General features: G+C 71.0%; 109 protein-coding genes, 1 tRNA gene, 3 pseudogenes and 2 riboswitches (1 of these 115 running past the window's edge). Of the genes and pseudogenes, 50 read left to right on the forward strand and 63 right to left on the reverse strand.

Translation table 11 applies throughout. The features are described 5' to 3' along the window. Both APR04_RS05200 and APR04_RS05205 read left to right on the forward strand, forming a co-directional pair. Positions 1-299, forward strand: a pseudogene (locus APR04_RS05200) (hypothetical protein); the annotation flags it as partial. A gap of 63 nt (positions 300-362) precedes the next feature. Further along, complete coding sequence (locus APR04_RS05205) at positions 363-596, forward strand: hypothetical protein (protein ID WP_253868335.1); 234 nt, start codon at positions 363-365, stop codon at positions 594-596. Between the two features lie 11 nt (positions 597-607). On the opposite strand, the gene APR04_RS05210 is transcribed toward APR04_RS05205, so the two are convergent. Continuing rightward, positions 608-1,105, reverse strand: a complete 498-nt coding sequence (locus APR04_RS05210) for a winged helix-turn-helix transcriptional regulator (protein ID WP_253868336.1) — start codon at positions 1,103-1,105, stop codon at positions 608-610. Positions 1,106-1,197: 92 nt separating this feature from the next. On the opposite strand from APR04_RS05210, the gene APR04_RS05215 reads away from it, so the two are divergent. From APR04_RS05215 to APR04_RS05235, 5 genes are all read left to right on the forward strand, one after another. Next, the gene (locus APR04_RS05215; protein WP_253868337.1) at positions 1,198-2,052 is read left to right on the forward strand and encodes an SDR family oxidoreductase; all 855 of its coding nucleotides are present in this window, start codon (positions 1,198-1,200) and stop codon (positions 2,050-2,052) included. A gap of 156 nt (positions 2,053-2,208) precedes the next feature. Beyond that, a complete protein-coding gene (locus APR04_RS05220) occupies positions 2,209-3,222 on the forward strand; it encodes a zinc-dependent alcohol dehydrogenase family protein (RefSeq protein WP_253868338.1) in 1,014 nt (337 codons plus the stop codon). A 69-nt stretch (positions 3,223-3,291) separates the two neighbouring features. After that, a complete protein-coding gene (locus tag APR04_RS05225; protein WP_253868339.1) occupies positions 3,292-3,993 on the forward strand; it encodes a TetR/AcrR family transcriptional regulator in 702 nt (233 codons plus the stop codon). Between the two features lie 51 nt (positions 3,994-4,044). Continuing rightward, entirely contained in the window at positions 4,045-4,920 is an 876-nt protein-coding gene (locus APR04_RS05230; RefSeq protein WP_253868340.1) for an alpha/beta fold hydrolase, read from the forward strand. Then, on the forward strand, positions 4,917-5,360 hold the full coding sequence (locus APR04_RS05235; protein ID WP_253868341.1) for a GbsR/MarR family transcriptional regulator: 444 nt from the start codon (positions 4,917-4,919) through the stop codon (positions 5,358-5,360). Before APR04_RS05230 ends, APR04_RS05235 begins: the two co-directional genes overlap by 4 nt. A gap of 216 nt (positions 5,361-5,576) precedes the next feature. Here the strand turns inward: APR04_RS05235 and APR04_RS05240 are convergent, their stop codons facing one another. The 3 genes from APR04_RS05240 to APR04_RS05250 form a co-directional block, all read right to left on the reverse strand. Then, a complete protein-coding gene (locus tag APR04_RS05240; RefSeq protein WP_253868342.1) occupies positions 5,577-7,085 on the reverse strand; it encodes a PepSY-associated TM helix domain-containing protein in 1,509 nt (502 codons plus the stop codon). Between the two features lie 105 nt (positions 7,086-7,190). Further along, entirely contained in the window at positions 7,191-7,859 is a 669-nt protein-coding gene (locus tag APR04_RS05245) for a hypothetical protein (RefSeq protein WP_253868343.1), read from the reverse strand. A 77-nt stretch (positions 7,860-7,936) separates the two neighbouring features. After that, positions 7,937-8,623: a FadR/GntR family transcriptional regulator gene (locus APR04_RS05250; protein ID WP_253868344.1), complete on the reverse strand. Its 687-nt coding sequence runs from the start codon at positions 8,621-8,623 to the stop codon at positions 7,937-7,939. A gap of 126 nt (positions 8,624-8,749) precedes the next feature. Between APR04_RS05250 and APR04_RS05255 the strand changes: the two genes are divergently transcribed. The 8 genes from APR04_RS05255 (at position 8,750) to APR04_RS05290 (ending at position 15,836) form a co-directional block, all read left to right on the forward strand. Further along, positions 8,750-9,361, forward strand: a complete 612-nt coding sequence (locus APR04_RS05255; RefSeq protein ID WP_253868505.1) for a gluconokinase — start codon at positions 8,750-8,752, stop codon at positions 9,359-9,361. Next, positions 9,361-10,794, forward strand: a complete 1,434-nt coding sequence (locus APR04_RS05260; RefSeq protein ID WP_253868345.1) for a GntT/GntP/DsdX family permease — start codon at positions 9,361-9,363, stop codon at positions 10,792-10,794. Before APR04_RS05255 ends, APR04_RS05260 begins: the two co-directional genes overlap by 1 nt. 102 nt (positions 10,795-10,896) lie before the next feature. Beyond that, positions 10,897-11,199 carry an urease subunit gamma gene (locus APR04_RS05265; protein ID WP_253868346.1) on the forward strand — a complete coding sequence of 101 codons (303 nt, stop codon included), beginning with the start codon at positions 10,897-10,899 and terminating at the stop codon, positions 11,197-11,199. Beyond that, the gene (locus tag APR04_RS05270) at positions 11,196-11,747 is read left to right on the forward strand and encodes an urease subunit beta (protein ID WP_253868347.1); all 552 of its coding nucleotides are present in this window, start codon (positions 11,196-11,198) and stop codon (positions 11,745-11,747) included. Before APR04_RS05265 ends, APR04_RS05270 begins: the two co-directional genes overlap by 4 nt. After that, positions 11,740-13,449: an urease subunit alpha gene (locus APR04_RS05275; RefSeq protein ID WP_253868348.1), complete on the forward strand. Its 1,710-nt coding sequence runs from the start codon at positions 11,740-11,742 to the stop codon at positions 13,447-13,449. The genes APR04_RS05270 and APR04_RS05275 overlap by 8 nt, the downstream gene beginning before the upstream one ends. Then, positions 13,449-14,192 carry an urease accessory protein UreF gene (locus tag APR04_RS05280; protein WP_253868349.1) on the forward strand — a complete coding sequence of 248 codons (744 nt, stop codon included), beginning with the start codon at positions 13,449-13,451 and terminating at the stop codon, positions 14,190-14,192. The genes APR04_RS05275 and APR04_RS05280 overlap by 1 nt, the downstream gene beginning before the upstream one ends. Then, on the forward strand, positions 14,182-15,030 hold the full coding sequence (ureG, locus tag APR04_RS05285) for an urease accessory protein UreG (protein WP_253868350.1): 849 nt from the start codon (positions 14,182-14,184) through the stop codon (positions 15,028-15,030). Before APR04_RS05280 ends, ureG begins: the two co-directional genes overlap by 11 nt. Beyond that, positions 15,030-15,836 carry an urease accessory protein UreD gene (locus tag APR04_RS05290; protein ID WP_253868351.1) on the forward strand — a complete coding sequence of 269 codons (807 nt, stop codon included), beginning with the start codon at positions 15,030-15,032 and terminating at the stop codon, positions 15,834-15,836. The genes ureG and APR04_RS05290 overlap by 1 nt, the downstream gene beginning before the upstream one ends. Before the next feature lie 69 nt (positions 15,837-15,905). On the opposite strand, the gene APR04_RS05295 is transcribed toward APR04_RS05290, so the two are convergent. The 8 genes from APR04_RS05295 to APR04_RS05330 all read right to left on the reverse strand — a co-directional run bounded on the left by APR04_RS05295 (position 15,906) and on the right by APR04_RS05330 (position 30,404). After that, positions 15,906-19,895 (reverse strand): LamG-like jellyroll fold domain-containing protein, encoded by a 3,990-nt coding sequence (locus APR04_RS05295; protein ID WP_253868352.1) that lies wholly within the window; start codon positions 19,893-19,895, stop codon positions 15,906-15,908. A gap of 312 nt (positions 19,896-20,207) precedes the next feature. Further along, positions 20,208-22,424: a glycoside hydrolase family 31 protein gene (locus APR04_RS05300; RefSeq protein ID WP_253868353.1), complete on the reverse strand. Its 2,217-nt coding sequence runs from the start codon at positions 22,422-22,424 to the stop codon at positions 20,208-20,210. Then, complete coding sequence (locus tag APR04_RS05305; protein ID WP_253868354.1) at positions 22,421-24,493, reverse strand: glycoside hydrolase family 127 protein; 2,073 nt, start codon at positions 24,491-24,493, stop codon at positions 22,421-22,423. Before APR04_RS05305 ends, APR04_RS05300 begins: the two co-directional genes overlap by 4 nt. A 12-nt stretch (positions 24,494-24,505) precedes the next feature. After that, positions 24,506-25,363, reverse strand: coding sequence for a carbohydrate ABC transporter permease (locus APR04_RS05310; RefSeq protein ID WP_253868355.1), 858 nt, complete (start codon positions 25,361-25,363; stop codon positions 24,506-24,508). Then, positions 25,360-26,334 carry a carbohydrate ABC transporter permease gene (locus APR04_RS05315; RefSeq protein WP_253868356.1) on the reverse strand — a complete coding sequence of 325 codons (975 nt, stop codon included), beginning with the start codon at positions 26,332-26,334 and terminating at the stop codon, positions 25,360-25,362. The genes APR04_RS05310 and APR04_RS05315 overlap by 4 nt, the downstream gene beginning before the upstream one ends. Positions 26,335-26,481: 147 nt before the next feature. Next, positions 26,482-27,738: a sugar ABC transporter substrate-binding protein gene (locus APR04_RS05320; RefSeq protein WP_253868357.1), complete on the reverse strand. Its 1,257-nt coding sequence runs from the start codon at positions 27,736-27,738 to the stop codon at positions 26,482-26,484. Between the two features lie 97 nt (positions 27,739-27,835). Beyond that, on the reverse strand, positions 27,836-28,858 hold the full coding sequence (locus APR04_RS05325) for a LacI family DNA-binding transcriptional regulator (protein WP_253868358.1): 1,023 nt from the start codon (positions 28,856-28,858) through the stop codon (positions 27,836-27,838). Positions 28,859-29,294: 436 nt separating this feature from the next. After that, a complete protein-coding gene (locus APR04_RS05330) occupies positions 29,295-30,404 on the reverse strand; it encodes a serine hydrolase domain-containing protein (protein WP_253868359.1) in 1,110 nt (369 codons plus the stop codon). A gap of 141 nt (positions 30,405-30,545) precedes the next feature. On the opposite strand from APR04_RS05330, the gene APR04_RS05335 reads away from it, so the two are divergent. After that, a complete protein-coding gene (locus APR04_RS05335) occupies positions 30,546-31,436 on the forward strand; it encodes a LysR family transcriptional regulator (protein WP_253868360.1) in 891 nt (296 codons plus the stop codon). 52 nt (positions 31,437-31,488) lie between these two features. Here APR04_RS05335 and APR04_RS05340 read toward each other — a convergent pair whose 3' ends face one another. Next, entirely contained in the window at positions 31,489-31,803 is a 315-nt protein-coding gene (locus tag APR04_RS05340; RefSeq protein WP_308292324.1) for a MarR family winged helix-turn-helix transcriptional regulator, read from the reverse strand. A gap of 99 nt (positions 31,804-31,902) precedes the next feature. Here APR04_RS05340 and APR04_RS05345 point away from each other — a divergent pair, with 99 nt between their 5' ends. Both APR04_RS05345 and APR04_RS05350 read left to right on the forward strand, forming a co-directional pair. Next, positions 31,903-32,349 carry a pyrimidine dimer DNA glycosylase/endonuclease V gene (locus APR04_RS05345; RefSeq protein WP_253868362.1) on the forward strand — a complete coding sequence of 149 codons (447 nt, stop codon included), beginning with the start codon at positions 31,903-31,905 and terminating at the stop codon, positions 32,347-32,349. A gap of 472 nt (positions 32,350-32,821) precedes the next feature. Beyond that, positions 32,822-34,390 carry an HNH endonuclease gene (locus APR04_RS05350; RefSeq protein ID WP_253868363.1) on the forward strand — a complete coding sequence of 523 codons (1,569 nt, stop codon included), beginning with the start codon at positions 32,822-32,824 and terminating at the stop codon, positions 34,388-34,390. A 216-nt stretch (positions 34,391-34,606) separates the two neighbouring features. Here the strand turns inward: APR04_RS05350 and APR04_RS05355 are convergent, their stop codons facing one another. Next, positions 34,607-35,284 (reverse strand): TetR/AcrR family transcriptional regulator, encoded by a 678-nt coding sequence (locus APR04_RS05355; RefSeq protein WP_253868364.1) that lies wholly within the window; start codon positions 35,282-35,284, stop codon positions 34,607-34,609. A 365-nt stretch (positions 35,285-35,649) separates the two neighbouring features. On the opposite strand from APR04_RS05355, the gene APR04_RS05360 reads away from it, so the two are divergent. Further along, positions 35,650-36,279: a GNAT family N-acetyltransferase gene (locus APR04_RS05360; RefSeq protein ID WP_253868365.1), complete on the forward strand. Its 630-nt coding sequence runs from the start codon at positions 35,650-35,652 to the stop codon at positions 36,277-36,279. Between the two features lie 115 nt (positions 36,280-36,394). On the opposite strand, the gene APR04_RS05365 is transcribed toward APR04_RS05360, so the two are convergent. Both APR04_RS05365 and APR04_RS05370 read right to left on the reverse strand, forming a co-directional pair. Then, entirely contained in the window at positions 36,395-37,222 is an 828-nt protein-coding gene (locus tag APR04_RS05365; RefSeq protein WP_253868366.1) for a ferredoxin reductase, read from the reverse strand. 88 nt (positions 37,223-37,310) lie between these two features. Further along, complete coding sequence (locus APR04_RS05370; RefSeq protein WP_253868367.1) at positions 37,311-38,003, reverse strand: sulfite oxidase-like oxidoreductase; 693 nt, start codon at positions 38,001-38,003, stop codon at positions 37,311-37,313. A 270-nt stretch (positions 38,004-38,273) separates the two neighbouring features. On the opposite strand from APR04_RS05370, the gene APR04_RS05375 reads away from it, so the two are divergent. Beyond that, entirely contained in the window at positions 38,274-39,689 is a 1,416-nt protein-coding gene (locus tag APR04_RS05375; protein WP_253868368.1) for an NAD(P)/FAD-dependent oxidoreductase, read from the forward strand. Then, on the forward strand, positions 39,679-41,349 hold the full coding sequence (locus APR04_RS05380; RefSeq protein WP_253868369.1) for a cytochrome b: 1,671 nt from the start codon (positions 39,679-39,681) through the stop codon (positions 41,347-41,349). The genes APR04_RS05375 and APR04_RS05380 overlap by 11 nt, the downstream gene beginning before the upstream one ends. Before the next feature lie 103 nt (positions 41,350-41,452). On the opposite strand, the pseudogene APR04_RS31255 reads toward APR04_RS05380, so the two are convergent. Next, a pseudogene (locus tag APR04_RS31255) lies at positions 41,453-41,620 on the reverse strand (hypothetical protein); the annotation flags it as partial. A gap of 198 nt (positions 41,621-41,818) precedes the next feature. Between APR04_RS31255 and APR04_RS05385 the strand changes: the two are divergent. Then, positions 41,819-42,913, forward strand: a complete 1,095-nt coding sequence (locus tag APR04_RS05385) for a type I restriction endonuclease (RefSeq protein ID WP_253868370.1) — start codon at positions 41,819-41,821, stop codon at positions 42,911-42,913. A gap of 117 nt (positions 42,914-43,030) precedes the next feature. On the opposite strand, the gene APR04_RS05390 is transcribed toward APR04_RS05385, so the two are convergent. After that, the gene (locus APR04_RS05390; RefSeq protein WP_253868371.1) at positions 43,031-44,296 is read right to left on the reverse strand and encodes an alpha-D-ribose 1-methylphosphonate 5-triphosphate diphosphatase; all 1,266 of its coding nucleotides are present in this window, start codon (positions 44,294-44,296) and stop codon (positions 43,031-43,033) included. Between the two features lie 180 nt (positions 44,297-44,476). Here APR04_RS05390 and APR04_RS05395 point away from each other — a divergent pair, with 180 nt between their 5' ends. The 4 genes from APR04_RS05395 to APR04_RS05410 are packed head-to-tail and all read left to right on the forward strand — an operon-like array spanning position 44,477 to position 49,108. Next, positions 44,477-45,442: a phosphate/phosphite/phosphonate ABC transporter substrate-binding protein gene (locus APR04_RS05395; protein ID WP_253868372.1), complete on the forward strand. Its 966-nt coding sequence runs from the start codon at positions 44,477-44,479 to the stop codon at positions 45,440-45,442. A gap of 2 nt (positions 45,443-45,444) precedes the next feature. Continuing rightward, positions 45,445-46,284, forward strand: coding sequence for a phosphonate ABC transporter ATP-binding protein (gene phnC / locus APR04_RS05400; protein WP_308292323.1), 840 nt, complete (start codon positions 45,445-45,447; stop codon positions 46,282-46,284). Further along, a complete protein-coding gene (phnE, locus tag APR04_RS05405; RefSeq protein WP_253868373.1) occupies positions 46,281-47,918 on the forward strand; it encodes a phosphonate ABC transporter, permease protein PhnE in 1,638 nt (545 codons plus the stop codon). The genes phnC and phnE overlap by 4 nt, the downstream gene beginning before the upstream one ends. Further along, complete coding sequence (locus APR04_RS05410) at positions 47,894-49,108, forward strand: zinc-binding dehydrogenase (RefSeq protein ID WP_253868374.1); 1,215 nt, start codon at positions 47,894-47,896, stop codon at positions 49,106-49,108. Before phnE ends, APR04_RS05410 begins: the two co-directional genes overlap by 25 nt. On the opposite strand, the gene APR04_RS05415 is transcribed toward APR04_RS05410, so the two are convergent. Then, positions 49,045-49,839, reverse strand: coding sequence for a GntR family transcriptional regulator (locus APR04_RS05415; RefSeq protein WP_253868375.1), 795 nt, complete (start codon positions 49,837-49,839; stop codon positions 49,045-49,047). The genes APR04_RS05410 and APR04_RS05415 overlap by 64 nt on opposite strands. An 89-nt stretch (positions 49,840-49,928) precedes the next feature. On the opposite strand from APR04_RS05415, the gene APR04_RS30380 reads away from it, so the two are divergent. Next, positions 49,929-51,218, forward strand: a complete 1,290-nt coding sequence (locus APR04_RS30380) for an FAD-dependent oxidoreductase (RefSeq protein WP_301312097.1) — start codon at positions 49,929-49,931, stop codon at positions 51,216-51,218. A 173-nt stretch (positions 51,219-51,391) separates the two neighbouring features. Beyond that, positions 51,392-52,102: a phosphonatase-like hydrolase gene (locus APR04_RS05435; protein WP_253868376.1), complete on the forward strand. Its 711-nt coding sequence runs from the start codon at positions 51,392-51,394 to the stop codon at positions 52,100-52,102. On the opposite strand, the gene APR04_RS05440 is transcribed toward APR04_RS05435, so the two are convergent. Further along, positions 52,080-53,822, reverse strand: a complete 1,743-nt coding sequence (locus tag APR04_RS05440; RefSeq protein WP_253868377.1) for a CocE/NonD family hydrolase — start codon at positions 53,820-53,822, stop codon at positions 52,080-52,082. The two genes, APR04_RS05435 and APR04_RS05440, sit on opposite strands and share 23 nt — an antisense overlap. A 251-nt stretch (positions 53,823-54,073) precedes the next feature. Between APR04_RS05440 and APR04_RS05445 the strand changes: the two genes are divergently transcribed. Both APR04_RS05445 and APR04_RS05450 read left to right on the forward strand, forming a co-directional pair. After that, a complete protein-coding gene (locus APR04_RS05445; protein ID WP_253868378.1) occupies positions 54,074-55,273 on the forward strand; it encodes a sensor histidine kinase in 1,200 nt (399 codons plus the stop codon). Further along, the gene (locus APR04_RS05450; RefSeq protein WP_253868379.1) at positions 55,270-55,872 is read left to right on the forward strand and encodes a response regulator transcription factor; all 603 of its coding nucleotides are present in this window, start codon (positions 55,270-55,272) and stop codon (positions 55,870-55,872) included. The genes APR04_RS05445 and APR04_RS05450 overlap by 4 nt, the downstream gene beginning before the upstream one ends. Positions 55,873-55,885: 13 nt before the next feature. Here APR04_RS05450 and APR04_RS05455 read toward each other — a convergent pair whose 3' ends face one another. Then, positions 55,886-56,380 carry a DUF1801 domain-containing protein gene (locus APR04_RS05455; protein ID WP_253868380.1) on the reverse strand — a complete coding sequence of 165 codons (495 nt, stop codon included), beginning with the start codon at positions 56,378-56,380 and terminating at the stop codon, positions 55,886-55,888. A 296-nt stretch (positions 56,381-56,676) separates the two neighbouring features. On the opposite strand from APR04_RS05455, the gene APR04_RS05460 reads away from it, so the two are divergent. Beyond that, positions 56,677-57,489 (forward strand): DUF4184 family protein, encoded by an 813-nt coding sequence (locus APR04_RS05460; protein WP_253868381.1) that lies wholly within the window; start codon positions 56,677-56,679, stop codon positions 57,487-57,489. Between the two features lie 89 nt (positions 57,490-57,578). Here the strand turns inward: APR04_RS05460 and APR04_RS05465 are convergent, their stop codons facing one another. From APR04_RS05465 to APR04_RS05500, 8 genes are all read right to left on the reverse strand, one after another. Continuing rightward, a complete protein-coding gene (locus APR04_RS05465) occupies positions 57,579-58,511 on the reverse strand; it encodes a DNA-3-methyladenine glycosylase family protein (protein ID WP_253868382.1) in 933 nt (310 codons plus the stop codon). Between the two features lie 47 nt (positions 58,512-58,558). Next, positions 58,559-59,281, reverse strand: coding sequence for an esterase/lipase family protein (locus tag APR04_RS05470; protein ID WP_253868383.1), 723 nt, complete (start codon positions 59,279-59,281; stop codon positions 58,559-58,561). Beyond that, the gene (locus APR04_RS05475; protein WP_253868384.1) at positions 59,278-60,039 is read right to left on the reverse strand and encodes an alpha/beta fold hydrolase; all 762 of its coding nucleotides are present in this window, start codon (positions 60,037-60,039) and stop codon (positions 59,278-59,280) included. The genes APR04_RS05470 and APR04_RS05475 overlap by 4 nt, the downstream gene beginning before the upstream one ends. A gap of 99 nt (positions 60,040-60,138) precedes the next feature. Next, on the reverse strand, positions 60,139-60,366 hold the full coding sequence (locus APR04_RS05480) for a CDGSH iron-sulfur domain-containing protein (RefSeq protein ID WP_253868385.1): 228 nt from the start codon (positions 60,364-60,366) through the stop codon (positions 60,139-60,141). Between the two features lie 10 nt (positions 60,367-60,376). Next, positions 60,377-61,492: a YihY/virulence factor BrkB family protein gene (locus APR04_RS05485; protein ID WP_253868386.1), complete on the reverse strand. Its 1,116-nt coding sequence runs from the start codon at positions 61,490-61,492 to the stop codon at positions 60,377-60,379. Positions 61,493-61,574: 82 nt separating this feature from the next. Then, positions 61,575-62,201 (reverse strand): DUF3618 domain-containing protein, encoded by a 627-nt coding sequence (locus APR04_RS05490; protein WP_253868387.1) that lies wholly within the window; start codon positions 62,199-62,201, stop codon positions 61,575-61,577. Beyond that, positions 62,198-62,710 carry a phage holin family protein gene (locus tag APR04_RS05495; protein WP_253868388.1) on the reverse strand — a complete coding sequence of 171 codons (513 nt, stop codon included), beginning with the start codon at positions 62,708-62,710 and terminating at the stop codon, positions 62,198-62,200. The genes APR04_RS05490 and APR04_RS05495 overlap by 4 nt, the downstream gene beginning before the upstream one ends. Continuing rightward, on the reverse strand, positions 62,694-63,572 hold the full coding sequence (locus tag APR04_RS05500; RefSeq protein ID WP_253868389.1) for a hypothetical protein: 879 nt from the start codon (positions 63,570-63,572) through the stop codon (positions 62,694-62,696). The genes APR04_RS05495 and APR04_RS05500 overlap by 17 nt, the downstream gene beginning before the upstream one ends. A 245-nt stretch (positions 63,573-63,817) precedes the next feature. Between APR04_RS05500 and APR04_RS05505 the strand changes: the two genes are divergently transcribed. Continuing rightward, on the forward strand, positions 63,818-65,005 hold the full coding sequence (locus APR04_RS05505) for an iron-containing redox enzyme family protein (protein WP_253868390.1): 1,188 nt from the start codon (positions 63,818-63,820) through the stop codon (positions 65,003-65,005). Between the two features lie 130 nt (positions 65,006-65,135). Continuing rightward, complete coding sequence (locus APR04_RS05510) at positions 65,136-65,912, forward strand: PAS domain-containing protein (RefSeq protein WP_253868391.1); 777 nt, start codon at positions 65,136-65,138, stop codon at positions 65,910-65,912. 107 nt (positions 65,913-66,019) lie between these two features. On the opposite strand, the gene APR04_RS05515 is transcribed toward APR04_RS05510, so the two are convergent. After that, positions 66,020-67,051 (reverse strand): NmrA/HSCARG family protein, encoded by a 1,032-nt coding sequence (locus tag APR04_RS05515; protein ID WP_253868392.1) that lies wholly within the window; start codon positions 67,049-67,051, stop codon positions 66,020-66,022. A gap of 102 nt (positions 67,052-67,153) precedes the next feature. Between APR04_RS05515 and APR04_RS05520 the strand changes: the two genes are divergently transcribed. Beyond that, the gene (locus tag APR04_RS05520; protein ID WP_253868393.1) at positions 67,154-67,984 is read left to right on the forward strand and encodes a helix-turn-helix transcriptional regulator; all 831 of its coding nucleotides are present in this window, start codon (positions 67,154-67,156) and stop codon (positions 67,982-67,984) included. Positions 67,985-68,049: 65 nt separating this feature from the next. Here APR04_RS05520 and APR04_RS05525 read toward each other — a convergent pair whose 3' ends face one another. The 10 genes and pseudogenes from APR04_RS05525 to APR04_RS05565 form a co-directional block, all read right to left on the reverse strand. Then, entirely contained in the window at positions 68,050-69,345 is a 1,296-nt protein-coding gene (locus tag APR04_RS05525; RefSeq protein ID WP_253868394.1) for an ABC transporter permease, read from the reverse strand. Beyond that, positions 69,338-70,045 (reverse strand): ABC transporter ATP-binding protein, encoded by a 708-nt coding sequence (locus tag APR04_RS05530; protein WP_253868508.1) that lies wholly within the window; start codon positions 70,043-70,045, stop codon positions 69,338-69,340. The genes APR04_RS05525 and APR04_RS05530 overlap by 8 nt, the downstream gene beginning before the upstream one ends. Positions 70,046-70,050: 5 nt before the next feature. Then, complete coding sequence (locus tag APR04_RS05535; RefSeq protein ID WP_253868395.1) at positions 70,051-70,980, reverse strand: efflux RND transporter periplasmic adaptor subunit; 930 nt, start codon at positions 70,978-70,980, stop codon at positions 70,051-70,053. Between the two features lie 36 nt (positions 70,981-71,016). Beyond that, positions 71,017-71,358: pseudogene (locus APR04_RS31260) on the reverse strand (peptidoglycan-binding domain-containing protein); the annotation flags it as partial. A 128-nt stretch (positions 71,359-71,486) separates the two neighbouring features. Beyond that, a complete protein-coding gene (locus APR04_RS05540; protein WP_253868396.1) occupies positions 71,487-72,419 on the reverse strand; it encodes a hypothetical protein in 933 nt (310 codons plus the stop codon). 87 nt (positions 72,420-72,506) lie between these two features. After that, positions 72,507-72,701, reverse strand: coding sequence for a hypothetical protein (locus APR04_RS05545; RefSeq protein ID WP_253868397.1), 195 nt, complete (start codon positions 72,699-72,701; stop codon positions 72,507-72,509). A gap of 125 nt (positions 72,702-72,826) precedes the next feature. After that, on the reverse strand, positions 72,827-73,579 hold the full coding sequence (locus APR04_RS05550) for a succinate dehydrogenase/fumarate reductase iron-sulfur subunit (protein ID WP_253868398.1): 753 nt from the start codon (positions 73,577-73,579) through the stop codon (positions 72,827-72,829). After that, on the reverse strand, positions 73,576-75,630 hold the full coding sequence (locus APR04_RS05555) for a fumarate reductase/succinate dehydrogenase flavoprotein subunit (protein ID WP_253868399.1): 2,055 nt from the start codon (positions 75,628-75,630) through the stop codon (positions 73,576-73,578). The genes APR04_RS05550 and APR04_RS05555 overlap by 4 nt, the downstream gene beginning before the upstream one ends. A gap of 25 nt (positions 75,631-75,655) precedes the next feature. Then, positions 75,656-76,480 (reverse strand): succinate dehydrogenase subunit SdhC, encoded by an 825-nt coding sequence (gene sdhC / locus APR04_RS05560; RefSeq protein ID WP_253868400.1) that lies wholly within the window; start codon positions 76,478-76,480, stop codon positions 75,656-75,658. After that, positions 76,477-76,764: an Rv0250c family protein gene (locus APR04_RS05565; RefSeq protein ID WP_253868401.1), complete on the reverse strand. Its 288-nt coding sequence runs from the start codon at positions 76,762-76,764 to the stop codon at positions 76,477-76,479. The genes sdhC and APR04_RS05565 overlap by 4 nt, the downstream gene beginning before the upstream one ends. 192 nt (positions 76,765-76,956) lie before the next feature. On the opposite strand from APR04_RS05565, the gene APR04_RS05570 reads away from it, so the two are divergent. Next, positions 76,957-77,169, forward strand: coding sequence for a hypothetical protein (locus APR04_RS05570; RefSeq protein ID WP_253868402.1), 213 nt, complete (start codon positions 76,957-76,959; stop codon positions 77,167-77,169). On the opposite strand, the gene APR04_RS05575 is transcribed toward APR04_RS05570, so the two are convergent. The 5 genes from APR04_RS05575 to APR04_RS05595 form a co-directional block, all read right to left on the reverse strand. Further along, positions 77,159-78,040: a carbohydrate ABC transporter permease gene (locus APR04_RS05575; RefSeq protein ID WP_253868403.1), complete on the reverse strand. Its 882-nt coding sequence runs from the start codon at positions 78,038-78,040 to the stop codon at positions 77,159-77,161. The two genes, APR04_RS05570 and APR04_RS05575, sit on opposite strands and share 11 nt — an antisense overlap. After that, positions 78,037-79,011 carry a carbohydrate ABC transporter permease gene (locus APR04_RS05580; RefSeq protein WP_253868404.1) on the reverse strand — a complete coding sequence of 325 codons (975 nt, stop codon included), beginning with the start codon at positions 79,009-79,011 and terminating at the stop codon, positions 78,037-78,039. Before APR04_RS05580 ends, APR04_RS05575 begins: the two co-directional genes overlap by 4 nt. Then, positions 79,008-80,432: an extracellular solute-binding protein gene (locus APR04_RS05585; protein ID WP_253868405.1), complete on the reverse strand. Its 1,425-nt coding sequence runs from the start codon at positions 80,430-80,432 to the stop codon at positions 79,008-79,010. The genes APR04_RS05580 and APR04_RS05585 overlap by 4 nt, the downstream gene beginning before the upstream one ends. 153 nt (positions 80,433-80,585) lie before the next feature. Continuing rightward, entirely contained in the window at positions 80,586-80,969 is a 384-nt protein-coding gene (locus APR04_RS05590) for a helix-turn-helix domain-containing protein (protein WP_253868406.1), read from the reverse strand. A 14-nt stretch (positions 80,970-80,983) separates the two neighbouring features. Further along, positions 80,984-81,508, reverse strand: coding sequence for a hypothetical protein (locus APR04_RS05595; protein ID WP_253868407.1), 525 nt, complete (start codon positions 81,506-81,508; stop codon positions 80,984-80,986). Positions 81,509-81,634: 126 nt separating this feature from the next. Here APR04_RS05595 and APR04_RS05600 point away from each other — a divergent pair, with 126 nt between their 5' ends. From APR04_RS05600 to APR04_RS05610, 3 genes are read left to right on the forward strand one after another with little or no spacing between them, the layout of a single operon-like run. Beyond that, positions 81,635-81,823, forward strand: coding sequence for a ferredoxin (locus APR04_RS05600; RefSeq protein WP_253868408.1), 189 nt, complete (start codon positions 81,635-81,637; stop codon positions 81,821-81,823). Between the two features lie 3 nt (positions 81,824-81,826). Further along, on the forward strand, positions 81,827-82,984 hold the full coding sequence (locus APR04_RS05605; protein WP_253868409.1) for an FAD-dependent oxidoreductase: 1,158 nt from the start codon (positions 81,827-81,829) through the stop codon (positions 82,982-82,984). Beyond that, the gene (locus tag APR04_RS05610; protein ID WP_253868410.1) at positions 82,981-84,189 is read left to right on the forward strand and encodes a cytochrome P450; all 1,209 of its coding nucleotides are present in this window, start codon (positions 82,981-82,983) and stop codon (positions 84,187-84,189) included. Before APR04_RS05605 ends, APR04_RS05610 begins: the two co-directional genes overlap by 4 nt. Here the strand turns inward: APR04_RS05610 and APR04_RS05615 are convergent. The 3 genes from APR04_RS05615 to APR04_RS05625 form a co-directional block, all read right to left on the reverse strand. Continuing rightward, entirely contained in the window at positions 84,170-85,417 is a 1,248-nt protein-coding gene (locus APR04_RS05615; protein ID WP_253868411.1) for an MFS transporter, read from the reverse strand. The genes APR04_RS05610 and APR04_RS05615 overlap by 20 nt on opposite strands. A 137-nt stretch (positions 85,418-85,554) precedes the next feature. Continuing rightward, on the reverse strand, positions 85,555-86,433 hold the full coding sequence (locus tag APR04_RS05620; protein ID WP_253868412.1) for a formate/nitrite transporter family protein: 879 nt from the start codon (positions 86,431-86,433) through the stop codon (positions 85,555-85,557). A gap of 108 nt (positions 86,434-86,541) precedes the next feature. Further along, positions 86,542-87,480 carry a Ppx/GppA family phosphatase gene (locus tag APR04_RS05625; protein ID WP_253868413.1) on the reverse strand — a complete coding sequence of 313 codons (939 nt, stop codon included), beginning with the start codon at positions 87,478-87,480 and terminating at the stop codon, positions 86,542-86,544. 124 nt (positions 87,481-87,604) lie between these two features. Between APR04_RS05625 and APR04_RS05630 the strand changes: the two genes are divergently transcribed. Next, complete coding sequence (locus APR04_RS05630; RefSeq protein ID WP_253868414.1) at positions 87,605-88,444, forward strand: S1 family peptidase; 840 nt, start codon at positions 87,605-87,607, stop codon at positions 88,442-88,444. A gap of 45 nt (positions 88,445-88,489) precedes the next feature. Here APR04_RS05630 and APR04_RS05635 read toward each other — a convergent pair whose 3' ends face one another. Next, a complete protein-coding gene (locus tag APR04_RS05635; RefSeq protein ID WP_253868415.1) occupies positions 88,490-90,277 on the reverse strand; it encodes an ABC transporter ATP-binding protein in 1,788 nt (595 codons plus the stop codon). Between the two features lie 124 nt (positions 90,278-90,401). Between APR04_RS05635 and APR04_RS05640 the strand changes: the two genes are divergently transcribed. Then, positions 90,402-90,962, forward strand: coding sequence for a TetR/AcrR family transcriptional regulator (locus APR04_RS05640; protein ID WP_253868416.1), 561 nt, complete (start codon positions 90,402-90,404; stop codon positions 90,960-90,962). 40 nt (positions 90,963-91,002) lie between these two features. Here APR04_RS05640 and APR04_RS05645 read toward each other — a convergent pair whose 3' ends face one another. Continuing rightward, entirely contained in the window at positions 91,003-92,088 is a 1,086-nt protein-coding gene (locus APR04_RS05645; protein ID WP_253868417.1) for a Gfo/Idh/MocA family protein, read from the reverse strand. Further along, positions 92,073-92,780, reverse strand: coding sequence for a ThuA domain-containing protein (locus tag APR04_RS05650; protein WP_253868418.1), 708 nt, complete (start codon positions 92,778-92,780; stop codon positions 92,073-92,075). Before APR04_RS05650 ends, APR04_RS05645 begins: the two co-directional genes overlap by 16 nt. A 135-nt stretch (positions 92,781-92,915) precedes the next feature. On the opposite strand from APR04_RS05650, the gene APR04_RS05655 reads away from it, so the two are divergent. Continuing rightward, a complete protein-coding gene (locus APR04_RS05655; RefSeq protein WP_253868419.1) occupies positions 92,916-93,935 on the forward strand; it encodes a LacI family DNA-binding transcriptional regulator in 1,020 nt (339 codons plus the stop codon). Here the strand turns inward: APR04_RS05655 and APR04_RS05660 are convergent. Further along, positions 93,910-95,628, reverse strand: coding sequence for an acyltransferase (locus APR04_RS05660; protein WP_253868420.1), 1,719 nt, complete (start codon positions 95,626-95,628; stop codon positions 93,910-93,912). The genes APR04_RS05655 and APR04_RS05660 overlap by 26 nt on opposite strands. 131 nt (positions 95,629-95,759) lie before the next feature. Between APR04_RS05660 and APR04_RS05665 the strand changes: the two genes are divergently transcribed. Together APR04_RS05665 and APR04_RS05670 are read left to right on the forward strand one after the other, a co-directional pair. Then, positions 95,760-95,833, forward strand: a tRNA-Pro gene (locus tag APR04_RS05665). A 309-nt stretch (positions 95,834-96,142) separates the two neighbouring features. Then, complete coding sequence (locus APR04_RS05670) at positions 96,143-96,745, forward strand: group I intron-associated PD-(D/E)XK endonuclease (protein WP_253868421.1); 603 nt, start codon at positions 96,143-96,145, stop codon at positions 96,743-96,745. A 446-nt stretch (positions 96,746-97,191) separates the two neighbouring features. Here the strand turns inward: APR04_RS05670 and APR04_RS05675 are convergent, their stop codons facing one another. The 4 genes from APR04_RS05675 to APR04_RS05690 all read right to left on the reverse strand — a co-directional run bounded on the left by APR04_RS05675 (position 97,192) and on the right by APR04_RS05690 (position 101,741). Then, the gene (locus APR04_RS05675; protein WP_253868422.1) at positions 97,192-98,568 is read right to left on the reverse strand and encodes an L-serine ammonia-lyase; all 1,377 of its coding nucleotides are present in this window, start codon (positions 98,566-98,568) and stop codon (positions 97,192-97,194) included. A 472-nt stretch (positions 98,569-99,040) separates the two neighbouring features. Further along, a riboswitch (glycine riboswitch) is annotated at positions 99,041-99,129 on the reverse strand. Between the two features lie 3 nt (positions 99,130-99,132). After that, positions 99,133-99,232, reverse strand: a riboswitch (glycine riboswitch). 79 nt (positions 99,233-99,311) lie between these two features. Next, positions 99,312-99,512 carry a hypothetical protein gene (locus APR04_RS05680; protein WP_372496064.1) on the reverse strand — a complete coding sequence of 67 codons (201 nt, stop codon included), beginning with the start codon at positions 99,510-99,512 and terminating at the stop codon, positions 99,312-99,314. A gap of 469 nt (positions 99,513-99,981) precedes the next feature. After that, on the reverse strand, positions 99,982-100,635 hold the full coding sequence (locus tag APR04_RS05685; RefSeq protein ID WP_253868423.1) for a response regulator transcription factor: 654 nt from the start codon (positions 100,633-100,635) through the stop codon (positions 99,982-99,984). Next, complete coding sequence (locus APR04_RS05690; RefSeq protein WP_253868424.1) at positions 100,632-101,741, reverse strand: sensor histidine kinase; 1,110 nt, start codon at positions 101,739-101,741, stop codon at positions 100,632-100,634. Before APR04_RS05690 ends, APR04_RS05685 begins: the two co-directional genes overlap by 4 nt. A gap of 208 nt (positions 101,742-101,949) precedes the next feature. Between APR04_RS05690 and APR04_RS05695 the strand changes: the two genes are divergently transcribed. Both APR04_RS05695 and APR04_RS05700 read left to right on the forward strand, forming a co-directional pair. Beyond that, a complete protein-coding gene (locus APR04_RS05695; protein WP_253868425.1) occupies positions 101,950-102,675 on the forward strand; it encodes a DUF2306 domain-containing protein in 726 nt (241 codons plus the stop codon). A gap of 63 nt (positions 102,676-102,738) precedes the next feature. Then, a complete protein-coding gene (locus APR04_RS05700; RefSeq protein WP_253868426.1) occupies positions 102,739-103,176 on the forward strand; it encodes an SRPBCC family protein in 438 nt (145 codons plus the stop codon). 677 nt (positions 103,177-103,853) lie between these two features. Here APR04_RS05700 and APR04_RS05705 read toward each other — a convergent pair. Both APR04_RS05705 and APR04_RS05710 read right to left on the reverse strand, forming a co-directional pair. Further along, positions 103,854-104,510, reverse strand: coding sequence for a DsbA family oxidoreductase (locus APR04_RS05705; protein ID WP_253868427.1), 657 nt, complete (start codon positions 104,508-104,510; stop codon positions 103,854-103,856). A 44-nt stretch (positions 104,511-104,554) separates the two neighbouring features. Further along, positions 104,555-105,358, reverse strand: a complete 804-nt coding sequence (locus APR04_RS05710) for an SDR family NAD(P)-dependent oxidoreductase (RefSeq protein ID WP_253868428.1) — start codon at positions 105,356-105,358, stop codon at positions 104,555-104,557. Between the two features lie 71 nt (positions 105,359-105,429). On the opposite strand from APR04_RS05710, the gene APR04_RS05715 reads away from it, so the two are divergent. The 4 genes from APR04_RS05715 (at position 105,430) to APR04_RS05730 (ending at position 108,593) form a co-directional block, all read left to right on the forward strand. Next, a complete protein-coding gene (locus APR04_RS05715) occupies positions 105,430-105,942 on the forward strand; it encodes a TetR/AcrR family transcriptional regulator (RefSeq protein ID WP_253868429.1) in 513 nt (170 codons plus the stop codon). Positions 105,943-105,972: 30 nt separating this feature from the next. Beyond that, the gene (locus APR04_RS05720) at positions 105,973-106,614 is read left to right on the forward strand and encodes a DUF6518 family protein (protein WP_253868430.1); all 642 of its coding nucleotides are present in this window, start codon (positions 105,973-105,975) and stop codon (positions 106,612-106,614) included. Positions 106,615-107,370: 756 nt separating this feature from the next. Next, a complete protein-coding gene (locus APR04_RS05725; RefSeq protein WP_253868431.1) occupies positions 107,371-107,748 on the forward strand; it encodes a VOC family protein in 378 nt (125 codons plus the stop codon). 299 nt (positions 107,749-108,047) lie between these two features. Beyond that, complete coding sequence (locus APR04_RS05730) at positions 108,048-108,593, forward strand: GrpB family protein (protein ID WP_372496068.1); 546 nt, start codon at positions 108,048-108,050, stop codon at positions 108,591-108,593. Between the two features lie 67 nt (positions 108,594-108,660). On the opposite strand, the gene APR04_RS31265 is transcribed toward APR04_RS05730, so the two are convergent. Both APR04_RS31265 and APR04_RS05735 read right to left on the reverse strand, forming a co-directional pair. Next, complete coding sequence (locus APR04_RS31265; protein ID WP_372496065.1) at positions 108,661-109,089, reverse strand: transposase; 429 nt, start codon at positions 109,087-109,089, stop codon at positions 108,661-108,663. A gap of 174 nt (positions 109,090-109,263) precedes the next feature. Further along, complete coding sequence (locus tag APR04_RS05735; protein WP_253868432.1) at positions 109,264-109,476, reverse strand: heavy-metal-associated domain-containing protein; 213 nt, start codon at positions 109,474-109,476, stop codon at positions 109,264-109,266. A 178-nt stretch (positions 109,477-109,654) separates the two neighbouring features. Between APR04_RS05735 and APR04_RS05740 the strand changes: the two genes are divergently transcribed. After that, positions 109,655-110,251 carry a DUF5134 domain-containing protein gene (locus APR04_RS05740; protein WP_253868433.1) on the forward strand — a complete coding sequence of 199 codons (597 nt, stop codon included), beginning with the start codon at positions 109,655-109,657 and terminating at the stop codon, positions 110,249-110,251. A 31-nt stretch (positions 110,252-110,282) separates the two neighbouring features. Here APR04_RS05740 and APR04_RS05745 read toward each other — a convergent pair whose 3' ends face one another. The 3 genes from APR04_RS05745 to APR04_RS05755 all read right to left on the reverse strand — a co-directional run. Next, complete coding sequence (locus APR04_RS05745) at positions 110,283-110,663, reverse strand: BlaI/MecI/CopY family transcriptional regulator (protein ID WP_253868434.1); 381 nt, start codon at positions 110,661-110,663, stop codon at positions 110,283-110,285. Between the two features lie 103 nt (positions 110,664-110,766). After that, positions 110,767-110,988, reverse strand: coding sequence for a hypothetical protein (locus APR04_RS05750; RefSeq protein WP_253868435.1), 222 nt, complete (start codon positions 110,986-110,988; stop codon positions 110,767-110,769). 271 nt (positions 110,989-111,259) lie between these two features. Continuing rightward, positions 111,260-112,207, reverse strand: partial view of a cryptochrome/photolyase family protein gene (locus tag APR04_RS05755; RefSeq protein ID WP_253868436.1) — the 3' portion only. Its footprint extends 453 nt past the window's final position; the window shows 948 of its 1,401 coding nt (coding positions 454-1,401); the start codon falls outside the window, past its right edge; its stop codon occupies positions 111,260-111,262.

Genomic DNA, 112,207 nt, shown 5'->3' on the forward strand with positions numbered 1-112,207 from the left:
TGGTCTGCCGGGTCATGGTCTGCCGGGTCATGGTCGCTCGTGTCATGGTCGCTCGTGTCCTGGTGGGCGCAGGCCTGGTGACCTGCCAGCGCCGCGGGCGGCACCGCTACTACTCCGTCGCTGGGGGCGAGGTCGCCACGGCCCTGGAGTCCCTCGGCGTGCTCACCGACGCCGCGCCCGTCTCCGGCTACCGGCGGAGTCGACGGGCCGAGTACCTGGCCGCCGCGCGGTTCTGCTACGACCACCTCGCCGGGCGGCTCGGCACCGGCCTGACCGACGCCTGGGTCCGGTCCGGCTAGCTCGCCGGCCGGGACGAGCTCGCCCTGACCGGTGCCGGTGCCGTCGGCCTGCGGGAGGTCGGGGTGGACGTCGACGGCGCCGTCACCGCCCGCCGCGCCACGACGCGGGCGTGCCTCGACTGGACCGAGCGGCGTCCCCACCTGGCGGGGGCGCTGGGCACCGCGGTCGGCTCCCGGTTCCTCTCCGCTGGATGGGTCGCCCGTCACCGGTCCGGTCGCGGGCTGGACGTCACCGCGGCAGGGCGGGAGCTGGTCCGGACGGCGTGGGGCCTCGACCTGGCCGGCGGCGGCACCTGACCCGAGCGGGGTCAGCGGTCCGTGATGGCTCCGGCCGCCGCCGCGGCGTCGGACTCCTGCGCCGGTGACCACGCACCCTCGGCCGCCGTCTCCTCCAGGAGATCGGCGAGGGCCCGCAGCTTCTGGGTCACCCGTTCGCCGAGCGGCGTCAGCGAGTACTCCACGCGGGGCGGGATCGTCGTGACGACGTCGCGCGCGACCATGCCGTCCCGTTCCAGGGCCTGCAACGTCTGGGACAGCATCTTCTCGCTGACCCCCTCGACGCGGCGGCGCAGCGCGTTGAACCGGTAGCCGCCCTCCCCGAGCGCGAGCAGGGCGAGCGAGGCCCACTTGGACGTGACGACCTCGAACGCGGCCCGCGAGGTGCAGCCGCGCGCGAAGACGTCGGTCACCAGCTCCTGCGGGGGTCCGACGGCGCGGCCGTCCCCTGGCGGGCCGTCGGGCTCCAGGCCGTCGGGCTCCAGGCCGTCGGGCTCCAGGCCCTCGGGCTCCAGGTCGGCGATGCTCACGGGACCAGGGTACCGCTCCACGCTCGGAATATGGTGTACTTTCGATTCGTTAGTGCTAGCCGATCGCAACTACCCAAGCAATGGAGAGTGTCATGACCGTCTACGCCGTCACCGGAGCCACCGGACGCCTCGGACGCCTCGTCGTCGAGGAGCTCCTGTCCCGCGGTGTCCCCGCCGCCGACCTGGTCGCCGTGGTCCGCACGCCCAGCAAGGCCGCCGACCTCGCCGAGCGTGGCGTCCAGGTGCGCGAGGGCGACTACTCGCGCCCCGAGACCCTGCCGGCGGCCCTGGCGGGCGTGCAGCGGCTGCTGCTGATCTCCGGGAGCGAGCCGGGTGGGCGCGTGGCCCAGCACACCGCGGTGGTCGACGCCGCGAAGGTCGCCGGCGTGGAGCGCATCACCTACACCAGCATCCTGAAGGCGGACGACACCACCAACCCGCTCGCGGGCGAGCACCAGGCCACCGAGCAGGTGCTGCGCGCGTCCGGCATCCCCGTCACCCTGCTGCGCAACGGCTGGTACACCGAGAACTACACCGAGCAGCTGGAGCAGTACCGCCAGCGGGGCGAGATCGTGGGCGCAGCAGCCGGCGGCAAGGTCTCGGCCGCCCCGCGCGCCGACTTCGCGGCAGCGGCTGCGGCGGCGCTCCTGGCCGACTCCGACGGCGACGTCGTCCACGAGCTCGGCGGGCCAGCGTTCGACTTCGCCGAGCTCGCCGCGACGATCAGCGACGTCACGGGCACCAAGGTGGCCTACCGCGACCTCTCCGTGGCGGACTACGAGGCCGAGCTGCAGCAGCACGGGCTCGACGCCGGCACCGCCGGGTTCGTGGCCGGCATCGACGCCTCGATCGCCGCGGGCGACCTGGCGACCGGCAGCGACGATCTGGCCCGCCTCCTGGGCCGCCCGGCCACGCCGCTGGCCGACGTGGTCCGCGCGGCGGTCTGACTGGGTCTGAGCACCAGCTGTGGTCGTCAGTTCGTCAGGTAGTCGGCAGCCCGAGCTGCCGACCACCTGACGGATTGCCGACCACTCGTGCCCGGCCCGGCGCCCGGCGCCCGGCCCCGGCCCCGCGCACGGCTCCGGAGCGTGTTGAATGGGCGCATGCGAGGAGCAATCATTCATGGCCCTGGGGACGTCCGCTTCGAGGAGCGGCCCGACCCCGTCATCGTGGAGCCCACCGACGCCGTCGTCCGTACCGTCGCCTCCTGCGTCTGCGGCTCGGACCTGTGGCGCTACCGAGGTATCTCACGGGTCAAGCGGCCCACTCCGATCGGCCACGAGTACGTCGGCGTCGTCGAGGAGATCGGTACCGCGGTCACCACGGTCAAGCCGGGAGACTTCGTGGTCGGCGGGTTCAAGCACAGCGACAACACCTGCGCGGTGTGCCGCAAGGGCATGCAGGCCAACTGCCTGCACGGGGGCGGGTTCGACGGCTGCCAGGCCGAGAAGATCCGCATCCCGAACGCGGACGGCACCCTGCTCGCCACCCCCGGCGAGCCGGACGCCGAGCTGATCCCGAGCCTGCTGAGCCTCTCCGACGTGATGTGCACCGGCTGGCACGCGGCGGTCTCCGCCGGGGTCGGGCCGGGCTCGAGCGTCGTGGTGGTGGGCGACGGCGCCGTCGGGCTGAGCGGGGTGCTGGCCGCTGCGCAGCTCGGCGCCACCACGATCATCGCGATGAGCCGGCACGAGTCCCGCCAGAAGGTGGCCGAGGAGTTCGGCGCGACCCACATCGTCGCGGAGCGCGGCGAGCAGGGCCTGGCGCAGGTGCTCGAGCTCACCGAGGGCATCGGCGCCGACGCGGTGCTGGAGTGCGTCGGCACCGAGGAGGCCCGGGCGCAGTCGGTGGAGCTGGTGCGCCCCGGCGGCACGATCGGCCTGGTCGGCGTGCCGCACGGGGACCTGCCCACCGACACCCTCTTCTGGGGGAACAAGGGCATCCGCGGCGGGGTCGCCCCGGTGCGGGCCTATCTTCCGCACCTCCTGGACCTGGTGTGGAAGCGCGAGATCGACCCGGGGAAGGTCTTCGACCTCACCCTGCCGCTGTCCGAGGTGGCCGACGCCTACCGCGCGATGGACGAGCGGCGCGCGATCAAGGTGCTGCTGCAGAGCTGACGGCGGGCCGGTGCGATCATGGTCGGGACACTAGTGGAACAACCTGTCCGTTTCGGCGAAGTGAGTGCGATGACGACCCCTTTGACCTCGGCGCCCGTCCCTGGGACGTCTGGCCCCGATGGGTCCGCCCCCCGGCCGCCCGAACCTGCCCGGCCCCCGCGCGACCTGCGTTCCGACGCGCGCGACAACCGCGAGCGCATCCTCCAGGTGGCCCGCACGACGTTCGCGGCGGAGGGCATCGGCGTCTCGATGCGTGAGGTGGCGCGGCGCGCCGGCGTCGGCCCGGCGACGCTGTACCGGCGCTTCCCTACCAAGGAGGCGCTGGTCACCGAGGCGTTCGGCGAGCAGATGGTGCGGTGCACCACGATCGCCGAGGACGGCCTCGCGGATCCCGACGCGTGGCGCGGGCTTCGCACGGTGATCGAGCAGGTGTGCGTCCTGCACGCCCTCGACCGGGGCTTCACCGCCGCGTTCGTCACGGCCTTCCCTCGGGCCGTCGACTTCACCGAGGAGCGCACCCGGGTCCTGCGGTCGCTGGCCGAGCTGGTCCAGCGCGCCAAGGACTCCGGCGACCTGCGCCGCGACTTCGTGCTGGACGACCTGATCATGCTGATCATGGCCAACTCCGGCATCCGGGCCGCTTCGCGTGAGGCCGCCGCGGCGTCGTCGCGCCGGTTCGCGGCGCTGGCTATCCAGTCGATCAGCGCCCGCCCGGCCGTCGGGCCGCTGCCGCCCGCCGTGCGGCTCCCGCTGATGGCCGCCATGCACTGACCCGGGCGCTCTTGGCACCCCGCCCTCGCCAACCTGCACTATATTCAGAGAATGGTGAATCTGACCGAGTCCCTCCCACGGCCCGGCGCCACGATCCGGTTCGCCGACTCCGGTGGCCCAGGGCGCCCCGTGGTGCTCAGCCACGGCGCCGGTGTCGACCACACGATGTTCGAGCCCCAGCTCCCGGTGCTGCGCGACGCCGGCTACCGCGTGATCGTCTGGGACCTGCGCGGGCACGGCGCCTCCGCGCTGGACGCCGGCACCCGGTTCACCGCCGACGACGCGCTCGACGACCTGGCGGCGCTGCTCGACCGGCTCGGGCTGGACGAGCACGCGCCCGGCATCCCGGGGGCCGACGACCTCCGGCGCGACCGGCCGGTGCTCGTCGGCCACTCACTGGGCGGCAACCTCGCGCAGGCGCTCGTGCGGAGAGCGCCGGAGCGGGTCGGCGGCCTCGTGGTGCTCGACTCGGCCTGGAACGCCGGCCCGCTCGGCCGCCTCGAACGGCTGGCGCTCCATTTTGCCGCACCCATGCTCTCGGCGATCCCGGCGTCCCGGCTGCCCGGCCTGATGGCCCGCGCCTCGGCCGTGCACCCTGCGGCGGTCGCGCAGTCGGAGGCGCTGTTCGCGCGGATGCCGAAGGAGACGTTCCTCGACGTCTGGCGGGCCACCGTCAGCCTCGTCGACCCGCAGCCGGGCTACCGCACGCCGGTCCCGCTCGGCCTCATCAGGGGCGCTGAGGACCGCACGGGGAACATCGCCACCGCCATGCCCCGCTGGGCCGCGGCCGAGGGCGTCCCCGAGCACGTCGTCGCGGACGCGGGGCACATCGTCACGCTCGACGCACCCGACGCCGTGAACGACATTCTTCTGGCCCTCCTGGCGACCATGGGCGCAAGGACCGGCGAGAGCCCGGCCACGCCATGACCGATAAGCACGCCGAGGAGCGCGACCAGTTCGTCAACGCGATGGGCGACATCCTCGCGTCCTGGAACCTCTCCCGGTCCACCGGGCGCACCTACGGCTACCTGCTGGTCCGCGCTACCCCGGCGTCGTCCGACGAGCTCCGTGTCGGGCTCGGGCTCAGCGCCGGCGCGGTCAGCACCGCCATGCGGGAGCTGGTCTCCTGGGGTCTGGCCCGGACGATCCCGCAGGCCGGGAGCCGCCGGCTGCTCATCGAGGCAGCCGGCGGCTTCGAGCAGCTGCTCGCGGCCAGCCAGGAACGTTCCCGCGCGTTCATCCGCACCCTCCGGTCGGGCCGGAGCCTCACGGAGGACGCCCGCGCCGCGAGCCGCCTGGACGCGGTGACCGACCTCTTCGAGGCCTACGTCGACGCCGGCGAGCGCATGCTTCGCGACCGCGGCTGACGCCCTGCCGGCCGGAGTGGCCGGCCGGCCGGGCCAACTGGCCTGCCGGAGTGGCTGGGGCACGGTGTGCTGTTGTGGCAGGTGCCGGGTGGGCTGAATCCTGTTCACCTCAGGCTGGTCTCCGCCAGCTCACCTGAACTGTTCGGCTCTGGTGAATCTGGCGGGGCCAGGGTGAACGATCTTCAGCAGACCCGGCACCTACGCCCTGGGCTCACCTCACCCCCGACCGGCCCCCGACCGGCCCGGCCTTCTGAGGAGGCCGACGAGGACGTCCGCGACGACGAACCCGGCGAGCGTCCAGCCGACCAGCGGCAGCCACCAGCCGATGGCGACGGCCGCGCCGAGCACGGCGGCGATCCCCCACCACGGCGCACCACGCAGCACGCCCCGCTGCGGCGGGGTCCCGCCCAGCGTGCGCGGCTCGCGCGTCGGACGCCGCTTCCACCACATGAGGTAGCCCAGCACCACCATCGTGGCGATGCCGCTCGCGAGCAGGAACAGCACCAGCTGGTTGGGCAGGCCGAACAGCGAGCCCATGTGCGCGTCGATCCCCCACCGGGCGAGCTTCGCCGCCAGCGGGAACTCGGCGAAGTCGACGCGGTGGAGGACCTGCATCGTGTCGGGGTCGACCGCCACCGCGTCGACCTCGGTCGGGTAGCTGCGCTGGATCTCCTGCACCACCCAGGCGGTACCTGGCTCGGTCGGCGGCGTGATCTCGACCAGGCCGGTGTTGATGTTCACCGCCTGTGCGGTCGCGAGGACGGCGTCGAGCATGGCGGGATCAGCAGCGCCACCAGCCCCACCGGCCCCGCCGGTCCCGCCGGTCTCGTCGGCGCCCCCGTGGTGGGCGTGCTCCCCTCCGCCGTCGTCCTCCGCCGCGCCCTGCTCCGCGCCACCGCCCGGCAGCCGCGCGTCCACCGCGGGCGTCCCCCAGTCGAACGCCGCCCGCAGGGTGTCCACGTTGCTGCCAGCGTGCTGCGACCAGGTGATACCCGTCGCCGAGAGGAACAACGCCCCGAGCAGCACCCAGATGCCGACGGAGGTGTGCCAGGTGAACAGGCGCCGGTAGCCGGAGCGCCCGCGGCCGGGCCGCACGAAGTCCTTCTTGGTGCGGGACTTCCGGATGCGCCGGATCCAGAGCCCGAGGCCCGCGAGCGCCACGATCCCGAGCCAGGAGGCGGCGAGCTCGCTGTAGAGCCGGCCGACGTCGCCGAGGTGGAGGTTGCGGTGCAGCTGGTCGAGCCAGGTGCGCAGCGGCAGGGCGCCGCTGGTGCCGTAGACGGTGAGGTCGCCGCGGACCTCACCGGTGCCGGGGTCGACGAACACGGCGCGGGACTCGCTCTCGCCGAGCTCGTCGTCGGCGAACATGATCCGGGTGGTGTCCCCGGGCTCGGGGGCAGGGCGCACCGCCGTCGGCGTCGCCGCGGCGTCGCCGATGTGGCTGCGGGCGATCTCGGTCTGCTCGGCCAGGGTCAGCCGCGTGTCCGTGACGGGGGCGTGCAGCTCGTGCTGGTAGACACCCTGCTCGATCGCGGGTGTCAGGGCGTACAGCGCGCCGCTGACCGCGGCGACGAGGATGAACGGGCCCACGAGGAGACCGGCGTAGAAGTGCAGCCGGAGCAGCAGGGCGCCGAACCAGCGGGGGCGCCCCTCGGGCCGGCTGGGTCCGGGCGGTGGCGGGTGCTCCCGGTCGCTCTCGGGTGTGGCGGAGACGGTGGTGGTCATGATGGGTGTCGCTTTCGGGTCCTGAGGGCAGCACCGACGGCTCCCGCCCGGGCGCGTCCAGGCAGGACGGCGGGCGCGGCAGAGCTGGTCGGTGCTCGGAAGAGGTCAGATCGCGAGCACGGCCGGCGGTCCCCGCCGTCGCGACTCCGACACCTCAGGACGAGCGGGTACGGAACCGGTGAACCAGTCGGGCGCCGTCACGCGCACGACGGGGAACAGCGGGACTGCGCCCGCCGGGGCGGCGAGGCGGTGGCGCAGCCAGTCGGCCGTGCGCCCGGCCAGCTCCCGCAGGCGGGACAGCACGCACTCGCTGCTGTACAGGGCGGCCACGGTCACCGCCGCCGCGAGGCCGTGCCAGCACCACATGGTCGCGTCCGCGCCGATCAAGGAGCCGGTCAGGGAGAAGGGCGCGGCCCCGGCCGACGACGGCGCGAGCGCGCCGTGCAGGCCGTGCCCCGTCGGATGCCCCGTCGGATGGCCCGCCGCCACGGCTCCAGCGGCAGCCGACGTTCCCGGAGCACCCGCCACGAACAGCGTGTGGAACAGGACCTGGCTCGCCACGACGGACGTCGTCGTCCGCCACAGCGACACCCGGCGGGCCGCGAGCGCCGTGCACAGCGTCAGCGACAGCACCCACGGCACGAGGATCCCGAGCCAGCCCGGCATCGCGCCGCCCCCCAGGAGGTGGGAGAGCAGCGCGGCCGCCGTCGCCGCCGACGCCACGACGGGGCCCCGCGCGTCGCGGAGCCGTCGGGGCCGGTGGGTCAGGGGCACGGCGACATTCTGGTGCACCGGGGGTAGGCCTGCCCAGGGCTCACAACGATTAAGCGGTCGCGCCGTCGGGCGAAGGTCTAACCGAGTGCCCCGCGCACCTCGCGGACGATCCGCGCCATCGCCTCCTCGGCGGCCGCGCCGTCGCCCCTGGCGACGGCGAGCGCCACCGCCTCGTGCGCGTCCAGGGCCTCCGGCTCGGGGTGGGCGGGCATCAGGCCGAGGTGGGTGCGCCCGGAGATGACGACGGCGACGACGTCGGCGAGCGCGCTGAACAGCTCGTTGCCGCTGGACCGCATGAGGAGCTCGTGCAGCCGGATGTCCAGCGCGAGGAACTCCTCGCCGTCGCCGTGCCCGGCCTCTCCGAGCTCGCGCAGCCGGCGTGCGGTCGCGACCAGCTCGTCGCGGACGGCGGCTGAGGCGCCGCGCGCCGCGCACGCCGCGGCGAGGGGTTCGACCGCCTGGCGCAGCTCGGTGAGCGAGCGCAGCTGCGAGGCGCGACCCGGCCCGGCCAGCCGCCACTCGATGACCCGGGGGTCGAGCACGTTCCAGGCGTCGTGAGGCAGGACGACGATGCCGACGCGCGGGCCGGAACGGACCAGGCCGAGCGCCTCGAGCAGCCGCATCGCCTCGCGCGCCACCGTGCGCGACACCTCGAACTCGGCGCCGATCCCGTCCAGCGTCAGCACCGCCCCTGCAGACAGCTCACCACCGGTGATGCGGCGGCCCAGGGCCTCGAGGACTGGGCTGTGCAGCACTGGGGGCATCGTCCAAGAATAGGGCGGTGCCGGGCCGCCGTCGGCGCGCCGCCTATTGGTGACATGAATCACGCGTTAATGGTGTCACCAATGGGTGAGGATGGGTGCATGGACACAGAAGTCACCGAGACAGCGATGTTCTCGACCCACACAGCTGAGACACCGAGCGGCGGGGCGGACCGCAGACCCAGGGCGATCGTCGTCATGGGCGTGGCCGGTTCGGGCAAGACGACCGTCGCCGCCCTCCTGGCCGGCCGCCTCGGCGCGTCGTTCGCGGAGGGCGACGACTTCCACTCGCCCGCGAACGTCGCCAAGATGGCCGCCGGCCACCCGCTGGACGACGACGACCGCTGGCCGTGGCTGCGCGGGATCCGGGACTGGTTCGCGGCGGAGCTCGGCGAAGGACGCAGCGCGGTGGTGCCGTGCAGCGCGCTCCGGCGGAGCTACCGCGACCTGCTGGAGACCGCCGGCGACGTGCGGTTCGTGCACCTCACCGGTTCGTACGACCTGCTCCGCGAGCGCATCCAGGGCCGCGCCGGGCACTTCATGAAGCCCAAGATGCTCGACAGCCAGCTCGCCACGCTGGAGCCGCTCGCCGACGACGAGCCGGGTACGGCCGTCGACATCGGCCCGCGGCCGGACCAGATCGTCGACGAGGTCCTGCGCCTCCTGGACGAGCCCGCCGGCGCGCGCGAGCCCGTCGCACCGGCCGCTGCCGGGCCCCGCACCGAGCCCGAGGACCGCTGATGCTCCACACCGACCTGCTCGCCCAGGGCGCCGTAGCAGCGGCCGCCCTCCCCCAGGCGGCCGACGCCGCCCCGACGGCCTCAACGCCACAGCTCGTCATCGCCGCGGTGGCCGGTATCGCCGTCATCATCGTGCTCATCGTCTGGCTCAAGATGCACCCGTTCCTGGCCCTGGTGCTCGGGTCGGGCGTGCTCGCGGTGACGGCGGGCATCGGCCTCACCGACACGTTCACCAGCTTCTCCGCGGGCCTCGGGTCGACGGTCGCCGGGGTCGGCGTGCTCATCGCGCTCGGCGCGATCATCGGCAAGCTGCTCATCGACTCGGGCGGCGCCGACCGCATCGTCGACACGATCCTCGACCGGACCCCGGCCAAACGACTGCCCTGGGCCATGGCGCTCATCGCCTTCGTAGTCGGCATCCCCCTGTTCTTCGAGGTGGGCGTCGTGCTGCTCATCCCGGTCGTGATGATCGTGGCGCGCCGCATGCGCACCAACCCCGTCCTGGTCGGCATCCCGGCACTCGCCGGGCTCTCCGCGCTGCACGGCCTGGTGCCGCCGCACCCGGGGCCGCTGCTGGCGATCGAGGCGCTCGGTGCCGACCTGGGCATCACCCTCGGGCTCGGCCTGCTCGTCGCTGTCCCGACCGTGATCGTCGCCGGCCCCCTGCTGGCCGTCCCGCTCACCCGCTGGGTGCGGCTCGCGCCGCCGGTCAGCATCCTTGGCATGTCCGACGACGCCGGCCTGCCGAACGCCACCGCCGGCCTGCGCAAGCCCACCTTCGGCATGTCGGTGCTGGTCGTGCTCCTGCCGGTGCTGCTCATGCTGGCGCGCTCCGTCGTCGAGATCGCCGGTGCCACCGAGACGGGCTACGGGACCGTGCTGGAGTTCCTCGGCGAGCCGCTCGTCGCCCTGCTGCTCACGGCGCTCTTCGCGCTGTTCGCCTTCGGCACCGCCGTCGGGCGCACGCGTCAGCAGCTCGGTGACCTGGTCGGCTCGTCGTTCGCGCCGATCGCCGGGATCCTGCTCATCGTCGGCGCCGGTGGCGGCTTCAAGCAGACGCTCGTGGACTCGGGCGTGGGCGAGGTCATCGCCTCCGGCATCGCCGACGCCGGGATCACCCCACTCCTGGCCGGCTGGCTCGTCGCCGCGCTGATCCGCATCGCCACCGGTTCCGCCACCGTCGCGACCATCACCGCCGCCGGCATCATGGCGCCCCTCGCCACCGGCCTCGAGCCCACCCACGCGGCGCTGCTCGTGCTCGCCATCGGCGCGGGCTCCGTGTTCCTCTCCCACGTGAACGACGCCGGTTTCTGGCTCGTCAAGGAGTACTTCGGCATGACGGTGGGCCAGACGTTCAAGACCTGGACCCTCATGGAGTCGGTGCTGTCGGTCGTCGCACTCCTGGTGGTGCTCCTCCTCGGGGCGGTCGTCTAGGACCCGCTCCACCGGGGCGGCAGAGCCGCTGGCCCTGCCGCCCCGGCCGCCCGGTGCTACGTTGAGCCGGAGATCGAACCGCCGCCGGCGCCGGGAGGTTTCATGTTTCTGAGCGTGCACGAACAAGAACGGCTGATGATCTACGCGGCCGGAAAGCTGGCGCTGGAACGCAAGGACCGAGGGCTGAAGCTCAACTTCCCCGAGGCCACCGCCGTCATCACGGGGTTCCTGCTGGAGGGCGCGCGGGACGGCGACTCCGTGGCCGACCTCATGGAAGCCGGCCGGCACGTCCTGGGCCGCGACGACGTGATGGAAGGCGTCCCGGAGATGCTCGCCCAGGTACAGGTCGAGGCGACGTTCCCCGACGGCACCAAGCTCGTCACCGTGACGGCGCCGATCCAATGACCGACCGCAGCGGCAACCCGTTCGCGAACCCGCAGCTCGACCCGGGCCGGCGCCCCACCCGGCAGCAGCACGCCTCGGACGACCCGGGCCGCGACTACCCCACGGACGACTCCGACAGTGCGGCACCGTCCCGGTCGTCCGGACCGAGCGGCCCCAGCGAGCCGCGCAGGGCAGGAACCGGCGAACGCCAGGCCGCACGCCGACAGTCCGACCGGCTGTTGCGGGACGCCGACCCGCTGATCCCCGGCGAGATCCTCCATGCCAAGGACGACGTGCCGATCAACGTGGGGATGCCTGTCACCACGATCCGGGTGGAGAACACCGCGGACCGGCCGATCCAGGTGGGCTCGCACTTCCATTTCGCCGAGGTCAACGCGGCGCTGCAGCTCGACCGTCAGGCCGCGTGGGGGCAGCGGCTGAACGTCGTGTCCGGGGGCTCGGTACGGTTCGAGCCCGGAGCCGCCGAAGAGGTCCAGCTCGTGCCGATCCGGGGCAGACGGATCGTCCGTGGCCTGCGCGGCCTGTGTGGGGGGAGCCTCGATGCCTGAGATCTCGCGCTCCGAGTATGTCGCCTCGTACGGGCCGACCGTCGGCGACCGGATCCGGCTCGCCGACACCAACCTCCTCATCGAGGTCGAGGAGGACCTGGGGTCCGGCGGGGACGAGGCGGTGTTCGGCGGCGGCAAGTCGATCCGCGAGTCCATGGGCCAGTCGGCAGCGACCCGGGCGGAGGGCACTCCTGACCTGGTGGTCACCGGCGTGGTCATCCTGGACCACTGGGGCGTCATCAAGGCGGACGTCGGCGTGCGGGACGGCCGGTTCACCGCGATCGGCAAGTCCGGGAACCCCGACACGATGGACGGCGTCCACCCGGACCTGGTGATCGGGCCGTCGACCGAGATCATGTCGGGCAACGGCCTGATCATGACCGCCGGCACCATCGACACCCACGTCCACCTGGTCGGCCCCGACATGCTGGAGGTGGCCCTGGCCGCCGGGACCACGACGGTCCTCGGCGGCGGCACCGGCCCGGCCGAGGGCTCGAAGGCGACCCTCACCACGCCGGGCGCATGGTGGATGGAGCGCATGCTGGAGAGCCTCGACGGCTGGCCGGTCAACGTCCTGCTGCTCGGCCGGGGCAACACGATGTCCCACGAGGCGATGTACGAACAGCTGCGCGCCGGCGTCGGCGGCTTCAAGGTCCATGAGGACTGGGGAGCCACCCCCGCCGTCATCGACGCGGCGCTCACCGTCGCCGACGAGTCCGGGGTCCAGGTGGCCATCCATTCCGACACCCTCAACGAGGCCGGTTTCGTCGAGGACATGATGCGTGCCGTCGCTGGTCGGACGTTCCACTCCTTCCACACCGAGGGCGCGGGCGGTGGCCATGCCCCCGACATCATCCGGATCGCCGGTGAGGCGAACGTGCTGCCCGCCTCGACCAACCCGACCCGGCCGTTCACGGTGAACACCGTCGACGAGCACCTCGACATGGTGATGGTGGCCCATCACCTCAACCCGCAGGTCCCCAACGACCTGGCCTTCGCCGAGAGCCGGGTCCGGGCCGGCACCATCGCCGCAGAAGACGTGCTGCAGGACCTCGGCGCGCTGTCGATCATGTCGTCCGACGCCCAGGCCATGGGCCGGATCGGCGAGGTCGTCATCCGGACCTGGCAGACCGCCCACCAGATGAAGAAGCTTCGCGGCTCGTTGCCCGGCGACGGGCACGCCGACAACCACCGCGCCCGGCGGTACGTCGCCAAGTACACGATCTGCCCCGCGGTGGCCCACGGCCTGGAACAGGAGATCGGCTCCATCGCGGTCGGCAAGCTCGCGGACTTCGTGCTCTGGCAGCCGGCTCTGTTCGGGGTGCGTCCGACAGCCGTGTTCAAGGGTGGCTTCGCCGCGGTGGCCGCGCTCGGCGATCCGAACGCCTCCATCCCGACGCCGCAGCCGGTGTCCGAGCGGCTCGGGTTCAGCGTCGGCACCCGGACGGCCGCCGCGACCAGCTTCGCGTTCGTCTCGGAGGTCGCGATCGAGGACAAGCTGGCGGAGCGGCTGGACATCGACCGGCCGCTGGTGGCCATCGCGAACTGCCGCGGACGTACCAAGGCCGACCTGCCGGAGAACACCGCCCTGCCGCGGATCGAGGTCGACGCCAACACGTACGCGGTGACGGTCGACGGCGAGCTGATCGAGCACGAGCCCGCGAGCCATCTGCCGATGGCCCAACGCTACTTCCTGTTCTGATGGGCACTGTTCAGACGGGCACCCCGATGGCCGACCTGACCGGGCTCCCCGCCCTGATGCAGCTGGCCGACGGGCGTTTCCCCACCGGCGGGCACGCACACTCGGGCGGGTTCGAGGCCGCGGCCCAGCGGGAAGGTATCAACGACCTACCGGCGATGGAGGAGTTCCTGATCGGCCGGTTGCGGACGACCGGCCTGGTCGCCGCGGCGTTCACTGCCGCGGCCTGTCAGTACTTCCACCAGGCGATGGCAGCCGACCAGGGGGCGAGCCTGCTGGACCGGCTGGCGCCGCTGGGCCGGGAGCTCGACGCGCGCACGCCGTCGCCGGTTCTGCGCACGGTGTCGCGGCGCCTGGGCCGTCAGCTGATCAGGACCGGCCGGGTGGTCTGGCCGCATCAGGGACTTGACCGGCTCGCCAGCGTTCCCGGCCAGGGCGTGCACCAGCCGGTCGGTCTGGGAGCCGTGGCGGCGGCAGCCGGCCAGCCCCCCGCGCACGCGGCGGTCGCGGCGGCGCAGGAGTCGATCGCCGGGCCGGCCACCGCCGCGGTCCGGCTGCTGGGCCTCGACCCGTTCGCCGTCAACGCGGTCGTCGCGCGGCTGGGCGCCGAGGTCGTCCGGGTCGCGTCCGAAGCAACCGGGCCGGCCGACGGCCCGGCGTCCGCCCTGCCGGCCAGTGCCGGATACCTGCTCGACGTCTCGGCGGAGTTCCATGCGACCTGGGAGGTGCGTCTCTTTGCCAGCTGACCAGCACGACCACGACCACAACCACGAGCACGAGCACGAGCACGAGCACGAGCACGACCGCAGTCAGGATCATCACCACGGGCACGATCACGACGGGCACGATCGTCACGACGAGCACGAGCACGACTCGTCGGTGCTGGTCCGGCCGAGCGGCGAGGACCCGCACACCCTGCGCGCGACCCCGCCCCACGTCCACCGCGACACCCTGGAGCCGCTGGGCCGCGAGACCCGGCGTGCGTTGCGGGTGGGCATCGGCGGACCTGTCGGGTCCGGCAAGACCGCGTTGGTCGCGGCGCTGTGCCGGACCCTCAACCCTGAGCTGGCTATCGCGGTCGTCACCAACGACATCTACACCACCGAGGACGCGGACTTCCTGCTGCGCAACGGCGTCCTGCCGTCCGAACGGATCACCGCGGTGGAGACCGGAGCCTGCCCGCACACCGCCATCCGGGACGACATCTCGACCAACCTGGAGGCGATCGAGGAGCTGGAGCAGAAGCTGCCGCCGTTGGACCTGGTCCTGGTCGAGAGCGGCGGGGACAATCTCACGGCGACGTTCAGCCGGGGCCTGATCCATCGGCAGATCTTTGTCATCGATGTCGCGGGCGGAGACAAGGTGCCGCGCAAGGGCGGGCCAGGCGTATCGACGTCGGACCTGTTGGTGATCAACAAGATCGACCTGGCGCCCATGGTCCACGCCGACCTGGCCGTGATGGACCGCGACGCCAAGGCCAAGCGGGGCGACCTGCCGGTACTGTTCACCTCTCTGACCGAAGACCCGACCGCCGCGACGGTGACCGCCTGGATCCGCGAAAAGCTGGCCGAGCACCAGCGTTGATGCGCGCGCACGCGAAGCTCGGGGTACGGCTGCGTCCGGGCGCCCAGGACACGCCGCGGAGCCACGTGTCCCGGCTGCGCTCGCACGGGCCGCTGGTGCTGCGGCCCACCGGCGAGCGGCTGCCCGGCTGGTTGTCCCGGTGGGGGGCCGACCCGGTCGACGGTGTGACGGTCCGGCTCGCCGCGGGCGCTGCCGGGCCGCTGGGCGGCGACCACTGGCGGCTCGACGTCGAGGTCGGCGACGGCGCGGCCCTGCAGCTGGGTGCGGTCTCCGCGTCCCTGGTGCTGCCGGGGGCGCATGCCGCCCGGTCGCTCAGCGAGACCACGATCTCGGTGGGCGCTGACGCGATGCTCGTCTGGTCGCCCGCCGCCCAGATCGCGGCGGCGGGCTGCCGGCACGCCGGGCTCAGCCGGATCGACCTGGCACCGGGCGCTCGGCTGTGCGCCCGGGAGGAGGTGGTGATCGGTCGGTACGGCGAGGAGCCCGGCGACTTCGCCCAGCGGCTGCGGGTCACCCGCAGCGGCGAGGCGCTGTACGACCAGGAGCTGGCGGTGGGAGCCGCGTCCGCCGGCTGGAACAGCCCGGCGGTGGTCGCCGACCGGAAGGCACTCGGCTCGATCGTCGTCGTCGATCCCGCGACCACGAACCTCGACCTCTTCACGGCCGCGGTCTCCCCGGACGTGCCGGACACCGCCGTCATGCGGCTGGCGCCCGATGCGGTGCTCATCACGAGTCTGGCGCCGGACATGATCAGCCTCCGTCACCGGCTGAGCACGACGTTCGCCGGCTTCGCTGCGACGCGCTGAGTGCGGGGTATCTGCTGGGTCCATGGTCGCTGACCCAGCAGATACCCCGCACTCACCGTCCGGCTCGGGTCAGTCGCAGTCCACCGGCGGGTAGGTGTGCTCCGTCGTGACGCCGGCCGCCGTGACCGTGACGGATCCGGCCGCCAGCGCCGACGAGCGCGCTGGGAAGGTCTGGCGCCAGGTGCGGCCCGGCGCCAGGTGCTCGGTCGAACGGTTCCCGAGCTCGCCCGACACCCGCACGTCGAGCCGCTCGCCCGTGACGTTCTTGGTGCTGACGACCAGGAAGGCACGCGGCCCTCGGCAGACGCCCTCCACGGTGGTCTTGACGGCCTCGGCCCGCTGCGCCGCCGCCAGCGGCGACACGGTGATCCGGTCGACGACCGGTGCCCAGCGCGACCGCAGCGGGAAGTCCGGCCAGACGTCCGACGCGAAGGTGCTGCCGTCGAAGTTCGGCGCCTCCTGCGAGCTCAGCGTGATGGTGTTCTCGCCCTTCTCGAGGTCGAGCACGACGGTCTTCTCCCAGAAGCTGTTCTCGTGGAACGAGTGCGGGAAGAGCACAGGGGCCGACTCGCCCCCGTTCACCGAGATGTCCGCCCGCCGGGCGATCGGGTCCGGGTTGTAGTGCGACGCGGGCGACTGCTCCGGGTTCGAGTACCGCAGGACGACGGCGTGCGGTCCGGTCCGGTCGGTGTCCACCCGGAACGTCAGGGTGTTGCCGTTGCCGGGCTCTCCCCCGACGTCGGTCACTGCCTTGCCGCCCTCGGCGAGGGAGAAGCCGGACACCGCGGCGGAACCCGCGAGCTCGGCGTCCTCGGCCTGGTACTCCGCCGCCGCGAGCGCCCCGGACCCGGGGGACGTCGTCAGCCGGTCGACGACGACGCCGTCGGCGCCGCCGGTCACGACCACCTTGTTCACGCCTCCGGACAGGTGTGCGGCCACCTCGTGGGTCCGCGCCGCCCGGCTCGGTGCGAGGTCGAGGACGTCGCGGCCGTTCACCGCGAGCGTGCCGCTGGCACCGCTGGCACCGCCGAGGGTGTCGACGCTGAGCGTCGCTTCCCCGTCGGTCGCCCCGTAGAGCCAGAACGTGGCGGTCTCGCCCTCGGCCAGCTCGACGCCGCCGGCGCCGGAGACCTCGGCCGGGTCGACACCGTCGGGCGCCTCGTACAGCGCCCGCCCGCCGTCGAGCGTCGCGTGCTCGGCCTCGTACACGGACGTCTCGGCATCCGGGCCGGGCAGGGCCAGGGTGATGCGGTCGACGATCGCGTCGCCCTGCGTGGCGCCGCTGCCGTCGAGGCTGCGTGCGGCGAGCGAGATGGTGTGCGTGCCCGCCGTGAGGTCGACGGTCGTGTCGGCGTGGTCCCAGACCACCCACTTGTAGCCGAGCGGCAGGTGGAGCTCCTGCTCCGCGTCGTCGTCGACCCGCACGAACACGTTGGTCGGGCCCTGCTCCGCCACGGCCTCGAAGGTGTTCTGGCTGTTGGCGAAGACCGACAGGTCGTAGGTGCCGTCCTGCGGCACCGTGACCTCGAAGTCCAGGACGAGGTCGGAGCCGGTGCGCAGGCCGCTGACGTCGTACCCGCCGGAGGTGTAGAACTTGCCCACGTCGGCCGGCGAGCCCTCCGGGCCGTTCAGGCTGTAGCCAGAGCCGGTGTGGGTGGCGTCCTCCGCCTCGTAGCTGCCCTCCCAGGTCGTCGGGGCCGTGCTGGTGGCCTCGCCGACGCCCGCGGGCGTCACGACGATCTCGTAGGCCGACGACTCCCGCAGGAGCGGCAGCGACTCGCCGTCGAACTCGACGACGACCTTCCCGTCGGTCACCGGCATCGTGGTCTCGGCGAGGTGGCGCGGCTGGGCGGAGTCCCCGAGCTGGCCGGTCCAGGGGATCTCGCGCACGGTGACGCGGACGTCGTCGCCGAAGACGTCCTCCGGGACGTTCACGAGCTCGACCGGGGCGGCACCGTCGGACCCGCCGACGATGGTGCGCGCCATAGCCCGCTCGGTGTCCAGGGTGGCGACACCCTGCAGCGTGTAGTTCTCGCCGGGGAACGGCGGCGTCACCTCGACGGTGTGCCCGCTCATCTGGGCGTACGCGTTGAACAGCCACCACTGCCCGTTGCCGCGGTCGGACTGGACCGCGGAGTCGGAGAGGTTGCCGTCGATGTTCCAGTACGCGATGTCGGCGTCGACCTTGGAGTCCTCGATCGCCGAGATCCACTGGATCATCTGCCCCGGCACCGACGTGTGGTAGTTGAACGCGTACTCGTTGATGTTGACCGGCAGCTCGGTGCCCTCGTGCTCGGTACCGGCGAAGACGTCGGCCTCCCAGCCGCGGTAGGTGGCCACCGACTCGCGGATCTTCTCCGGGTGGGACAGCTCGTGCCAGGTCATCACGTCCGGGACCGTCCCTGCCTCGACGGTGTGCTCGAGGTAGCCCTTGACCTGGCCGTAGAGGATGCTGGTGTTCGGCCCGGCGATGCGCGCCCCGGGCATCCGGTCCTTGATGACCGCGTGGACCCGGTCCCAGGCGGCGAGGTAGTCCGTCGGGTCGTCGAGCCACGACGTGCCGTCGTAGCTCCACTGCCCGGTCCCGAACATGTTGCCCTCGGGCTCGTTGAACGGGACGAAGACGACGTTGTCCTGGTACTCGGCAGGCATCTCCAGCACCTGGTCGACCTGCGTGGCGATCTTGTCCACGAAGGTGTCGAGCTTCTCCTGCGGTGTGTCGCCCGGCCACTCGTACGGGAAGCCGCGGTGGATGTCGGTCATGTAGATGTAGACGTCGCCGTCGGTGGCGTCGGCGAGCGGCCGGACGACCTCGAGCGCGTCGGCGCCCGGGTGCTGGGGCCCGTCCTGCGCCTTGGTCGAGACGGTCCGGATCCCCATCCCCTCGATGAGGTTGTCGCTCGGCAGCCCGTCGCCGTAGAGCCCGTACAGCGTGCCGGACGCGCCGCCGTGGAACGCCCCGGTCGCCGAGCCGAGGTCGACCCGCAGCTCACCCCTGTGCACCGTGATGACGGCGGTCACCGGCGTGCCGGCGGCGTGACCCGAGACGGTGAGCTCGCCCGGCTGCGCGTACTGCGCCGGGTCGATCTCGTCCCAGACCACCGGCACCGCGCGGTCGTAGCCGTCGGTGTAGGAGGCACGCACCGCCTCGGGAAGGTCGGGCGCGGCCGCGACCGTCGTGCGCACCTCGAAGGTGTCCTTCGTCAGCTCCACCATGTCTGGCCTCTGTTCCACGAGCTGCGCCACCTGCTCGGCGCTCAGCGCGGCCTGGTACAGGCGGAAGTCGTCGATCGCGCCGTCCAGGAGCGGGTCAGGGTAGAACGACTTGCCGAGGTAGCCGGCCGACTGCGCGGCATCCGTGAGCAGGTCACCGGCTGCCACGGCGGACGGAGCCGAGCCGACGGCCACACCGTCGAGATAGGTGGTGAGCTCGTCGGCCGCCGTGTCGAGCGTGACCGTGAGCGTCACCCAGTCCTCGGCACGCAGCGGGCCGTACCCACCGACCTGCGCCTCGCCGCCACCGCCGTTCGTGGTCAGGGCGGTACGCAGGCGCCCGTCACCGTTCGACGGCGTGGCGAACAGGTAGCGCGTCGAGTCCGTGCCGAGGTCGAAGACCCGCTGCCACGCCCCGCCGGCGCCGTCCCAGCGGACGCGCGCCGACACGGTGAGGTCCGTGGCGCCCTCCAGGGCGGCACGCGGGATCGTCACGTACCCGCCGTCCGCCCCACCGGGCAGGTCGAGCGCGGTGCCGCCGCCCTCGGCGTCGACCGGGCTCGTGGTACCGGAGATCGCACCGTCCAGCCCGTTCCCCGACGCATCGGGCACGACGTCGCCGGCGACGTCGTCCATCGTGTAGTGCAGGTGCGGCGCGGGCAGCTCCTGCTCGGCCGTCCGCGCCGTCGTGCCAGTGGTCGCGGTGACCGGAGCCGCGAGCGCCGCGCCGGCCGTGCTGCCGGCGAGGGCCAGCGTCGCGAGGGCCGCGACCGCGGTGCGCAGGGATCTGCGCCGGGCGGGCCCGCGCGCGGGGGCTCCGCTACTGCTTGAAGGTGTCGTGCTCATCGTTGAGTGCCTTCCTTCTCATCGTGGTGGAACGGGGATCGTGGGTGGAACGGGGATCGGCCAGGTGGCCTGCGTCTTCGAGATCGGCCGGTTGCTGGATCAGCTCCTTGAGATCGGTCGAACCGGTTCGACAGTGCTCAGCCCGACGGAAGGAGAGTCCCGAGGTCGGCAGTCCGCTGCGGGCCGCCCGCGGGTTCGGCAGGTCGCATCGAGATCGGTCCAGCGCTGGACCGATCTCGATGCACGGGCCGACCTCGCGCGGGAAGGCCGGCCTCGCGGAACGAGCCCCTGGCCGGGCCGCACCGGGCGCACCTAGGCCGCCCCCGCAGTGGTTGGCCCAGAAGTGGTTGGCCCAGAAGTGGTTGGCCCAGCAGCACCCGGACCCGCCATCGACGCCCCGACAACAGGCGTGCCAGGAGCGACTCGGCCCGTCGTACGGCCGACCACCTGGGGCAGCGCGCCGTCGCGCAGGAACACGGGCACGACGTCGAGCGGGGCGTCCGCGCGCACCGTCCCCCCGCCGTCGTGCACCACGCCGGTGGCGGCATCGGTCCAGCGCGCGCCCGCGGGCAGGTAGACGTCGCGCTCGCGGGCGCCGGCGGTCAGGACGGGCGCGACGAGGACGTCCGGGCCCAGCAGGAACTGGTCGTCGACGTCCCAGGCCCGCGCGTCGTCGGGGAAGTCGTGGAACAGGCCGCGCATCACGGGCTGGCCGTCGGTGTGCGCGGCGCGCATGGCGTCGCGGACGTAGTCGCGCAAGGTCTCGCGCAGGTGGACGTAGCGTTCCAGCACGCCGTAGACCTCCTCGCCGAAGCTCCACAGCTCGTTGGGGCCGCCGGAGGGCAGGCGCGGCGAGCCGTCCGCCGCGACGACGTCCTCGCGCGGCAGCCGGTCGCCGTGCAGCCGCATGACCGGGCTGAAGGCGCCGAGCTGGAACCAGCGCACGAGCAGCTCGTGGAAGGCCGGGTCGGTGACGTCGCCCCGGTGGAACCCGCCGATGTCCGTGGTGAACCACGGGATCCCCGCGACTCCCATGTGGATGCCCGCGGTGACCTGGCGGGCGAGGTCCTCGAACGTCGAGGAGATGTCGCCCGACCACGCCAGCGCCCCGTAGCGCTGGCTGCCCGCCCACACGCAGCGGACCAGGTTGACGACCTCGTTCTCGTCGTCGGTCCCGCCGTCGGCACGCTGGCCCTCGTAGAAGGCGCGTGCGAACGCCTGCGGGTAGACGTTGCCCACGCGCAGGGCGGGGCCGAGGTGGTACCGGTAGGCGTCGTAGTCGTAGACGCCGTACTCGGGCTCGGCCTCGTCCAGCCAGAAGGTGCGGATGCCGTGCTCGCCGTAGTTGCGCCGGCACGTCTCCCAGAGCCAGCGCCGCGTCTCGGGGTTGGTCACGTCGAGGAACGTGCTGGGCCCCTGGAACGCCATCTGGACGTCGATCCCGCGGTCCGCGCGGACGAGCAGGTTGTTCCGTCGCAGGTACGAGTCGTTCTCCGACTCCAGGGAGACCTGCGGCCAGACCGAGACCATGAGCTCGGCGCCGAGCTCCTTCAGCTCTGCGACCATCGCCGAAGGGTCCGGCCAGAACTCCTCCTCGAACCGGTAGTCGCCCATCTTCGGCCAGTGGAAGAAGTCCGCGACGATGACGTCCAGCGGCAGCCCCCTGCGGCGGTGCTCGCGCGCCACCTCCAGGAGCTGCTCCTGGTTCCAGTACCGCAGCTTGCACTGCCAGAACCCGAGCCCGCGCTCGGGCATCATCGGGGCGTGCCCGGTGGCGTCGGCGTAGGCGCGGGAGATCTGCGCGGGCGTGCGCCCGGCGGTCACCCAGTAGTCGAGCTGCTTCGTGGACTCGGCGTGCCACTCGGCGCGGTTGCGCGCGAACGTCGCGCGCCCGATCGCCGGGTCGTGCCAGAGGAACCCGTACCCGCCGCTCGACATCACGAACGGCACGCTCGCCTGCGAGTTGCGGTGCGCCAGCTCGAACGTGGAGCCCTTGAGGTCCAGCACGTGCTGCTGGTACTGCCCCATCCCGTACAGCTTCTCGTCCGGGTCTGACTCGAACGACGCCGTGAGCGTGTGCCCGTCGTCGCCGAGGCGCGGGCGGAAGTTCCGGGCGCGCAGCTGCAGCGAGCCGCCGCGGTCGATCTCGCGCAGCAGCAGCCGGCCGTCGGCGTCGTAGAAGGCCAGCTCGCAGTGCGACACCTCGTAGCCGACGATCTCGTGGAACCCGGACGAGGCGGTGAGCTCCACCCGGATGGCGCCGTTCACCAGCGTCGCGCCGTCGGCCCTGACCTCGACCCGGGCGTCCTCGTGCGCTGCCGGGCCGGGCGGCAGCAGCGCCCAGTCGGTGTCCTCGACGTCGCCGAGGACCGTCGCGCGCACCCGCACGCTGTCGCGGCCCCACGGCTCGACGACCAGCGTCTCGCCGCCGCCCCGCCAGGTCAGGCGTGTGCCGACCGCGCGGACGGGCAGGTCGGCGAGGACCGGCGTGGGGACCGGCGGGGGGGCCGGCATGGGGAGGTCGGTCATCGGGTCTCCTCGGACGGGGTCGTGGGGATGAACACGCGCATCGTCGACGGGCCGCGCTCCGCCCAGCGGTGATAGGGCACGAGCGGCAGGTCCAGCCCGGCCGGCACGCCGTCGGTCCCGGTACTGCCGAGACCTCTCGGCTCTCCGGTGCTTCCGGGGGCGAACGGCGGCGTACCCGTCCCACCGCCCGGCAGCGAGAGCGCACGCGTGCTGACGACGGCGCCGTCCCCGTGCGCCCGGGGCGCGACGGCGGGGTCGAGCCGTACCTGGTCGAGCGCGACGCCGTCGGGCAGGTCCACCGACTCCAGCGCCAGCACGAGCGGGCCGCGTTCGACGGCGACGGTCCCGCGTACGGCGTCGACCCGGGGATCGGGCCAGGTCAGACGCGGGCCGACGGGCAGGTCGAGCATCACGACGTCACCCGCCGCGAGGGCACCTGTTGTCGCCCACCCCGGTCCGACGGCGACGGCCGGGCCGTCCGGGCCGGTGAGCGTGGCGCCGTCGGCCCAGTGCGGTACGCGCAGCCGCAGCGTGACGGGCCGCTCGGGGACGGCGGTGACCTCGACGCGGATGCGGCCGTCGTGCGGGTACTCGGTGGTCACCCGCAGGGCGAGCTCGCCGCCGTCGCCGAGCACGACCCGGAGGTCGCCCGCCGCGTACTGGGTGAGGGTCACGACGGCTCCGCCGTCCGGTGCACCGTCCGGTGCGCCTGCGGGCGAGCCTGCGGGCGACTCCTCGACGAACGCCGCGTACGCCTGCCACGAGGCGAGGGTGCGCGCCACGTTGGTGGGGCAGCACGACACGTCGAACCACGGCGCCCGCACGCCGCCCTCCGCACGGGGGTTGACCGCGTCGGGCCGCACGTCGGCCCCGGGCTCGCGCTGCTGCAGCGGGTTCGCGTAGAAGAATGCGCGCCCGTCCGCGCGGGGCGAGGTCGCCACGACGTTGTAGAGGGTGCGCTCGATGAGGTCGGCGTAGCGCACGTCGCCGGTGGCCAGCAGGAGGCGCCAGGAGACCATGACGGAGGCGACGCCGGCGCAGGTCTCGCAGTACGCGCGGTCGGGCGGCAGCTCCCAGTCGTCGCCGAAACCCTCGTCCTGGTGCCGCGACCCCATGCCGCCGGTCAGGTAGGTCCGCCGCTCCACGGAGCGTGTCCACTGCCGTTCGACGGCGGCGCGGAGGTCGTCGTCGGCGGTGTCCACCGCGACGTCGACCGCCCCGGCCGCGAGGTAGAGAGCGCGTACCGCGTGCCCGCGCCAGACGTCGGCGTCGCGTACCGGCACGTCGTCCTGGAAGTACGCCGGGCTGAGCAGCGCTGTCGGCGCCAGGGTGCCGTGCCCGCGGCGCTCGACGAAGATCCGCGCCTGCTCGGTGTACCGGGGCTCGTCGAGCGCGCGGCCGAGCTCGGCGAGGCCGACCTCGATCTCGGGGTGACCGCAGATGCCGGCCCGTTCGTCGCTGTCCCGTCCGTCGCTGTCCCGCCCGTCGCTGCCCCGCCCGTCGGCGCCGAACTCGCGGCACACGTGGTCGGCGGCGCGGCGGGCGATCTCCACCAGGGCGTCCCCGCCCGCCGTCCGCCCGGCCGTCCGCACGCGGGCGACCGCCGCCTGCAGCAGGTGGCCGGTGCAGTACAGCTCATGACCGGACGACAGGTCGGTGTACCGCCCGGCCTGCCTCGTGTGCCCGAAGCAGGTGTTCAGGTACCCGTCCTCGTCCTGCGCGGCCGCCACCCGGTCGACGACCTTGCGCAGCAGCTCGTCGAAGCCCGCGTCACCGGTGCGGCCGTACTCCCAGGCCAGCGCCTCCAGCAGCTTGTAGACCTCGGAGTCCGAGAACTGCCAGCCCGGCCGGTCCCCGCCGGTGGCGCCCTCGGCGACGCGGTCGAAGTTGCCGAACCAGCCGAGCTCCTCCATCCAGTCGAGGCAGTGCCGCAGCGTGGCCCGCGCGTTCGTCTCCTGGAGCACGCCCCAGAAGCCGCCGTCGAGCCGCAGCTCGCCGACGCCGAGCCCGCGGCGCGGGCCGCGGGGCGCGACCGGGGACGCCGTCGGCGTCGAGAGGTGATGTGTCACGAGGTTCCTTCGTCAGTCCTTGACGGCGCCGGCGGTGACGCCCGCCGCCACGTAGCGCTGAGCCACGACGAGCAGGATCGCGGCGGGCACCGAGGCGACGACGGCGGTCGCCATGATGGCGTTCCACTGCGTCGTGTTGTTGCCGATGTAGTTGTAGATGCCGAGCGTGATCGGGATGAGCTCGCCGTTGCGGTTCAGGGTCGAGGCGAAGATGAAGTCCGACCACGCCCACAGGAACGCGAACAGCGAGACCGTGAGCGTCGAGTTGCGACTCACCGGCAGCACTATCGAGCGGAAGGTGCGCCAGGCGCTCGCGCCGTCGACCCGGGCGGCCTGCAGCAGCTCGCGCGGGATGCCGGACATGAACGCCGTGTAGAGCAGCACGCCGAACGGCACAGCGACCGTCGAGTCGGCGATGATCAGGCCACCGAGGGTGTTGAGCAGGCCGAGGCTGTTGTAGACCGCGTAGAACCCCATCGCCATGACCACTGCCGGGATCATCTGCGCGACCAGCAGCAGGAAGTTCAGGGTGCGGCCGCCGCGGAGGTTCAGCAGCGCCAGCGCGTACCCGGCGGGCGCGGCGATCACCACGGTGAGCACCACGCAGCCGAGCCCCACGAGCAGGCTCGTCCCGAGGGCCGGGAGCTGCTGCTGGAACACCGCCGTGTACCCCTCGAACGTCGGGTCCCAGGGGAACCAGTGCGGTGGGTCGGCCCGCAGGTCGCTGGTCTGCGTCAGGGAGACGTTCACCATCCAGTAGACGGGGAACAGCATGAACGCGGTGAGGACGAGGCCGAGGGCGGTCTTCCACCAGGGCTTGCCCGGCGTGCTCCTGGTCGGGGTCGTCCCCGTCGTGCCGAGGCTGGTCATGAGTCCTCCTGTCGTCGCTGGAGCTGGAGGTGCAGGAACCCGAAGACCAGGGCGATCAGGATCAGCAGGTTGCCCACCGCCGCGGCCGGCGAGAAGTCCGGCTGGCCCGTCCCGAACGCCTCCCGGTAGGACCAGATGGCGAGCGTCGTCGACGCGTCGCCGGGTCCGCCGGTGGTCATGATCCAGATGACGTCCACGACCTTGAGCGTGTAGATCAACCCGAGCAGGATCGTGATGGCGGACACCGGGCGCAGCAGCGGGAACGTGATGCTCCAGAACTGCTTCCACGGGCCGGCGCCGTCGAGCGACGCCGCCTCGTACACCTCGCCAGGGATGTTCTGCAGCCCCGAGTACAGGATCACGAGGTTGAACGGGATGCCGAGCCAGATGTTCGCGATCGTCACCGAGAGCAGCGCGGTGCCCGGCGAGGTGAGCCAGTTGATCTGCCCCACGCCGAAAGCCGCCAGCACCGAGTTCACGATGCCGTTGTCGCTGTTCAGCATCCACGCCCACGTCGAGGCGGACACGATGAGCGGCAGCAGCCACGGCACGAGGAACATCGCGCGCAGCAGACCGGACAAGCGGAACCCGGACCGGAAGAACACCGCGAGCGCCAGGCCTGTCGCGTACTGGAAGACGATCGAGACGACGGTGAAGACCGCGGTGTTCCACAGCGCCGTCGGGAACGTCGCCGAGCTGAACACCTCTGCGTACTTCTCGAACCCGACGAACTCGGCGTTGCCCTGGACGAACGCGCGGATCGTGTAGTCGTGGACGCTGAGATCGATGTTGCGCACGAGCGGGTAGGCGTAGAAGAGGATCAGGTAGACGAGCAGCGGCGTGGCGAAGCCGGCGGCGGCCCACTGGGAGGCCGCGGGGCCGCGGCGGCGCCGGGGTGCCGGTACCCGGCCTGCTCCGGGGCCGACGCCCGGGGGCGCTCCCGCCGTGGCCGTGGCCTCGGTGGTGGTCATCACGGGGATTCCTTCATGAGTTCGGCGCGTCAGACGCACAGGTCGTTCCGGTGACCCGTGCGTCTGACACGGGCGCTGGGCTGACAGTGGCTCAGCTCGTCCGGGTCAGCTCGTCCGGGTCAGCTCGTCCGGCTCAGCTCGTCCGGGTCAGCTGGTGCCGGTTTCGGCATCCGCCTGGGCGGTCTCCAGCGCCTCCTGCGCCGTCGCCGCGCCGGACAGCGCGTTCTGCACCGCGGTCCACAGCGCCTCGGAGATCACCGGGTAGTCGGCGCCGAGGTCGTCGCTCGTGCGGCCCTTGGCGTTGCGCACTGCCTCGACCCAGGGCTCGAGCTCCGGCTTCTCCTCGACGAGCGCCGCCTGGCCGTCCGCCGTCGGCGGGACGTAGTAGGCGAACGTGTTCGCCGTCTCGACGAAGCCCTCCGGCGTCGTCATGCACTCGACGATCTGGCGGGTGACGTCGTAGCGCTCCGTGTCCTCCTGCACGGGGGCCAGGATGAACTCACCGCCCGTCGGGGCCTGCGCGACGCCGCCGTCGCGCCCGGGAAGCTGGACCACGCCGGTCTCGAAGTCGGCGCCCGCGGCGCTGTCGACCTGCCAGGTGCCGTTCACGGCGAAGCCGAAGTCTCCGGTGAGGAACTCCTCCCACGTCGTGTTCTGGGAGTTGTTGATCACCGAGTTGGGCGCGTAGCCCTCCTCGAGCCAGCCCGTCCACAGCTCGAGCGCCGCGACGGCCTCGGGCGAGTCGAGGTCACGCAGGTCGGCGCCGGCGCCCCAGAACCAGGGCAGGAACTGGAACGAGCCCTCCTCCGTGCCGATGCCGGCAAAGGTGATGCCCTTGTCCCCGTTGCCCGTGACGGCCTTCAGGGCCGCCGTGAGCGAGTCCCAGTCGGTGACCGAGGCCGGGTCGACGCCCGCGTCCGTCAGGATGTCCGCGTTGTAGTAGAGCGACAGCGTGTTGGCGCCGATCGGGATGCCGTACGTCTCCCCGCCGACGACGCCTGCCGCGAGCAGGTTCTCGTCGATGGCAGAGGTGTCCAGGCCGAGCTCGTCGACCGTGGTCAGCATGCCGGTGTCCGAGAGGGTGGAGACCGCCGGGTTGTCGAGCAGGATGACGTCGGGGGACGTGCCCTCCTGCGCGGCGAGCAGCGCCTGGTTGGTCAGCGCCGTGGTGTCGTAGGCCGTGCGCTCGATGGTGACCCCGGCCTCCTCGCCGCAGGCCTGGACACGACCCGCCCAGTCCGACGCGTCGTCGTGCTGGGGGTACGGGTCCCACCAGGTGTAGGTGCTGGCGTCGCCGCCGGACTCACCGGCGGCTGCGCCCGACGAGCAGGCGCCGAGCACGCCGACCAGGGCGAGCGCGGCGACCGCCGCGAGGGTGGTGGGCTTGCGCCTCGGGTGGTGCATGGTTCCTCCTTGAACTGTTCCGGACCGACTGCGTCGTCGGCCGGCTGGGGGTGCTCTGTGCGGCTGGGGTGCTGTGTCCGGCTGCGGGGGGGGTCGGTCAGGCCGCGCGCGGCACGCCGGTGCTGCCGCGGTCGACCAGCTCGGGGGTCACGAACCGCACGACGTGCGGCTCGTCGGCTGCCACCTCGCCCTCGATGCGGCGCACGAGCTGCCGCACGGCCATGCGGCCGAGCCGGTCGGGGGCGCTCTCGATCGAGGAGTACGGCAGGGAGAAGGTGCGGGCGAACTCGTCCGAGTACCGCCCGACGACGGACAGGTCGCTGGGCGCCGTCAGCCCACGGTCGTGCAGGACGGTCGGCAGCGCCGCCGCCGCGGCCTCGTTGTTGATCAGCAGTCCGGTGACACCGGGCCGGGCGTCGAGCAGGGCGTTCAGGTCCCGGCCGACGTCGGGCTGGCGCGACGACCCGGACACGGTGTGCAGCGTGATGCCGCGCGCGGTGGCCGCCTCGAGGGCGGCGTTCTGCAGGCGCCACACGTAGGCGCCGCCGCGTTCGATCACGTGCTCCGGCTGCGACACCAGGGCGACCTCGCGGTGCCCGAGACGGTGGAGGTGGTCCACCATGAGCCGGCCCGCCTCCTCGAAGTCGAGGTCGAAGACGTCCACGCCGCTGCAGTCGGCGGGCAGGCCCACCAGCGCCCCCGGCTGCGCGGCGGACCGCAGGATCGGCAGTCGCTCGTCCCGCTCGGCCACGTTGAGCAGCACTATGCCGTCGACCATGCGCGAGTCCGTGATGCGGCGCAGGGCGCGCGTGCCGTCGGCGTCGGACACCAGCAGGATGTCGTAACCCAGCTCGCGGGCCGTGTTCGAGACGCCCAGCATGTACTGGAGCATCGCGGGGGCGAACTCGTCCTCGAGGAACTGGGCGAGCAGCCCGATCACCATCGTCTGCGACGTGGCGAGCGCTCGCGCCCCGGCGTTCGGCGTGTAGCCGAGCTGCCGGACGGCGTCCTCGACGCGCCGGCGCACGTCCGCCGAGATCGCGCGCTTGCCCGACAGCGCGTACGACGCCGTGCTGCGCGACACCCCTGCTGCCTGGGCGACATCCCCGATGGTGGCCACTTTGTCTCCTTGCGTTGCTGCTCGTGCTTCCGTCTGCTGTCGTGCTTGCGTGCTGCACGCGCTCTGCGTTGTGCGCGTGCCCGGCGTCGCCGCTCGGGCCGGCCCGCTTCCGTTGCGAACCGGTTCGACTCTAACCACACCATTCCGTGGACCGCAAGATCGCACTTTTTGGACAGTTGCCTCGTACGACGTTCGAAACTAGCGTTTTGCCAGGTGAGACGTCGAACCGGTTCGGACGTGCCGCAGCAGAACTCACCCGCCCGCCCGGACGAGGAGGTGCCGTGGGACGTGCCGAGCTCTGACGCGCGTCTACCCAGCGATCCGGCCCGGAAAACACGTGATCTCGGGCCAGATCGCTGGGCAGACGCCCGCCGGGGCGGTGCGGCCGCGCGCCGGGCGGCCGGCTAGTCAAACAATCGGTCAGTCGGTCAGTCGGTCAGGCCGCGTTCCTTGCCTCGAAGACCGTCCGGACGAGCACCTGGGTCGCCTCCTGGAAGGCGACGCTCATCGACAGCGCGGCGTCGTCCACGTAGTTCACTGCCGCGGTCACCGTGCGGCTGCCGTCCGGCGTGCTGTACATCAGGGCCGCGTGGCCCGCGATGCCGCCGTTGTGGGTGATCACGGTGCCGCCGTCGCCTGTCGGCTGGACGAACACACCGAGGCCGTAGCCCGCCTTGGGGTGCGGTGTGCACATCTCGGCGAGCAGGCGATCGGGCAGCAGCTCTCCGCTCACGAGCGCGGAGATGAACGTGTGCAGGTCCTGGGGCGTCGAGATCATGTCGCCGCCGGTGGCGATCCAGGACGGGTTGTGGCGAGTGACGTCCGTCGTCTTCTCCTCGCCGCTGTCGTCGTACCGGTAGTAGGCATGGGAGTGCGGTGCGGGGATCTCCTTCGAGGTACCCGGCACCACAGTTCCGCTCAGGCTGAGCGGTCCAAGGATCAGCCGGTGCATCTCCTCGGCGAGCGAACGGCCGGTGACCCGCTCGATCAGCAGCCGGACCAGTACATAGTTGGTGTTGGAGTAGCTCCAGTCCGTGCCCGGCTCGAACCGTGCAGGGTTGGAGAGCGCGACCCCGACGAGCTCCTCCGGCGCGTAGGACTGGAACCGGTTGTCCACCCATTCCTTGCCGGACGTCGTGGCGGGGATACCCGGCACGAACGTGCCGTCCTCGTAGTACTCGCCGGTGAAGTTGAAGACGCCGCTGGTGTGCTGGAGCAGCATCCGCAGCGTGATGCGCTGGTCCAGCTCCAGCTCGGGCAGGCGGTCGTGCACCGGCGCGTCCAGCTCGAGCAGGCCTTCGCCCACCAGGGCCAGGGCGACGGTCGCGGCGAAGGCCTTGGTGTTGCTACCGATCCGGACGTGCCCGTCGGGCGGGGGCGGGGTGCTGTCGTCCAGGGACCGACGCCCGGCGACGCCCGTCCAGTCACCCTGCTCGTCGTGGACGCGCAGCTGGACCCCGACGAAACCTGAGTCGACGAACTTGTCGATGACTCGCTGCAGCTCGTCGCGATCGGCTGCCTGCGGGGAGGAGGAGGGCACGCTCATGATGACTCCGTTCGATGAGTGGGAGGCGGCCTGGACCGGACGTGGTCCTGGCCGCCGCACTTATCATCGATCCCGACCAAACGCCCATCAACGGCGCAACTCGCATAGCAGCGATCACTTCCGCTGATCGACAGGAGGACCATGGAGCTCCGAGAGATCGAGATCTTTCTGACCCTCGCTGAGGAGCTCCACTTCGGCCGCACCGCGGATCGTCTGCACCTGTCGCAGGCCCGGGTCAGCCAGGCCATCAAGAAGCACGAGCGCAGCATCGGTGCGCAGCTGTTCCACCGCACCAGCCGTGTCGTGCGCCTCACGCCTCTCGGGGAACGTCTGCGGAACGACCTGCGCCCGCTCCTGCGGGGCATCAACGAGAGCACGGAGCGGGCACGCCTGATAGCGAGCGGCAGGGCCGGCGTCCTGCGCGTCGGGACCACCGCCAGCAACACCCTGGAGCTACGCCCCTTCTGGGACGCGTTCCGCGCGGAGCATCCCGACTGGGACCTGCGCGTGCGCTACCAGCCCTTCAGCAACGCCATCGACGTGCTGCGCCGGGGAGACATCCACGTCTTCATCGGCTGGCTGCCCGTGACCGAGCCCGATCTGACAGCGGGGCCCGTCATGTTCACCGAACCGATGGTCGTGGCGCTGTCTCCCGACCACGACCTCGCCGCACGCGATGCGGTCAACCTGGAGGATCTCGCCGCCTTCGCGGTGATCGACACCGCCGACGCCCTCCCGCTCGACTACATCGGCGTGTTCAACCCGTTCCAGACGCCCAGGGGGCGAGACATCGGCCGCGGCCCCGTGGCAGGGGACGTGGAACAGATCTTCGACGCGATCGCGAACGGCGAGATCGCCCAGCCCCTCAGTGGCCACGCCGCCCGCTACCACCTGCGCCCCGATGTCATCTACCGACCGTTCCGCCAGGACTGGACGGTCAGCTGGGGTCCCATCTGGCGGACCGAGAACGAGAACGCTGGCATCCGTGCCCTCGCGGCCGTGCTGTCCGCCCTGGGCCCGCGAGAGCTCTGAGCGTCCGGCCAGGATCACCGTGCCCGGCCAGGACTACCGCGTCAGGCCAGGATCACTGGGGCGCCGTGCCCTGGCCCGGGGAATTCCCCGGGCCAGCGTCCTGGTCCTCGGCCGTGCCCGCCAGGTCGTCGAGGAACCGGGTGACGATCTCGCGCCCCTGCGGGGTCAGGCGCGCTGCGGCGTCGAACCGGCAGGCGTGGGTACGGCCGACGGTCTGCCGCGCCGCGTGGCGCGTGTCCTCGGTGACCTCGATCCCGAGGCCGCGCCGGTCGGAGGGATGCGCAGACCGCAGCACGTGGCCGCCCGCCGCCAGCCGGTCGATCAGCTTCGTGGTCGACGCCGTCGTGATGCCCAGGTGCTCGGCGATCGCGAGTTAATTGCGTCATGTGCTTGAATGTAGCCTGGCTAGCTAATTATGCTGGCGGATATCGGCGCGCCCCGACAACCGGAGATGGAGTCCTGCCGCATGCGGCTCTGGTCCCTCGACCCTGCCCTGCTCGACCGACAGGGTCTCGTCGCGTGCTGGCGCGAGGCGCTCCTGGCGCAGGCGGTGCTCCTCGGCCGCACCCGCGGTTACACCGCGCACCCGCAGCTCGAACGCTTCCGGGAGCACCCGCAGCCCGCGACCGCCATCTCCGCGTACCTCCACGGCGTGCGCGACGAGGCGATCCGGCGCGGGTACCAGTTCGACGCACAGCGGATCGCGCAGCCCCTGGGTCAGCGCGTCCACGACACGCCCAGGATCCTCGTGACCACCGGGCAGCTCGACCTGGAGTGGCAGCACCTCCTGCACAAGCTCGCCGTCCGCTCCCCCGCCCACCACGCCCGTCTCGTCGCCAGCGAGACTCCGGCGCCCCACCCGCTGTTCGTCGTCGTACCCGGCGGCGTGGCGACCTGGGAGCGCGCCTCATGACCCTCGGATCCCGCGTGCCGCACTGACTCCGGGTGACCCTGCCGGCCGTGTTCGTCGGCATCTGGTTCGTCGGCGCGGCGATCGGCGGGCCGTACTCCGGCCGGGTCGACGAGGTCTCCTCCGACGACCGCACCAGAGGGCTCCGCGGACGGGCTCGCTGCCCCACCTACGGTCCGACGGTGGTCCTCGCCCTCGGCTGCGCCGGGATCACTCAGCTCCGGGCGACGGGCGTGCCGAAGCCGGACTCGTCCTCGGCACCTCCGAGGCCTGGCAGGAGCGGCTCGTGGCGCCGCGATCCAGCACAGGGCCGGTCGCGCCCAGATCACCACGCTCGGCGATCAAAAAGTTATCCACAGATCTTCTGCTCGCCCATTGATGCGAACTTTTGTTCGATACGGTTGCAGGGTGCAGACGGGGTGCCTCAAGGCCACTCCGCACGGCGACGGACGGATCGCAAGAGGGGGTGGGGGCCGTGGCGGCAGACCAGTACGACAGCGATGTCCCGCGCCCGGTCGAGAGCATCCTTGCTGAGCTGGAGCACCTGCTGGACGAGCTCGCTCATGCTGCCGGGCCGGACGCTCTGGATGGTGCTCGTGCGGGCCTCGGTGCCGGCCTCGGTGCTGGTTCGGCGTCACGCGGGGCGGTAGAGATCTCGCGTCTGGTCGAGGTCTCGGCGCGGCTGCGGGTCGCGGGTACCCGGATGGATGCCGTGCGCTGGTCGGTACTGCCCCGCATCGAAGCCGCAGGACTGTGGGCCCAGTCGGGTGCCCGCACGTTCGCCCTCTGGCTGGCCCGCGCCGAGGACGTGCAGGCCGGGACTGCCAAGCGTGAGGTCCGTACCGCCCGGGCGTTGCGTGACCACCTTCCCGCGACCCTGACCAAGGCGCTCGCCGGACACATCAGCGAGGACAAGGTGCGAGCTCTGGTCGAGGTCGCGACCACCAGCACCGAGCGCACCCAGGCCCTCGGAGCGCCGGCGGTCGACCTGGCCACCATCGAACCGGCCCCGCACGAGCCTGCCCCGGACAGCACAGACACCGACGGCACCGACGGTGCGCTCGATGGTGCGCTCGATGGTGCGGACGGCGTGGTGCCTGCGGTCGGGTCGCCGACGTGGGAGGAGCAGTTGCTCGACTGGTCGAGGCAGAACGGACCGGACCGGTTCAGGGGCCTGGTGCGCTACTTCGCCCGCCACGCCGACCCGGAGGCGGACGAGCGCGGCTACGTCAAGGCCAAGGACCGTGAGTACGTGGATGTCTCGCCGACGCTGGGTGGGTACCACCTGTCCGGGTTCCTCACCGAGGAACACGGCCAGGCCTTGACCACCGCGATCGGGTCGGTCATGGGCGCCCCCGCCGCCGGCGACGACCGCACACCCGGACAACGCCGAGCCCAGGCTCTGGCCGACATCGCCCGCGTCGTGCTGGACAACGCCCACACCGGCACCGGTGCCTCCGTGCGCCCACACCTGTCGGTCACCGTGTCCTGGAGCGAGCTCCAAGCACTGGCGGCCAAGAACCAGATCAACGACGACCGGCCCAGCACAGCGACCACCATCAGCACCGCGGGCGCGGCCGGTCCAGGTAGCGCAGGCGCGAACGGGCGCCGCAGGCCGGGCGTGCCCACCATCAAGACCCCCGCGGTGTTCACCGAGACCAACCATCCCGTCCCGGCCAGCCTCCTCCGCCGCCTCGCATGCGACAGCCAGATCACCCGCATCGTGTTCGGACCCGACTCCCAGATCCTGGACGTCGGCCGTAGCCAGCGCACCATCACAGGACAACTACGACGAGCCGTCATCGCCCGCGACAAACACTGCGTCCTGGGCCAGTGCGACCAACCACCCTCACGCTGCGAGGTCCACCACGCCCTACGCCACTGGGCCGACGGCGGCGAGACCAGCGCGAGCAACGCCGCCCTGCTCTGCTGGCATCACCACGACCTCGTCGACAGCCAAGGCATCACCATGCACTACGACAACGGCTGGCACTTCACCGACCGCGACGGCCACCCCATCCACACCACCAGCCCCAGCACGTGACCGGGCGCCACCGCGTTCGCCACCGCCCACCACTCCTGCGGAAGCCCTCACTCTGGCCCCGGTCCTTGCCCACCAGCAGTCCGGCCCCGTGCACCAGGACCCGTGCACCAGGACCCGTGCACCAGGACCCGTCGGCACGGCGAGTCGCGCTCACGTCGGCGCCCGGTACAGCGAGTCCCGCCGTGCGGTGCACTGTGTCCGTGCGGCGAGTCCCCCTCACGTAGGCACGCCGGGTCCGTACGGCGAGTCCCGCCCGTGCGACGAGTCCCGCTCGTGCAGAGCATCCTCGCGGTGCGGGTCCCCACCGCCTGTCGCGACGAGCCCGGCGAGCACCCGGCCCAGGCCGTCCCGGAACCAGGTGTCGGCGTCGGCGTCGAAGGCGTCAGGAAGCTTGCCGCCACTCGCCGCCTCGAGCCAAGGGTGACGCCGCCGCACGCCCGTGCGGTCGAGCCGTCGCACCTCCGCCGACCACCAGGCCTGGTAGGTCGTCCCGGAGTGCGCAGCCTCCTCGCGCTCGGCGAGGAGCAGCAGAGCCATGCCCTGCACGTAGCCGCTCAGGGCGAGGTATCTGCCGAGAGCTGACGGCGGATCGAGGCCGAGCGCCATGAACGCCTCCGCGCTCGCCCGCGCAGCGTCCAGAACAGCGGGGACGAGGGGCGGGCGGCTGCTCGCGACGAGCGACAGGAGCCAGGGGTGCGACTGGTACGCCGCCCACTCCTCCTCGGCGAGACGCGTGAGCGTCCGGACCGGTGACCCGGACGACGGCACGGTGCGATGCGGTCGGACGAGAAGGTGCTGAACCACCGCCGCCACGAGACCGTCCCGACTCCCGAACACCCGGCGCACCTCGGGCAGCGCGACTCCGGCGTGATGAGCGACGGAGCGCAGCGTCACCGTCGCGATCCCATCAGCATCAGCAAGAGCGATGGCGACCCGGAGCAGATCGTCGCCAGCGTGGTCGGCCGCCTGGCCCGCCCCAGGTCCGGCCCCGGGCCGCGGCGTCGGAGCAGCGAGCCGACCTCGGTCCCTGCGCCGTCGGTACGCCCGCGACTGGCAGGAGCGGGAGCAGTAGCGACGGGGCCGACCGGTGCCCGCGGTCGGCCCCAGGTCCTGTCCGCACTCCACGCAGGTCATGCTCCGCCCTCCCCGGCGCTGGCTTCGTCGACGGCTTCGTCGACCACTTCGCCGATAGTTACGTCGCGCACGTTCGTGCGACGAAACTACTCCACCAGACGTGCGACGTGCACGAGCGTGGGCGAATGCTGATGTCTCACCTGACCGTCCGCCCGTCCGTGCCTTCGGAGTTCGACACCGTCCTCCCCATGTGCGTCGCGGCCTTCGCCGACGAAGCGGTCTCGGCGTGGGTCGAACCGGAGCCCGAGAGACGACAGGAACGCACCCGTGACCTCTTCGCCTCATCGCTTCGGGCGGCCGTCGGCTCCGGGCAGCTCGTCGTCGCGCTCCTTCCCGACGGGGACCCCGTCGCGGCCTCCGTCTGGGTCGATCTCGACGGTGCCCCGCGGCTCGCCGACCTTCCCGACCTTCCCGACGACGATGGCACGGTCTCCCGCCGTCTCGCCGCAGTCCTGTCGGCCACGGGCGCCCGGCACCCCGCGGTACCTCATGTCTATCTGTCGGCGATGGCGGCCTTGCCTCGGCACCGCGGGCTGGGTGCCGGGACCGCCATCCTTCGCTACGGCCTCGGTCGTGCGCGTGAGCTCGGTCTTCCCGTCTACCTGGAGGCGTCGACCCCCCGGAACCGGAGGCTCTACGCGCGGCACGGCTTCCAGGATCACAGCGAGCCCATCTACTTGCCCGAAGGTGGTCCGGCCCTCCAGCCCATGTGGCACGGAGCCGAGTGGCCGACGGCGGACGGGGCGCCCTCCTGAGGTGCCTCACGCCGCCGTCGGGCCGGGCCGCACGACGCCGGACCGGCCCCGACCCCGCCGACCCGACCGACCCGGGCAGTACCGGTCGCTCAGGATCGCTCGCTACGGAACGGCGTCAGTCTGCCGCCGGGCCGAAGCGTTCGGTCCGGACTCGCGCAGGGTCGTGGCCCTGGGCCACGATCATGCGCGAGACCGCCTCGACGAATCCCGTAGGGCCGCAGACGTACACCCGCGGCTCCAGCTCGGGCGGCCAGCCCCACGTCGCCAGCTCGGAGGCGGTAAGGCGCCGCGGCCCGCGCAATTCGGTGAGGGAGACGGCCCGCGTGAAGATCGTGCGGGCCTCGAACCCGTCAGCGCGGGCCGCGAGCGCCTCCAGCTCGTCCGGGTACAGCTGGTCCTCCGCCGTCCGGACCGAGTAGATCAGGCGGACCGGCGTCCGGTCCCCGGCGTCGCGCCGGGCCCGGGCCATGGACATCACCGGGACCAGGCCAGACCCTCCGGCCAGGAGCAGCACCGGCGTGCCCGCGTCAGCCACGGGGTCCCAGACGAACCATCCGCCGATGGGCCCACGAACCTCGATCGCGGATCCGGGCGGGAAGTCGTCGACCAGGTACGGGGACACCTCGCCGTCGCGCACCCTCTGGACGGTGACCTCGACCCGGCCTGCGCCGGTCGCCGTCGGTCCGCTCGCGAGGGAGTACGACCGTTCGGCGGTGTAACCGTCGGGTGCGGTGAGGCGCAGGTCGAGGTGCTGACCGGCCTGATGACCCGGCCAACCGGGCACGTCGAGCGCGAGCGTCACAGCGGACGAGCTCTCGGTCCGGCGCTCCACCAGGGTGGCGACCTGCCAGCCGGACCGGACGGCATACCGCTCACCGAGCCGGGCGCTCGGCTCCCCGGCAGGCGCCGTCACGGCGGGCCCCGTCACGGCGGGCCCCGTCACGGCAGATCCACGTCCCGCAGGCTCAGTCCCCGCAGGCTCAGTTCCCGCAGGTGCCACCTCGTCGGGCCGAACCCCCGAACGCGGCACGTCAGTCACCCTGATACCTCTGCTCGCGCCAGGGGTCGCCGAGGTCGTGATAGCCGAGCTTCTCCCAGAAGCCCGGCCGGTCCACCGGCATGAGGGTGAGCGAGCGCACCCACTTGGCCGACTTCCAGAAGTACAGGTGCGGCACCAGCAGCCGCGCGGGGCCGCCGTGCTCGGCGTGCAGCGGCGCACCGTCGAAGGTGTGCGCGATCCATGCCTTGCCGCCCAGCAGGTCGGCGACCGGCAGGTTGGTCGTGTAACCGCCGTAGGAGCCCACCATCGCGAAGTCCGCGGTGGACTCCACCTCCGCCAGCAGCACGTCGAGGGAGACGCCGCGCCACCGGGTACCGAACTTGGACCACCGCGTGACGCAGTGGATGTCCACGGTCGGCTCGTCCTGGGGCAGGGCCATCAGCTCGGCCCATGTCCAGGACTTCGTCACGCCGGCCTCGTTCGTGACGGTGAAGCTCCAGGTCGTCGAGCTGACGTTGGGCGTGGGGCCGGCGGAGAGAACAGGAAAGCCGCTCTCGGCGTACTGCCCCGCCGGCAGAGTCACGCCTTCGGGGCGCGCCCGGCCGCGAAAGCCGGGGGTGAGGGTGGCACCGGGGCCGCGGGCCAGCCCGGCGGAGTCGAACCCGGCTGCGTCGAACCCGGCAGAGTCAGGGCCACCCGGTGCGGGTGGAGTCGCACTGGTCATGTCTCAAGGTAGTGCGGCGGTGGTCGTGCCGTCATCCGACGACGGCACGCCCCGGTCGCCCACCACGCGGCGAGCAGGCAGTCATTGCCTGCCGCTGCGCAGAGCTGGCCGACCACCGGGCGCGCGGTGTGCTGTTTCGGGTTCGGGTTCGGGTTCCATGGCTCCGTGCACCCTCGCCCCGCCCTCCGACGACCGGCGTGCTGTGACCACCACCACGTCACGTCTCGCCGCGCCGCGTTGTCGAAAGGGTAAGACCACCAGGAGGTTGCCATGGAGAAGATTCTGATCGTCGGCGGCGGCTACGCCGGCTTCTACGCCGCGTGGGGACTGGAGAAGAAGCTCGGCCGGGGCGAGGCCGACGTCACCCTCGTGGACCCCCACGGCTACATGACCTACCAGCCGTTCCTGCCCGAGGTCGCGGCCGGATCCATCGAGGCGCGGCATGTCATGGTCTCGCTGCGCGGGCACCTGCACCGCACGACCGTCATCGCCGGACAGACGACGTCGATCGACCACGCGCACCGCACCGCCACCGTCCGGACCACCGACGGCGCCCCGCGCGAGATCGCGTACGACACGATCGTCGTCACCGCCGGCGCCGTGACCCGCACGTTCCCCGTCCCCGGCATCGAACAGGAGGCGATCGGTCTCAAGCACGTCGAGGAGGCCGTCGCGATCCGCGACCAGCTGCTGACCGCCTTCGACCGCGCCGCGCTGCTCCCGCCGGGCGTCGGGCGCCGTCGGCTGCTGACGGTCACCGTCGTCGGTGGTGGGTTCACCGGGGTCGAGGTCTTCGGCGAGCTGCTTTCCCTGGCCACGAGCATGCTGCGCGCCTACCCGGAGCTCTCCCGCGACGACCTGGACTTCCACCTCGTCGACTCGAACGACCGCATCCTGCCAGAGGTCACCGACGAGCCCGGCCGCTGGGTGGTGCGCCACCTGGAGAAGCGGGGTGCGCACCTGCACCTCGGCACCCAGGTGGTCTCGGCCGCCGACGGCCGGATCATGCTGTCCACCGGCGAGTCGTACGGCAACGGGCTGCTGATCTGGGCTGCAGGCAACGGCAGCAACCCCGTCGTCGCGCGCAACACCGATCTTCCGGTCGACGAGCGCGGCCTGGTCCGCGTCCGGGCCGACCTCCGGGTGGGGACCTCCGACGCACCGGTGCCGCACGCGTGGGCCGCCGGTGACAACGCCGCGGTCCCCGACCTGGCCGCGGCCGTCCCCGGCGCGCGGGCCGTGCCCAACGCGCAGCACGCGGTGCGCCAGGGCAAGCTTCTCGCGAAGAACCTGGTCGCGGACCTCCGCGGCAAGAACGTGCAGCCCTACCTCCACCACAGCCTCGGCACGGTGGCCACCCTCGGCATCGGGCACGGCATCTTCCAGTACCGCCGGCTGGTCATCACGGGCTTCCCCGCCTGGCTCATGCACCGCGGCTACCACGTCCTCGCCGTGCCGACGTGGGAACGCAAGATCCGCGTGCTGCTCGTCTGGGTGTCGGCGGTGATCTTCGGCCGGGACATCATCCCGCTCTCCACGGTGCAGCGGCCACGTGCGGCTTTCCTCGCCGGCGGCGACCCGTTCGCCGGGTCCGACGGCGAGCATCCGGCCGTCCGGCCCGCGCCCCACGACAGGCCCGAGCCCCACGACAGGCCCGAGCTGAGCGTGGTGCGCGATGCGGGCTGACCGTCGCCACCTCCGGCGCCAACAGAGCCAACAGAGCCAACAGAGCCAGCAGCGCCGCCGTCGTCCGCGGGCCGTCCTCGCCCAGCTCGACGCACGGTTCCCGGACCTCGCCCGACGGCGGGTGCGCCTGCGCTGGTCCAACCTGTTCGGCGTCGTTACGTTCGCCTGCCTGCTCGTGCTGGCGCTGACCGGCGTCCTGCTGGCTTCCTGGTACACGCCGTCGAACGAGCTCGTCACCTACGACGGGCCTTACGCACCGCTCCAGGGTGCCACGGTGACGAAGGCCTTCGACTCGACCATGCGCATCTCGTTCGAGCAGACCGGCGGCCTCCTGCTGCGCCAGACGCACCACTGGGCAGCGCTGGTCATGCCGGCGTCGATGATCGTGCAGCTCCTCGTCACGTTCTTCACCGGCGGGTTCCGCCGTCCGCGGCAGCTGAGCTGGGTCCTGCTGGTCGTGGCCTTCATCCTGGTGCTCGCCGCCGGGTGGAGCGGCTACGCCCTGCCGGACGACATGCTGTCGGGCACCGGCCTGCGCATCGTGGAGGGCGTGGTCCTCAGCATCCCGTTCGTCGGCACCTGGGTGGCGAGCTGGATGTTCGGCGGGCCGTTCCCCGGCCAGATCATCGAAAACCTCTACCCCGTGCACGCCGTCGTCGCGCCCGGGTTGCTCGTGCTGGTCCTGGCGGTGCGCGCGGTGCTCTTCGTCCGGCACGGGCAGGCAGCCCACCCGCGACCCGCACCGGCACCGTCGCTCGGGCTGCGCCTCTGGCCCGACGCCGCCCTCCGGGCCGCCGGGATGGTCGGCCTGACCAGCGCGGTGCTGGTCCTGCTCGGGGCAACCTCGACGATCAGCCCCGTCTGGTCCTACGGACCGGCGTCCGTCGGCGAGGTGGGCGCCGGAAGCCAGCCCGACTGGTACATGGGCTTCCTGGACGGTGCGCTGCGGCTGGTACCCGTCGGCTGGGAGACCGAGTGGATGGGCTGGACCGTCACCTTCGCGACCCTGGTCCCCCTGGCCGTGATCGGCGGATACTTCGCGATCCTGATCGTCTACCCGTACATCGAGGCGTGGGTCAACCAGGACCGCGAGCCGCACCACGTCCTCGACCGGCCGAGGAACGTCCCGGTCCGCACGGGGATCGGCGTCGCCGGAGCGCTCTTCTACGGCATCCTGTGGGGCGCCGCGAGCGCCGACATCGTCTCCACCGAGTTCAGCGTGCCGTTCGAGACGATCATCACGACGCTCCAGGTCGCACTGGTCATCGGTCCGCCGCTGGCGTTCGAGGTCGCTCGCCGCCTGTGCGTCGGCCTGCAGCGCAAGGACCGCGAGGTGGCGCTGCACGGGCACGAGACGGGCCGGATCGTCCGGATGCCGAACGGCGGGTACGCGGAGATCCACCAGCCGGCCGACGACGCGGAGCGGGCGCTGCTGTCCGTGGCTCCTGTCCCACCCGTGCCGGGCCGCCCGGACGGCAAGGGTCGGCTCAGCGGGCGGGAGCGGCTGCGTGGGGCGCTGTCGCGACAGTTCGGCACCGGGCATGTGGTGCCGGTCCTGGACGGCGACCGGACCCCGGTGATCGATCCGGCAGCCGGTCCGGGAGGTGATCCGGCAGCCGATCGAGCGATCGAACCGGCACCACGGCTCCACGTGCCGTAGCTCGCGGCGCGCCCCGTGCAGCGTTCGGCCGGCCGATGACGCTGACCCCGTCGGTGGTGACCATGACGTTGCCGGGGTGGTAGTCGCCGTGCACAGGACCAGACCGGGCCGGCCATCGTGGTCGATGACGTCGGTCAGGACCGGCGCGATGCGGTGTCCCGCCAGGCTGGTCAGTGCCAGCGCCTCGGTGTGGTGCCCGTGATGTCCGTGGTGCCCGTGGTGCCCGTGGTGCCCGTGGTGCCCGTGGTGCCCGCGATATCCGGTGCGGCAGAGCTTGACGACTGCGTCACTACACCATGCGTACAACTCGGCCTCGCGCCCGGAGCCTCCGCCACCTTGTTTCCGGGAACTGATCGATCACCCGGGTGATCTTGAGTTCTGTGGTGAGGATTCGGGTACAGAATTCGAGTGCGACGGCTAGCATCCGACGACCAGAGCAGTGACTGGTCACCCGAACAGAGGCCCGCACATGGATATCGCCGAGCGAATCGCTTCGCTTGCAACCAAGATCGAACAGCAGAAGGCCAACATCGCGACGGAAGAGGCGACCAAGAACGCATTCATCATGCCGTTCATCGCCCATGTCCTCGGCTATGACGTCTTCAATCCCGGCGAGGTAGTTCCTGAGTTCACGGCCGACGTCGGCACGAAAAAGGGCGAGAAGATCGACTACGCCATCGTCAAGGACGGCGAAGTTCAGATCTTGATCGAGGCCAAGGCGGTCGGTGCTCCGCTAGCGCTGAACCATGCGTCGCAGCTTTTTCGCTACTTCGCGGTAGCGAACGCACGCATCGCGATTCTGACAAATGGTCAGCACTATCATTTTTTCACGGACCTCGACAGACCCAACCGCATGGACGAGACGCCATTCCTGCAGCTGGATCTCCTGGAGCTCGACGAGTCCCTCATCCCCGAGGTCCAGAAGCTGACCAAGGAGACCTTCGATGTGGACTCCGTGGTCAGCGCCGCCGAGGAGCTCAAGCACATCGGAGCGCTCAAGCGGAGCCTCGCTTCCCAGTTTCGCGAGCCGGATGACGAGTGGATCAAGGGCCTGACCGGCCGGGTATACGAGGGACCGATCACGCAGAAGGTGCGCGACCAGTTCCGCGTCCTCGTCTCGAAGGCGATGCAGCAGTTCGTCGCGGACCAGGTGAACGACCGGATCAAGGCTGCGCTGGGGGGCAAGGTCTACGCCACCGCCGGTTCCACAGACCTCACCGCAGAGGCCTCCGTCGAAGCGGACCTCGACGAGTCTGGCTCTGGATCCGGTCGAGGGTTCGAGACGACGCTCGAAGAGATCGAGGCGTTCCAGATCGTGCGCGCGATCGCCTGCAGCGAGGTCTCGCCCGTTCGGATCGTCCAGCGCGATACGAAGAGCTACATGGGCGTCCTGCTGGACGACAACAACCGCAAGCCGATCGCGCGGCTCCACTTCAACACCGGGCAGAAGTACCTCGGCCTCTTCGACGAGGAAAAGACCGAGACCCGGCACGCGATCGAGTCGCTCGACCAGGTCTACGAGCACGCAGAGCACATCCGGAAGACGGTGCACTACTACGTGTGACCACAGCAGGGACGCCGCAGGCCGGGCCCACCGCCCCGCCTGCGGCGTTCACAGACACGGGCATCGCAGGTACCGGCGGCAGATGCGGATCGTCGATGACTGCTTCCCGTCGTGCCGTCAGCAGCGCCCCGGCTCCTCTTCTCGCGGCTGATCCTGTGTCGCCCGGAGCGTCGCGACGACGGAGGGCCACCGGCCCGCGGTCCGCACCAGGACGACGTCGGCCCGCGCACCCGGGACGAGCGATCCGCGGTCGGTCAGCCCCGCCGCTCGCGCCGGGCCCGAGGTGACGAGGGCTACGGCGCGCGGCAGGTCGGCCAGGCCCTCCCGGACGAGCACCTCGATGACGGCCAGCAACGTGGCAGGCACGTAGTCGGACGCGAGCGCGTCCACGAGCCCGAGGGCCACCAGCTCGCGCGCCGAGACGTTGGCGGTGTGCGAGCCGCCGCGCACCGCGTTCGGTGCGCCGGCCACGATCGCGAGCCCGTCGGCTCGGGCGGCGCGGGCAGCCTCGACGGTCGTCGGGAACTCGGCGACGACGCCGCCGCGGGCCACCAGCGCCTCGATGTCACCGGCGGATTCCGGGTCGTGGCCCGCCAGGCGGATCCGGCCGGCGTGGGCGAGGTCACCGAGCCGGGTCAGGGTCGCGGCGGCGACGTTGGACCGGTCCTCGCGTTCCTGGCGCCAGCTCCGGACGTGGGCGCGTGCGTCGTCGGCCGAGAAGCCCTCCCTGCCCACGAGCAGGCGTTCCATGGCCGCCGGGTCGGCGTACTGCCCGATCCCCGGGGTGTGGTCCTCGTGGGAGACCAGGGGTGGGATGTCGCGGGGCGAGGTGTGCGCGAGCGCCGCCTCGAGCTCGGGCAGCGCGGCGGGGCTGCGGATGTCGAGCCGGTACAGCACCCGCGCGCCGGACGCCCGGGCCTCGGGCGCCTGGAGCGCGTGGAGCAGGTCCTCTGGTCCCGGTAGGCCCGCTGGCAGGCCGACGGGCGTGTGCGCGCCGAAGGGCACGCCGTGGAAGGCGGTGAGCACCCCGCAGCCGGCGAGACGTTCGGTGGCGGTGCGGACGGCGAGGTCGAGCGGGAGGTCGGCGCCGGGGCGCGGCTTGCGCTCGTGGGCGAGGACGTCGGTGTGCACGTCCACGAGGCCGGGCAGGCAGAGGGCTCCGCGGCCGTCGAGGTCGGGGCGCGCTCCGGGCGGTCGCGCGCCCACCTCGACGATGCGGCCGCCGCGCACGACCACCCAGGCGTCGTCGACCACCCGGTCGGGCAGGACGGCGGTGACGCCGCCGAGGGTCCAGTCCCCCGGAGTCTCCCCGAGCGGCCAGCCCCCGGCCGGCGCAGCCCGCGGCGTGCTCGACGCATGATTCACCGCCACAGCATGGTTCACCGCCACAGCATGGTTCACCGCCTCATGTTGTCCGGACGACCTGGCGGGACGGTGAACGACAGTTCACCCGCCGTTCACCACCGCAGGGCCGCCGGTTCTCTCCGCCCTCGCAGACTCGGCGACGGCGCCCGTACGGGGCTGCCAGAAAGCACCGCCTGAACGGCTACGACCGGAGAGATGATGAAGAGCACCAAGACCCTCACCGCGGCGGCGTTCGCCGCCGCGACGGCGCTGACGATGTCCGCGTGTGCCGGTGGTTCCGGGGCCGCCGCGGAGAGCACCACCGCCGAGGGCTTCCCGTCGGTCATCCGGCTCGCCGCGATCCCGGCGGAGAACTCGACGGATCTCGCCGCCGGGTACGACCCCATCGTCGCGATGCTCGAGGAGGAGACGGGCGCCACCGTCGAGGTGAGCCAGGCCTCCGACTACGCGGGCGTCATCGAGGGTCTCATCGCCGACAAGGTCGACATCGCGTTCCTCGGGTCGTTCGCGTACGTGATCGCCACGCACAACGACGCAGCGATCACTCCCCTCGGTGCGGCCATCGAGGCGAAGGACGCCGAGCCCGGCTACCACTCGCTCGGCATCGCCCCCGGCGACAGCGACATCGACAGCCTCGAGGACTTCGCCGGGCACAGCGTGTGCTTCGTCGACCCCGGCTCGACGTCCGGCTTCCTGTACCCGAGCGCCGGCCTCATCGACGCCGGCGTCGTCGCCTCCGGCAAGGAGGCCGACGTCGCAGCCGGTGTCCAGCCCGTCTACGCCGGAGCGCACGACGCCTCGGCGCTCGGTGTCGCCGCCGGTGACTGCGAGGCGGGCTTCGCCATGGAGTCCATGGTCACCGAGACGCTCCCGGCGGCCGGCGACCTCGCCGACGGCGACCTGAAGGAGGTCTGGCGCTCGCCGAAGATCTCTGGCTCGCTCTTCGTCGGCAACGACGCGCTCGGCGAGGACGTCAACGCGAAGCTCACGAGCCTCATCACCGAGAAGGCCAACTCGGAGTACCTGCTGTCGGAGGGCTACTGCGACGGCGAGTGCCTGCTCACCGACGAGGACGCCTGGGGCTTCGCGCCCGCAAAGGACGCTGACTACGACGGCACCCGTGAGGTCTGCACGCTCACCAAGTCGGACAAGTGCGAGGGCTGACCGTGCAGCCCGACACCGTGCAGCCCGACACCGTGCAGCCCGACAACGTGCGACCCGACACCGTGCAGCCCGACGCCGGCGAGCCCGTCGTCCGGGTGCGCGGCCTCACCAAGGAGTTCGACGGGACGACGGCGCTGGCGGGCGTCGACCTCGACGTGGCCCGTGGCGAGCTGCTCGTGCTGCTCGGTCTGTCGGGCTCGGGCAAGTCGACGCTCCTGCGCTGCCTGAACGGCCTGCACCGGCCCACGGCCGGCGAGGTCACCGTGGCGGGCACGCGGGTCGACCGCGCGTCGGGGCGCGAGCTGCGCCGCCTGCGCACGGAGGTGGGCTTCGTGTTCCAGCAGTTCAACCTGGTCGGCCGGCTCACCTGCCTGGAGAACGTCCTGATCGGTGGGCTCGGGCGGGTCCGCGGGCCTCGGTACGGCGTCACGACCTACTCGCGCGCGATGCGGGAGGAGGCGCTCGCCCACATCGAGCGGGTGGGCCTCGCGGACCACGCCTACCAGCGGGCCGACACCCTCTCGGGCGGCCAGCAGCAGCGCGTCGCCATCGCCAGGACCCTCATGCAGCGACCCCAGCTCGTCCTGGCCGACGAGCCCGTCGCGTCGCTCGACCCGGAGAACTCGGGCGCGGTGATGGACCTCCTCGTGCGCGTGTGCGCCGAGGAGGGGCTGACCGTCGTGTGCACCCTGCACCAGGTGGACCTGGCGCTCGGCTGGGCGCACCGGCTGGTCGGGCTGCGCAGTGGCGAGAAGGTCCTCGACCGGCCAGCAGCGGGCCTGACCCGGGACGACGCCATGTCGATCTACCGGCACGTCGAACCGGCAGAGGCTCTGGCGTGAGCGCACCGACCACCCGGGAACGCCGCGACGGGCACAACACCGGAGCGCACAACACCGGCGGGCACAGCACCGGCGGCCGGCTCCCCCCGCCGCCCACGCCACAGCAGCGCGCGCTCCGCTGGATCGCCGGCGGTTCGGTGCTGCTCGCGCTCGTCGCGGCGTCGTCGATCGGCCTCGACCTGCCGACGCTGATCGCCGGGGGCGAGGACGTCGCGTCGCTCGTCGAACGGATGCTCCCGCCGCGCGTCGACGACCCCGCGCGCATCGCCGCGCTCACCCTCGACACCGTGCTCATGGCGTTCCTCGGGACGGTGCTCGCGACGTTCCTGTCGGTTCCCCTCGCGTTCCTCGCCGCCCGGACGACGACGCCGCACCCCGCCGTCGCCACCGTCGCACGCGGGCTGATCACCTTCTGCCGCGCGGTGCCCGACCTCGTGTTCGCGGTCCTGTTCGTCCGGGCGCTCGGGCTCGGTGTGCTGCCCGGCGTGCTCGCCCTCGCGCTGCACTCGGTCGGCATGCTCGGCAAGCTCTTCGCCGACGCGATCGAGGACGCCGACCCGGGCCCCCGCGAGGCGGTGCGCAGCGTCGGCGTCGGCCCGCTGCGCGAGCTGCTCAACGGTGTGGTGCCCCAGGTGGTGCCCGCCTGGGTGTCGGCGTTCGTCTACCGGGTCGACATCAACCTGCGCACGTCCGTCGTGCTCGGCTTCGTCGGCGCGGGCGGGATCGGGTTCGCCCTGCAGGACGCGCTGCGCGGCCTCGTGTACCCGAAGGCGCTGGGCATCGTCGCGATCATCCTCGTGGTCGTCGCGGCCATGGAGCTGCTGTCGATGGCGGTCCGTCGCGCGCTGCTGGCACCCCGCAACCCGCGCTTCGAGCGCGACCGGGTGGTGCGGTTCCTCTCCGGCGGAGCGGCGCTCGCCCTCACGGTGTTCGCGTTCGTCCGCCTCGGCATCGACCCTCTCGCCCTGGTGACGTCCGTGCCCGACCTGCTCGCGGTCGCCGGCCGCACCTTCCCCCCGGATCTGACGTCGCTCGGGCCGGTGCTCTGGGAGGCCCTCCTCCAGACGCTCGCCATCGGGCTCGTGGCGACGGCGATCGGCGTCGTGCTGTCGCTCCCGCTCGGCCTGCTCGCGGCCCGGAACGTGGCGCCGCACCCCGTGGTCCATGCCGCTGCCCGCACGACGGTGCTCGTGGTGCGGGCCGTCCCTGAGCTCGTCCTCGCGGTGATCCTGGTCGCCGCCGTCGGGCTCGGTCCGGTCGCGGGTGCCATCGCGCTCGGCATCGGCTCGATCGGGTTCCTCGGCAAGCTGGTCGCCGACGCCGTCGAGGAGATTCCCGCCGGGCCCGCCGAGGCGGTGCGGTCCGTCGGCGGCGGCTGGTGGAAGGTGCTCTTCGCGGCGGTCCTGCCCCAGAGCCTGCCGTCGGTCGTCGGCTCGACGCTCTACCTGCTCGACGTCAACATCCGGACCTCGACGATCCTCGGGATCGTCGGCGCGGGCGGCGTGGGCTTCCTGCTGTTCGAGGCGGTACGCACGCTCCGGTTCGAGGTGGTCGGCGGCATCGTGCTGCTGGTGTTCGTCGTCGTCCTGCTCATCGAAAGGCTCTCCGGGTGGATCCGCGCACAGCTGACCTGACCACTGACCTACCTTCCGCCCTCCCCGCTCCCGCTCCGCCCGGCGGCCCTCTCACGGGCCGGACCACCGTGGCCCTGTGGGAGGGCGGCGACGCCGTCCGGCTCGTCGAGGTACCGCTCCCCGAACCGGGCCCCGGTGAGGTGCTCGTCCGCATCCGGCTCGCGACGGTCTGCGGGAGCGACCGGCACACCGTGTCCGGGCGGCGCGCGGCGCCGGTCCCCTCGGTACTCGGGCACGAGGCGGTGGGCGACGTCGTCGCGACCGGTTCCGGCGGGGCCACCGCTACCGCCGGCGCCGCCGACGCCGACGCCGACGCCGACGCCGCCGACGGTCGTCCGCTCGCAGAGGGCGACCGGGTCGTGTGGGGCGTGACCGTCGCGTGCGGCGCCTGTGACAGGTGCACTGCCGGACGCACGGCGAAGTGCCGGTCGGTCCGCAAGGTGGGGCACGAGGGGTTCGCGTCGGCCTGGCCGCTCAGCGGGACCTACGCCCAGCACATCCTGCTGCCGCGCGGCGCGACGATCGCGCACGTGCCGGACGCCCTGCCCGACGAGCTGGCGTCCCCCGCCGGCTGCGCCACCGCGACCGTCATGGCCACCCTCGAGGCGGCCGGACCGCTCACCGGGCGCCGCGTCCTGATCAGTGGCGCGGGGATGCTCGGCATCACCGCGGTGGCCGCCGCACGCGCAGCCGGCGCGGCGCAGGTCCTGGTCACGGACCCGGATCGCGCGCGGCTGGACCTCGCGGTGCGCTTCGGCGCCACCTCGACGCACGGTGTCGAGACGCACGGTGTCGAGACGCACGGTGTCGACGTGCCGGGCCCTGTGTCCGACGGCACTGCCGCGCTCGGCCCCGTCGACGTCGCGATCGAGCTGTCTGGGGCGAGCTCCGCGGTGGCCCGGTGCCTCGACGCCCTCGACGTCGGCGGGCGGCTCGTGCTGGCCGGCTCCGTGGCGCCCGCACCGTCCGTCCCGCTCGACGCGGAACGTGTGGTGCGCGGCTGGCTCACGATCACGGGCGTGCACAACTACGAGCCGCGACACCTGCGGGCGGCCCTGGAGCTGCTCGCCCGCACGTGCGACACGGTGCCGTGGCACGAGCTCGTCACGCCCGCCGTCGGGCTGTCTCAGGTCGGGCGGCTGCTCACCGGTCCGGCCGGCGTCGCACCGCGCGCGGCGGTGGTCCCATGAGCAGCCGGCTCGTGCAGCGCCGGCTCGTGGGCACCGAGCTCCACGATGACGCGGACGGCGTCCGCGCGCACCCAGCGCTCCGTCGAGAGCAGCGGCGGCCCGTCGACGCCGTCGCGCGCGAGGCTCGCGATCAGCCAGGCGGGGTCGCCCGGCCGACAGCCGAGGCCGGCGCTCGCGTCGTCGGGCGCGGACTCCATGCTGGCCCGCGTCCACGCGCGCTCCGGCCGCACCCTGGCGACCCCGCGCAGGATGGCGTCCAGCGACTCCTCGTGGCGCAGCGCGGTCGGCAGCTCGGGCACGAGCGCCACCGTCAGCCACTCGACGCCCCACGCGGCGGGCATGCCGTCGATGAACGACCGACGCACGAGGCGGAAGCCGGGCTCCCCCGGCTCGGTCCCGAGCGCGTTCGCGACGGAGGGCGGCAGCGGGACCTCGTCGCACGCCAGCACGACGGTGCGCGGCGTCGCCCCGGCCTCGCGGACCGTTCGGCTCCAGGACGGGGCCCGGCCCGGCGCGACGAGGTAGTCGACGCGCCGCCGCGTAAAGGTGCCGCCGCCCTGGATCCGGCTCACGAGCATCCGGCGCTCGAGCTCCACGAGGGCGGCGCGGGCCGCCGCGCGTCCGACGCCGAACCGCTGGCCGACGTCGGCCTCCGACGCGACCCGGGTGCCCGGCGGGACGTTCGCGAGCTCCTCCGCGAGCACCCGGACGATCTCGGTCGACTTGGTCACCCACGGACCGTAACCCGATCAGGTGGCTCCCGCATGAACTCGTACCCGTGCTCCACCGCGCACCCGACCCACCGTCAGAAGGGCCTCCAATGACCAGCTCCCGTCCAGCCCCGACGGCCGCCGGCCACGTGGTGGTCGTCGGCGCCGGAGTGGTCGGCCTCGGCGCTGCCGCCGAGGCCCACCGGCGCGGCTACCGTGTGACCGTCGTCGAGCAGGCCGCTTCGGTGGTCGGTGCGTCCGTGCAGAACTTCGGGCACGTCGGTGTCACGGCCCAGGCAGGCCCGGCCCGTGAGTACGCTCTCGCAGCTCGCGAACGCTGGCTGTCCCTCGGGTCCGCCGCGGGATTCGCCGTCGCACGGAGCGGCACGCACGTCGTCGCCCGGACGAGCACCGAGCTACGGCTGCTCGAAGAGTTCGCCGCCGAGCGCGGCGGCGACGAGGTCCACCTGCTCGACGCCGCGCAGACGCGATCGGCCGCGCCAGTGCGCCCGGAACCGGTGGTCGGCGGGGCGTACCTGCCCCTGGACCTCCAGGTCGACCCCCGGGTCGCGGCGCCGGCACTGGCCGCCTGGCTCGAGAGCCAAGGAGTGACCTTCCGGTGGCGGACGGCGGCCCGCGCGGTCGGCACCGGCCGCGTCGAGACCACCACGGGACGCATCGACGCGGACGTCGTGATCGTCGCCGCCCACCACGACCTCGACCGCCTCCTGCCCGACGTCGCCGCTCAGGCGCAGGTGCGTCGCTGCCGCCTGCACATGCTCCGGGTCCGGCCTTCCGGCACGACGCCGGGCCGCGCAGGGCAGGCGACCACCGGGGCGGGAACACCCGGAGCAGGGTCCGCCGGGGCGCGCTCGACCGGAGCAAGGTCCGCCGGGGCGCGCTCGACCGGAGCAAGGTCCGCCGGGGCGCGCTCGACCGGAGCAGGGTTCGCCGGAGCAGGGTTCACAGGCCCCGTGCTGACGGGCTGGTCCATGGTCCGGTACGCGGCGCTCGCCGCCTGCCCGTCCGCCTCCCTGGTCGCCGACGAGCTCGCGGCGGCGGACCCGGTCGCGGCGGGCTGGGACGTCAACCTGATGCTGACGCCCCAGCGGGACGGGACGCTGGTCGTCGGCGACACCCACCTCCGCGCGATCGACGCCCCGGTGTTCCAGGACGAGGAGGGCTACGCCGTCCTGCTGCGGCTGGTCGCCGACCTGCTCGGCACGGGTCTCGACGTCGTCGAGCGCTGGCAGGGCACGTACGCGACGGCTCCCGAGGAGTTCCTGGTCGCCGAGCCCGAACCGGGGGTGCACGTCGCGACGGTCACCACCGGCATCGGGATGACCACGGGCCTGGGGCTCGCCGCCCACGTGCTCGACCAGGCCGGGCTCACGGACTGACCGTCCCGTCTCGTACCGCCGTTCGCCGCTCCTGCCCGACGGTCCCGTCGTTCCTGCGCACGCCCGCAACGCACCATCCCTCACGCGTCTTCAGCCGCCACGTCGTACCCCACCCGTAGTACCCCACCCGTCGCGCGTCCACTCCCGTGCGACCCCTCTGGAAGGAATCACTCATGATCGCTCTCGCCGCCCTGGACATCGCCGGCACCACCGTGGAGGAGGGAAGCGCCGTCTACCGCGCGCTGCACGACGCGGTGCGTCGGCACGGCAGCACGGCCGAGGTCTCCGACGTCGCGCACTGGATGGGTGCCGACAAGCGCACCGCGATCCGCTCGCTGCTCGCGCTGGGCGGCGATCCGACCGCCGTCGAGAAGGCGTTCACCGACTTCGAGCGGCTGCTCCGCGAGGCCTACGACGCGACGCCGCCCGTGGCGATGCCCGGGGTCGTCGAGGCGTTCGCCGCGCTGCGTGACCGGGGCGCGAAGATCGCGCTGACCACTGGGTTCTCGGCAGAGGTCACGGACCTCCTGCTCGAGCGGCTCGGCTGGCGGGACGGCACCGTGGACACCGTCGTCTGCACCGACGACGTGCCCGCAGGCCGCCCCGCGCCGTACATGGTCCACCGTGCGATGGAGCGCACCGGTGTGCTGCGGACCGCCGACGTCCTTACCGTGGGCGACACCGTCCTCGACCTCGAGGCCGGGTCCAACGCCGGGGCCGGGGTCGTGGTCGGTGTCCTGAGCGGCGGAGTGCCCCGACAGACGCTCGCGACGGCGCCGCACACCCACCTGATCCCGTCGGTGGCGGAGCTGGGGGACGTGCTGGCCGAGCTGGACGACCAGGGCACCGGGTCGCCGCAGATCAGCCGACCGGCGGCACCGTGAAGCTCGGATCCTCGACGGGTAGGTCCGCCGTGTACGCCGCCAGGTAGGTGTCGAGCCAGGTGGCACGGTCACCCTCCGTCGCGGTGTCGTCCGCCGGGTCGTCCAGCGGCAGCTCCAGCCGTGCGTTGCTGACCTTGATCGTCTTGCCGGACGGCGTGTCGACCCAGGTGCCGGTCTGGATCGAGCCGATCTCGACGGCCAGCCGGTGCCCGGCGGCCAGGGTCCAGTCGGTCGACTCGAGGTCGATGGTCAGCCGGCCCCCGTGCACGACGGCGGCCTGCTCGACGAACGGGACGGCGGTGCCGTCAGGGGCGACGTCGTGCAGCTCGACCAGGAGGTTGCCCGTTCCCTTGGCGTTCAGGGAGATCTGCGGAGTACCGCCGACGCGCGTGTCCTGCCCGACGGGCTCGGACCACTTGAGGAAGCTCGACCGAGCCCCGTCCTTGTCCTCTGCCGGGCCACCGTCGTCCACGTACGAGCCGCGGCCGAGCGAGATCTTGGCGGTCTTGTCCACGACAGGCCACGTGTCCTCGCCGCGCCAGGCGCCGGTGCTGTCCTGGATCGAATAGGCCGGGTAGTCGACCTTCGGCTCGACACCCTTGAGATGCTCGTCGTAGAAGGCACCTATCTCCTGGAACCAGCCCTCCCGACCCATCTTGAGGGTCCCGTCCTCGGTGCGGTCGTTGCCCCGCACGTGGTCCCACGGACCGAGCCAACCGCGCTGAGGACCCTCGTGGTTGGTGAGGTACTCCTCCATGCCCTCGGGCCGGGTGTTCCACTCGAGGAAGCCCTGAGTGACGAAGAGGGGGGTGTCGCTGCCCTCGGCGTGCTTCGCGAGGTCACGGTCCTTCCAGTACTGGGTCCGTGGGTCGGCGATCATCGTGTTCATGGTGTTCGCCGCGAGGCACTCCGGGTGCTTCGTCTCGTACGCGGCGTTCTCCACGTAGCGGGGGTCGTCGTCCGGCATCTGCGGGAGAGACGCGATCTGGTTGTACGTGCTGGGGGCGATGATGCCCTCCTGGCGGGGTACACCGTTCGACCTGACCCGGTCGTACATGTCCCAGATAGGCTCCTGGGCGACGACGGCCTTGAGCGCGTCCTGGTCCAGGTTGTTGCCGATCAGGCCGGTGAGGGCGTCGTAGGACTTGCCGTACATGCCCACCGCGCCGGTCGACCACGACTGGTCGGCGGCCCAGCCGACGGCTGCCTTGACGTCGGCCTGCTCGCCGGGTCCCGCGAAGTCGATGCACCCGGTGGACCCGCCGTAGCCCCGCACGTCCACCAGGACGAGCGCGTAGCCGCGGTCGAACAGGTCGATGCCCTCGACCAGATCGCCGAACCGGTCCGAGGGGCCGGTGTGCGGGTGGTCCTCGACCGTACTCTGCCCCGAGTGCCCGAAGTACGATCCCGCCGACAGGATGACCGGCACCTGCTCGCCCTTCTTCATGCCCTCGGGCAGCAGCACGTCGGCATGCAGCTCGACGTCGGAGCCGTCCGACGACGGGAAGTAGTGCTGTGTCCAGACCGAGCCCTCCGGGACGCGCGCGTTCTCCTCGTGCGTCACCGGGTCGTCGGCGGTCGCGACCGACGCGCTGCCAGGTGCGGAAGACGCCGCCGTACCCGACGCCGCCGTAGCGGCGGGGATCGCGAGCGTTCCCGTCACTGCCACGACGGTGGCGAGTACCGAGGCCGTGCTGACTGCCGCGCGTGATCTCTTCACGTGCTCCTCCTGGGGGTCGGGGTGAGGTGCGAGCCGTGCTACCTGCCGTGCTGCCGGTCCGGATGAACCTGGCATGCGATGAAACTGGCATGCCCTGATCACACCCGACGCACCACCCGGCGGCCAGTGCGACCACGTCACGACCTGACGGTGACATTCCTCGCGGTGCGGTCATGACGCGACGTCACTGGTGGTGCCGTGGAGCGGCACGAATACTGGGGGCGTCCCTTCCCGCTCGAGACCGGAGACCCATGGCGACCAGACTCCCGCCCGTGCTGCCCACGGGCAGCGCGACCGCCATGGCCGCGCGCGACGAGGCGTCGCACAAGAAGGCGTCGCGGGGACAGCTGCGCAGGCTCAATCTCGTGCTGCAGGTCCCTCCCGTGGTCGGCGCAGGGATCGTGCTGGTGGCCGTGGACGCGCAGACCTGGTGGGGCACGGCGGTCCTGGTCCTGGGCCTGGTCACCGCGGTGGTCGCGATGGAGCGGTGGGCGGCGGAGGACCTCCGCCGTGTCGCGGTCCCCTGCCTGGTCGTCACCGCAGCGGTGTGGCTGTTCGGCGCGTCGGTTGCCGACCTGCACACGGCGTTCTACGGCATGACCGTCGTGGGGTCACTCGTCGTGCCCCGTCTGTCCGGCCATCGGATAGCTGCGGCCTTCGGCCTGGTCACATTCGTCGGCGCCGTGGGTGCCGCCCGGCTCCTGGTCTCCTCGGACACCGTGCCCGATGTCGTGTTCTCGTACGTCGTGATCCCGGTGGGAGCGACAGCGCTGGCGACCGTCCTCATGTTCGGCAACGAGATGTACAACGACGTCATGAAGGAGACGCGCGAACGCGAGGCGGAGCTGGCCGTCGCCCGGGAACGCATCCGGTTCGCCGGCGACCTGCACGACATCCAGGGCCACACGCTGCACGTGGTGAAGCTGAAGGCGACGCTGGCCCAGAAGCTCGTGCACAGCGACGTCGTGCGCGCCGAGGAGGAGCTGCACGAGATTCATTCCCTGATCGCCGACACCATCACGCAGACCAAGGCACTGGCACACGCGCAGCGCCGCCTGAACCTCTCGGCCGAGCTCGAGAACGCGAAGAACCTCTTCGAGGCCGCAGGCATCCGCGTCTGGGTCGACCGCGAGACTGACATCGACACCCGGACCAGCGAGCTCCTCGGTCAGGTCCTGCGCGAGACGACGACCAACATCCTGCGGCACGCCCAGGCGACACACGTGCGGATCACGCTGGGTGGGTCAGGCATCACCGTCGTCAACGACGGGGCACCGGACGGACCGCTCCCCGAGCTCAGCGGCCTCGCCTCCCTCAAGGACCGGGTCGCCGACGACGGCGGCGAGCTGACCGTGGAGCAGCACGACGGGCAGTTCCGGACGGCGGCCGCGTTCCCCGGCGTCGGGCACCGCGCAAACGACCGAGCGACAGCGCTGGAGGGCAGGAGATGACCACCGTCGTACTCGCCGACGACGAGGCCCTGCTCCGCAAGGCACTCGCGGCGCTGCTCCCCCTGGAGGGCGAGATCACCGTGCTGGCCGAGGCGGAGGACGGCGCGGCAGCCGTCACGGCGACGCTCCGCCACCGGCCCGACGTCCTCGTGATCGATCTGGAGATGCCGGGCATCGACGGACTTGGCGCCGTCGCGCAGATCCGCCGCGAGCTTCCCGACCAGGTGATCCTCATGCTGACCCGGCACGCCCGACCCGGGGTGCTGCGCAAGGCCTTGCGGCTCGGCGTCCAGGGATTCGTCAGCAAGTCAGCGGAGCCGGCCCACATCACCTCGGTCATCGCGACCCTGCACGGGGGCAAACGCTGGATCGACCCGGACGTCTCGGCGCTCGCCGTCACCGACGACTGCCCGCTCACCGACCGGGAGATCGACGTGTTGCGCGTGACCGGCCAGGGCTACTCGGTCGCCGAGATCGCCACGCAGCTCCATCTCGTGGAGGGCACCGTGCGCAACTACCTCTCCAACGCGATGCAGAAGACCCAGACCCGGACCCGCCACGAGGCAGCCCGATATGCCCGAGAGCACGACTGGCTCTAGGCCCGGGTCGCGGTTAGCGCAGGGCCTTCTTGACGAGCTCGGCGATCGCGGCCTCACCGGCTTTGTCGAGGCCGGTCAGGGCGTACGACGTCGGCCACATGCCGCCGTCCTCGTCGAGCGCCGCCGCGACGCTGAACCCGAACGTCGAGTAGCGCTCCTTGTCCACCTGTCCGCTGCGGAAGAAGCACACGACCTCTCCGTCCCGGGCGTAGGCGGGCTGCCCGTACCAGAGCTTCGGTGCCAGCTCCGGGGCGGCAGCCGTCACGATGTCGTGCACACGAGCGGCCAGCTCCCGGTCCGGCGACTCCATCTCAGCGATCTTCGACAGCACCGCCGCCTCGTCCTTGGCCGCCTTCTTCGCGCCGCGACCGTCGCGGGCCTCCTCCTTCAGCTCGGTGGACCGCGCCTTCAGCGCGGCGCGCTCCTGCTCGGAGAACACCCCGGCCGAAGACTCGGCCCGCTTGTCTTCGCCTGCCTTGGACGTGCCTGCCTTGGACGTGTTGCTCATAGCGATCTGCTCCTCCTGCAGCAATGGGCTCCCGCCCGCTCGTCGGTGACTCCGACGCTAGTCGCGGCGGCCGCGGCGGGCTTCTCGATTCCTGATCGCCTCGAGCCCACTCGACGTTCGACCTGCCGGCGGGCGTGCGCTGGGTGTCGTAGCCGACCCCGTCACGCGGCCCCTGCCGTCCGCCGCGACCGGGGCGAGACTTTGCCGGTACTGTCCGACAGTTGCCTACGAGCACCGCCCCGGTACGCCGTGCGCGACGTCGGCCATGATCCTGCTTGAGCCCCGAAGGACGACGCATGCCGTTCACGCTCTCCCATCCTGCGGCCGTGCTGCCATTCCTGCGGCGCCCGTTCAGCGCCGCTGCGCTGGTTGCCGGGGCTGTGGCACCCGACATGCCGTACTTCGCCCGCAGCGTGCCGGTCCCGGTGACCGCCCAGTCCTGGTACGAGCCGTACATGAACGCGACGACGTCGCACGGCCCGCTCGGCGCCGTGACCGTCGCGCTCCCCTACGCGCTGGTGCTGTGGGGCCTGTACCTGGTTGCCCGGCGCCCGGTCGGCGCCCTCCTGCCCGCGGGAGCTCCGCCTGCTCCTGAGCCGGACGGCACGATCGCGCTGCTGCGGCGCGGCGGCTGGGTGCTGCTGTCCCTCCTGATCGGGATCGCCACCCACCTGGTCTGGGACTCCTTCACGCACAGCGACGGATACGTCGTGCTGCACGTACCGTTCCTGACCGCTCAGCTGGCCGGCGAGCTCACGTGGGCCAGGGCGCTGCAGCACGTCAGCACCGTCGGCGGGCTGGTGGTGCTCGCCGTGTACCTGTGGCGGCGCCGCTCCCGGCTGCTGCCAGGGAGCGCGCCGGGCCGGCGCCGGACCTGGTGGATCCTCGGGGTCGCCGGCGGGGTCGCCGCCGTCGGCGGAGCCGTCAGCACCGTCGAGCTCTGGGGCGGCGCCTCCGAGCTTCCGGCGCGCGACCTGGTCGAGGTGGTGCTCTCCGACGTCGCGACCGGCGCCGGCGCCGCGCTCATCGCCGCGCTGTCCCTCTACGTGGCGGTGTGGTGGGCGGTCCGAGGTGTCCGCGAGGTGGGTGCGGTACGCCAGACCCACTGACGGCTCTGCGTCAGGTGCGGTGCGCCGCCACGCCGCCCACAGTGCGTCGACTGCCGCTCCTCCCGGGCAGCCGCGGCCAGCTCCCCGGGTCAGAACGCCCGGTAGTCCGCGATCGGTAGCTTCGGCCCACGACGCGGTGCCTTGTGCCGCCCGTCGATCATGAGCAGCCGGACCACCCGGTGCCGGTGCGGGGCGTACGGCGCCAGCAGCCGCAGCATGCCGCCGTCGTCCGTGCGCTCGCCGGACAGCGCCCAGCCGACGGCCGCGGGCAGGTGGAAGTCGCCAACGGAGACGGCGTCGGCGTCGCCGAAGGCCCGCTGCGCCACCTCCGCCGACGTCCACACCCCGACGCCCTGCACCTTCTCCAGCCGTAGCCGCGCCTCGGCGGGCGCCATCGCGCACGCCTCCTCGAGCCGCGGCGCCACCAGGGCGCACCGCGCCACGGTGCGGGCACGTCCTGGGTCGACGCCGGCACGGTGCCAGTCCCACACCGGCACCCGGGTCCACGTGCGCGCGTCGGGCACGACCCGCAGCCCACCGGGCACGTCCGCCGGCGCCGGGCCGGGCGCCGGCGTGCCGTGCCGCCGCACCAGCCACCGCCACGCCCGGTGCGCGGTCACGATCTGCACGCGCTGCTCCAGCACGGCGGGCACGAGCGCCTCCAGCACCCGGCCGGTCCGCACCATCCGCATCCCGGCCGCGCGGCGATGGGCGTCGCGGACCTGCGGCGGGGGCGCGAACCCCGTGGTGTCGTCGTCCTCGCCGAGCAGCGCCGGCAGGGTCTCCGCGGCCTCGCGGGCGCCGTCGCCCCACAGGTGCACCACCACCTCGTGCGGCCCGGCCGGAACGAACCGCTGCGTCACCGGCCCGGTGTGCAGCAGCGACGTGCGCCAGACCGTCCCGTCGACCCCCCGGTGAAACGTCGGGTCCGCAGGCCCGTGCCCGAGCGGCCCGAGCGTCAGGGCGACGTCGAGCCGGCGGGGGGAGCTGTGACGGACGGTGAGCACATCCCAGTGGACCACGTGCCGCCCGGTGGACCGGAACCGGGCAGCGGAGCGCGGCCCCCGAGTCAGCCGACCGCATGCTCCGTCTCGACCCGCGCTACCTCACCCACGACCGTGTCGACGAGCAGCGGGTGACCGAGCGGCCGGAAGTGGCCGGACAGCGGGAGCTCGACGTTCCGCGCGCCCGGGAGCCGGCCGGTCTCGGGGATGTGCGGGTCGAACCGCGGGAACACGGCGGTGATGCGCTCGTTGACGAGCAGCTCACCGGCGAGCGCCAGCAGCACCGGGTCACGCGGGTCGAACGACCGCAGGGCCCCCGTGAGCATGTACCGCGCCCAGCGTGAGCCGGTGAACGGCGTGGCGATGGCGACCATGCCGAGCACCCGGTCGCTCGCGGGCGAGAGCAGCACGCGCTTGCCGATGAGGCCGCCCTTGCTGTGCGCCACGAGCACCGCACCGCTCAGCCCGGTGCGCTCGAGGTGCTCGGTCACGACGTCGGCCGCCTCGGGGACGGGCCGGGCGTTGTGCCCCAGGCCCTGGACCGCGTGGACCGGGTGCCCCGCGCGGGCGAGGGCCGTCGCCACAGCGTCCAGGAACTCCCACGTCTCGTAGATACCGGGCAGGAGCACGACGGGCGCCCGGTGACCGGGAGCCCCGCCGGCCGCCGTGGGCAGCGCCGGGCGCCGGACGAGGTGGCGCAGCTGCCGGTCGGTGGCCCACGCGTAGTCGGCGGCCCACGCGCCGAGCCGGGCGAGCCTGCCGCCCGGTGAACGACGTCGCTCGGTCACTCGATGCCCCGTCCCGCCGACCGCCACGCCTCGAGCACGATCTCAGCGACGCCGCCGGGGTCGGTGTCCATGGAGTGATGCCGGCCGCGCACGGTGCGGTGCCGGCCGAACGGCGCCCGGGCAGCGAGCAGCTCGATCCAGTCGGGCGGCGCGACGGGGTCACGCCTACCCCGGACCACGACGACCGGGACGGTGGAGCGGGGCAGGACGTCCTCCAGCCGGTACTCGATGACGTGGCGGAGCTGCCCGAGGTAGTACGGGGTGCGGCAGCGCACCAGGGCGTCGACGAGCAGCACGCCGATGGTGCGTGGACTCTCGCCGACCGCGTCGACCGCCAGGCGTGCCGCCTGGCTTCCGAGGCTGCGTGTGCCGGGCTCCGCCGTCGGCCCGATGAGGACGCCCGTGGACGCGACGTCGGGATGGTCCGCGAGCAGCTGGCCCACCACCTGTGCGCCCATGGAGTGGCCCACGACGACCGGCGCGGGCAGCCCGGCGTCGAGCACGTGCTCCCGCACGTACCGAGCGACGGCGGCAGCGTGCTCGGGGATGGTGACGTCGCGGGTCAGGTGCGGGGACGCGCCGTAGCCCGGCAGGTCGACCGCGTGCACCTCGCCGTGCTCCACGAGGTGGTCGGCCAGCTTCTGGTAGGCGCGCGACGAGGAGCCCACACCGTGCACCAGCACTACCGCCCGGTCGGAGTCGAGCGGCGCGCGCACATGTCCGACGACCGTGGAGCCGCCGTCGCTGGACCGGTTCACACGGTGCACGATAGCGCCAGACATACCGCCAGCATGAGGGCACACGAGCCCGCCCGCGAGATGCGCCGCACGACAGCGCGGTGTGCTGTTGCCAGAGGGTCACCCGTCGGAGCGATAGCCGTTCACCTTGTGCGTCCCGTCGCACCAGGGCGCGATGGCGGTGCCGCCGCAGCGGCACAGCGCCACGGTCGCCCGGTTGCGCGGCACGGGCTCGCCGTCCGGTCCCAGGATCTCCGCCGGGCCGCGCACCAGCAGGGGCCCGTCGGGGCAGGCCGTGACGGTCACCTCCCCGGCATGCGTGACCCGGGCATCGTCCGACGTCGTCATGCGGCCTCCTTCAGGCTCGGTGGTCCGGGGTGTCGTGGTCCGGGGTGTCGCCGGTGCCGGACCGCTGGGTGCCGGACCGGTGTGCGGCAGACCGCAGCTCCCTGCCGCGCTCCACCTCCTTCTGGCTCTTCGCCGCGCGCTTCTCGCTCGCGCGCGCGTCCTTGGGCGGTAGCTGCAGCAACTCCTCCGCCGCGATGCCGGCCTGGAGCTCGCGACCGCGCTCGAGCTCCGCGTCGAGCTCGGCGCCGAAGAGCAGGGCGAGGTTCGTGATCCACAGCCACAGCAGGAACACGATGATCCCGGCCAGGGACCCATAGGTGGCGTCGTAGCTGGCGAACGTCGCGACGTAGAGACCGAAGGCGGCGGACGCCAGCATCCACACGAGGATCGCGACGAACGCGCCGACGCTGAGCCACCGCATCCTGGGCTGCCGGACGTTCGGCGTGACGCGGTACAGGATCGCGACCAGCACCACGACCAGGAGCAGCACGACAGGCCACTTGGCGATGCTCCATACCGTCACGGCGGTCGAACCGAGGCCGACGGCGTCACCCACCGCGCGGGCGACCGGTCCGCTGAGCGCGAGCGACGCGACGACCAGGGCGGCTATCACCACCGCCACGAGGGTGACGAGCAGGATCACCGGCCGGAGCTTCCACACCGGGCGGCCCTCGTCGACCTCGTAGATCCGGTTCATCGCGCGTCCGAAGGCGCCGACGTACCCGGAGGCGGACCACAGGGCGAGGACGATACCGAGCACGAGTGCGAACCCGGCCCCGCCCCCCGCCGCGGCGGCGTTCTGGATGAGCGGTTCGACGACCGCCAGCGCGTCCGGTGGCACGACACCCTCGAGGGTGCCGATCACCCGCTCGACCGCTTGGCCACCGCTCCCCACGAGCCCGAGCACCGAGACCAGCGCCAGCAGGGCGGGCGCCGCCGCGAGCACGGCGTAGTACGTCAGGGCGGCGGCGAGGTCCAGGCACTGGTCTCGCGAGAACTGCCGCACCGTGTTCCGCAGGACGTACGTCCACGTCGTGCGGTGCAGGGCCTGCGGTGCGTCCGGCTTGCGCCGGTCGTCGGGCGCCGGCGCGCCGACCCGGTCGGACGTGTCGTTGGTGTCGGTCATGTCATCTCCCAGGACAGGTCGGCCGGTGCCGGCCGGGAACACCGGCACGGCACCGGCCGACGGCAGAGGGCTGCGCCCGGTGTCAGCCCTTCCGGGTCGTGTGCGAACGGACGTCGGCGGCGGCCTCGCGGCCGTGCTCACCGACCGACTGCGCGGCGTCCTTCGCAGAGTCCCGGACGGCCTCCATGCTCTCCCTCGCGGGCTGCTTGAGGTCCTCCGCGACCTCGCTCGCCGTCGACTTCATGTCGTCGACGAGCGGTGCGGCCTTCTCCTGGGCGGCCGTCGCCGCGCGCTGCTCGGTGCGGCTCGACGGGATGAGGGACGCGACCGCGAGGCCGACGCCGAAGGCCACCAGGCCGACGCCGAGCGGGCTGCCCTGCGTCTGCTCCCGCATCGCGCGCGGTGCGGAGCCGACGGAGTCGGCGACGGACGAAGCGGTGTGCCGGGCCGAGTCGGCGGCCGACGCCGCCTTCTCGCGTCCGCGGTCGGCCGCGTGGTGCGCGGAGCTCCCGGCCGAGTCCCTCGTGTGGTGCGCCGTACCCATGACCCGGTCCTTGACCTGGGACATGCGGGAGCGCATCTTGTCCTTCTGGCGCTGCGCGACGTTGCTGGGGCGTACCCGGTCGCCGAGCGTGTCGACGTCGTAGCTGAGCTCGTCGCGCGTGCGCTCGATGTTCGCCCGGATCTCGTCGGGATCGCTGGTGCTCATGGGTTCTTCTCCTCGTGTCCTCGCAGTGCGTCGGGGATCTTCTTGACCGAGTCGGCCGTCTGCGGCAGTCCTTCCATCGCCTTGATCTCGCTGCGCCCGCGCGCGGCGAGCACTGCGGCGATCACGGCCCAGACCGCGGCGACGACCAGGGCTGACCAGCCACCTCCCATGAGGTAGCTGAGCCCCCACCACAGGGCGAGCGACAGGAACAGCAGCACCATGTGGCCCGCCACCCCGGCGCCGCCGAACATCCCGGCGCCCTTCCCTGCTCGCTTGGCCGTCTGCGCCGCTTCGGCCTTCGCCAGCTCGACCTCCTGCCGGATCAGCGTCGAGAGGTCCCGGCTGACCTCGCTGAAGAGCTCTCCTATGCTCTGGTCGCCGCCCCGGGCATGCCGGTCGGCGGGTCCGGTCGCGCCCACGCTCGTGGCGCCCAAGGGCTCCTGGCCCCTGGTGGTCGTCACTGGCTGCGCCGCGCTGGACGCGGCGAACGGGTCACGGTCGCTCGACATCGTGCTCACCCCCGGTGGTCCGCGGTCGGGTTCCGCCAGGTGTCGTGGGCGGCGGGAACACCGGCGGCGTCTCGCCAGCGGTCGTCGGCACCTGCGGGTCCTGCGGAAGGTTGTCGTTTGCCATGGCCGGGAACGCACCGCTCCGCCCGATGTCCGGCTCACCGCCCTGCGCGCCGGACCCGACGGCCCCCGCGCCGGTACCGCTCAGTCCGCCGGCGTCCGTGCCGCCGGCGCCACCCGCGCTGCTCGCCCAGGCGTTCCCTCCGCCGTACGAGCCGCCGGACGTGCCCGGATCCCGCCGGGCCGCCTCGTCGTCCTGGCCGGACGCGTCCTTCGCTCCGCGCAGGAACCGCCCGACGAGCAGGCCGGCTCCCGCGGCCAGCAGGACGAACGTGCCCGGCCGGCGCCTGGCGAAGTCCTCGACCTCGTGCAGGACGTCGGTGGGCTGCCTGTCCTCGAACCACTGCGCGACGTGGCCGCTGGCCTCGCCCGCGCGCTGCACCAGGTCGGTCGCGTAACCCGGGTCCTGGGTCCCGCCGGCCATCTGGTTCAGCTCGTCGCCCAGCGACCGGAGCCCGCCCGCGAGGTGCTGCTGCTGGGACTCCATCTGGGAGCTGAGCTCGGTCCGCGTGCGGTCCACCAGCCCCCGCGCACGGTCCGTCGCCTCGTGGGCGACGTCGCGCGCGCGCTCCTTCGCGTCGTGGGCAGTCTCCCGGCCTGCGTCGCCGACCCGCGACGCCGCCTCGCTGGCCCGATCCTTGACGCCGGTCGTGTCGCTACCCGCGTCGCCTCCCGTGCTGCCGGGCGCCCAGGCTCGCTGCGAACCGGCCCCCGTGCCGTACGGAACATTCGTCTCGCTCATGGTCGACTCCTGTCGTCGTCCACGCCCGGTACCAGCCGGACGGGTTCGCAGAGCACGAGCCACGGGTGGCCCTGCTCCACCGGTGCGGCCTCTTCCTGACCTCGGCCCAACGTAAGACGCCGTGCGGCACTCGCAACCCGACCGCGATCGGCAGGCCCACCAGCCTTGCGAGCCGACCGCTTCGTGCCCACGATGGGCGCGGCGTCGAGCAGGGGCGCGGCCGGTGCACGATCAGGAGGCTTCACATGACCTCAGCTCCCGTGCGGGACCCCGCGTCGACCGACGACGCCGTCCGGCGCCCCTCGGACGACGCCGCTGCCCACCTCCCGCTCCCGCGCCCGCGCGGCCCGTTGAGCGCCGCACTGCTCGCCGGGCTCACCGCCGGACCGCCCACCGACGACGCCCACGACCGTCTCGCACCCGTGCGCGAGGCGGTCGCGAACGCCCTGTCCGACACGGCAGGCCCGCAGGGCGGCGCCCGCCCCACCGACGAGCAGGCCGACGAGCAGGACGACGAGCAGGACCGCGGCGTCCTCGGCGACGGCGACCTGCAGCTCGCGCTCACGGTCCTGTACGAGCTGCACCACCGAGGTGTCGACGGGATCGACGACGCGTGGGAGTGGGAGCCGGCCCTCCTGGCCGTGCGGCAGGCGCTCGAGCGTCCGTTCGAGGCGGCCGTGCGCGCCCGGGCGGGACAGCCGACGTGCGACGAGACCGACGCCACCGGCGTCGCACGGCGGCTGTTCGAGCTGGCCGATGCCGACGGCGGCCCGAGTCTCGCGCGGTACGTCGCCAAGCACGCCGACGCCGAGCAGGCTCGCGAGTTCCTGGTCCTGCGGTCGATCTACCAGCTGATGGAGGCCGACCCGCACACGTGGGCGGTCCCGCGGCTGCACGGCACACCCAAGGCGGCGCTGGTGGAGATCCAGGCGGACGAGTACGGCGGTGGCACGCCGGGCCGCCTGCACTCCGAGCTGTTCGCGCACACGATGCGTGGCGCTGGCCTCGACGACACGTACGGCCGGTACCTCGACGTGGTGCCGACGCCGGTGCTCGCCTCGCTGAACACGATGTCGCTGTTCGCGCTGCACCGCCGGCTCCGCGGGGCGATCGTCGGCCACCTGGCCGCGTACGAGATCACGTCGTCGATCCCGAGCAGGCTGTACGGCGACGGGTTCCGGCGGCTCGGGCACGACGCCGGTACGACGCGCTACTTCGACGAGCACGTCGAGGCGGACTCGGTGCACGAGCAGATCGCCGCACGCGACCTGGCGGGCCGGCTCGTCGAGCAGCAACCAGCGCTCCTGGACGACGTCCTGCTCGGCGCCGCCGCCTGCCTGGCCATCGACGGCGACGTCGGCGTGTTCGCGCTGAGCCGCTGGAAGGACGGTGCTTCCGCGCTGCTCGTCCCCCTCGCCGACACGCCGGTCTGACCTGCGCGGACGCATCCAGAGCGCGGAGGATCTGGGACGGCGGACTGTCCGAATCGTCCGAACGGCTCTACACTTGAGCTCTCGGGGTCATGAAGCGGCTCCAGATCCGAACCGGATCTGGGAGGTCTACATGTCATCCTTCACACAGACTCAGCCGACCCTCGCGGAAGACGCCGGAGGCGATCTCGCGGCCCCCTCGCCCGGCTTGTCGGCAGCCGACCTGTCCCGCGCCCTCGGCCTGGGGACCAACCTCCTCGTCGGCCGCTACAGCGTCGAGCTCGCCTCGGGGACCTGGTGGTGGTCCGACGAGGTCTACACGATGCACGGGTGGCGGCGCGACGAGGTCGAGCCGGGCCTGGAGGCGCTCCGCTCGCGCAAGCACCCGGACGACCGGAGCCGGGTGGTCCGGGCCGCCGGCGAGGCACTGCGGCTCGGCCGTCCGTTCGCCTGCGCGCACCGGATCGTGGACCGGAAGGGCAGGACCCGGTCGGTGGTCGTGACCGGCCAGGGGTCGCAGGGGCCACGTGGCCGCTCGCCCGAGCTGGTCGGCTACGTCGTCGACGTGACGCCGGTGCAGAAGGAGGCGCTGGCCCGACGGTCCGACGGCGTGGTGAACCGAGCCTTCGTCAGCCAGGCCACGATCGAGCAGGTCAAGGGCGTGATCGTCGCGGTGCGCGGTGTGGAGGAGACCGCGGCCACCGACGCCCTCGTCGCCGCGGCGAAGGGGGCCGGTGTCTCCCTGCGACTGGCGGCCGACCAGGTGATGGCGGCGCTGCGGGCCAGTGACGACGGCACGGCCGTCACGCACGACATGCTGGATCGCGCCCTGGCGGGGGTCCAGCCCGTCGGCCGGCCGCGGAGTCACGACCCCCTGCTGACTCGGCGGCCGCGCAAGCTGCAGAGCTGAACCGGTCTCGAGCTCCCCCAGCGGAGACCGTCGTCGGCCCCGTCGCTCCCCTCGGGAGAGTGGCGGGGCCGGCTCACGACGGCGGTGCGGTCACGCTGTCACGGCCCTCAGCCGAGCGGGATCTGGTCCTTGCGCTCGATCAGCCAGTCCTCGAGCGATGCCAGCGCCGGGTTGAGCTCCGCACGGATCGCCTCTGGATCGCGGATCCCGACGAAGTACTCGGCCGCCTCGGCGTAGAACTGGTACATGTTGCCGACCTCGTCGGCCGCGGGGAACCCCGCGGACCGAAGCTGGTCGTGCGTCATGGGGCGGTACTCGACGGCCTCGCCCAGGATCCTGGCGAACATCTCGGCGAGCTCGACGCCGGTGAGGCGGTCTCCGGCGAGCCCCACGGCGCGGCCCACGTACTTGGCCCCCGCTCGGAAGATGCCGTACGCGGTGCGGCCGATGTCCTCCGCGGCAACCACCGCGAGCGCCGAGTCGTCCAGCGGGTTGGTCAGCACCAGGCGCCCGTCCTGCTCCCGGTGCGGGCCCTGCCCTCCCGTGAGGAACGACTCGTAGAACATAGTCGTGAGCAGGGACGTCGTCGGCACACCGAGGCTGGTGAAGTGGTGGTCGGCCACGCTCTTTGCGTCGAAGTGCGGCACCTTGTAGCCGTCGACGAGCGTGGGCGGCTCGCTGCCGAGGTGCTCGAAGTGCGGCCTGGTGTCCTCGAGCGTGGACCAGACCACGTGCTTCAGCCCCGCGTCCTTCGCGGCCCGCGCCGCGGCGCCCGCCTGGTCGATCTCCATCTGCGGACGGCTGCGCGCCGCCTCTTCCTCGGGCGTCCGCTCGGCCCAGAAGTTGGTCACGACGAAGGCACCGTAGGCCCCGTCGAACGCGCGGCGGACGCTCGCCTCGTCGTCCAGATCGGCCTCGACGACGTCGGCGCCCCGCTGTGCGAAGGCCCGGGCCGCCGCGGACCCGGGGTTGCGCGTCAGGACGCGCAGCGCGAACGGTCGGTCGGGGTCGTCGAGGATCGCGCGGGCGAGCCCGCCACCCTGCTGCCCGGTGGCGCCGACGACGGCGATGATCTTCTGGTCGGTAGCTGTCCTGCTGGTCTCGGTCCTGCTGGTCTCGGTCCTGCTGTTCTCGGTCATGGCGGCATCGTGCGCCGGCCGGCGGTCGGAGCACCACGCCATGCGGTGGGTACCCACGCCAGGGGATGGCTCACCGCGCCGGGACGGTGGACCATGGAGGGCATGAGCGAACAGCGGAACGTCGGGCTCGCGGGCTTTCTCCGCTCTCGCAGGGAGGCGCTCACGCCGGCCGGCGTCGGAGTGAAGACGTACGGCGAGCAGCGCCGCGTGCCGGGGCTGCGTCGCGAGGAGGTGGCGCGGCTCGCGGGGATGAGCGTGAACTACTACACGCGCATCGAGCAGGGCGAGAGCCACCAGATGTCCGACGCCGTGCTGGAGTCGATCGCCGGCGCGCTCCGGCTCGACGAGAGCGAGCGCCTCCACCTGCTCCGGCTCGCCTGGCCCGCGCAGGTCGCCCGGCGCGAGATCCGTCCCGAGCGCCTGCGGTACACCGTGCAGGCTCTCGCCGAGAGCATGACGGACCAGGCGGTGATCGTCGTCGGGCGCCGCATCGACCTGCTCGGCGGCAACCCGCTCGGCTTCGCGCTGCTGGGGCTCGGGCCCGAGCAGCGGCCGAATTTGGCCCGGCAGATGTTCCTCGACCCGGCGATGCGTGACCTCTACGTCGACTGGGAGCGTGAGGCCACCTACCTCGCGTCCTATCTCCGGATGGCCTCGGGCGACCAGCCGGACGACCCGCTCCTGAACGAGCTCGTCGGAGAGCTGAGCATCAAGAGCCCCGACTTCGTCCGGATCTGGGCGGCACACCCGGTCGCCGAGTGCACGCACTCCGTCCAGGAGTACGAGCACCCGCTGGTCGGCAGGCTGTCGCTCAACACGGAGGGCTTCCACCTGCCCGACGCCCCCGCCCAGCGCATCGTCTTCCTCGGCGCGGCGCCCGGCTCGGACTCGGCCGGACGGCTCAGGCTCCTCGGTTCGCTGGCCTCCGGCTGAGCCGGCGAAAACCGGCTCAGCCGCCACGGTTGCTGGGTCACGGACCTGACGTCCGGACCTGACGTCTACTCGGAACGGACAGCGAGCGCTGGGCTGATCGCTGCGGCCCGCCTGGCCGGGTACACCGACGCGATCAGCCCGACGCCAGCACCGATCACCGGGCCGAGTGCGATCCACCCGGGGTGCAGCACGGCGGTCCATCCGTTGGCGGCGGAGGTGGCGACGACGGCGGCCGCTGCCACCGCCGCCCCGACCAGACCGCCCAGCAGGCCGATGAGCAGACCTTCGGTCAGGAACACCGCCGCGACCTGCGCCCGAGAGCAGCCGAGCGCACGTCGCAGCCCGATCTCAGCGGTGCGTGCCATGACCGCGATGACCATCGAGTTCGCAATGAGCAGGATCGTCAGCCCCATGAGAATGGTTCCTGTCCACGCAGCGAGCCGGTCGAGCTGGGTCGAGACACCACGCCGAAGCGAGTCGACAGAGACGACCGGGGATACGCTCAGCCGTTCCGGGGCGGCCGGGCGCACCGCGAGCGCAGCGACCTTCGCGACCTGTGTACCGGCACCAGGTACGGATCTGATCAGGATCTCCGCCTCGCGGTCGTCTCCCGCCATCTCCACACCCGTGGCGTACGGCACGACGACGGCATCGGCCAACGCCGCCGGCCCTTCGCCGCCGAGAAACCCCGCCACGTCGTACGGGCTGCCGTCGATCGACACCTGCAACCCTGTCGGATCGTCCGTCACGGGGACGTCCAACCGTCCGGCGGCGGTCTCACCGAGCAGCACCACAGGCTCCGTGCGGTCGAGGAGGAAGTACCTTTCGCTGGGGCCAGGTGTTCGAGCAGCCGCAAGGTAGCCCGACGTCAGTGCGACGACGTCCGGAGGGCTTGCGGCGCCCTCGCGACCAGGCTCGTCACCGCTCGGAAGCCTCGTCACCACGGGGCTGGCGACCAGGCTCACGTCCAGCCGACGTCCTCCGGCCTCGATCAGATCTACCTCGCGAAGGCGCCGCTCGGTGTCGTCCGGCAAGACCGGGCTCGCACTGTCCGGAATCGCACTGTCCGGGCTCGCACTGTCCGACGCCGACGCGCGGCGCTCCTCCATAGCGCCTTCACCGTCTCGTGTCGGCGCGACCGAGACAGTCATCAGGTCGAGCGTCGACGCAGCGATGTCCGAACCGATCTGAGCGGAGGCGGCGGCGGAGATCCCCACCGATGCGAGCAACGCACCGGTAGACAGGCCGACGGCTGCGACCATCATCAGGGCACGGGCGCGCCGTGAGGACAGCTCGATGAGGACGTCCTCGAGCAGATCCGCAGGCCCTTGTGACCATCGCCCGAGCGTCCTTCTACGCATCGGCGCGCTCCCCGAGCACGCTGCCGCGAACCCTGGTGATCGCACGATGCTCGATCCGGCCGTCAACCAGGTCGGGGCGCCGGTCCGCCCACGCGGCGGTTCGTGCGTCGTGGGTGATGACGACGACAGCGACGCCCCGGGCGGCCTGCTCGTCGAACAGGTCCAGAACCCCCCGGGCGTTCACGTCGTCGAGGTTCCCGGTCGGTTCGTCCGCCAGGAGGACCCTCGGCGACGGCGCCACGGCCCGTGCGACGGCCAGCCGTTGCTTCTCGCCGCCGGACAGCAGACGCCCCGGCGTCGTGGCCCGGTGCGTCAGTCCGACACGACCTAGCACCTCGGTGACCATCGACGCTCGCACGTCCCGTGCCAGGCCAGCCGCCATCAGCCCGAGCGACACGTTCTCCTCGACCGTGCGGTGCCCCAGCACGTGCGACTCCTGGAAGACGAACCCCAGCATGGTCGCACGCAGCCTGTCACGGACCCTGTCACCGACCCGGGAGACGTCCTCGCCGGCCAGGCTGTACGTTCCCGAGGTGGGCTCATCCAGCAGTCCGACGATGTTCAGCAGGGTCGACTTGCCCGAACCGGATCGTCCGAGCACCGCGACGCGTTCCCCCTCGCAGACGTCGAGGTCGACTCCGCGCAACGCCTCTACCGGCGGGTCGACGTCGTAGGTCTTCGTGACCTCGCTCAGCACCATGAGACTCACGAGCCCGATCCCGTCACGGGCTGTCCGCCCTCAGCACCCGTCGTGTCGGCGCCGCCGGAGACGACCACCCGATCGCCGACAGACAGTCCTTCGGCCTCCACCACCGCGTACCCGTCGCCGGTGGCCTTGACCGTTACCGCGACCTTGCCCCGGCCGACCACCGTCACGTAGGCGCCGTCCGGATCCTCACGGAGCGCGACCACAGGGACGCTCAGGCCGTCGGCCTTGGGCGCCACGGCTTCCAGACCCGAGGCAACCAGCGTGTCGCCGTCCGTGAACTCGGGCGTCCCCTCGAAGACGACCGTCACGTCGTAACCCGGCAATCCGCCCGGGGTACCCGCATCGGGTTGCCGGAACTCGCTCACCTGCCGCACCACTCCCCTGACGACCGTGCTCTGGTCGGTGATGGCCCGTACCTCGACCTCGCCGCCGGCCGGAAAGCCGTCCTTGGACGCCATCGGCACCCGCAGGACCAGACTTGGCCGTCCGACGCGGAGAGTACCGAGGTCCCCGCCGCCGACCGGTTCGACCGTGCTGGCTGCGCCGTCGTCACTCTCTGACTCCCCGCCCGTGACGCCGCCCCCACCGAGCTCCGCTCCGACCTGCGCAGCCGACACGACCTTCACCGCCACGTCAGGCAGCCGGACGATCTCCGCGACACGAAACGGGGTCAGCGCATCGAACCGCGCCTCGTCCAGCTCAGCACGCGCCTCGGCGATGCTGTTCTCCACGGCGGCGACCGCCGAGCGATCCACTGCGTCGGGCCCCATCGACTCGTCCGCGGAGACTCCAGCACCGGACTGACCCTCGTCCGACAAGGCATCGTCCTGAGTGCTGGAGACGACCGGCGGCCGAGCGGCGAGCGTCTCCTCAAGCATGGTCTCCGCCTGCTCGACCGCTTCGACGAGCTCATCATCGACAGGCACGGAGTACCCCCGGTTGGAATAGAGCGCCTTGACCGCGCCAGCGGTTCCAGCACCATAGGCGCCGTCGCTACGACCCTGGTACAGATCGAGTGCCCGCAACGCATCCTGCAGCGCTGCCACATCCGGCCCTTCGTCTCCGGGAGCCAGATCCCGGTAGAGCCGGAAGGGTGTCGCCAGCCCGATCACTGGCCGCCCCGAGACCTCAGCCAGAACCGACCCCGATTGCACGGTTTCACCCTTGCGCAACACCTGCCTGGTCACGACAGCTGGAACATCGAGCGCAGGCGCTGGAACCGCAAGCGTCGAGCCCGCCGAATAGCGGCCCTGCACCTCCGTCACATCAGAGTCGAGCGTGCGCTTCTCCACCGGGGCCGTCACCAGTGGATCCCGCTGAGAGTTGGCGACCGCTTCCTCTCATGGCGACTCGACGAAGGTGCCCAGGCCGAAGGCTGCTCCTACCGCGGCCACTGAGCACGCCGCGGTCACGGCCACCCAGGTAGTCCGCTTCACCGAGTCGGCTCAGCGACTTCGGGATGGTCAGCGAGGTACGCCTCCGCGGCACTCAGCAGCTTGTCGAGCTCCGCACGCTGGTCAGCGAGCTCTTGTGTGTACGGTGCGAGAACCTGCGCCTGCGCCTGCGCCCACTCCTTCGCCAACCGCTCAGTGAACTGGGTCTCCTCCTTGCACTGCACCGTCTTCACTGCCAGCTCGATCTGCTCCTCGTCGATCACCCGGGGATCAGCGCCCTCGACAGATCCAGGAACATCCGCGGCCGGCTCCATCCCAGCCTCGCGATAGCACGCGTACAGCTCGTCGAAAAGTTCACCTCCGGCTGCACCCTCGATGAACCGGGAATCGACTTCCTCGACTTCCTCCATCCACGGGGCGGAGCCATATTTCACGTCAAGCTCCTTGACCTCGGGAGAGTCCCAGCAGTCCTCGACGATGGCTTTTTCCTCGTCGGAAAGGTTGCCGTTGACAGCAGACACTTCCGGATTGTTCGAGGAGGCATCACCATGACCTTCAGGCATGACCCCGTTGGCCACCAGATCAGCGTCGGTCAGCCAGGGCTCGACGAACCCGTATTTTTCTGCCTGGCGAATCGTCCACGGACCGAAGAAAGCCTCAGCTCGGTAGGCATTGTTCTCCACATAGCGATCCGTCATGAACCCGACACCCGCTTCGCGAGCGCAGACCGCGGCCGCCGCCCACTGGGCGGAGGTTATGAGATTGCTGTCCTCCCGGTCCGGGACGGTCCGGTCAAGCGGAAGAATGACTGCGCCAATCTCACGGTCCAGGGTATAGGAAGCGTCAGATCCGGCCACGGAGTCGGATGAGTTCTCACCCACGGAAACATCCGAGGACAGATCACCGCCCTGACAAGCCGTGAGAGCCAGGCTAGCCACCGCAAGCACGAGCATTCCGAGTATTCTGTTCACTATGCAATCACCTCTATTAGGGGCCGCCGACCGTTTCTCCGCGTTGGGTGGGCGCACCACGTGCACGCCCACCCAACGCGAAACGGGCTAGCAGTCGTAGAACCACCAGCTGCTGACCGAATCGTTGTGGTTCTCGTTGTACCCGTTGGGAGCGTCGACGGCCTTTCCAGCGCCGTTGCGCAGGTTCGGGTCGCGATAGTTGCTACCCATTCGCTGCTCGCTCCACAGCGCGAAGATGTCCGCGCTGTTTCCGGCGGTGATGCTGTAATACCGGTTGCACACACTGGGAAAGGTGAAACATCATTGTTCCGACGCTCGCCTCGCCGCAAGGACCCTGGACACCGTACCCCATCAAACCGGGCAACTCGCCCATTTCGCCCAGTGGACGGCTGTGCCGAAACCGGTCGTCAGCCCCGGCGCCGCGAGATCGTCCGCCCCAGCCACACCAGGGGGTCGTAGCGCCGGTCCGCCACGCGCTCCTTCATCGGGATGAGCGCGTTGTCGGTGATCTTGATGCCCTCCGGGCACACATCGGTGCAGCACTTCGTGATGTTGCACTGGCCGAGCCCGTGCTCCTCCTGGGCCGCGGGCACCCGGTCGGCGACGTCGAGCGGGTGCATCTCCAGCTCCGCGACCCGCATGAGGAAGCGCGGCCCGGCGAACGAATCCTTGTTCTCCTCGTGGTCACGGACCACGTGGCAGGTGTCCTGGCAGAGGTAGCACTCGATGCACTTACGGAACTCCTGGGACCGCTCCACGTCGACCTGCGCCATGCGGTACTCCCCCGGCGCCAGCTCGGCCGGTGGCGTGAACGACGGGATCTCGCGAGCCTTCGCGTAGTTGAACGACACGTCCGTCACGAGGTCGCGGATCACCGGGAACGTCCGCATCGGTGTCACGGTCACGACGTCGCCGGGTTCGAACACCGACATCCGCGTCATGCACAGCAGGCGCGGCTTCCCGTTGATCTCCGCCGAGCACGACCCGCACTTGCCCGCCTTGCAGTTCCACCGCACGGCGAGGTCGGGCGCCTGGGTGGCCTGCAGCCGGTGGAGGACGTCGAGCACCACCTCGCCCTCGTTGACCTCGACCTCGAAGTCCGTCAGCGCGCCACCGTCGGTGTCGCCGCGCCAGATCCGGAACGTGCCCGTGTAGCTCATGCGGTCCCTCCCTCTGGAGCTGCCGTATTCCCGGGGTGCGCCGCCAGCTCGCTCGGCGTGTAGTACTTCTCGAGCTCGGCGAGGTCGAACAGCGCGAGCAGGTCCTCGCGCATCGGTGCCCGTTCGGCCGGTCCGACGGCGACCCGCGGCAGCACCGGGTCCACCCCGCCGTCGTGCTCGCCGTCGGGCTCGCCGTCGCGGGCGAGGTGCGTGACGAGGACCCGGTGGCGCCAGTCCGGGTCCAGCCCTGGGTGGTCCTCGCGGGTGTGCCCGCCGCGGCTCTCGGTGCGCAGCAGGGCCGACGACGCCACTGCCTCGCTCACGACGAGCATGTTCCGGAGGTCCAGCGCCAGGTGCCAGCCGGGGTTGTACTGCCGGTGGCCCTCGACGAACACCTGTCGCACCCGCGTGCGCAGCTCGCCGAGGCGCCGCTGTGCCTCGGCGACCTCCGACTCCGTCCGGATGATGCCGACCAGGTCGTTCATCATCCGCTGCAGCTCGGCGTGCAGCGTGTACGGGTTCTCGCCGGCACCGCTCTCTCCGGCACCGTTCGCGCCGGCACCGCTCGCGGCGTCCGCCCCGCTCGCACCACCCGTCCTGGCCGACGGCGGGTCGAACGGCGCGAGCGTCATCCGGGCCGCCGCGTCGACGTCCGCCGGCCGGACGTCGGGACGGCGGTCCAGGTCGGCCACGTAGTCCGCCGCGCCGAGCCCCGCACGCCGGCCGAACACCAGCAGGTCGGAGAGCGAGTTGCCGCCGAGCCGGTTGGAGCCGTGCATGCCGCCGGCGCACTCCCCCGCCGCGAACAGCCCCGGCACGCGGGACTGCCCGGTGTCCGGGTCGACGTGGATACCGCCCATCACGTAGTGGCACGTGGGGCCGACCTCCATCGGCTCGGCGGTGATGTCGACGTCGGCCAGCTCCTTGAACTGGTGGTACATCGACGGCAGGCGCCGCTTGATCTCCTCGGCAGGCATGCGGCTCGCGATGTCGAGGTAGACGCCGCCGTGCGGCGAGCCGCGCCCCTCCTTGACCTCGGTGTTGATCGCGCGGGCCACCTCGTCGCGCGGCAGGAGGTCAGGGGTGCGGCGGTTGTTCTCCTGGTCGTCGTACCAGCGGTCCGCCTCGTCCTCGGACTGGGCGTACTGGCCCTTGAACACGTCCGGGACGTAGTCGAACATGAAGCGCTTGCCGTCCGAGTTCTTGAGCACGCCGCCGTCGCCGCGCACGCCCTCGGTCACGAGGATGCCCTTGACGCTGGGTGGCCACACCATGCCGGTCGGGTGGAACTGGACGAACTCCATGTCGATGAGCTCCGCGCCGGCGCGCAGCGCGAGGGCGTGTCCGTCGCCCGTGTACTCCCACGAGTTGGACGTCACCTGGAACGACTTGCCGATCCCGCCCGTGGCGAGCACGACGGCGGGCGCCGAGAACAGCACCAGCCGGCCCGACTCCCGCCAGTACCCGAGGGCTCCGGCGATGGCGCCGGGCTGGTCCGGGGCGTCCGACGGGCCGGTCAGCAGCTCCGTGACCGTGCACTCGGCGAACACGCGCAGCCGGGCCTCGTAGTCGCCGGTCTCGGCATGGTCGTCCTGCTGCAGCGCGACGATGCGCTGCTGCATGGTGCGCAGCAGCTCGAGCCCGGTCCGGTCGCCGACGTGCGCCAGGCGCGGGTAGGTGTGCCCGCCGAAGTGGCGCTGGCTGATCCGCCCGTCACTCGTGCGGTCGAACAGCGCGCCGTACATCTCCAGCTCCCAGACGCGGTCGGGCGCCTCCTTGGCGTGCAGCTCCGCCATCCGCCAGTTGTTCAGGAACTTGCCCCCGCGCATGGTGTCGCGGAAGTGCACCTGCCAGGAGTCGTTGTCGTTGACGTTGCCCATGGCGGCGGCGCACCCGCCCTCGGCCATCACCGTGTGCGCCTTGCCGAACAGCGACTTGCAGACGATCGCGACCCGCAGGCCGCGCTCGCGCGCCTCGATCGCGGCGCGCAGCCCGGCACCCCCGGCTCCGATGACCAGGACGTCGTACTCGTGCCGTTCGATCTCCGTCAAGGCCGGGCTCTCTTTCCGCTGGGCGTCATCCGATCAGGCGCAGGTCGGTGATGGTTCCGCTGGCGACGAGCGCCACGTACAGGTCCGTCAGGATGAGGGTCGCGAGCGTGATCCACGCGAACGTCGCGTGCCGCGTGTTGAGCGCGGACACCCACGTCCAGAGCCGGTAGCGCACCGGGTGCTTCGAGAAGTGCGTGAGCCGGCCGCCCATCACGTGCCGGCACGAGTGGCACGAGGCCGTGTAGCACCACAGCAGCGCGACGTTCACCAGCAGCACGAGGTTGCCGACGCCCACCACGAACCCGTCGGTGGGATGCCGGAACGCGACGACGGCGTCGTACGTGTTGATCAGCGAGATGAGCACCGCGACGTAGAAGAAGTACCGGTGGACGTTCTGCATGATCAACGGGAAACGCGTCTCGCCCGTGTACGTCGCGTGCGGCTCGGGCACCGCGCACGCCGCAGGCGAGAGCGCGAACGACCGGTAGTACGCCTTGCGGTAGTAGTAGCAGGTCAGCCGGAACAGCAGCAGGAACGGCAGGGTGAGCGCCGCGTACGGGAGGAGCGGGTGGTCCGGGAGGAACATCCCGAAGTGCGCCGCTCCAGGCTCCGCCGCGCACCCCAGCGACACGCACGGCGAGTAGAACGGCGTCAGGTAGCGCTCGTCGGCGAAGAAGTACTGCTGCTGGAACGCCCGCACCGTCGCGTACACGATGAAGACCAGCAGGCCAGCCGTGGTCGCGGCGGGCGGCAGCCACCACCGGTCCGACCGCAGCGTCCGCGCCCTGATGGCCGCGCGGCCCGGGCTGTCGACGCCTCGTGAGCCGGTGCTCCGGGCGGTCGCCGTCACGACCGGTCGCCGTGGTAGCCGCCGAGCCCTTCGTCGTCGGCATCGCTGAACATCGCCTCGTCCAGCGGGGTGTCCGGTACGACGACGTGCTCGGGCACGCGGCTGTTCGTCTGCCGCAGGGGCTCGGCCGACGCGAGCTCTGTCGCGTCGATCTCCAGCCGCTCGAGGTCGTTCATGAGCCGCCGCACCTCCGGCCCGTCGCCGAAGGCGCTGCGCACTCCGGACACGCTCTGGCGCAGCTGCTCGATCGAGCGGCGCAGCGTGGCAAATTCGGTGGTCGTCATTCGGCACCTCCTTTGGCGACGCCCCTCACCACGGTGTGAGGCGCGTCACGACAGACTCTGCCGTGAACGCCTCGGTTAAGCAAGGGCAGCGCGCTGGCCGGCGCGGCCCCGCCGGCGCTAGCCTCGCACCAGCGCAGCGACCGCGGCCGCGGCCGCGAGAAGTCCTGCGCACGAAGTCCTGAAGGAGGGCCAGTGTCAGACGCCGACCCGGCGGACCGACCGCACACCCAGGTGCCCGTGCCCGACGGCGGGGACGCCGCCTGCTGGCTGTCCGAGGTCTGCCCCGACTGCGGTGCCCTCAACGAGAGCCCGACGGGCCCCTGCTGGCGCTGCGGCGCCGTCCGTGGCGAGGAACGTAGCGACACGGACGGCGCCGGCGCCGCAAGCTACGGCCCTACCCCTTGATCCCGGTCATCGTGATGCCCTGGATGAACGTGCGCTGGGCGAAGAAGAACAGCACGATCACGGGGATCAGGACGAGGGTGCTGACGGCCATGAGGGGGCCCACCGCCGTATCACCCTCTGCTCCCTGGAAGAACGTCAGGCCCAGTGACAACGTGTAGCTGTTGCTGTCGGACAGGTACAGCAGCGGGCCGAGCAGGTCGCTCCAGGACGCCAGGAACTGGAACAGGGCCACCGCCGCGAGCGCCGGCTTGCACAGCGGCAGGATCACCTGGAAGAAGATCCGCAGCTCCCCTGCGCCGTCCACGCGGGCGGCGTCCGAGAGAGTCGTGGGGATCCCCATGAAGAACTGGCGCATGAGGAAGATGCAGAACGGCACCCCGAAGAACTGGGGCACGATGAGCGGCAGGTACGTGTCGGTCCATCCGATGGCGCGGTATGCGGTGAACAGCGGGACCATCGTGACGTAGAACGGGATCATCATCGTGGCGACGAGAACCCCGAACAGGGCGTTGCGGAACGGCCAGTCGATCCGGGCCAGGCCGTAGCCCACCAGGGCGCTCGAGAACGCGGCGCCGATCATGGACGGGATGCAGATGAGCAGCGTGTTGAAGAAGTAGCGGGCGAAAGGGAACGCAGAGAGCCCGTACGCGTAGTTGCCCGTCGTGATGACCTCGGGGAACCACTCGATCGGGAACTTGCCGATATCGGCCGCCGTCTTCAGGGATCCGCTCACCATCCACACCAACGGCAGGAGGAACACCAGGCTCACGACGATGAGCACGGTGTGCTTGGTGAGGGTGGCGGCGAGGCGCGGCCAGAGGGGGCGCCGGCGCGAGGCCCTGCTGACCGGTTCTGCGGTGCGCACGCTCATGAGGCTCCTCCGTAGTAGACGTGCCGTCCGACCAGGCGGAACGTCATGAGTGATGCGATCGCGATGATGATGAAGAGCACCCATCCGATGGCGCTCGCGTACCCGAGCTCGAAGTTGTAGAACGCGGTGGTGTACAGGTAGACGCCGGAGACGAGCGTGGATCCCGCCGGGTCACCGTTGGCTCCCGCCAGGACGAACGCCTGCGTGAAGTACTGGAATCCGGCGATGAGGCCGGTGACGAGGCCGAACAGCAGGTGCGGGCTGATGAACGGAAGGGTGACGGCGTGGAATCGAGCCCAGGCCCCCGCCCCGTCGATGGTCGCCTGTTCGCGGAGCTCCTGCGGCACTCCCTGCAGGCCTGCCAGCAGGATGATCATGAGGTTGCCGACGCCCCAGAGGCCGAAGATGATCAGCGCAGGCTTCGACCACGCGGGGTCGCTGAGCCAGCCCGGACCCTGGATGCCCACCGAGCCCAGCAGGTTGTTGAGGATGCCGTACTGGGGGTCGAGCACGTAGGTCCACACGACGGCGGCCGCGACGATCGGCACGATCGAGGGGAGGAAGAAGATCACCCGGTAGACCGACATCCCACGCGCCCGCAGGTTGAGCAGCAGCGCGAGCCCGAGCGCGACGGCGAGCCCGAGGGGGACGGAGGCGACAGCGAGAATCGTGGTATTCGTCAGGGACATCCACCAGCTCGAGTCGTGGAGCAGCTCGCGGTAGTTCTGCAGTCCCACGAAGCTGGTTCGGCCACCGACCAGCGACACGTCCGTCAGGCTGTTGAAGAGCGACGTGGTCACCGGTGCGAGGGTGAACAGGACCAGCCCGATGATCGCGGGGGACGTGAAGACCAGACCCCAGAAGAAGTTGTGCTTCTGTCGTCGGGTCCGCGGGATCCAGGGCTGCCGGGCCGGCGTCGCACGAGGTGTGGGTACGGTGGTCCGTGCGGGGTGCGTCGTCGCCGTTGTCATGACCCGTTCCTCTCGCGGAACTCGTCCCATTCCGCATTGGTGATCTCCGAGACGCGCTGCATCGCCCGCTCGGGGCTGATCCGGCCGAAGATCGCCTGGCCGACGAAGATGTCCAGCTGCTGGGTGTAGGTGGCGGCGACGGGGATGGGCGGGCGCACGTTCTGGGCGTCCCGCAGCGCCTCTGCGAAGATTCCGAGCGTGGGGTCCTGCTCGAGCTTCGCGAGCGCCGGCGCCTGGACGATCCCCGGGATGTTGGACATCTCCTCGTAGTTCTTCGAGGTGCCTTCCGGGGACGTCGTCACCCACCGGATGAAGTCCCAGGCCGCGTCCGGATCCTTGGCCTTCGAGGGGATGAACATGTTCCACCCCCCGATCCAGGTGGCGCTGCCCGGCTCTCCGTACCCTTCGGCGAACGGGAACGGCACAGAGGCCAGCTTGATGTCGGAGTTCTGTGCGAGGTTGCTGGCATCGTTGGCCGTCATCGGCATCATGGCGACGTTCCCGGTGCCAAGGACGGGCAAGGAGAATCCTGGTGGGGTGACGGCGACGTTGCCTGCCCCGCCCATCCGTTCGGTGAAGTCGCAGATCCACTCCAGCGCGGTCACGACCGCCGGGCTTTCCGGGGTCACCCGAGCGTTGTCCTGCGAGACGAAGTGCGCGCCGTAGGCGAAGCCGATCGTGTACAGCGAGTTGCTGTAGCCGTAGTAGTTCCAGGGCATGGTGCCGATCCGGGTGGCGCGGCCGCCCTCGCGGCGCAGGATCGCGTCGCTCATGCGTGACAGGTCGTCGAGGGTGACGGGAGGGGATTGCGGGTCGAGGCCTGCCTCGGCCAGCAGTGCCGGGTTGTAGAAGAGCGGGAAGTTGGGGTCGACCATCGCGGGCATCGAGTAGACGCTTCCGGTGACGCTCATCGCGTTCCACACCGTGGGGTGGAAGTTCTGCTCGCCCAGACCCGAGGCGGCGAGGTACGGGCCGAGGTCGGTCGTCACGCCCAGCCCTGTCAGCTGCGGATATTGCTCCGGGGTGACGAAGGCCACGTCCGGTGGGCTCTCGGAGGCGATCGCCGTCAGGAGGCGTACCTGCGTGTCGGGCGAGGGAGGCGCGAAGGTGATGCGCACGGCGACCTCGTCCTGGATCTCTTCGTAGAGCTCGGCCATGGCGACCCATGCCTTGCCCGCACGGCCGCCCCAGAGGTTGTACATCTCGATGGTTCGGGGTCGACCGCCGGCCGGCTGCTTGTCGAGCGCTCCGGAGAGCTCCGCGGCTCCGACGCCGTCGCTCACGACCGTGCAGCCGGCCAGGCTCCCAGCGCCGACGAGGGCACCAAGGAGCACCGCGCGGCGGGAGACCGCCCAGGAGGGGGTTGTGGTGGGACGAAGGCCGAAGGGCGACATCTTCGATCGCGGGCGCGCTTCTGCCATGGAGATCTCCTGTCGACGCTGACGGGCGAACTTGGAACGTTTCAAACTGCCGTGATTCTGCAGTTGCCCACTAACCGAGTCAAGACTTCGCCAGTAAGTGTGCAGATATTTGTGGACGTCGGCCGATATTGGGCAAGCCGCATCCCGAGGCCGTCATTCCGTGGTGCGGAGCGAACGTCCGGCTCGTAACGACCGGGTCTCTGCTCGGAACTGACGGGGCGACCTGCCCATGAGCCGTCGGAACGTCCTGCCGAAATTGGACAGGTCGTAGAAGCCGCTGCTTCGGGCGATGGCCGCGATCGGGTCGTCGGTCGCCTGGAGCAGGCTGATGGCGTAGCGGATGCGCAGGCGCGCGATGTACTCGCTCGACGAGAGCCCCACGACCTTGGTGAAGCGAGCGGAGAAGTACGTCCGCTCCAGCTGGGCGCGCTCGGCCAGGGATGCCAGGGTGTGCGTCTCGCGACAGTTCCGGTCGAGCCAGTCGCGCACGGCGATGATGCGGTCGTCCGACGGGGAGGTCCGTTCGGTCGCCTTCATCAGCCCGCGGTCGATCACCGCGTGCGCACAGGTCGCGAGCAGGGCCGTACGCAGAGCGGACAGCAGGTCCAGGCCTCGCGGACGGGCTGTCTCCTGCACGAGCAGGTCGAGCTGGGCTCGACGTTGTCGGACGGCGCGAGCCGGACCTGGGCGAAGTCCGTGGTGAGCAACCCTGGTGCCGACGGCAGGGGGATGAAGGCTGCCAGCGCTTCGTCGAGCGGAGGCTGCAGGTCCGGCAGCGGGTGCAGGTCGGGGTCGATGAAGACGTTCACGACGTTCAGGCCGTTCTCGTCGGTGAGGAGACTGTGCTTCTGTCCGGTCACCGTCACCGCGACCGATGGCGACACGATCTTGTGCGTCGTGTCGCCCATGAGGTGCTGCCCCTCGCCGGACAGCACGAAGGTCAGGAGCACGACGTCCAGGTGGTGGGGGTCCAGCTCGGGGTTGACGAAGCGCGGGTAGCGCTCTGCGGCCACCCCCGCGTGCCGCAGGCTCGGGAAGTGCTCCCGCAGGCGCCTCGCCGGTCGCGACGTCGACATGGTCCTGGTCCCTCGATCCTGTCGGAGGCCAACATCCTCGCCAAGCTGCCCAAGATACGCCGTGTCTGCTGCAGATAGCGCGCATATCGTGGTGGGCATCGCCCCCACCCGAAGGAGGGTCATCTCGTGCTGCAGATCGATGTCGATGCCGACTCGTGCGTCGGAGCAGGACAGTGCACGCTCACGGCGCCGGACGTCTTCGACCAGGACGACAGCGGGATCGTCATGCTCCTGACCGACGACGTCCCCGATACCTCGGAGGTGCGGGAGGCCGCTGCGCTCTGCCCTGCTCGCGCCATCAAGATCAGGGAGTGACCCATGACCCGAGTGGTCGTCGTCGGGGCCTCCGTCGCAGGGGTCACCCTGGTGCAGGGACTGCGTGAGCTGGGGTTCGCCGGCGAGATCGTCCTGCTCGACGCCGAGAGCGGGCGGCCGTACCAGCGGCCGCCGTTGTCCAAGGAGATACTGCTGGGGACCAGCCCGGAACGCGCTGACCTCGTCGACGAAGCAGGTCTGGAGTCGATCGGCGTGGACTTCCGGCCCGGTGAGACGGCAGAACGGATCGACGTGGCTGATCGGCGATTGCTGACGGCTCGCGGGAAGCTCCCGTACGACCACGTGGTGATCGCGAGCGGCGCAGCACCCACGGTTCCCGCTGAGCTTCGCCACCTCGTGGACGACGGAGCTCACCTGCTCAGGACTCGGCGCGATGCCGCTGCTCTCGCAGCCGTGCTCCGCAGCGAGCGGAGCCTGATGGTGATCGGTGGAGGTGTGCTCGGCTCGGAGATCTGTTCGGCGGCAGTATCCGCAGGGCTCCGCACGATCCTTCTTGCGCGTCCTACGCCGGCGATCGGGCCGCTGCACGGAGTGTTCGCTGCACCACTGATCCCGCTGCATCGAGCCCATGGCGTGGAGGTCAGGACGGAGCCGGCACGGGTGGACCGGTCCGCCGGCGGCTGGACCGCCGATGGCGGTGACCACCCGGCGCTCGCCGACGCCGTGGCCCTCGCCGTCGGGGTCGATGCCACTGCCTGCTGGCTCGCGAATGCCCTACCGACGACCGTCGATGGCGTGCGGTGCGACACCTCGGGGCGGGTGGCACCAGGAGTGTGGGCCGTCGGAGACGTCGCCGATCGCGCGGGCGGCCGGTACGACGTCTCCCGGAGGACGCAGTCCGCTGCCATCGCCCAGGCTCGGGAGGTCGCGCGCCGGATCGTCGGCGCACCTCAGCAGCGCACGGCCGTCCCCTACTTCTGGACCGACCTCCACGGGATCCGGGTGCAGGCGGCAGGCCGCATCCCGCCCTCAGCAGAAGCACACGTGGTCGAGCGCGACGACGCCGGTACACCGGTCGCCTTTGCCGCTGTCGACCGCGGCCGGTGCGTCGGCGCGGCGGCGTGGGGATCAGCGCGGGGTTTCCGCCGCGCACGAGCGATGCTCGGCGACACGACGATCCCGCAGGAGGTCTCACGATGAACGGATATCCCGGAGGAGCCGGACAGCACGCGCTGCCGGCTGACTCGATGCCGACCCGACCGTCCCCGACGTTCGCGCGCTGGAGGGAGTCTGCCGCGCTCGTGCCCCTGGGCTTTCGAGACGGGCACGAAGGACTGCTCGTCACCCGGTACGAGGAGGCGAAGCTGGTCCTGTCCGATCCACGTTTCAGCCAGCAGCCGCAGCGCATGCCGAGAAGCGACGGTCCGGTCGAGGACGGTCGCCCCCCAGGCCCGTTGGACGAAGCCGGCGTCCTGGCTTCGTCCAGCGCGAACATCCTCGGCGTCGACGGCGCGGAACATCTGCGGCTGAGACGTGCGATCACGCGACGCTTCACCGTCCGTTCCGGCCGGACGCATCGACCACGCATCGCGGAGATCGTCGCCGAAGAGCTGGAGAACCTGATCGGCGCCGGTCCCGTCGCTGATCTGCTGGCCCATTTCGCCGAGCCGATCTCGATCCGGGTCCACGCTCTGGTGCTCGGGGTGCCCGATCATCTCGTGGATCGCTACACGGCGTGCTTTCTCCACGGTGCGCCGCGACAGGAGCAGCACGACCTGCTCCGCGCCGCGCTCGACCACCGGCGTCAGCACCCGGGCGAGGACGTGATCAGCGATCTCCTTGCCGACGAGGACCTGTCCTCCGCCGAGGTCGAGGGACTTCTCCACATGCTGAGCCTGTCGGGACGAGACACGGTCGCCTACATGATCTCGACCGGTGTGGTCGCCCTTCTGGAGAGCCCGGAGCAGTACGGCATCCTCGTCGATGATCCCGATCTCGTTCCGGGGGCCGTCGAAGAGATCGTGCGCTACTGCACGATGTTCCTCACCGTGTTCCCGCGCACGGCCACCGAGGCCGTCGCGATCGGAGATCGCACCATCCCGGCCGGTACGACCGTCTCTGTGTCGACGGTGTCGGCGAACCGGGACGAGCGACGGTTCGCGGAGCCGGAGGTGCTCGATGTCCGCCGCGACGCCCGGGGTCACGTGGCATTCGGTCACGGCCCGCACGGCTGCATCGGTCAGCAGGTCGCTCGCGTCGAGCTCGACGAGGCCTTCCGCGCGCTCGTCACCCGCCTTCCGGACCTGCGGCTGGTGTCGACAGCGCAGCACGAGCCCAGCCCGCTCGCGAACCCGGTCGCCACCTACGCGGCCAGACCGGTCCTGGTCACGGGGTTGGATCGATGAGCTCGACCCGTGCCTCCTGCCTGGTGCCCCGCGCGGCGATCGCCGCGACGACGAGCAGCCCCATGACCACGAGCATCGCCTGCCGCAGCCCGGCATGCTCGCCGAGGAACCCGAGCAGCGGCGGGCCGACGAGGAAGGCGAGGTAGCCGCAGGTCGCGACCGCGCTGACCCGCTCGGCGCCACGCTCGGGATCGTCGCCGGCCGCCGAGATCGCCACCGGGAACCCGAGCGAGGCGCCGAGCCCCCAGAGCGCGACGGCGATCCCGGCCAGGACCGGGTTCGGCGCGAAGGCGACTCCCGCGACACCGATCGCCCCGCCCACGGCGCTGACGGACAGGACGGCCGCACGCCCGTAGCGGACCACGAAGGGGCCGCCCGCGAACCGGCCGACCGTCATGGCGAGCGCGAAGCCCGCGTAGACGAGCGACCCGCTGGTGGCGGAGACTCCGTGCCCGTCGACCATCAGCAGCGGGAGCCAGTCGTTCGCCGACCCCTCGGCGAAGGCCATCGCCAGCACGACGACACCGATGAGCAGGAGTCGCGAGTCGCGCCACACGGTGGGGCGGCGCACCTCGGCCCGCGAGGCGCCGTCGGCACGTCGCCCGCGCGTTCCCCGGGATACCCGCGGGGCGGGCGCCCTGCCCGTCCCGACAGGTATCCCAGGGAACGCCCACACCGCGAGGGCGGCCATGACGGCGACCACGGCCAGCAGGTGCCAGAGCACCGGGAACTGGACCGCGGTGAGCCCGATGCCCGCGAGCGCGCCCACCACGGTGCCGAGGCTGAAGCAGCCGTGGAGCAGTGGGAGAACAGGCCGTCGGGTGGCGGTCTCCACCGCCGCGGCCTCGATGTTGAGGCCGATCTCCCCCGCCCCACCGCCGAGACCGACGAGCAGGAGTCCCGCGAAGACCCCCGCCGCCGTCGACGCGCCGGCGCCCAGGCCGACCACCCCGATGCCGACGACCGTGAGCACGGCGCCCACCACGATGACGGGTCGGGCTCCGTAACGCCGGACGAACGCACCCGCCGACAGGACACCGACCATCGATCCGACCGACAGCCCGAAGAGGATCAGGCCCATCCCGGCCGTCGACGCGTCCACCGCGTCTCGTACCGCGGGCGTGCGGGTCACCCACGAGGACAGGCCGATCCCCGTCAGCAGGGTCAGGGCGAACAGGGACAGCCGCAGACGGCGGTAGGGGTCGGCCATGAGGGTGATCGTACGCATGGAACGTACGAACGTACACATCCGCGCCGGAACGATTCGACGCCGGGGGCCGGGCCGATCCGGACGTCACCGACCGGGTACGCGCCAGCTCCCCTGGCACCCGGATCCCCTGGCGCCCAGTTCCCCCGGCGCAACGATCAGACCAGCTCGCGCTCCCGGCCCGCCGTCGGCTCGGTCGGGGTGGGACCCCCGGCGGCGACGGGCACGGCCGGGCGACGGCTCGGCGCCGTCCGCCCGTGCGTCGCGTACATGGCCAGCCCGACGAAGACCAGGCCGCCCACGAGATTGCCGACCACCGTGGGGATCTCGTTCCACACCAGGTAGTCCACGATCGTGAAGTCGGCGCCGAGCATGAGGCCGGCCGGGAACAGGAACATGTTCACGATCGAGTGCTCGAACCCCATGTAGAAGAACAGCATGACGGGCATCCACATCGCGACGACCTTGCCGAGCACGCTGGTCGACACCATCGCGAAGACCACACCCGTCGACACCATCCAGTTGCACAGCACGCCGCGGACGAACAGCGTGAGCATCCCGGCGGCCCCGTGGTCGGCGTAGCCGACGGTCCGGCCCTCACCGATCACCCCGATCGCCTGGCCCACCTCGCTGGGCTCCGTCGAGAACCCGTACGTGAAGTAGACGGCCATGAGGACGGCCACCATGATCGCGCCGGCCAGGTTTCCCACGAACACCAGGCCCCAGTTGCGCAGCACCGCGCGGACGGTGACGCCCGGCCGCTTGGCCAGCCAGGCCAGCGGCGCGAGCGTGAACACGCCGGTGAGCAGGTCGAACCCCAGCAGGTAGAGCATGCAGAAGCCCACGGGGAACAGGATCGCGCCGAGCAGCGGCTCGCCCGTCTCGGTCGAGACGGTGACGGCGAACGCCGCGGCGATGGTGAGCAGGGCGGCGCCCATGAAGGCCCGGATCAACGTGTCCCGCGTCGACAGGTGCACCTTGGCCTCACCGGCGTCGATCATGCGGGTCACGAGGTCTGCTGGCTTCACATGGGTCATGACGGGAGACTCGCGAAGGCGGGTTTCGCGCCGCGAGCCGCGGCGTTACGTTCACGGCGCTTTTTCCTCACCACCCGCTGCCCGACGCCGAGAGCGGTGCTCCGCCCGTCAGCCGACGCCGATGTGCGGCATCAGGTCGAGGCGCTCCAGGATCACTCCCTCGCGCAGCGCCCAGGGGCAGATCTCGAGCTCGGCCAGGTCGAAGACGTCCATGCACGCCTCGGCCACCAGCGCGCCCGGCACGATCTGGTGGGCCCTGCCCGGTGAGACGCCGGGCAGGCCGGCCAGGTCGTCGGCCTCCATGGTGGTGAGCTCGTCGAGGCGTTCGCGCAGGGTCTCGAGCCGCAGCACCCGGCGCACCAGCGGCCCGTCGCCCGCCGGGGCGGCCCCGCAGATGCGCGCCAGCGAACGGAAGGTCTTCGAGGTCGCGGCCGCACGGTCGGGCCGCCCGCCGCGGAGCAGGTTCCCGGCGTTCTGCGCGATCTCGGCGCGCAGGTCGCGGCGCAGGTCGCGGAGCGCCCCGGCGTCGGGCAGGCTCCCGAAGTGCGTGCGGGCGAGGCGGGCCGCCCCGAGCGGGAGCGACCACGCGGCGTCGGGCGCCTCGTCCGCTCCGCCGGCGATCTCCAGGGAGCCACCGCCGATGTCGAACACGGCCAGCCGCCCGGCCGACCAGCCGAACCACCGGCGCACGGCCAGGAACGTCAGCCGGGCCTCGTCCTCGCCGCTGAGCACCTGAAGCCGCACCCCCGTGCGGTCGAGCACCGTCCTGAGCACCGTCTCGGAGTTCACGGCGTCGCGCACGGCGGACGTCGCGAACGCCAGCGTCTCGGCGCAGCCCCGTTCCTCGGCGACCCGCATGGCCTGCGCGGTGAACTCCACGAGGGCGTCGACCCCCGCCTGGCCGACGACACCCTGGTCGTCCAGGTGCTCCGCGAGCCGCAGCGGCTCCTTGTGGAAGGAGGCGGGCAACGGCGCCGCGCCGCCATGGGCATCCACGACCAGCAGGTGTCCCGTGTTAGAACCGATGTCAAGCACGCCCAGACGCATGGAGCAGACGCTACCGCGATCGCCTCTACCGAGGCGCTCGGGAGGGGTCCCGCGGTGATCTGGGTACTTTTCGGTCAGGACGGCCAAACGGCCTAATCCGTACATCCACCCCGAAAGGATCACAGTGGACAGGAAGCGAAAGCGCATGGTCCGCCTCGGCGCAGGCCTCGCCGCTGCGACGCTCGTGTGGACCGGCGTCACCTCCAGCGCCCAGGCAGCGATCTCCGACGACGACCTCCGCCCGCTGGTCATCGGCGGCCAGCCCGCCGAGGAGGGCCAGTACCCGTGGCTCGTGGGTATCGGCTCCTCCGGCGAGGGCACGCCGTGGGAGCGGCAGTCCTGCGGCGGCTCGGTCATCACCAAGACGGTCGTCCTCACCGCCGCGCACTGCGTCGAGGACGCGGTTGACGACCCCGAGGGACTCGTGATCTTCTCCGGCTCCGTCGACCTGGAGTCCGACGAGCTCGTCGAGACCGCGGTGACGGACCTGCACCTCGCCCACGACTACGGCGAACCGGTCGGCTCCGCCAACGACTGGGCGCTGCTGCTGCTCGACGAGCCGGTCGACATCGATCCGATCGAGGTCGACGTGGACCCCGCCGAGTTCGAGACCCTCGAGGCGGTCGGCTGGGGCCAGACGGGCGAGGGCTACCCGACCGTCGCGCGATGGGTCGAGCTGCCCTTCGTCGACGACGAGGCCTGCTCCGACGCCTACCCGGGCGCGTTCGACGGACAGACCATGCTGTGCGCGGGCGACCTCCAGAACGGCGGCGTCGACACGTGCGACGGCGACTCCGGCGGCCCGCTGCTGGCGCCAGACGACAAAGGCCGCCAGATCCTGGTCGGCATCGTCAGCTGGGGCGACGGCTGCGCCGAACCCGGCAGCCCGGGCGTGTACGCCGAGGTGGCCGACTTCAACGGCTCGATGGATGACGCCATCGACGGCTGGGCGGACGGCGAGTAGCGGAGACCGAAGGGGGGCGCCGTCCACGGTGGACGGCGCCCTTCGTCATGAGGTGGGCGCAGCGACGTTCGTGTCCAGGCGCAGCGCGGCCACGAGCTCGCGGTACAGCTCGTCCACCTCGAGCAGCTCCGTGTGCCGGCCGACCGCTCGCACGCGGCCGCGCTCGACCAGCACGATCTGGTCGGCGTCGATGATCGTCGAGATCCGGTGTGCGATGGTCACGACGGCCCCGGTGCCTGCGACGTCCCGGATCGCCGCGGCCAGCGCCGCCTCGGTCAGGCCGTCGAGCTGTGCCGTCGCCTCGTCGAGCAGCAGGATCTCCGGCCGGGCGACCAGCGCCCGCGCCACCGCCACCCGCTGCCGTTCACCGCCGGAGAGCTGCGACGCGTTGACCTCCGTGTCGAGGCCGTCCGGCAGCACCGCCACCCGCTCGGTCAGCCGCAGGGCGTCGACGGCGGCCTGGATCTCGGCGTCGGTGGCGTCCGGCCTGGCATAGGCGAGGTTCTCCCGCAGGGTGCCAGGGACGATCGGCGTGTCCTGCTCGACGTAGGCGATCCGGGCCCGGATCTCGTCGGTGCTCCAGTGCGCGTAGGGGTGCCCGTCGAGCTCTACCCGCCCGCCGTCCGGGCTGAGGAACCGGAGCAGCAGCGACATGATCGTCGTCTTCCCGGCGCCAGAGGGGCCGACGATCGCGGTGTGACCACGCCGTGGCACGTCGAGGCTCACGCCGTCGAGCGCCGGCGCCGCGGCGGCGTCCGCGCCGGCATAGCGGTAGGTGACGTCGTGCAGCCGCAGCACCGGCGGCTCGACGTCGACGCCCGCCGCGTCCCCGTGATCGCTGCGCGAACCGGGCCCGGGGACGCCGTCGTCCGCCTCCAGCTCCATCTCCTCGACCTCGGCGATCCGCGCGGCGGCCGCGAGCCCGGACTGGAGCGACGTCAGCGACATCGTCAGGAGCATGACCGGCATCATCAGCTGGAACACGTACAGCAGGAACGCCACGAGCGTGCTGACGGTGATCGCGTCGGTCGAGACCCGCCAGGCCCCGACGCCGAGCAGCAGCATCACGGCCAGGTTGACCGCGACCCCGGTGATCGTCCAGGACACGTTCTCGAGCTTGACGGCGCGGATGCCGCTGCGGGCCGACGCCTCGGCATGCTCGGAGACCCGGGCGGTCTCGCGCGACTCGGCGCGGGCGGACTTCACGGTCCGCAGGGCCCGGACAACTCCTTCGAGGCGCCCGCCGAGCGCGCCCACGTGCTCCTGTGCCTCCTGCTGCGCCTTGGACAGCCGCGGCATCAGGGCGACCACGCTGATGCCGGCGAGCACCAGGACGACGAGGGTCACGCCGAGCAGCACGACGTCCAAGTAGGCCATGAGCGCCACCGCACCGATCAGACCGATGACGCCGTTGACGAAGTTGACCACGCTGGACGTCGTCGCCTCGCGGATGAGCAGGGTGTCCGAGGTGACGCGGGTGACGAGCTCGCCCGGCTGGCGGGCGGTGACCTCGGGGACGCGAGCGTGCAGCAGGTGGCGGACGAGGCCGGTGCGTGCCGCGAGGATGATCCGCTCGGCCAGCGTGCCGAGCATGATGCCCTGGATCAGCCCCATGGCGGACCCGGCGACCAGCAGGACGCCGAGGATCGTGATCGGGGTGCGCAGGGAGGCGGACGTCTCGAGCCCGTCGAGCACCGCCTTGGTGACGAGCGGCGTCGCCAGCTCGGCAGCGGTCGCCACCGCGCCGAGGACGAGGGCGACGACCAGCACCGCCTTGTGCGGCCTGGCATAGGCCCAGAGGATGCCCGCCTTCTGCTTGGTGGTCCGTTCCACGTCCTGCTCCGTCCAGTCGGTCCAGCCGCAAGCCCGTTCGTACACGAGCGATTCATTCTGCGACACTACTGTCCTATTAAGCAACTGAATTGTGCCGCGAGTGCCCACCGCATACCCTCGGCTGGTGACGACCGAGCAGATCGAACGAGGAGCACGCGCACGCACGCGGCAGGCGGTGCTGGACGCGGCCGCGGCGGTGTGGGCACACGACTTCTCGGCGTCGCTGAGCGCGATCGCCGAGCGCGCCCAGGTCAGCCGATCGACGCTGCACCGCTACTTCACCGATCGCCAGGCGCTGGTGGACGCCCTGCTGCTCGACTCGCTGGCCCGGCTGGAGACGCTGGACGACGGCGGTGCCGCGAGCGCCCCGGCGATGGACACGCTCGAGCAGTACCTGCGTGCAGGGGTCGAGATGGGCGACCGTGTGATCTTCCTGTTCGCGGACCCGAACAGGTTCGCAGGCAACCCGCACTGGTCCGCCGACGACGGAGACGGCGAGATGCGGGCGCTCGTCGACCGCGCCCGTGCGGACGGGGCGATCGACGAGCGGATCCCGACCTCTTGGGCCGTCTCCGTCTACTATGCGCTGCTCTACACCGCAGCCGAGGTCAGCAACCAGGACATGCCGCGGCACGTCGCCGCCGACCTCGCGGTGCGGTCGTTCCGGCGCAGCGTGGAGCCCTGAACGCGGGCTCGCACGCCGGCCCGGGCCTCTCTCTGGCCGGTCAGCGTGGCGCGTCCGACAGCGGGACGGGCGCCGGCCGGTCGCAGGTGCTCTCCACGCTGACCGTCGTGCCGGTGTCGGCGGCCGCGAGCAGCGCGGTCATGATGTCGAGGACGTGGTACGCGACCTCGCCGTTCGCACGCGCGACGACGCTCGGTGGCGTGGCCGCGAGGTCGGCGACGCCGTACCCACGGCCCGCGTCCCGGTACCCGGCGCTGGGCGGGAGGGTCTGCCAGGCGCCACCGAGCTCGTGCAGCTGCACGTCGCCGTCGAACCGGTTGGGATCGGGGACGACGAGCGAGCCCGCCTGGCCGTGGACCTCGATCTGCGAGGCTCGGGTGGCGACCGAGTCGAAGCTCATCACCAGGGTCGACAGCACCCCCGACGCGTGCCGGAGCACCCCGGTCACGTGCGTGTCGACGTCGACGGGGATGACCTGTCCGACCCGGTCGCCCGACCCGATCTCACGGGTCGCCCTGGTGTGGCTCGCGGCGCCGACCACCGACACGACCGGGCCGAGCAGGGTGACCAGCGTGGTCACGTAGTACGGGCCCATGTCCAGCAGCGGTCCGCCACCGGACAGGTAGTAGAAGTCCGGGTTGGGGTGCCACCGCTCGTGGCCGGGCGTCATCATGACCGCCGTCGCCGCGACCGGCTCTCCGATCGCACCGTCGTCGATGGCCTTCCGCGCCGTCTGCACCCCCGTCCCGAGCACGGTGTCCGGCGCGCACCCCACCCGCACCCCGGCCGCACGGCCCGCCTCCAGCACGGTGCGGGCGTCCTCGAGCGTGACCGCCAGGGGCTTCTCGCCGTACACCGCCTTGCCCGCCGCGATGGCCTTCAGGGCGATCTCGGCATGACTGGCAGGGGTCGTGAGGTTCAGCACCAGGTCGATGTCGGGGTCCGTCGTCAGCTCGCCGACGGTCAGTGCGCGCACGCCCTGCTCCGCCGCGACCGACGCCGCGCGGGTCGCGTCGAGGTCGGCGACCGCGACCAGGCGCACGGCCTCCAGCCGCTCGAACGTGGACAGGTACTGGCCGGAGATCGCTCCGAGGCCGACGATCCCTACCCTCAGCGGCTGGCCCACAGGATTCCCCTCTCGATGATGGTCCGGACGTTCGGTTCCTGGACGACCGCGAGGTCGTGGCCCGGCGTCGAGACGAAGACCCGGCCCTCGCCCCACAGCCGGGTCCAGATGGCCGGGCAGGTGACCGGCCGGTGCCACGGGTCGAAGTCGCGGGCGGCGAGCGTCGTGGTCGCGAGCACGTCGTTGTAGTCGTCGGACAGCACCCAGTACTGCTCGGTCGTCAGCTCGAAGTCCGTGATCCCCGCGACGATCGGGTGGTCGGCCCGGTCGGAGACGATATCGATCGTGTGCCGCACGAAGTTGTCGGCCGCCTCGCCCGCCAGCTCGTCAGGTACCGCCTTCGCCGGGTGGCAGGCGAACTGCCCGCCGATCAGCTGGAGGTAGTCCGAGCTGCTCCGGTAGGAGTCGGCGATGCCGCCGTGCCAGCCGGCGAGGCCTGCGCCGTTCCTCACCGCGGCGATGAGTCCGCGAAGCTCGTCACCGGCGATCGTGCTCATCGTGTTGGTCTGGATGACGACGTCGACGCCGGCCATGTACCCGGTGTCCGTGTAGACGGTCGTCTCGTCCTCGACCCGGACCTCGTACCCGTGCTCGTCCAGGAAGGGGAGGAACGCGTCGGTGGTCTCGACGGGCTGATGCCCGTCCCATCCCCCGCGCACGATCAGCGCGTGCTTCTTCTTCGAAGGTGTCATGTCCATGCTCTCCGCTCAAACGTTGCGCAACATTGGGCCGGAACAAAGCGGCCCCCCTTTGATACAGCAGGTGCCGAGCCAGATCAAGGGCCAGTTAGTTGCGCAACTTCTGCCGCTGCGGTTAACGTCGTCCGTATGCCGAACCCACCTCGGACGACGCTCGCGGACGTCGCGAAGGCTGCCGGCACGACGACGCCCACCGTCTCGAAGGTCCTGAGCGGTCGGTCGGACGTCTCGGCCGAGACCCGCGCGCGCATCATGCGGATCGTCGAGGAGCTCGGGTATCGCGGCCGCTCCGGCAGGGACGCGCCGTCGCGCGGAGGACGCTCCCCGTTCGTCGACCTGGTACTCAGCGGCGTCGAGGGCACCTGGGCGAACCGCGCGCTCAGCGGCGTGGAACGCGCCGCTGAGGGGGCGGGCGTCGACATCGTCGTCTCCGTGGCCCGGCCGCCCGACGACGCCTGGCTCACGCGGCTGCTCGCGCGGAGGCTGCGCGGCGCCGTGCTGGCGCTCGTCGACACGACGAGCGAACAGCTCGCGACGCTGGCGGCGGCACAGGTGCCGATCGTGCTGCTCGATCCCGTCACCCAGCCACCGAGCACGGTCGCCAGCGTAGGTGCGGCGAACTGGGCCGGCGGGCGGGCCGCCGCCGAGCACCTCCTCTCGCTGGGGCACCAGCACCTCTCCGTGCTCGCCGGGCGGCGCACGCACCTCTACAGCCAGGCGAGGGTCGACGGGTTCCGCTCCGCCGTCACGCAGGCCAGGCTCGACCTTCCGGACAGCCGGGTCGCCCATACCGGCCGGCAGCGCGCGAGCGCCGCCGAGCTCGCGACCCAGCTGCTGCGTGGCACCCCGGCACCGACGGCGGTCTTCGCCTGTTCCGACACCATGGCGCTCGGTGTGTACGACGCCGCGGCCGCCCTCGGGCTCCGGATCCCCGACGACGTGAGCGTGGTCGGCTTCGACGACCTGCCGGAGGCCCAGTGGGTCAGCCCTGCGCTGACCACCGTGCGTCAGCCGATCGCCGAGATGGGCGAGGCGGCGCTGCGGATGCTGCTGCGCATCAGCGCCGACCCGCCCGCCGAGGCGCCGCGCGAGGAGCTCGCCACGACGCTCGTCGTCCGTGGGTCTACGGCTGCCCGTCGATCGGTGTGAGGCGAACGAGCGGGTCCGGGCTGTGCACGCCGCGCGGCCGGTAGCCCAGGGCGTCCGACAGACCGAGGTAGTCGGCCAGGAGCCAGACGATGCTCAGCCACATCTCGGTCCCCTGGAGGCCGGCGACGCCGTCGGCCCCCGTGCTGTGCGGCGCGAAGGCGAAGCCCTCGCCGGCGGACCAGCTCTGGAGCGCCCGCTGGAGCTGGTCGTGTGCCCACGCACTGCCCTCTGCGCGCCGGTGCCCGGTCTGCTTGGCCGCGAGCCAGAGCGGATGGATCACGTCGAGGATGTTGCAGGCGGTGTACCCCTCAGGAGTGCCGAGGTGCGGGTCGCTCGCATGCTCCAGCACGGTGTCGATGGCCGCCTCCGGATACGGCAGCGGCAGCCCGAGCTGGGCGTACGAGCCGCGGGTCAGCCGGTAGAAACCGTTCACGGCCTGCAGCCAGCGCGGCGCGGGCCCGGGCTGCGGCGCGCCCCACAGGCCCGTCTCGGGGTTCGCCCGTGCGGACAGCCAGCCCAGGAGCCCGTAGACCGGGCCGACGCCGCCGCCGGCGAGGTCCGCCGAGAAGTCGGTGATGTTGAGGGCGCACGCGGTGGCGAGGGCGTCGACGGCGGCCCCGCTCCCCCACGCCTGGGCGCCCCAGTCACGCGCTTCGAGAGAGTCGATGACCTGCTGCTCGCTCAGCTCGTGCACGGCATGCACGGGATACGGGAGGCGCCCACCGAGCAGCCGGACCGCGTAGCCGACGCTGAGGACGTGATAGCTCGCGCTGCCGTCCGCGGGGTCGAGTGGCTCGTCCGACGTCGCCGGCCGCGTCAGGCCCTGGTCGGAGAGGTCGCCGGCCGGGATGAGCCCGGTCGCCGGGTCCTGTCGGGCGGTCAGCCGCCGGACCAGGTCTGCGGCGTCGAATCCCGGTGGAGGGGTGCCGAGCAGGACGTCGGCGATCTCGACGGCGTCGGCCCAGGGGCGGACGGCCGGCACCTGGGTCCCGGCGGACGCCGACGGGCGGTCGACGAACCGGCCGTCCTCGTAGCAGCGGGCCAGCAGGTCGCCGGCCTGCTCGCGGGCCCGCTCCGCGAAGTCGTGGAGCTCTGCCTCGAGCTCATGGGCCCGGGTGGCGCGGGTCTCCGCGCGCCGGTCGCGGATGACGCGCGCCGGGTTGCCCGCGACGACCGCCCAGTCCGGCACATCCTTGGTGACGACCGCGGAAGCCCCGATGATGACGTGGTCGCCGACCGTGACCCCGTCGAGGATCGTGGCGTTGGAGCCGATCCACACGTCGTCGCCGAGCGTGATGCCCTTGCTCCAGGTGCCCTGCTCGTGGATCGGCAGATCGTTGGACATGCGGTGGTTGAACCCGAGGATCGAGCTGTGCGCGCCGATCCGGACGCCGTCGCCCATCCGGATCTCGCCACGGACCACGGCGTAGGGGTTGATCGAGCAGTCCGCGCCGATCGTCAGCTCACCCGTGACGTAGGCGAGCGCTCCGACGTAGCTGCGGTCGCCGATGGAGAGCTGGTCGCAGAAGACCGCGGCGTTCTGGGCGATGAAGACGCCGTCACCGAACACCGCGCCCTCGGCGGCCAGCTCGACCTGCCGCGCCGCCTGTGCCTCGGCCTCCGGAGACGTGGGGTCGTACTCCCAGGGAAAGTAGTCGATACGTCGGACGCCCGCGGCCGGTGAGTGGTGCACGGCGCCAAGACTAGCCGGGCGGATCTCTCCCGCGTGCTGCCCGTGGTCGGGCACACGGCCGGAGGTGGGGTAGTATTTCGGTCGTCCCTACGGGGTCGAAACCGGCACTTCCGAGCATGCTCGGAACGCCGCGGGCTGTGGCGCAGCTTGGTAGCGCACCTGACTGGGGGTCAGGGGGTCGCAGGTTCAAATCCTGTCAGCCCGACACTGTGATGTCGCACGGTACCCCGAACAGCCGGATCCACGATTGCGTGGGTCCGGCTGTTCGTTGTCTCCCGAGATCCGGAACGGCTCGATCACACATGTGAGAGCTGGACCGATATCCCGTCAATGCATGCGGTGGGCGATACCGTCGCGCCCCAATGTCAGAGGCACGCCGTACGGTTTCGACATGCCCCCCGCGCGAAGGTACACGGACGAACGCCTTGTCACTGTTCTCTCCGCCTCGAAGAGCTGGCGAGGAGTGCTACGCGAGTGAGGGTTCGCCACGTCGTCTTCCACAGCGATGAGATCGGTGCGTGCTGAGGCAGATCGTCTCGGTCTCGACTATTCCCATTTTGTTGGCCAGCGCCGTTGGACAGACGCCGAGATTCGCACCGCTATCGCTGAATCGGATTCGTGGACCGCGGTGACCGCACGTCTGGGTATTGAGGCCGATGCCGGCGCCACCTTGATCAAGGGGCATGCCGCGCGAATCGGTGCAGACACGACACACCTTCGGGTGACAAGCCGGACGTCGAACAGCAGTCAACTGGCGCCGACGCTCGATCATCTCGATCGTGCAGGACCCGCCCTCGCGGCGGCGTGGTATCTGTTGTGCGGCCTCGATGTCTCATGGCCACTCGAGCCCAGCAGATATGACCTGCTCGTCTGCAGTCTCGCGGGAATCCGCCGCGTGCAGGTGAAGACCACGAGGACTCAGGCAGGTGGCAGCTGGAAGGTGTATCTCTCGACGACACGAGGTGAGCGCCGGACATACGACCCGGATGAGATCGATGACTTCTTCATCATCGACGGAGACCTCAACTACTACCTGATCCCAGTTGCCGTCGTGGGCGGGCTGCACGCAATACACCTCAATGCGTACGGGCGATATCGCCAGACCTCTGCGTTATGAAGGTCAGGCTTCGGACAGTTCGGATCGCGTCGGCTAGTTACGCCCGCACACCTGATCCCTGGTAAGGGCCACGTCCAAGACGCGCACATTCGCCCAACTCGATTGTGAACCTGCGCCGGTAAAGGGTGGCGAGTTCCCCAGGGCAGTCCTGTCTTCGGGACGACCGACAACAACGCCGCCGACCGTGCCCGCCTCATAGGGCGACCGCTTCCAGCACCGTGCCGCTGGTCGATCACTCCGCCACCGCTCTCGTGGCAACCCGGCGGCGGAGTACATCACCCCGGACGGGTGCTATCTGATCTCGGGCGTCACATCGACGTCGAACTTGAGGTTCACCGGCCGCCCGTTGGTCATGCCAAGGCAGACCGACGAGGCTCGTCACGCCCATCAACGGAGATCCGACTCCTTTTGCGGGGATCGCCAAGAGCGGTAGCCGATCATCGCGCTCAACATTCGATCACGTTCACCGCCAGCCCTCCACGAGAGGTCTCCTTGTACTTCAGCTTCATGTCGGCACCGGTGTCGCGCATGGTCTTGATCACCTGGTCGAGGGAGACCCGGTGGTTGCCGTCACCGTGCAGGGCGATGCGCGCCGCGTTGATCGCCTTGGTACTCGCGATGGCGTTGCGCTCGATACAGGGGATCTGAACGAGTCCACCGATCGGGTCGCACGTGAGCCCCAGATTGTGCTCCATGCCGATCTCGGCAGCGTTCTCGACCTGCTCGGGTGTCCCGCCCATGACTGCGCACAGTCCGGCAGCGGCCATCGAGCAGGCCGAGCCAATCTCGCCCTGGCACCCGACTTCTGCACCTGAGATCGACGCGTTCTCCTTGATGAGGATGCCGATGCCTGCTGCGGTGAGGAGGAACGTCACCACTCCGTCGTCGCTGGCGTCCGGGATGAACCGGTCGTAATAGTGCAGTACTGCCGGGAGGACGCCCGCCGCGCCGTTGGTCGGAGCGGTCACGACGCGTCCGCCGGCGGCGTTCTCCTCATTCACCGCCAGCGCGAAGAGAGTGACCCAGTCCATGGCGCCGATGGGGTCGCTTCGGCCCGGCTCGGCCGACAGCTTCGTATGAAGCAGCGGGGCGCGGCGCGGCACCTGCAACCCTCCGGGGAGCAGCTGCTCCTGGCTGGTGCACCCGTTATGGACGCACTCTTTCATCGCCGCCCAGATTCGCAGCAGCTCGCTACGCAGTTGCTCCTCAGACCGCCACACCAGCTCGTTGGCCAGCATGACCTCGGCGATGCTCAACTGTTCCTGGGAGCAGTGACGCAGCAGTTCAGCGCCCGAGGCGAACGGATACGGGAGACGGGTGGCGCCAGGGGTGATGCGTCGTTGCGCCATCGCGTCCTGGGCCACCACAAACCCACCACCAACCGAGAAGTACGTCGACTCATGGACCGCGTCGCCCTGCCGGTCGAAGGCGCGGAAGGTCATCCCGTTGGGGTGCTCCGGCAGGCTCCGGCGTCTGTGCAGGATCAGGTCATCGCTGCGTGAGAAGCCGATCTGATGCTCTCCACCGAGCAGCAGCAGTCCGTCCGCGCAGATCTGCCTGGCCCGGGCACCGACGGTGGCAGTGTCGACGGCCTCGGGTGTGTCTCCCAACAGGCCCAAGATCACAGCCTCGTCCGAGCCGTGCCCGCGACCTGTGGCGCCCAGGGAGCCGAACAGCTCGGCCTGCACGCGCACAACCCTGCCTAGTTCGTCCTGGTCCCGTAGCGCGTCGACGAACGCGCCGGCCGCGCGCATCGGCCCGACCGTGTGGGAAGACGATGGCCCGATCCCGATGGAGAACAGGTCGAGCGCGCTCAGCGCCATGAGCGCTCCTCATGACGGCGTGCCCGCGGGCGGATGTGCATGGGTGAGTTTCTCCTCGTGTAGTCCGATGACGAGAAACTGACGCCCGTCACGACACGTTCCATCTGCTCACGGAAGTCTGCGGACGCCGCTATACCGAACGCGGCGGCTTTGCCGACAGTCGCGTGCTCGGGTGGTCCACTCTGCTGCACGATGCGGCTGTCGACCCTGCTCATGTGTCGGCACCGTTGCGCAGCTGGCTGCCGACCGCGGGCAGATCGACATGGACGATGTCGCCCAGGGCTTCGGTCGCGACGTGCGACACCCCGATCCCGATGGGCAGTCGGGATGGTCGTCTGCGTTGACGAACTGTCGAGGGCACCCTAGGCCCATCTGGGCTGCTGATGCGATCGTCAGAACTGGAGGGGTGGGAGCAGATCATGGGAACTCCAAGGCCAGGCCGGCGGACGCCAGCACGATGAGTTCCTCCCCGCTCTGTCTGTGACCTGAGAGTTTTGTGCCGACACATGGCCGGCTTGCCCCGTCGGTGAGCCAGGCACGAAGCTCGGCTGCTCTCCAGAGTTCCTTGTCGTGGCGGTACGGGGGCCTGAGAGATTCCTGGGGAGGTGTTGCTCCTACGGCGCCACCTGAGGGTCGCTCAGGTGAACTCTCCCGCCACGCTACAGGGATGTTCAATTTTGGACGTTTCAGCGAGCACGGTATCAGATCAGTTCAATAGGGGTTCCAACTGAGGTTTTCTCGCCTCATTCTGTGGCCGGGCGTTGAAGGCGGAGCAGTACGAGGGTGGCCGCGGCCATCCCGGTGATGCGCCAAGGATCCAGCGTGATGCGGCGCAGGATGGGCCAGGTCGCCTTGAGTAGCGCGCTGGCGCGCTCGGCCGGGGCGCGGAACGCGTCGATCGCCGCGTTGCGGCTGACCGCGTCGGCGTTCAGGCTGGTCCCCATGAACGGCACGATGATGCCCGCCAGATCTGGCCGTGCTCCTCCTGCCAGACCCAACGGAGCTGTTCCGGTGGAAGGCCGCCCTCACCTGCCGCCACAACACCGAGACGATGACCAGCGGACGCTCCGCTCCATCGCACGATCCACCGGCGTCTCGGTCGGGACCGTGCAAAACTTCCTCACTGCGCCCAAGACCACGCGCGAGCGCCTCACAGAACACCTTGCCCGCGCCGAGGTGGAAGCCGACCGGCTTCGACGGCAGCTCGACCAGCCGTCCTGAGCGCTGACTGCCGCACTGTGACTGCTTGTTCTGCGCGGCTGGCTCCAGGTCGCCGAGTGAGAGAGCTCAGGCCGCGTTAGTTGAGGCGCGACGACGATGGTCTGGTCGCGGTGCCGCCCTCCGCGGGGATGTCTCCGTTGCCTTAGCCACGACACCGAGTCGACGCCGTGCGCTCGCCGAGAGGCCGTTGCTTCAGCGTCGGGGCTGGACGAGTCCCGCGTCGTAGGCGAAAACGATCGCCGCGGCCCGGTCGCGGGCGCCGAGCTTGGTGAAGAGGCCGCCGACATGAGTCTTGACCGTGGTCTCGGCGAGAAAGAGCCGGTCGGCGATCTCTTGGTTGGACGCGCCCCGCGCCATGAGCCGCAGGACGTCGAGCTCGCGGCCGGTGAGCGCGTCGAGCCGGTCGTCGTAGTGGGTCAACGGGCGCACCGACCGGCGGTAGGAGTCGAGGATCGGCCCCAGTAGGGTCCCGTCGATCCAGGTACCGCCGGCAGCGACCGTCCGTATTGCCTCGATCAGGTTCTCGGCGGTGGCGGACTTCAGCTCGAAGCCCGCGGCGCCGGCGTCGACCGCGGACCACAGCACGTGGTCGTCGTCGAACGTGGTGAGGATGCAGACCGGCGGGCCGTCCGCGGCCCGCAGTCGGCGAGTCGCCTCGACGCCGTCGACACCCGGCATCCGTACGTCCATGCACACGACGTCGGGTGTGTGCTGGGCAACGGCCTGGACGACGTCGCCGCCGTCACCCCGCTCGGCCACCACGCGGATGTCCGGCTGGCTGCGCAGGATCAGTCCGAGGCCGGCGCGCACCATCGGCTGGTCGTCGACCAAGAGGACGCGGATCACGAGCTCGCCCTGACGAGTCTGCGAGGCAAGGACGCTTCGACCACCCAGCTGCCGCGGTCGGGACGGGCCTGGAAGTTGCCGTCGATCGCGGCCACCCGATGCTCGAGCCCGGCCAGCCCGATACCGGCACCCGCGGGCGGCGTGTGCGGACCCAGTGCGTTCTCCACCCGCACACTGATCATGTCGCGATCGCCCTCAATCCGGATCGTCGCCTCGGGCGCGAGAGCGTGCTTGGCCACGTTGGTGAGGGCCTCGCGCAGCACGTCGTGCAGGACGATGCGCGTAGCCGCGTCGATACCGTCGGCATCACCCGAGACATCGAGGTCGATGCGCATACCTGCCTCGCGGTACCTGGTCACCAAACGGTCGAGCTCGCCGGGTTCGAACGGTGCGGGCGCGCTGTTGCCCTGGTGCATGAGCATCAGGGCCTGGCGCAGCTCGTCCATGCCCTGGCGGCCCACGGCTTCGGCCTGCCGCAGGGCCTCGGCGGCCTCGGTGGGCGAGGAGGCCAGGTTCAGCCGCGCGCCCGACAGGTGGAGCAGGACGACGGAGAAGCTGTGCCCCACCAGGTCGTGCAGGTCCCGGGCGACGCGCTGGCGATCCTCGGCCACGGCTGTCTCGGCGAGCTGCGTGCGGGTCCGGTCCAGCTCGTCGATGAGCGCCCACTGCTGCCCGACGACGTGGCCGAAGCCCCAGCCGATCAGCAGTCCGCCGCACCAGATCCAGGCACCGATCCCGCGGGACCAGCTAGCGTTCTGCAGCGCCCAGACGAGGAACGGCGACACCAGGCTCAGGATCATGAGGACGGCGTCCGGCCGTCGCACGGGGCCGGCCGCGACCACTGCCAGCGCCACGACCACCACCATGAAGCCGCTCTGGGTGACCACCGCGGCGTCACCGACGAGCGTCGGGGCCAGGATCCACGACAGGAGCAACCAGCCCGGCATCGACCGCCACACGGCGCGCACGATCAGCGCCGGGATGATCGCGAGTGCCGGGACCCAGCCCCAGTCCGACGTGTAGGCGAGGTTGAGCAATCCCATGCCGGTACCCAGCATGGCGGCTCCGATGACGAACCCGTCGCGGTCTCGGAGCAGGGAGAGCATGCCAGAAATATAGCCAGCCGATGCCGGGATCCGACCGCGGTGCCGGCCTGCCTCCTCCCGTGGGAGGAGGCGACGGCGCATTCCTGGTCCGGAGGACGACCTCCTCAGATACCTGGCTCCGAGGACGGCGTCGCCGTGGCCTCCTAGGTTCATCGGTGAACCCGACCTCCGCACACAGCCGACCGACTACTCACCTGGGGACACACTGATGACGACAACCTCTCGCTCCGTCCGACGCCGGTGGTGGTGGGCGCTGTGGGCGTTCCTGGCTGTCTCCGCTGTCGGATTCGGCATCACCTCCCTCGGAGCCCTGGTGCTCGGTGGCGAGGACGCGAGCCTCATCCCGATCGACCCGGACGTGGCGACCCACTTCCTGTCCATCCTGGTCCATGGCCTGCCCGGCGGAGTGGCACTGCTCCTGGGGCCGTTTCAGTTCGTGCGGCCGCTGCGCGTCCGGTATCCCGCGGCGCACCTGCTCATCGGCCGAATCTACCTGATCGCCGTGGTGGTCGCGGCGGTCGCGTCCTTCTACGCCGCCACGGTCTCGCTCAGCGGCTTCTCGATCCAGGTCGCGTTCTACCTGCTCGCGGCCGCCTGGCTGTACACAGCGGCGCAGGCCTATCGCACCATCCGGCGCGGTGAGGTCCAGCTGCACCGGATCTGGATGATCCGCAACTACGCGCTCACCTTCGCCGCGGTGAGCCTGCGCGTCTTCCTGATCACCGGCACCGGCGTACTGATGCCTGCTTTCCCGTCGCTGGAATTCGAGCAGGTCTACCACGCCAGCGGATGGGCATCCATCGTCGTCAACGTCATGGTGGCCGAGTACTTCATCGTCCAGCGCACCGTCCAGCCCTTGCTCCAGCGCCGGCAGCGACGCGAGCCCGCCGCTACCCCTACGCTCGCACCGGCTCCAGCCGCACAGGGTGAATGACGCGGCTTGGAACCGGTGCACGACCACCGCTCGGCCTTCCCGAGAACGACAAAAGGACACGACATGCCGCACTACCAGGCAAGCGCAACGACCTCGGCTCCACCCCACACCGTGTGGGATCTGCTGATCGACGGTCGTACCTGGCCGCGCTGGTCCTCCGGACTGGACGAGCTGGTGCAGGAGCGTTCCAGCGGGCTCGACCCACACGGCCGCGATAGCGTCGGAGCGATCCGCGCGTTCCGCACCGGCCGGATCGTCACCGGCGAACGTCTGACCGAACTGGCCCCCCAGCAGCGCATGGCATACGAGGACGCCTTCAACTTCGCGCTCAAGGACTACCGGGCAGTCATCGAACTGGAACCGACCAGCACCGGCGGTACCAACATCGACTGGCACGGCACCTGGCGGACGCGTCCCGGCATCGGCTGGACACTACCCTTCGTCCTGCCCGGCGTGATGCAGCGCATGGCCGACGACCTCGCCGACTACGCGGCCAGGTGACAGCCAGCCGTTGATGATTCCCGGGGTGGGCGGTGCTCCTGGCACACGCCAGCATGGGCGCATGGGCGCGACCGACCTTGATGTGTCCGACTTGCGCGACGCCTTGCCAGTCTCGTCGCTACTCGCCTGTCCGACGACCAGCGGCCCAGTCGGCGTCCATGAGCCGATCGTGGATGTCCATCTTGTCCAGGAACACACTAGGCATCTTCTCGCCCTGGGCCCGCAAATGAGTGAATGGGCATGACCCCGGTGTCGAGGCCGTGAACGCGCACTGGGCTGGCGATGAGCGAGGTGACTGTTGCCCATTTACCAGCCCGCACCACCGATGTGGGAACCGCTCGACGCCACGAGCAGGATGCTGAAGTCTTCGTCCTGCCGGTCTCCGTACCCGCCCGGGGTCCGCACAGGACGTTGAGCACGTACAGGCCGAGCACCAGGCGCTTGCCGCTGCCGCACTCGGCAGATGCTCGCAGAGAGTCGATAACGCGGCGGCCGAGACTTTGCGACACGGGGAAAACTCGATCCTGGGTACCGTTCTGCTGGGAGTTCAGCCAACTGGCTACGGAGGTGGCCGAGAATCCACAGGGATCGCGCCGCTCCTGTACCAGGCGGGTCTGCGGCAACTGGCGGTGCTGGTGCGCCTTCGAGGTGGGCTCGGGCGTCGGCGTCCTCGCTGTTCAGGCGCCCGCCGTGGTCGCCTCGTTGCGCATCTGCGTGAGGACGTCGACGAGCGTCTCGATCTCCTGTGCCCCGGACAGGCTGTACGTGTTCTCGAAGACGAAGAAGGGCACGACCTGGATGCCCAGCTGCCCCGCTCGATCGGTGTCTGCACGGACATCCCCGAGGTGCTGTTCCGATACCAGTGAACGCTCGACATCGGCCCGGTCGAGGCCCAGCCCTTCGGCGATGGCGAGGAGAACGTCAAGGTGACCGATGTGTTTGCCTTCGGCGAAGTGGGCGCGGTACAACGCTGCGGCCGCGTCGACCTGTCGGCCACGTGCCTTGGCATGGTGCAGGAGCTGATGAGCCTTCAGGGTGCTCGCCTGCTGGATGTCCCGGAGACGGTAGGGCAGTGCCGCTTCGGCCGTCATCCGGATCAGCGGCCGGCTCCTCTCCTCGAGCTCCTCCGGCGGTATCCCGCGGTAGTCCCGGAAGAACTCTGCGTTACTGCCCTCGTAGTCCTCCGGCAGGTCCGGCATCAGTTGGAACGAGTGATATTCGATGTCGACGGGAACCGCTACCTGGGACACGGCCACCTCGAATCTCGACGTCGCGATGTAGCAGAAGGGGCACACAATATCGACCCAGATGTCGACCTTGATGGACTCGGTCATTTCATCTCTCTTCTCTTCGAGCGCTTCTCAGCCGCACGATCGTGCTACGCGGCGTATCCGCCGTCGACTCTCAGCACCGCGCCGGTGACGTAGGACGCCTCCGGACTGGCGAGGAAGACAACCCCTGCGGCGACCTCCTCCGGCCTGCCGTACCTCCCCATCGCCGTCGTGGGAAGGAACATGGACGCGGCCGGACTGTCGGCCGGGTTCATGTCGGTGTCGATGAAGCCGACTTGGATCACGTTTACCGTGATGCCTCGGTGTGCCAGGTCACGCGCTGCGCCCCGGCTGTAGCCCTCGAGGGCTGACTTGGAGGCTGCATAGTCGGCCATCCCGGGGAAGCCCGCCCGCGTCGCTGCGCCGGTACTGATGCTCACGATCCGCCCACCGTCCGGCAGCAGCGGGAACGCTGTTCTGATCGCAGCCACGACGCCGGTGTAGTTCACCGCGAGCTGGCGGTCGAAGGCCGACTCGTCGGCGTCCTCACTGTCGATCGGGGCAGCGGCGGTATAGCCCGCGTTGTTGACCAAGATGTCCAGTCTTCCGAACTGCTGGCCCACGCTCTGGATGAGACCTGCCGCCTGCGTCGCATCCGCCTGGTCAGCTCGAAAGGCCGCCGCGCGCACCCCCTTCGCCTCCAGGTCAGCGACTACGGCCTTGGCCCGATCCGCCGATGACGAGTAGCTGATCGCGACGTCAGCTCCTTCGTCAGCCAACGCCAGCGCTGATGCTGCCCCAATCCCCCGCGATCCGCCCGTGACGATCGCTACCTTGCCATCCAGCTTTCCCATGATCTTCCAGCTCCCATCTCGATGCGCGACGCCGTTCTTGACCGCGCGGTCCACCATAGAGAGTAATGGACCGAGCGGTCAAGCATGCGTATCCTGGAGCCATGGGACGTCCACGAGCGTTCGACGAGATGCAGGTACTGAACGCGGTTCGGGAGCAGTTCTGGGACGCCGGCTACGCCGCTACCTCGCTGGCAGACCTGATGCGGGTCAGTGGGCTGGGCAAAGGCAGCCTCTACGCGGCGTTCGGTGACAAACGTCAACTCTTCCTCCGGGTGCTGGGCAACTACACCGAAGGCGACCACGACCATCTCCGGAGAGTCCTCACCGAGGCTCCACGAGCCATCGACGCTCTCCGCATGCTCCTCGAAGCGCCAAACGATGAGGGGACCAAGTCCGGTGCACGACGCGGCTGCCTGCTCGCCAACAGCACCTGCGAGCTCGGCAGCGCCGATCCGGAAGTCCTCGCCCACGCCCACGACACCTACGAGGCATCCACCGCGCTGATCGCCGACTGCGTCTCCCGCGCCCAGGACGAAGCGATCTGCCGGCCGGGTCGGAACCGGTCGCACTGGCTCGTGCCCTTCTTGCCGCACAACAGGGGACCGTGGCATGACTGGCTGTCCACCCCAGGCCGGATGTGAGGCGGGGTGCCGGTCTGTAGATTTTCCGCCATGACCACGGACACACAGGCCACGTCCACCCGCGCCGCGGTGTCCCGTCCCCCGGTGCGGATCGCGGTCGTCGTGGTCCTGAGCTTCCTGCTGGGCGGCCTGACGTCGTACGCCCAAGGCGGGTTCCTGCCGGACGCGCTCTCCTCGTTCGCCAACTCCGGCAGCGGCTGGACCCTGCTCACCGTGCTGCTCGTGTACTGGTCACGGGCGCGCGCGGTACCCGCAGCGGTGCTGGGGGCCGTCAGTTTCGTGCTGCTCGTGCTCGGATACATGGTGGCGCACCAGATGCGGGGATTCGTCTACGACCCTGTGCACTACTCCATCGTGGGAGTGGTCCTCGGGCCGTTCGTGGGAGTGGCCGCGGCATGGCTGCGTGCCACCGGCGTCCGGGCGGCCATCAGTACCGCGCTGCTCGCCGGCATCGCCCTGGGGGAGTGCGTGCATGGGCTGACGATCATCCGCGAGACCACGAGCCCTGTCTACTGGACCGTGATCGGCATCGCAGGCCTGGCCCTGATGGCGTGGACGCTCGTCCGACGCATCCGGGGCGCGCTGCCAGTAGCGCTCGCGTCAGGTGGACCACTGGTGGTCGCGGCAGCCTTCTACCTGGCATTTGCCTACCTCCCGTACGTGAGGTTCTGACTACTCCTCCTCGACAGTTCGTGCACGCGTGAACGTACTCGCGGACTTCCCGGAGCTCCTCGGCTGAGGAGCAGTTGGCGGACATGGCCCTTCGACGAGGCACGTGGTCATGCGCCCGTGACATGAGCCCCAGTTCCACTCTTGGAGTCCCGCGACCGGCAGGGATCGCGGGACTCGTTTTCGAGTCTGCGCCGGTGCTGCCGTCGAGCGCTACGCACCGTTCACCAGATGGGACAGGTGCGCTGAGCGTCCAGAGGTTCCCGAGCGTATTCGCGTGCCGGGCCGCCGCAGTGCTTGGCTCCAAGCTCGAAGTGACCATCACCCTGCGCCAGTACAGGCTTGCCGCAACGGCCAGCAGCAGCGACGCCGCAGGATGCTGCGAGCAGGTCGAGTCGCTCGTCGGCAGTGTGGTGTTCCGATGGGATTCCGGCACAGAGCCGCATCGTGGAGCTGATTCGTACCCCATGGTTCAGATCTGAGCCGCCACAAAGCCTGACGCGACAGGTGGTGCAGCTCTGCGACCACGAGCCCGGACCGCGGATCGCGGCCAGCTGCTCGGTCAGCATTTTTGCGGGGCGGTCCGATCGCTCCTGCTGCACCTCCACCGTCAGCCGGTGCGACCCGGTCGACGCAGCCTGAGAGGACTTCGACCTCCCCGGTGCTGCTCGGCGATGCCGGCCGCCGCGCTGACAGCGATGAGTTCTCCGTTCGTGGCCAGTCTGCCCTGACGAACGTTCCTCGCGAAGGGAGACGCAAGTGAAATCGCGTGACCCCATAGATGTCGGCATGTACGCCTTCAACTGCAAAGATGCGGCAGCTCTGGCCAGGTTCTGGTCGGCCGTCCTGATGCGGCCGGTGGACGAGGGGGCGAACCCAGCCTTCGCTACGATCGGTTTTGACGGCCCAGGTCCGACATGGATGTTCCACCAGCCCGAGGGTGAGCTTGCCTCCGGGGACAACCGACTGATGCTTGACCTCAGCGGTGACACTGACTGGGCTCAGCAGGCCGACCGCATCGAGGCGCTCGGCGCCGAGCGCGTCAGCGACAACGAGCAAGACGACGGCACCCGTTGGGTAGTCTTCCGCGACCCGGAGAACAACAGGTTTCGAATCTTCGGCCCGCGCCCGGTGTAGACGATCGGGGCGTCGGGAGATCCATCCCATCGAGGACAGGGTCCCCGGGCGCTCTGCCGCGTCCGCTACGTTGTCCAGAGGCCCCGTCCCAACCCACGTGGGGCACCTTCCGCACCGGCCGCTGCAGAACGGCCGGTCGACCGAAAAGCAGACCCGCGACAACGCCCCGCGGGCGCCATGATCACCGTTCTCAAGGCGTACGCGCTGGCAAGGTTCGAACGGCTCGCCGCCAACCGCAGCGGCGATCGAGATGGCGAGTTCACGCACGACGGAGGAAGGTACTGGTGACGAACAGCGACATGCCGCGCCGGCCGGACGTCACGACGGTCGAGATCATCGGTGGTCCAGAGAAACTCGAGGTCGGTCTGCAGAGCTATGACGCCCGGTGGGCGGAGGACTACCTGTATCACCGGCGTCGCATCCTTGCTGCGCTGGCGGCAGTGGACGTCGATGTCGAGCACATCGGATCCACGTCGGTCCCAGGCCTTGCCGCCAAGCCGATCGTTGACATCGTCGTGGCCGTGCCCGACATCACGGCAGAGGAGGAATACCTCGACGAGCTGCTGGCCGCCGGTTACGAGCTGCGAGTTCGCGAGCCGGGGCATCGGCTCGTGCGTACGCCGACTCGCGACGTCCACGTGCACGCGTATGAACGAGGGGACGCAGCAGTGCACGAGTACCTCCTCCTCCGTGACCACCTCCGCACCGACGCAGACGATCGCGCCCTCTACGAGGGCGTCAAGCGGGCCCTGATCAGCCAACGGTGGGACGACATGAACGCCTACGCCGACGCCAAGAGCGAGGTAATCCTCGCGATCAAGGCTCGAGCCAAGGCCCGTCGCTGACCGAGGTGGCGTCACGGGTCCGTGATCGGCGGATCTATTCGACCGGCGAGATGGTGTTCCGCTCCTTCTACCGCCGTGTCTTCCTGAACCTTCCTGGCCACCACGCCGGAACGTATGCCCTGGCTGATCTTGAGGTGAGGCCGAGATGCGCGAGGGCCCGGCCCGGTGCGATAGCGCCCTGGACCTCCCCCTCCATGCCCAGCCCCACCCGCACACCGCGGAACGGTTCAGCGACCGACCGGGAGCCAGACATGGACTCACCCAGCCAGCTCTCCGACGACACAGACGAGACCGGCCCGAATCCCTGCCCCCTACCGCGCCCGTACCGGTCCGGCACGTCTCGCCACGGGCACCCCGCCCGGACCCGGTGCCGGATCCCGTCGACCTGCCGCCGCAGATACCGCGCCGGACGACCGCACGCCGCTACCGGCAACAACGGCCCGACCACTGCCCACGCCTCGTCCGTCAGATCATGTCGTCCAGCCGCGTCCACCACGAGCCCGAAGCATGCCGAAACCGCAGGTCACGGACCAATTCCGAAACATGCCCTAGCCGATGGCCTTCTCGCCAGACACGAGCCACCTGACCCGCGTCGGTATGGTCCGCCCACTGGGGCGCCTCGGGCAATGCGCCGACCGCTTGCCCCGTCCTCGAGCAGCAGGATCGTGGCTCAGTGCCAGGCACGCAGCTCGTATCCGGCGTCGGCGACGGCTTCGGCGACCTGGACGCGGTCGACCGGCGCTATGGCGCAGAACGTGACCCGACCGCTCGGGGCGTCGAGTCGTACCCGCCAGACGCCCGGTACGGCGGACAGCTCGGCATAGAGCGCGCGTTGGCAGTGCTCGCAACCGCCGGTGCTCACATCGATCTCGACCGTGCTCACCGGATCCACCCCGCTCCCCGTCTCAAGAACAGTACGGCATCTCTACATGATGTGGTAATGTCGGCGGCGATTCGATCAGTGCTGTCGCTGCACATGGCAAAAACCTGTCGAGAACGCGGGGGCGCCAGTGACGTCGGACCCAGCGGTCCAGTGGGCGATGACAACCCTCTTCGGCCTCTTGAGCGCACATTCCCTGTGGTGCCTCGCCACCGCCCGGCGAACCTTCTCAGCGGTGGGGTATCTGCTCCACCTGGGCATGAACGCGATCATGGTCGCCATGGTGTGGCCATGGTGGGCCTACCTGCCGACACTGCCGCAGCTTGCGTTGTTCGTCCTGGCCGCGGCGTTCTTCGCGGCCGTCGCGGGGTGGCGCGTGGTCGACGCACGCCCGCGCGGGCTCGCATCCAGCGTCTCCCGTACGGGCCATCACGAGAGCGCATGGGCACAGGCGGTGCACGCGGTGATGATGCTGGCGATGGTGTGGGCCGTGGCGATCATGAGCCTTGCTCTTGCCTCCCCAGCCGCAGCCCTTGGACCGGGGGGACACCAGGGCCCTCACGCCGTCGCGCACGCGCCGACTGGACTATGGGCCATGGTCAGCGGCGTTCTGCTGGTCGTGACGCTCGTCGCCGGCGGGATCAGTTTCCTGTTCGCCCTTTCACGACACGTGCGCGTGCGTGGCTTCGTCTGTGACCGCGTCGGCTCCGACCTGCTGGCGGGCGCTGCCATGAGCCTCGGGATGGCCGCGATGTGCGCCACCATGCTCGCGGGCTGATCGGCCGACCCGTCCGCGCCCCGCGCCTGTGCTAGCGCCTTGCTGTGTGCTTCGAACGCAGGGCTCGCTCCAGCATCTCGATATCGTTGGCGGTCAGCTGGCCCGCGAACCTGGCGAGCGCTTCGGCTCGGTCACCAGTAGCTTCGAGCGCCGACAGCATCGCTGCGCCCGCGCGTTCGCCGTCCGAGCGCGTCGGCCGAAAGCGGACCTTCCTGGGGGAGGTAGCGACCCGGTCCACCTCACCCTTCCTCTCGAGGCGGTCCAGCACGGTCAGGAGTGTCGTGTAAGCCGGGACGTTGCCGTCCCCGAAGCCCTCCTGGATCCGTCGTGCTCCGATCGCGTCCTCGTGGTCCCAGAGGATGCGCATGACCTCTGCCTCGAGCTGTCCACGTGCGCGATTCCTGCCTGACATGTTGCCCTCCTGGCAGGACCATAGCGCAGAGGTGGCCGCCCACTGGCTCGTGGACGGCCACCTCCGCCGTCGTCCGGAATGCCGGACGGAGCAGCCCCGGTCGTCAGGCCGGCTGGAGCGCCGTCGCGTCCAGCGCTCCGCTGCGGGCCTGCTCTACGAGGTCCGCGAGCTGGTCGTGGCTCATCTGGATCCGCTGTCCGAAGTCGTCAGTGATCACGATCTGCTTCTCGGGCTCCGCGGTCGGGTCGACGAACAGTTCCGGGCAACCGCAGTCGCACTGGCCGCAGAACGTCGCCACATGAAGTAGCTGAGGGTTATCGCTCATAGCTGTCTCCTTGGTCTGGAACGGACTGGTCTCGGGCTCGTGCTGTGCCCTCTACGAGGGTCACGTATATCTCTACAACACGTCAAGATATCGACGGTGGCAGTGTTGTGAGCTCCGCATAGTCGCCACAGCACTGGCCGGGGCGCGGGAAGGCAGGCGATGGGACACATGAACGGCTGCACGGACGATGCGGTGCGCGGTCGACGTGAGGTCGTGGTCGGCGGCGGCATCTCGGGTCTGGCGACCAGCGCCCGGGTCGACGACACCTCGGTCAGTGCTCTCCGCGTTCGCGGCGGCGCGCCTCCCGGACGGCTTCGTAACGGTCCAGGGCTTCTGCCCGTTCGCGCTTGTGGTCGACGACGGGTGCGGGATACCCGGCAGGCGGGCCGTCCGGCAGAGCCCAGGGCTTGTGCACTGCCTGACCGGTCACGTCAGCGAGCTCGGGCACGTAGGTCCGCACGTAGTCGCCGTTCGGGTCGAACCGTTCTCCCTGCAGCACCGGGTTGAACACCCGGAAGAACGGTGCGGCGTCGGTACCGCTACCGGCGACCCACTGCCAGCCGTGCTGGTTGGAGGCGAGGTCGCCGTCGACGAGCGAGCGCATGAAGTGCTTGGCTCCCCACCACCACGGCAGGTGAAGGTCTTTGACGAGGAACGACGCGGTGATCATCCGCACGCGGTTGTGCATCCATCCCTCGGCCAGCAGCTGCCGCATCCCGGCGTCGACGACGGGAAACCCGGTGCGACCCTCTTTCCAGGCGGTGAACAGCCGGTCGGCTTCCGGCCCGCTGCCGGTCTTCAGCACGTCGTACGAGCGGTCGTAGTTTCGACGCGCGGAGTCCGGGCGCTGGTCGAGGACGTCGGCGTAGAAGTCGCGCCACGCGAGCTCGCTGCGGAACGACTGCGCCCCGGCCGATCTCTTGGCAGCGAGGTCGGCGAGCAGGGTGCGAACGTGCACGCAGCCGTACTTGAGGTAGACCGACATGCGCGAGGTACCGGGCTGGTCGGGCCGGTCGCGGCCGTCCGCGTAGTCCAGGAGGTGATCATGCACAAAGCTCTCCCACCGCTTCCGTGCCGCCGCCTCTCCGGGTTCAGGCAGCTCCGCGGTGACAGTGACGTCGTCAGGCACTGGGGTCGCCTCGACCTTGACCGTCCCCGGGTCGATCCAGTCGAGGTAGCCGCCATCGGTGTCGGCCGGGGCGCGCCATCCGTGCTCGGC

The sequence above is a fragment of the Promicromonospora umidemergens genome, from assembly GCF_024171995.1.
Lineage (GTDB): Bacteria > Actinomycetota > Actinomycetes > Actinomycetales > Cellulomonadaceae > Promicromonospora > Promicromonospora umidemergens.

What these genes read in the sequence shown, in the direction of transcription:
- APR04_RS05650 (WP_253868418.1), bottom strand. Translation starts at nt 92,780, where the DNA reads ATGACACCTTCGAAGAAGAAGCACGCGCTGATCGTGCGCGGGGGATGG.
- APR04_RS05395 (WP_253868372.1), top strand. Translation starts at nt 44,477, where the DNA reads ATGAAGAGCACCAAGACCCTCACCGCGGCGGCGTTCGCCGCCGCGACG.
- APR04_RS05385 (WP_253868370.1), top strand. Translation starts at nt 41,819, where the DNA reads ATGGATATCGCCGAGCGAATCGCTTCGCTTGCAACCAAGATCGAACAG.
- APR04_RS05705 (WP_253868427.1), bottom strand. Translation starts at nt 104,510, where the DNA reads ATGACCGAGTCCATCAAGGTCGACATCTGGGTCGATATTGTGTGCCCC.
- APR04_RS05450 (WP_253868379.1), top strand. Translation starts at nt 55,270, where the DNA reads ATGACCACCGTCGTACTCGCCGACGACGAGGCCCTGCTCCGCAAGGCA.
- APR04_RS05580 (WP_253868404.1), bottom strand. Translation starts at nt 79,011, where the DNA reads ATGACAACGGCGACGACGCACCCCGCACGGACCACCGTACCCACACCT.
- APR04_RS05615 (WP_253868411.1), bottom strand. Translation starts at nt 85,417, where the DNA reads ATGCGTACGATCACCCTCATGGCCGACCCCTACCGCCGTCTGCGGCTG.
- APR04_RS05485 (WP_253868386.1), bottom strand. Translation starts at nt 61,492, where the DNA reads ATGACCGACACCAACGACACGTCCGACCGGGTCGGCGCGCCGGCGCCC.
- APR04_RS05610 (WP_253868410.1), top strand. Translation starts at nt 82,981, where the DNA reads ATGAACGGATATCCCGGAGGAGCCGGACAGCACGCGCTGCCGGCTGAC.
- APR04_RS05490 (WP_253868387.1), bottom strand. Translation starts at nt 62,201, where the DNA reads ATGAGCACCAGCGATCCCGACGAGATCCGGGCGAACATCGAGCGCACG.
- APR04_RS05495 (WP_253868388.1), bottom strand. Translation starts at nt 62,710, where the DNA reads ATGTCGAGCGACCGTGACCCGTTCGCCGCGTCCAGCGCGGCGCAGCCA.
- APR04_RS05280 (WP_253868349.1), top strand. Translation starts at nt 13,449, where the DNA reads ATGGGCACTGTTCAGACGGGCACCCCGATGGCCGACCTGACCGGGCTC.
- APR04_RS05220 (WP_253868338.1), top strand. Translation starts at nt 2,209, where the DNA reads ATGCGAGGAGCAATCATTCATGGCCCTGGGGACGTCCGCTTCGAGGAG.
- APR04_RS05510 (WP_253868391.1), top strand. Translation starts at nt 65,136, where the DNA reads ATGTCATCCTTCACACAGACTCAGCCGACCCTCGCGGAAGACGCCGGA.
- APR04_RS05655 (WP_253868419.1), top strand. Translation starts at nt 92,916, where the DNA reads ATGCCGAACCCACCTCGGACGACGCTCGCGGACGTCGCGAAGGCTGCC.
- APR04_RS05380 (WP_253868369.1), top strand. Translation starts at nt 39,679, where the DNA reads ATGCGGGCTGACCGTCGCCACCTCCGGCGCCAACAGAGCCAACAGAGC.
- APR04_RS05445 (WP_253868378.1), top strand. Translation starts at nt 54,074, where the DNA reads ATGGCGACCAGACTCCCGCCCGTGCTGCCCACGGGCAGCGCGACCGCC.
- APR04_RS05225 (WP_253868339.1), top strand. Translation starts at nt 3,292, where the DNA reads ATGACGACCCCTTTGACCTCGGCGCCCGTCCCTGGGACGTCTGGCCCC.
- APR04_RS05335 (WP_253868360.1), top strand. Translation starts at nt 30,546, where the DNA reads ATGGAGCTCCGAGAGATCGAGATCTTTCTGACCCTCGCTGAGGAGCTC.
- APR04_RS05250 (WP_253868344.1), bottom strand. Translation starts at nt 8,623, where the DNA reads ATGCCCCCAGTGCTGCACAGCCCAGTCCTCGAGGCCCTGGGCCGCCGC.
- APR04_RS05290 (WP_253868351.1), top strand. Translation starts at nt 15,030, where the DNA reads ATGCGCGCGCACGCGAAGCTCGGGGTACGGCTGCGTCCGGGCGCCCAG.
- APR04_RS05315 (WP_253868356.1), bottom strand. Translation starts at nt 26,334, where the DNA reads ATGACCACCACCGAGGCCACGGCCACGGCGGGAGCGCCCCCGGGCGTC.
- APR04_RS05310 (WP_253868355.1), bottom strand. Translation starts at nt 25,363, where the DNA reads ATGACCAGCCTCGGCACGACGGGGACGACCCCGACCAGGAGCACGCCG.
- APR04_RS05730 (WP_372496068.1), top strand. Translation starts at nt 108,048, where the DNA reads ATGCCGCGCCGGCCGGACGTCACGACGGTCGAGATCATCGGTGGTCCA.
- APR04_RS05435 (WP_253868376.1), top strand. Translation starts at nt 51,392, where the DNA reads ATGATCGCTCTCGCCGCCCTGGACATCGCCGGCACCACCGTGGAGGAG.
- APR04_RS05745 (WP_253868434.1), bottom strand. Translation starts at nt 110,663, where the DNA reads ATGTCAGGCAGGAATCGCGCACGTGGACAGCTCGAGGCAGAGGTCATG.
- APR04_RS05275 (WP_253868348.1), top strand. Translation starts at nt 11,740, where the DNA reads ATGCCTGAGATCTCGCGCTCCGAGTATGTCGCCTCGTACGGGCCGACC.
- APR04_RS05455 (WP_253868380.1), bottom strand. Translation starts at nt 56,380, where the DNA reads ATGAGCAACACGTCCAAGGCAGGCACGTCCAAGGCAGGCGAAGACAAG.
- APR04_RS05675 (WP_253868422.1), bottom strand. Translation starts at nt 98,568, where the DNA reads ATGGCGCTGAGCGCGCTCGACCTGTTCTCCATCGGGATCGGGCCATCG.
- APR04_RS05240 (WP_253868342.1), bottom strand. Translation starts at nt 7,085, where the DNA reads ATGACCACCACCGTCTCCGCCACACCCGAGAGCGACCGGGAGCACCCG.
- APR04_RS05255 (WP_253868505.1), top strand. Translation starts at nt 8,750, where the DNA reads ATGTTCTCGACCCACACAGCTGAGACACCGAGCGGCGGGGCGGACCGC.
- APR04_RS05235 (WP_253868341.1), top strand. Translation starts at nt 4,917, where the DNA reads ATGACCGATAAGCACGCCGAGGAGCGCGACCAGTTCGTCAACGCGATG.
- APR04_RS05265 (WP_253868346.1), top strand. Translation starts at nt 10,897, where the DNA reads ATGTTTCTGAGCGTGCACGAACAAGAACGGCTGATGATCTACGCGGCC.
- APR04_RS05585 (WP_253868405.1), bottom strand. Translation starts at nt 80,432, where the DNA reads ATGGCAGAAGCGCGCCCGCGATCGAAGATGTCGCCCTTCGGCCTTCGT.
- APR04_RS05595 (WP_253868407.1), bottom strand. Translation starts at nt 81,508, where the DNA reads ATGTCGACGTCGCGACCGGCGAGGCGCCTGCGGGAGCACTTCCCGAGC.
- APR04_RS05260 (WP_253868345.1), top strand. Translation starts at nt 9,361, where the DNA reads ATGCTCCACACCGACCTGCTCGCCCAGGGCGCCGTAGCAGCGGCCGCC.
- APR04_RS05620 (WP_253868412.1), bottom strand. Translation starts at nt 86,433, where the DNA reads ATGACCCATGTGAAGCCAGCAGACCTCGTGACCCGCATGATCGACGCC.
- APR04_RS05720 (WP_253868430.1), top strand. Translation starts at nt 105,973, where the DNA reads ATGACCACGGACACACAGGCCACGTCCACCCGCGCCGCGGTGTCCCGT.
- APR04_RS30380 (WP_301312097.1), top strand. Translation starts at nt 49,929, where the DNA reads ATGACCAGCTCCCGTCCAGCCCCGACGGCCGCCGGCCACGTGGTGGTC.
- APR04_RS05715 (WP_253868429.1), top strand. Translation starts at nt 105,430, where the DNA reads ATGCAGGTACTGAACGCGGTTCGGGAGCAGTTCTGGGACGCCGGCTAC.
- APR04_RS05295 (WP_253868352.1), bottom strand. Translation starts at nt 19,895, where the DNA reads ATGAGCACGACACCTTCAAGCAGTAGCGGAGCCCCCGCGCGCGGGCCC.
- APR04_RS05330 (WP_253868359.1), bottom strand. Translation starts at nt 30,404, where the DNA reads ATGAGCGTGCCCTCCTCCTCCCCGCAGGCAGCCGATCGCGACGAGCTG.
- APR04_RS05480 (WP_253868385.1), bottom strand. Translation starts at nt 60,366, where the DNA reads ATGACGACGTCGGACGATGCCCGGGTCACGCATGCCGGGGAGGTGACC.
- APR04_RS05590 (WP_253868406.1), bottom strand. Translation starts at nt 80,969, where the DNA reads ATGAAGGCGACCGAACGGACCTCCCCGTCGGACGACCGCATCATCGCC.
- APR04_RS05700 (WP_253868426.1), top strand. Translation starts at nt 102,739, where the DNA reads ATGCCGCACTACCAGGCAAGCGCAACGACCTCGGCTCCACCCCACACC.
- APR04_RS05525 (WP_253868394.1), bottom strand. Translation starts at nt 69,345, where the DNA reads ATGCGTAGAAGGACGCTCGGGCGATGGTCACAAGGGCCTGCGGATCTG.
- APR04_RS05520 (WP_253868393.1), top strand. Translation starts at nt 67,154, where the DNA reads ATGAGCGAACAGCGGAACGTCGGGCTCGCGGGCTTTCTCCGCTCTCGC.
- APR04_RS05515 (WP_253868392.1), bottom strand. Translation starts at nt 67,051, where the DNA reads ATGACCGAGAACAGCAGGACCGAGACCAGCAGGACCGAGACCAGCAGG.
- APR04_RS05695 (WP_253868425.1), top strand. Translation starts at nt 101,950, where the DNA reads ATGACGACAACCTCTCGCTCCGTCCGACGCCGGTGGTGGTGGGCGCTG.
- APR04_RS05320 (WP_253868357.1), bottom strand. Translation starts at nt 27,738, where the DNA reads ATGCACCACCCGAGGCGCAAGCCCACCACCCTCGCGGCGGTCGCCGCG.
- APR04_RS05680 (WP_372496064.1), bottom strand. Translation starts at nt 99,512, where the DNA reads ATGGGGACCAGCCTGAACGCCGACGCGGTCAGCCGCAACGCGGCGATC.
- APR04_RS05565 (WP_253868401.1), bottom strand. Translation starts at nt 76,764, where the DNA reads ATGACGACCACCGAATTTGCCACGCTGCGCCGCTCGATCGAGCAGCTG.
- APR04_RS05500 (WP_253868389.1), bottom strand. Translation starts at nt 63,572, where the DNA reads ATGAGCGAGACGAATGTTCCGTACGGCACGGGGGCCGGTTCGCAGCGA.
- APR04_RS05270 (WP_253868347.1), top strand. Translation starts at nt 11,196, where the DNA reads ATGACCGACCGCAGCGGCAACCCGTTCGCGAACCCGCAGCTCGACCCG.
- APR04_RS05370 (WP_253868367.1), bottom strand. Translation starts at nt 38,003, where the DNA reads ATGACCAGTGCGACTCCACCCGCACCGGGTGGCCCTGACTCTGCCGGG.
- APR04_RS05750 (WP_253868435.1), bottom strand. Translation starts at nt 110,988, where the DNA reads ATGAGCGATAACCCTCAGCTACTTCATGTGGCGACGTTCTGCGGCCAG.
- APR04_RS05215 (WP_253868337.1), top strand. Translation starts at nt 1,198, where the DNA reads ATGACCGTCTACGCCGTCACCGGAGCCACCGGACGCCTCGGACGCCTC.
- APR04_RS05505 (WP_253868390.1), top strand. Translation starts at nt 63,818, where the DNA reads ATGACCTCAGCTCCCGTGCGGGACCCCGCGTCGACCGACGACGCCGTC.
- APR04_RS05575 (WP_253868403.1), bottom strand. Translation starts at nt 78,040, where the DNA reads ATGAGCGTGCGCACCGCAGAACCGGTCAGCAGGGCCTCGCGCCGGCGC.
- APR04_RS05460 (WP_253868381.1), top strand. Translation starts at nt 56,677, where the DNA reads ATGCCGTTCACGCTCTCCCATCCTGCGGCCGTGCTGCCATTCCTGCGG.
- APR04_RS05530 (WP_253868508.1), bottom strand. Translation starts at nt 70,045, where the DNA reads ATGGTGCTGAGCGAGGTCACGAAGACCTACGACGTCGACCCGCCGGTA.
- APR04_RS05625 (WP_253868413.1), bottom strand. Translation starts at nt 87,480, where the DNA reads ATGCGTCTGGGCGTGCTTGACATCGGTTCTAACACGGGACACCTGCTG.
- APR04_RS05360 (WP_253868365.1), top strand. Translation starts at nt 35,650, where the DNA reads ATGCTGATGTCTCACCTGACCGTCCGCCCGTCCGTGCCTTCGGAGTTC.
- APR04_RS05375 (WP_253868368.1), top strand. Translation starts at nt 38,274, where the DNA reads ATGGAGAAGATTCTGATCGTCGGCGGCGGCTACGCCGGCTTCTACGCC.
- APR04_RS05710 (WP_253868428.1), bottom strand. Translation starts at nt 105,358, where the DNA reads ATGGTGGACCGCGCGGTCAAGAACGGCGTCGCGCATCGAGATGGGAGC.
- APR04_RS05300 (WP_253868353.1), bottom strand. Translation starts at nt 22,424, where the DNA reads ATGACCGACCTCCCCATGCCGGCCCCCCCGCCGGTCCCCACGCCGGTC.
- APR04_RS05345 (WP_253868362.1), top strand. Translation starts at nt 31,903, where the DNA reads ATGCGGCTCTGGTCCCTCGACCCTGCCCTGCTCGACCGACAGGGTCTC.
- APR04_RS05230 (WP_253868340.1), top strand. Translation starts at nt 4,045, where the DNA reads ATGGTGAATCTGACCGAGTCCCTCCCACGGCCCGGCGCCACGATCCGG.
- APR04_RS05550 (WP_253868398.1), bottom strand. Translation starts at nt 73,579, where the DNA reads ATGAGCTACACGGGCACGTTCCGGATCTGGCGCGGCGACACCGACGGT.
- APR04_RS05605 (WP_253868409.1), top strand. Translation starts at nt 81,827, where the DNA reads ATGACCCGAGTGGTCGTCGTCGGGGCCTCCGTCGCAGGGGTCACCCTG.
- APR04_RS05690 (WP_253868424.1), bottom strand. Translation starts at nt 101,741, where the DNA reads ATGCTCTCCCTGCTCCGAGACCGCGACGGGTTCGTCATCGGAGCCGCC.